Annotated in this window: 111 protein-coding genes, 2 tRNA genes, 1 other RNA gene and 1 riboswitch (2 of these 115 only partly in view); of the genes, 63 read left to right on the forward strand and 51 right to left on the reverse strand. The window is 67.4% G+C overall.

The genetic code is table 11. The features are described 5' to 3' along the window. Positions 1-487 carry the 3' portion of a DUF4136 domain-containing protein gene (locus tag H0X90_RS13320; protein WP_012492880.1) on the forward strand. 221 nt of this gene lie to the left of the window's left edge, so the window shows 487 of its 708 coding nt (coding positions 222-708); its start codon lies off the left edge, out of view; the stop codon is at positions 485-487. A gap of 54 nt (positions 488-541) precedes the next feature. Here H0X90_RS13320 and H0X90_RS13325 read toward each other — a convergent pair whose 3' ends face one another. The 8 genes from H0X90_RS13325 to H0X90_RS13360 all read right to left on the reverse strand — a co-directional run bounded on the left by H0X90_RS13325 (position 542) and on the right by H0X90_RS13360 (position 8,536). Next, complete coding sequence (locus H0X90_RS13325; protein ID WP_006482044.1) at positions 542-1,114, reverse strand: TMEM165/GDT1 family protein; 573 nt, start codon at positions 1,112-1,114, stop codon at positions 542-544. A 78-nt stretch (positions 1,115-1,192) separates the two neighbouring features. Beyond that, positions 1,193-1,333, reverse strand: a riboswitch (yybP-ykoY riboswitch). A gap of 126 nt (positions 1,334-1,459) precedes the next feature. Continuing rightward, positions 1,460-2,779, reverse strand: a complete 1,320-nt coding sequence (guaD, locus tag H0X90_RS13330; protein ID WP_062884693.1) for a guanine deaminase — start codon at positions 2,777-2,779, stop codon at positions 1,460-1,462. Further along, positions 2,776-3,123: a hypothetical protein gene (locus H0X90_RS13335; protein ID WP_069352412.1), complete on the reverse strand. Its 348-nt coding sequence runs from the start codon at positions 3,121-3,123 to the stop codon at positions 2,776-2,778. The genes guaD and H0X90_RS13335 overlap by 4 nt, the downstream gene beginning before the upstream one ends. A gap of 27 nt (positions 3,124-3,150) precedes the next feature. Next, positions 3,151-4,176, reverse strand: a complete 1,026-nt coding sequence (locus H0X90_RS13340; protein ID WP_006482041.1) for an adenosine deaminase — start codon at positions 4,174-4,176, stop codon at positions 3,151-3,153. A gap of 18 nt (positions 4,177-4,194) precedes the next feature. Beyond that, entirely contained in the window at positions 4,195-5,199 is a 1,005-nt protein-coding gene (xdhC, locus tag H0X90_RS13345) for a xanthine dehydrogenase accessory protein XdhC (RefSeq protein WP_077190905.1), read from the reverse strand. A 624-nt stretch (positions 5,200-5,823) separates the two neighbouring features. Next, a complete protein-coding gene (locus H0X90_RS13350) occupies positions 5,824-6,336 on the reverse strand; it encodes a disulfide bond formation protein B (protein WP_006489750.1) in 513 nt (170 codons plus the stop codon). 136 nt (positions 6,337-6,472) lie between these two features. Beyond that, positions 6,473-7,849, reverse strand: a complete 1,377-nt coding sequence (locus H0X90_RS13355; protein WP_077056107.1) for an amidase — start codon at positions 7,847-7,849, stop codon at positions 6,473-6,475. Positions 7,850-7,855: 6 nt separating this feature from the next. Beyond that, positions 7,856-8,536: a GntR family transcriptional regulator gene (locus H0X90_RS13360; RefSeq protein WP_058902085.1), complete on the reverse strand. Its 681-nt coding sequence runs from the start codon at positions 8,534-8,536 to the stop codon at positions 7,856-7,858. A gap of 281 nt (positions 8,537-8,817) precedes the next feature. Here H0X90_RS13360 and H0X90_RS13365 point away from each other — a divergent pair, with 281 nt between their 5' ends. Together H0X90_RS13365 and H0X90_RS13370 are read left to right on the forward strand one after the other, a co-directional pair. After that, positions 8,818-10,008: a gamma-glutamyl-gamma-aminobutyrate hydrolase gene (locus tag H0X90_RS13365; protein WP_006496556.1), complete on the forward strand. Its 1,191-nt coding sequence runs from the start codon at positions 8,818-8,820 to the stop codon at positions 10,006-10,008. A 115-nt stretch (positions 10,009-10,123) separates the two neighbouring features. Then, positions 10,124-10,822, forward strand: coding sequence for a DUF2968 domain-containing protein (locus H0X90_RS13370; RefSeq protein WP_077190904.1), 699 nt, complete (start codon positions 10,124-10,126; stop codon positions 10,820-10,822). A 78-nt stretch (positions 10,823-10,900) separates the two neighbouring features. On the opposite strand, the gene H0X90_RS13375 is transcribed toward H0X90_RS13370, so the two are convergent. Beyond that, positions 10,901-11,854, reverse strand: coding sequence for a hypothetical protein (locus tag H0X90_RS13375; RefSeq protein ID WP_171984177.1), 954 nt, complete (start codon positions 11,852-11,854; stop codon positions 10,901-10,903). Positions 11,855-12,208: 354 nt separating this feature from the next. Here H0X90_RS13375 and H0X90_RS13380 point away from each other — a divergent pair, with 354 nt between their 5' ends. Next, the gene (locus tag H0X90_RS13380) at positions 12,209-13,504 is read left to right on the forward strand and encodes an MFS transporter (RefSeq protein WP_048985860.1); all 1,296 of its coding nucleotides are present in this window, start codon (positions 12,209-12,211) and stop codon (positions 13,502-13,504) included. Between the two features lie 81 nt (positions 13,505-13,585). On the opposite strand, the gene H0X90_RS13385 is transcribed toward H0X90_RS13380, so the two are convergent. Next, positions 13,586-15,493, reverse strand: coding sequence for a tetratricopeptide repeat protein (locus H0X90_RS13385; RefSeq protein ID WP_043205431.1), 1,908 nt, complete (start codon positions 15,491-15,493; stop codon positions 13,586-13,588). 58 nt (positions 15,494-15,551) lie between these two features. Between H0X90_RS13385 and H0X90_RS13390 the strand changes: the two genes are divergently transcribed. Next, positions 15,552-17,198 carry an FAD-dependent monooxygenase gene (locus H0X90_RS13390; RefSeq protein ID WP_059721545.1) on the forward strand — a complete coding sequence of 549 codons (1,647 nt, stop codon included), beginning with the start codon at positions 15,552-15,554 and terminating at the stop codon, positions 17,196-17,198. Positions 17,199-17,204: 6 nt separating this feature from the next. Here the strand turns inward: H0X90_RS13390 and H0X90_RS13395 are convergent, their stop codons facing one another. The 4 genes from H0X90_RS13395 to H0X90_RS13410 are packed head-to-tail and all read right to left on the reverse strand — an operon-like array spanning position 17,205 to position 22,507. Next, positions 17,205-17,456 carry a formate dehydrogenase subunit delta gene (locus tag H0X90_RS13395; RefSeq protein WP_077190901.1) on the reverse strand — a complete coding sequence of 84 codons (252 nt, stop codon included), beginning with the start codon at positions 17,454-17,456 and terminating at the stop codon, positions 17,205-17,207. 7 nt (positions 17,457-17,463) lie between these two features. Then, a complete protein-coding gene (gene fdhF, locus H0X90_RS13400) occupies positions 17,464-20,415 on the reverse strand; it encodes a formate dehydrogenase subunit alpha (protein WP_077190899.1) in 2,952 nt (983 codons plus the stop codon). A 17-nt stretch (positions 20,416-20,432) separates the two neighbouring features. Continuing rightward, positions 20,433-22,010 (reverse strand): NADH-quinone oxidoreductase subunit NuoF, encoded by a 1,578-nt coding sequence (locus tag H0X90_RS13405; protein WP_077190897.1) that lies wholly within the window; start codon positions 22,008-22,010, stop codon positions 20,433-20,435. After that, a complete protein-coding gene (locus tag H0X90_RS13410) occupies positions 22,007-22,507 on the reverse strand; it encodes an NAD(P)H-dependent oxidoreductase subunit E (RefSeq protein ID WP_034200858.1) in 501 nt (166 codons plus the stop codon). Before H0X90_RS13410 ends, H0X90_RS13405 begins: the two co-directional genes overlap by 4 nt. Positions 22,508-22,638: 131 nt before the next feature. Between H0X90_RS13410 and H0X90_RS13415 the strand changes: the two genes are divergently transcribed. The 3 genes from H0X90_RS13415 (at position 22,639) to H0X90_RS13425 (ending at position 24,816) form a co-directional block, all read left to right on the forward strand. Then, positions 22,639-23,745, forward strand: a complete 1,107-nt coding sequence (locus H0X90_RS13415; protein WP_077190896.1) for a substrate-binding domain-containing protein — start codon at positions 22,639-22,641, stop codon at positions 23,743-23,745. A gap of 100 nt (positions 23,746-23,845) precedes the next feature. Further along, complete coding sequence (locus H0X90_RS13420; RefSeq protein WP_006486884.1) at positions 23,846-24,115, forward strand: hypothetical protein; 270 nt, start codon at positions 23,846-23,848, stop codon at positions 24,113-24,115. A 347-nt stretch (positions 24,116-24,462) separates the two neighbouring features. Next, complete coding sequence (locus tag H0X90_RS13425; RefSeq protein WP_006486887.1) at positions 24,463-24,816, forward strand: DUF4148 domain-containing protein; 354 nt, start codon at positions 24,463-24,465, stop codon at positions 24,814-24,816. Positions 24,817-25,064: 248 nt separating this feature from the next. On the opposite strand, the gene ssrA is transcribed toward H0X90_RS13425, so the two are convergent. The 4 genes from ssrA to ompA all read right to left on the reverse strand — a co-directional run bounded on the left by ssrA (position 25,065) and on the right by ompA (position 27,698). Continuing rightward, positions 25,065-25,434: a transfer-messenger RNA gene (gene ssrA / locus H0X90_RS13430) on the reverse strand. A 17-nt stretch (positions 25,435-25,451) separates the two neighbouring features. Continuing rightward, positions 25,452-26,165: a phosphoglycolate phosphatase gene (gene gph / locus H0X90_RS13435; protein WP_034200856.1), complete on the reverse strand. Its 714-nt coding sequence runs from the start codon at positions 26,163-26,165 to the stop codon at positions 25,452-25,454. 13 nt (positions 26,166-26,178) lie between these two features. Beyond that, the gene (gene ubiG / locus H0X90_RS13440; RefSeq protein ID WP_006486844.1) at positions 26,179-26,877 is read right to left on the reverse strand and encodes a bifunctional 2-polyprenyl-6-hydroxyphenol methylase/3-demethylubiquinol 3-O-methyltransferase UbiG; all 699 of its coding nucleotides are present in this window, start codon (positions 26,875-26,877) and stop codon (positions 26,179-26,181) included. Positions 26,878-27,029: 152 nt separating this feature from the next. Beyond that, positions 27,030-27,698, reverse strand: a complete 669-nt coding sequence (gene ompA / locus H0X90_RS13445) for an outer membrane protein OmpA (RefSeq protein ID WP_006476579.1) — start codon at positions 27,696-27,698, stop codon at positions 27,030-27,032. Between the two features lie 555 nt (positions 27,699-28,253). Here ompA and gyrA point away from each other — a divergent pair. From gyrA to cysM, 16 genes are all read left to right on the forward strand, one after another. Further along, positions 28,254-30,863 (forward strand): DNA gyrase subunit A, encoded by a 2,610-nt coding sequence (gene gyrA / locus H0X90_RS13450; RefSeq protein WP_077190894.1) that lies wholly within the window; start codon positions 28,254-28,256, stop codon positions 30,861-30,863. A gap of 83 nt (positions 30,864-30,946) precedes the next feature. Continuing rightward, complete coding sequence (locus H0X90_RS13455) at positions 30,947-31,546, forward strand: DUF2059 domain-containing protein (RefSeq protein ID WP_006486966.1); 600 nt, start codon at positions 30,947-30,949, stop codon at positions 31,544-31,546. Between the two features lie 155 nt (positions 31,547-31,701). Beyond that, positions 31,702-32,784, forward strand: a complete 1,083-nt coding sequence (serC, locus tag H0X90_RS13460; RefSeq protein ID WP_006486951.1) for a 3-phosphoserine/phosphohydroxythreonine transaminase — start codon at positions 31,702-31,704, stop codon at positions 32,782-32,784. Positions 32,785-32,817: 33 nt separating this feature from the next. Further along, positions 32,818-33,900: a prephenate dehydratase gene (gene pheA / locus H0X90_RS13465; RefSeq protein ID WP_077190892.1), complete on the forward strand. Its 1,083-nt coding sequence runs from the start codon at positions 32,818-32,820 to the stop codon at positions 33,898-33,900. A 185-nt stretch (positions 33,901-34,085) separates the two neighbouring features. Beyond that, complete coding sequence (locus tag H0X90_RS13470; protein ID WP_006496542.1) at positions 34,086-35,012, forward strand: prephenate dehydrogenase/arogenate dehydrogenase family protein; 927 nt, start codon at positions 34,086-34,088, stop codon at positions 35,010-35,012. Between the two features lie 13 nt (positions 35,013-35,025). Next, positions 35,026-36,330 (forward strand): 3-phosphoshikimate 1-carboxyvinyltransferase, encoded by a 1,305-nt coding sequence (gene aroA / locus H0X90_RS13475; RefSeq protein WP_006496541.1) that lies wholly within the window; start codon positions 35,026-35,028, stop codon positions 36,328-36,330. Positions 36,331-36,343: 13 nt separating this feature from the next. Next, positions 36,344-37,030, forward strand: coding sequence for a (d)CMP kinase (gene cmk, locus H0X90_RS13480; RefSeq protein ID WP_006486962.1), 687 nt, complete (start codon positions 36,344-36,346; stop codon positions 37,028-37,030). 124 nt (positions 37,031-37,154) lie between these two features. Further along, a complete protein-coding gene (gene rpsA, locus H0X90_RS13485) occupies positions 37,155-38,885 on the forward strand; it encodes a 30S ribosomal protein S1 (protein ID WP_006486958.1) in 1,731 nt (576 codons plus the stop codon). 22 nt (positions 38,886-38,907) lie between these two features. Next, positions 38,908-39,231 (forward strand): integration host factor subunit beta, encoded by a 324-nt coding sequence (locus H0X90_RS13490; RefSeq protein WP_006486894.1) that lies wholly within the window; start codon positions 38,908-38,910, stop codon positions 39,229-39,231. Between the two features lie 210 nt (positions 39,232-39,441). Then, positions 39,442-39,735, forward strand: coding sequence for a lipopolysaccharide assembly protein LapA domain-containing protein (locus H0X90_RS13495; RefSeq protein WP_006486935.1), 294 nt, complete (start codon positions 39,442-39,444; stop codon positions 39,733-39,735). A 53-nt stretch (positions 39,736-39,788) separates the two neighbouring features. Then, the gene (gene lapB / locus H0X90_RS13500) at positions 39,789-40,961 is read left to right on the forward strand and encodes a lipopolysaccharide assembly protein LapB (RefSeq protein ID WP_006496539.1); all 1,173 of its coding nucleotides are present in this window, start codon (positions 39,789-39,791) and stop codon (positions 40,959-40,961) included. Positions 40,962-41,051: 90 nt separating this feature from the next. Continuing rightward, entirely contained in the window at positions 41,052-42,452 is a 1,401-nt protein-coding gene (locus H0X90_RS13505; protein ID WP_034200853.1) for a UDP-glucose/GDP-mannose dehydrogenase family protein, read from the forward strand. A gap of 7 nt (positions 42,453-42,459) precedes the next feature. After that, complete coding sequence (rfaE1, locus tag H0X90_RS13510) at positions 42,460-43,410, forward strand: D-glycero-beta-D-manno-heptose-7-phosphate kinase (protein WP_006486931.1); 951 nt, start codon at positions 42,460-42,462, stop codon at positions 43,408-43,410. A 64-nt stretch (positions 43,411-43,474) separates the two neighbouring features. Next, a complete protein-coding gene (gene rfaD / locus H0X90_RS13515; protein ID WP_006496538.1) occupies positions 43,475-44,467 on the forward strand; it encodes an ADP-glyceromanno-heptose 6-epimerase in 993 nt (330 codons plus the stop codon). Positions 44,468-44,540: 73 nt separating this feature from the next. Then, positions 44,541-44,846, forward strand: coding sequence for a helix-hairpin-helix domain-containing protein (locus tag H0X90_RS13520; protein ID WP_060266629.1), 306 nt, complete (start codon positions 44,541-44,543; stop codon positions 44,844-44,846). Positions 44,847-45,055: 209 nt separating this feature from the next. Then, on the forward strand, positions 45,056-45,958 hold the full coding sequence (gene cysM / locus H0X90_RS13525) for a cysteine synthase CysM (protein WP_012492863.1): 903 nt from the start codon (positions 45,056-45,058) through the stop codon (positions 45,956-45,958). Between the two features lie 77 nt (positions 45,959-46,035). Here cysM and mltB read toward each other — a convergent pair whose 3' ends face one another. Further along, a complete protein-coding gene (gene mltB, locus H0X90_RS13530; RefSeq protein ID WP_077190891.1) occupies positions 46,036-47,379 on the reverse strand; it encodes a lytic murein transglycosylase B in 1,344 nt (447 codons plus the stop codon). Positions 47,380-47,422: 43 nt separating this feature from the next. Between mltB and H0X90_RS13535 the strand changes: the two genes are divergently transcribed. Next, entirely contained in the window at positions 47,423-48,346 is a 924-nt protein-coding gene (locus H0X90_RS13535; RefSeq protein ID WP_006486840.1) for a histone deacetylase family protein, read from the forward strand. Positions 48,347-48,374: 28 nt separating this feature from the next. Here the strand turns inward: H0X90_RS13535 and H0X90_RS13540 are convergent, their stop codons facing one another. Then, the gene (locus H0X90_RS13540; protein ID WP_077190890.1) at positions 48,375-49,283 is read right to left on the reverse strand and encodes an alpha/beta hydrolase; all 909 of its coding nucleotides are present in this window, start codon (positions 49,281-49,283) and stop codon (positions 48,375-48,377) included. Between the two features lie 216 nt (positions 49,284-49,499). On the opposite strand from H0X90_RS13540, the gene H0X90_RS13545 reads away from it, so the two are divergent. The 5 genes from H0X90_RS13545 to H0X90_RS13565 all read left to right on the forward strand — a co-directional run bounded on the left by H0X90_RS13545 (position 49,500) and on the right by H0X90_RS13565 (position 53,930). Then, on the forward strand, positions 49,500-50,534 hold the full coding sequence (locus tag H0X90_RS13545; protein ID WP_043205428.1) for a methionine ABC transporter ATP-binding protein: 1,035 nt from the start codon (positions 49,500-49,502) through the stop codon (positions 50,532-50,534). After that, positions 50,524-51,177, forward strand: a complete 654-nt coding sequence (locus H0X90_RS13550) for a methionine ABC transporter permease (RefSeq protein ID WP_006486982.1) — start codon at positions 50,524-50,526, stop codon at positions 51,175-51,177. Before H0X90_RS13545 ends, H0X90_RS13550 begins: the two co-directional genes overlap by 11 nt. Before the next feature lie 28 nt (positions 51,178-51,205). Then, a complete protein-coding gene (locus tag H0X90_RS13555; RefSeq protein WP_077190889.1) occupies positions 51,206-52,000 on the forward strand; it encodes a MetQ/NlpA family ABC transporter substrate-binding protein in 795 nt (264 codons plus the stop codon). Positions 52,001-52,228: 228 nt separating this feature from the next. Further along, on the forward strand, positions 52,229-52,978 hold the full coding sequence (locus H0X90_RS13560) for an electron transfer flavoprotein subunit beta/FixA family protein (RefSeq protein WP_006496532.1): 750 nt from the start codon (positions 52,229-52,231) through the stop codon (positions 52,976-52,978). Positions 52,979-52,994: 16 nt separating this feature from the next. Beyond that, positions 52,995-53,930, forward strand: a complete 936-nt coding sequence (locus tag H0X90_RS13565) for an electron transfer flavoprotein subunit alpha/FixB family protein (protein WP_006486854.1) — start codon at positions 52,995-52,997, stop codon at positions 53,928-53,930. A 226-nt stretch (positions 53,931-54,156) separates the two neighbouring features. Here H0X90_RS13565 and H0X90_RS13570 read toward each other — a convergent pair whose 3' ends face one another. Continuing rightward, on the reverse strand, positions 54,157-55,443 hold the full coding sequence (locus H0X90_RS13570; protein ID WP_077190888.1) for a D-amino acid dehydrogenase: 1,287 nt from the start codon (positions 55,441-55,443) through the stop codon (positions 54,157-54,159). Positions 55,444-55,589: 146 nt separating this feature from the next. Here H0X90_RS13570 and H0X90_RS13575 point away from each other — a divergent pair, with 146 nt between their 5' ends. Both H0X90_RS13575 and H0X90_RS13580 read left to right on the forward strand, forming a co-directional pair. Beyond that, positions 55,590-56,078, forward strand: coding sequence for an Lrp/AsnC ligand binding domain-containing protein (locus H0X90_RS13575; RefSeq protein WP_012492860.1), 489 nt, complete (start codon positions 55,590-55,592; stop codon positions 56,076-56,078). A gap of 90 nt (positions 56,079-56,168) precedes the next feature. Further along, complete coding sequence (locus H0X90_RS13580; RefSeq protein WP_077190886.1) at positions 56,169-57,347, forward strand: PA0069 family radical SAM protein; 1,179 nt, start codon at positions 56,169-56,171, stop codon at positions 57,345-57,347. Between the two features lie 51 nt (positions 57,348-57,398). On the opposite strand, the gene H0X90_RS13585 is transcribed toward H0X90_RS13580, so the two are convergent. Continuing rightward, positions 57,399-57,866: an NINE protein gene (locus H0X90_RS13585; protein WP_006486876.1), complete on the reverse strand. Its 468-nt coding sequence runs from the start codon at positions 57,864-57,866 to the stop codon at positions 57,399-57,401. A 111-nt stretch (positions 57,867-57,977) separates the two neighbouring features. Further along, the gene (locus H0X90_RS13590) at positions 57,978-59,117 is read right to left on the reverse strand and encodes a sorbosone dehydrogenase family protein (protein ID WP_060213617.1); all 1,140 of its coding nucleotides are present in this window, start codon (positions 59,115-59,117) and stop codon (positions 57,978-57,980) included. A 152-nt stretch (positions 59,118-59,269) separates the two neighbouring features. Between H0X90_RS13590 and rpsP the strand changes: the two genes are divergently transcribed. The 6 genes from rpsP to H0X90_RS13620 all read left to right on the forward strand — a co-directional run bounded on the left by rpsP (position 59,270) and on the right by H0X90_RS13620 (position 63,399). Continuing rightward, positions 59,270-59,524: a 30S ribosomal protein S16 gene (gene rpsP / locus H0X90_RS13595; protein WP_006476550.1), complete on the forward strand. Its 255-nt coding sequence runs from the start codon at positions 59,270-59,272 to the stop codon at positions 59,522-59,524. A gap of 42 nt (positions 59,525-59,566) precedes the next feature. After that, complete coding sequence (gene rimM, locus H0X90_RS13600) at positions 59,567-60,244, forward strand: ribosome maturation factor RimM (RefSeq protein ID WP_006496528.1); 678 nt, start codon at positions 59,567-59,569, stop codon at positions 60,242-60,244. A gap of 1 nt (position 60,245) precedes the next feature. Further along, positions 60,246-61,040, forward strand: a complete 795-nt coding sequence (gene trmD / locus H0X90_RS13605; RefSeq protein ID WP_006486979.1) for a tRNA (guanosine(37)-N1)-methyltransferase TrmD — start codon at positions 60,246-60,248, stop codon at positions 61,038-61,040. A 133-nt stretch (positions 61,041-61,173) separates the two neighbouring features. Continuing rightward, positions 61,174-61,566 (forward strand): 50S ribosomal protein L19, encoded by a 393-nt coding sequence (gene rplS / locus H0X90_RS13610; RefSeq protein ID WP_006486838.1) that lies wholly within the window; start codon positions 61,174-61,176, stop codon positions 61,564-61,566. 87 nt (positions 61,567-61,653) lie between these two features. Further along, positions 61,654-62,340 (forward strand): CoA pyrophosphatase, encoded by a 687-nt coding sequence (locus H0X90_RS13615; RefSeq protein WP_006486824.1) that lies wholly within the window; start codon positions 61,654-61,656, stop codon positions 62,338-62,340. Positions 62,341-62,460: 120 nt separating this feature from the next. Then, a complete protein-coding gene (locus H0X90_RS13620; RefSeq protein ID WP_006486900.1) occupies positions 62,461-63,399 on the forward strand; it encodes a CobD/CbiB family protein in 939 nt (312 codons plus the stop codon). A gap of 77 nt (positions 63,400-63,476) precedes the next feature. Here H0X90_RS13620 and H0X90_RS13625 read toward each other — a convergent pair whose 3' ends face one another. The 3 genes from H0X90_RS13625 to H0X90_RS13635 form a co-directional block, all read right to left on the reverse strand. Beyond that, entirely contained in the window at positions 63,477-63,794 is a 318-nt protein-coding gene (locus H0X90_RS13625; RefSeq protein ID WP_011351362.1) for a hypothetical protein, read from the reverse strand. Positions 63,795-63,858: 64 nt separating this feature from the next. Continuing rightward, complete coding sequence (rsgA, locus tag H0X90_RS13630) at positions 63,859-64,800, reverse strand: ribosome small subunit-dependent GTPase A (protein WP_006486937.1); 942 nt, start codon at positions 64,798-64,800, stop codon at positions 63,859-63,861. After that, positions 64,797-66,056 carry a M48 family metallopeptidase gene (locus tag H0X90_RS13635; protein WP_058902101.1) on the reverse strand — a complete coding sequence of 420 codons (1,260 nt, stop codon included), beginning with the start codon at positions 66,054-66,056 and terminating at the stop codon, positions 64,797-64,799. The genes rsgA and H0X90_RS13635 overlap by 4 nt, the downstream gene beginning before the upstream one ends. A 125-nt stretch (positions 66,057-66,181) precedes the next feature. On the opposite strand from H0X90_RS13635, the gene orn reads away from it, so the two are divergent. Next, positions 66,182-66,802 carry an oligoribonuclease gene (orn, locus tag H0X90_RS13640; protein WP_006486828.1) on the forward strand — a complete coding sequence of 207 codons (621 nt, stop codon included), beginning with the start codon at positions 66,182-66,184 and terminating at the stop codon, positions 66,800-66,802. 34 nt (positions 66,803-66,836) lie between these two features. Here orn and mog read toward each other — a convergent pair whose 3' ends face one another. Further along, positions 66,837-67,445 carry a molybdopterin adenylyltransferase gene (mog, locus tag H0X90_RS13645; protein ID WP_077020014.1) on the reverse strand — a complete coding sequence of 203 codons (609 nt, stop codon included), beginning with the start codon at positions 67,443-67,445 and terminating at the stop codon, positions 66,837-66,839. Then, positions 67,429-68,031, reverse strand: a complete 603-nt coding sequence (gene yjgA / locus H0X90_RS13650; protein WP_272481865.1) for a ribosome biogenesis factor YjgA — start codon at positions 68,029-68,031, stop codon at positions 67,429-67,431. Before yjgA ends, mog begins: the two co-directional genes overlap by 17 nt. Positions 68,032-68,158: 127 nt before the next feature. Between yjgA and pmbA the strand changes: the two genes are divergently transcribed. Beyond that, positions 68,159-69,529, forward strand: coding sequence for a metalloprotease PmbA (pmbA, locus tag H0X90_RS13655; RefSeq protein ID WP_006493546.1), 1,371 nt, complete (start codon positions 68,159-68,161; stop codon positions 69,527-69,529). Between the two features lie 86 nt (positions 69,530-69,615). On the opposite strand, the gene H0X90_RS13660 is transcribed toward pmbA, so the two are convergent. Together H0X90_RS13660 and H0X90_RS13665 are read right to left on the reverse strand one after the other, a co-directional pair. After that, positions 69,616-70,116: a dihydrofolate reductase gene (locus tag H0X90_RS13660; protein ID WP_077190884.1), complete on the reverse strand. Its 501-nt coding sequence runs from the start codon at positions 70,114-70,116 to the stop codon at positions 69,616-69,618. A gap of 290 nt (positions 70,117-70,406) precedes the next feature. Further along, a complete protein-coding gene (locus H0X90_RS13665) occupies positions 70,407-70,733 on the reverse strand; it encodes a hypothetical protein (protein WP_006486864.1) in 327 nt (108 codons plus the stop codon). 202 nt (positions 70,734-70,935) lie between these two features. Here H0X90_RS13665 and H0X90_RS36030 point away from each other — a divergent pair, with 202 nt between their 5' ends. From H0X90_RS36030 to H0X90_RS13675, 3 genes are all read left to right on the forward strand, one after another. Beyond that, positions 70,936-71,070: a hypothetical protein gene (locus H0X90_RS36030; protein WP_256097531.1), complete on the forward strand. Its 135-nt coding sequence runs from the start codon at positions 70,936-70,938 to the stop codon at positions 71,068-71,070. A 165-nt stretch (positions 71,071-71,235) separates the two neighbouring features. After that, on the forward strand, positions 71,236-72,633 hold the full coding sequence (locus H0X90_RS13670) for a sigma-54 dependent transcriptional regulator (protein WP_077190882.1): 1,398 nt from the start codon (positions 71,236-71,238) through the stop codon (positions 72,631-72,633). Between the two features lie 41 nt (positions 72,634-72,674). Continuing rightward, entirely contained in the window at positions 72,675-73,646 is a 972-nt protein-coding gene (locus tag H0X90_RS13675; protein ID WP_006486933.1) for a thymidylate synthase, read from the forward strand. A 99-nt stretch (positions 73,647-73,745) separates the two neighbouring features. On the opposite strand, the gene H0X90_RS13680 is transcribed toward H0X90_RS13675, so the two are convergent. Together H0X90_RS13680 and H0X90_RS13685 are read right to left on the reverse strand one after the other, a co-directional pair. Continuing rightward, positions 73,746-76,316 (reverse strand): DUF6600 domain-containing protein, encoded by a 2,571-nt coding sequence (locus tag H0X90_RS13680; protein ID WP_227739762.1) that lies wholly within the window; start codon positions 76,314-76,316, stop codon positions 73,746-73,748. A 150-nt stretch (positions 76,317-76,466) separates the two neighbouring features. Beyond that, positions 76,467-77,174: a helix-turn-helix transcriptional regulator gene (locus H0X90_RS13685; protein ID WP_048985197.1), complete on the reverse strand. Its 708-nt coding sequence runs from the start codon at positions 77,172-77,174 to the stop codon at positions 76,467-76,469. Positions 77,175-77,360: 186 nt separating this feature from the next. Here H0X90_RS13685 and H0X90_RS13690 point away from each other — a divergent pair, with 186 nt between their 5' ends. Both H0X90_RS13690 and H0X90_RS13695 read left to right on the forward strand, forming a co-directional pair. Further along, on the forward strand, positions 77,361-77,501 hold the full coding sequence (locus H0X90_RS13690) for a hypothetical protein (RefSeq protein WP_006486199.1): 141 nt from the start codon (positions 77,361-77,363) through the stop codon (positions 77,499-77,501). 129 nt (positions 77,502-77,630) lie between these two features. Continuing rightward, the gene (locus H0X90_RS13695) at positions 77,631-78,143 is read left to right on the forward strand and encodes an acyl-CoA thioesterase (RefSeq protein WP_006493265.1); all 513 of its coding nucleotides are present in this window, start codon (positions 77,631-77,633) and stop codon (positions 78,141-78,143) included. 46 nt (positions 78,144-78,189) lie between these two features. Here the strand turns inward: H0X90_RS13695 and fumC are convergent, their stop codons facing one another. The 3 genes from fumC to H0X90_RS13710 all read right to left on the reverse strand — a co-directional run bounded on the left by fumC (position 78,190) and on the right by H0X90_RS13710 (position 81,522). Further along, the gene (gene fumC, locus H0X90_RS13700) at positions 78,190-79,584 is read right to left on the reverse strand and encodes a class II fumarate hydratase (protein ID WP_077190881.1); all 1,395 of its coding nucleotides are present in this window, start codon (positions 79,582-79,584) and stop codon (positions 78,190-78,192) included. A gap of 194 nt (positions 79,585-79,778) precedes the next feature. Beyond that, complete coding sequence (gene norM / locus H0X90_RS13705; RefSeq protein WP_006496523.1) at positions 79,779-81,167, reverse strand: multidrug efflux MATE transporter NorM; 1,389 nt, start codon at positions 81,165-81,167, stop codon at positions 79,779-79,781. A gap of 136 nt (positions 81,168-81,303) precedes the next feature. After that, positions 81,304-81,522 (reverse strand): RNA-binding S4 domain-containing protein, encoded by a 219-nt coding sequence (locus H0X90_RS13710; protein ID WP_006486208.1) that lies wholly within the window; start codon positions 81,520-81,522, stop codon positions 81,304-81,306. 264 nt (positions 81,523-81,786) lie between these two features. Between H0X90_RS13710 and H0X90_RS13715 the strand changes: the two genes are divergently transcribed. Then, complete coding sequence (locus H0X90_RS13715) at positions 81,787-82,188, forward strand: hypothetical protein (protein WP_006486212.1); 402 nt, start codon at positions 81,787-81,789, stop codon at positions 82,186-82,188. A gap of 135 nt (positions 82,189-82,323) precedes the next feature. Here the strand turns inward: H0X90_RS13715 and H0X90_RS13720 are convergent, their stop codons facing one another. From H0X90_RS13720 to fdxA, 8 genes are all read right to left on the reverse strand, one after another. After that, on the reverse strand, positions 82,324-83,106 hold the full coding sequence (locus tag H0X90_RS13720) for a DUF4088 family protein (protein ID WP_077190879.1): 783 nt from the start codon (positions 83,104-83,106) through the stop codon (positions 82,324-82,326). Positions 83,107-83,266: 160 nt separating this feature from the next. After that, positions 83,267-83,605: an AzlD domain-containing protein gene (locus tag H0X90_RS13725; protein WP_006486204.1), complete on the reverse strand. Its 339-nt coding sequence runs from the start codon at positions 83,603-83,605 to the stop codon at positions 83,267-83,269. Continuing rightward, the gene (locus tag H0X90_RS13730; protein WP_006496522.1) at positions 83,602-84,369 is read right to left on the reverse strand and encodes an AzlC family ABC transporter permease; all 768 of its coding nucleotides are present in this window, start codon (positions 84,367-84,369) and stop codon (positions 83,602-83,604) included. Before H0X90_RS13730 ends, H0X90_RS13725 begins: the two co-directional genes overlap by 4 nt. Before the next feature lie 127 nt (positions 84,370-84,496). Then, complete coding sequence (locus H0X90_RS13735) at positions 84,497-85,402, reverse strand: AraC family transcriptional regulator (RefSeq protein WP_059721531.1); 906 nt, start codon at positions 85,400-85,402, stop codon at positions 84,497-84,499. Between the two features lie 20 nt (positions 85,403-85,422). Beyond that, positions 85,423-85,908 (reverse strand): CreA family protein, encoded by a 486-nt coding sequence (locus tag H0X90_RS13740; RefSeq protein WP_059721530.1) that lies wholly within the window; start codon positions 85,906-85,908, stop codon positions 85,423-85,425. Between the two features lie 127 nt (positions 85,909-86,035). After that, positions 86,036-86,111, reverse strand: a tRNA-Asn gene (locus H0X90_RS13745). A 72-nt stretch (positions 86,112-86,183) separates the two neighbouring features. Then, positions 86,184-86,259, reverse strand: a tRNA-Asn gene (locus H0X90_RS13750). 101 nt (positions 86,260-86,360) lie between these two features. Then, entirely contained in the window at positions 86,361-86,684 is a 324-nt protein-coding gene (fdxA, locus tag H0X90_RS13755) for a ferredoxin FdxA (protein WP_006496521.1), read from the reverse strand. Positions 86,685-86,974: 290 nt separating this feature from the next. Here fdxA and pncB point away from each other — a divergent pair, with 290 nt between their 5' ends. The 5 genes from pncB (at position 86,975) to rmuC (ending at position 92,941) form a co-directional block, all read left to right on the forward strand. Next, positions 86,975-88,174, forward strand: a complete 1,200-nt coding sequence (gene pncB / locus H0X90_RS13760) for a nicotinate phosphoribosyltransferase (RefSeq protein WP_006486197.1) — start codon at positions 86,975-86,977, stop codon at positions 88,172-88,174. Positions 88,175-88,261: 87 nt separating this feature from the next. After that, a complete protein-coding gene (locus H0X90_RS13765; RefSeq protein WP_077190878.1) occupies positions 88,262-88,924 on the forward strand; it encodes a lactate utilization protein C in 663 nt (220 codons plus the stop codon). A gap of 43 nt (positions 88,925-88,967) precedes the next feature. After that, entirely contained in the window at positions 88,968-90,398 is a 1,431-nt protein-coding gene (locus H0X90_RS13770; protein ID WP_077190876.1) for a sodium:proton antiporter, read from the forward strand. A 75-nt stretch (positions 90,399-90,473) separates the two neighbouring features. Beyond that, positions 90,474-91,469 (forward strand): D-glycerate dehydrogenase, encoded by a 996-nt coding sequence (locus H0X90_RS13775; RefSeq protein ID WP_306172193.1) that lies wholly within the window; start codon positions 90,474-90,476, stop codon positions 91,467-91,469. Beyond that, positions 91,466-92,941, forward strand: coding sequence for a DNA recombination protein RmuC (gene rmuC, locus H0X90_RS13780; protein WP_006486198.1), 1,476 nt, complete (start codon positions 91,466-91,468; stop codon positions 92,939-92,941). Before H0X90_RS13775 ends, rmuC begins: the two co-directional genes overlap by 4 nt. Positions 92,942-93,031: 90 nt before the next feature. Here the strand turns inward: rmuC and H0X90_RS13785 are convergent, their stop codons facing one another. The 6 genes from H0X90_RS13785 to H0X90_RS13810 form a co-directional block, all read right to left on the reverse strand. Further along, a complete protein-coding gene (locus H0X90_RS13785; protein ID WP_006496519.1) occupies positions 93,032-93,517 on the reverse strand; it encodes a GNAT family N-acetyltransferase in 486 nt (161 codons plus the stop codon). Continuing rightward, positions 93,514-93,789, reverse strand: coding sequence for a hypothetical protein (locus H0X90_RS13790; RefSeq protein ID WP_006476519.1), 276 nt, complete (start codon positions 93,787-93,789; stop codon positions 93,514-93,516). The genes H0X90_RS13785 and H0X90_RS13790 overlap by 4 nt, the downstream gene beginning before the upstream one ends. A 39-nt stretch (positions 93,790-93,828) precedes the next feature. Further along, complete coding sequence (gene glp / locus H0X90_RS13795; protein ID WP_077190875.1) at positions 93,829-95,127, reverse strand: gephyrin-like molybdotransferase Glp; 1,299 nt, start codon at positions 95,125-95,127, stop codon at positions 93,829-93,831. A 111-nt stretch (positions 95,128-95,238) separates the two neighbouring features. Next, positions 95,239-95,856, reverse strand: coding sequence for a molybdenum cofactor guanylyltransferase MobA (gene mobA / locus H0X90_RS13800; protein WP_059721528.1), 618 nt, complete (start codon positions 95,854-95,856; stop codon positions 95,239-95,241). Between the two features lie 22 nt (positions 95,857-95,878). Continuing rightward, positions 95,879-96,991: a GTP 3',8-cyclase MoaA gene (moaA, locus tag H0X90_RS13805; protein ID WP_059721527.1), complete on the reverse strand. Its 1,113-nt coding sequence runs from the start codon at positions 96,989-96,991 to the stop codon at positions 95,879-95,881. 130 nt (positions 96,992-97,121) lie between these two features. Beyond that, positions 97,122-100,277 carry an Rne/Rng family ribonuclease gene (locus tag H0X90_RS13810; protein WP_077190874.1) on the reverse strand — a complete coding sequence of 1,052 codons (3,156 nt, stop codon included), beginning with the start codon at positions 100,275-100,277 and terminating at the stop codon, positions 97,122-97,124. Positions 100,278-100,996: 719 nt separating this feature from the next. Here H0X90_RS13810 and H0X90_RS13815 point away from each other — a divergent pair. Genes H0X90_RS13815 through H0X90_RS13830 form a run of 4 tightly spaced genes read left to right on the forward strand, consistent with a single transcriptional unit; the run spans position 100,997 to position 104,069 of the window. Further along, a complete protein-coding gene (locus H0X90_RS13815; protein WP_034200839.1) occupies positions 100,997-102,001 on the forward strand; it encodes an RluA family pseudouridine synthase in 1,005 nt (334 codons plus the stop codon). A 5-nt stretch (positions 102,002-102,006) separates the two neighbouring features. Beyond that, positions 102,007-102,666, forward strand: a complete 660-nt coding sequence (locus H0X90_RS13820) for an HAD-IA family hydrolase (RefSeq protein ID WP_006493743.1) — start codon at positions 102,007-102,009, stop codon at positions 102,664-102,666. After that, the gene (locus H0X90_RS13825) at positions 102,663-103,064 is read left to right on the forward strand and encodes a Rieske 2Fe-2S domain-containing protein (RefSeq protein WP_006493745.1); all 402 of its coding nucleotides are present in this window, start codon (positions 102,663-102,665) and stop codon (positions 103,062-103,064) included. Before H0X90_RS13820 ends, H0X90_RS13825 begins: the two co-directional genes overlap by 4 nt. Positions 103,065-103,076: 12 nt before the next feature. Further along, complete coding sequence (locus H0X90_RS13830; RefSeq protein WP_048987065.1) at positions 103,077-104,069, forward strand: S49 family peptidase; 993 nt, start codon at positions 103,077-103,079, stop codon at positions 104,067-104,069. A gap of 89 nt (positions 104,070-104,158) precedes the next feature. On the opposite strand, the gene H0X90_RS13835 is transcribed toward H0X90_RS13830, so the two are convergent. Both H0X90_RS13835 and H0X90_RS13840 read right to left on the reverse strand, forming a co-directional pair. After that, entirely contained in the window at positions 104,159-104,881 is a 723-nt protein-coding gene (locus H0X90_RS13835; RefSeq protein WP_077189684.1) for an SAM-dependent methyltransferase, read from the reverse strand. After that, a complete protein-coding gene (locus H0X90_RS13840) occupies positions 104,878-105,510 on the reverse strand; it encodes a Maf-like protein (protein ID WP_006489696.1) in 633 nt (210 codons plus the stop codon). The genes H0X90_RS13835 and H0X90_RS13840 overlap by 4 nt, the downstream gene beginning before the upstream one ends. Before the next feature lie 230 nt (positions 105,511-105,740). Between H0X90_RS13840 and H0X90_RS13845 the strand changes: the two genes are divergently transcribed. The 8 genes from H0X90_RS13845 to fabF form a co-directional block, all read left to right on the forward strand. Then, positions 105,741-106,376: a DUF177 domain-containing protein gene (locus tag H0X90_RS13845; protein ID WP_034200836.1), complete on the forward strand. Its 636-nt coding sequence runs from the start codon at positions 105,741-105,743 to the stop codon at positions 106,374-106,376. Positions 106,377-106,474: 98 nt separating this feature from the next. Beyond that, complete coding sequence (gene rpmF / locus H0X90_RS13850) at positions 106,475-106,654, forward strand: 50S ribosomal protein L32 (protein ID WP_006051932.1); 180 nt, start codon at positions 106,475-106,477, stop codon at positions 106,652-106,654. Positions 106,655-106,783: 129 nt separating this feature from the next. After that, entirely contained in the window at positions 106,784-107,890 is a 1,107-nt protein-coding gene (gene plsX / locus H0X90_RS13855; protein WP_006489700.1) for a phosphate acyltransferase PlsX, read from the forward strand. Next, the gene (locus H0X90_RS13860) at positions 107,891-108,880 is read left to right on the forward strand and encodes a beta-ketoacyl-ACP synthase III (protein WP_006489693.1); all 990 of its coding nucleotides are present in this window, start codon (positions 107,891-107,893) and stop codon (positions 108,878-108,880) included. It begins immediately after the preceding gene. Between the two features lie 84 nt (positions 108,881-108,964). Beyond that, a complete protein-coding gene (gene fabD, locus H0X90_RS13865) occupies positions 108,965-109,897 on the forward strand; it encodes an ACP S-malonyltransferase (RefSeq protein ID WP_012492432.1) in 933 nt (310 codons plus the stop codon). Positions 109,898-109,933: 36 nt separating this feature from the next. Next, positions 109,934-110,683 carry a 3-oxoacyl-ACP reductase FabG gene (gene fabG / locus H0X90_RS13870; protein WP_006489702.1) on the forward strand — a complete coding sequence of 250 codons (750 nt, stop codon included), beginning with the start codon at positions 109,934-109,936 and terminating at the stop codon, positions 110,681-110,683. Positions 110,684-110,827: 144 nt separating this feature from the next. Continuing rightward, on the forward strand, positions 110,828-111,067 hold the full coding sequence (gene acpP, locus H0X90_RS13875) for an acyl carrier protein (RefSeq protein ID WP_004197638.1): 240 nt from the start codon (positions 110,828-110,830) through the stop codon (positions 111,065-111,067). 164 nt (positions 111,068-111,231) lie between these two features. Further along, positions 111,232-111,976, forward strand: partial view of a beta-ketoacyl-ACP synthase II gene (gene fabF / locus H0X90_RS13880; protein ID WP_006489692.1) — the 5' portion only. Its footprint extends 488 nt past the window's final position; only the first 745 of its 1,233 coding nucleotides appear in the window; the start codon lies at positions 111,232-111,234; its stop codon lies off the right edge, out of view.

Genomic DNA, 111,976 nt, shown 5'->3' on the forward strand with positions numbered 1-111,976 from the left:
GTACGCGTTCCGGCAGGTGCCGCAGTCGCAGGCCCGCTATCTCGTCGGGCTGACCTATGCGGTCGGCAGCGATCTCGTGACGGTGCCGCAGCCGGTCTACTACGATCCGTGGTTCGCGCCCGGGCCGTACTGGCGGCGCGGGCCGTGGAATCCCTGGGGCCCGTGGGGGCCCTGGGGGCCGATGCCGGCCGGCTATGTCGCGCAGACGTACCAGGTGTTCGACTACATGCTCGGTATCCGCATCACCGAGCGCGCGACCGGCAAGGAGGTCTACAACGTGTCCGCGCGCACGACCGGCGACAACGGCACGCTGCTGTACGCGATGCCGTTCCTCGCGCGCAGCGCGCTCGCCGATTTCCCGTTGTCGAACGGCGCGGTCCGCTCGGTTCGGCTGCCGGTCGACAAGCGCGGCGGGCCGGCGGCGCCGGCCGCCAACGAGCGCGCGGTGCCGGCGGCGCCCGCCTCGGGTGCGGCCGTCGCGAAGTAAAGCGGCATCCACTCCGGCGCGGCCGCCCGGCCGCGCCAGCCACCTTCCTTTCCGTCAGACCCCGATACCCAGCAGCGCCAGCGCGCCGAGCACGACGAACAGCACAGCTGCGATCCCGTGCACGAGCTTCGTCGGCAGACGATGCGCGAAGCGGTCGCCGAGCAGGATCGCCGGCACGTTCGCGAGCATCATCCCGAACGTCGTGCCGGCCACGACACCGATGTAGTCCTGGAAGCGCGCGGCCAGCGCGACGGTCGCGATCTGCGTCTTGTCGCCCATTTCCGCGAGGAAGAACGCGACGAGCGTCGCGCCGAACACGCCGAGCCGCGAGCGGGTCGCATTGGCTTCGTCCTCGTCGAGCTTGTCCGGTACGAGAATCCACAGCCCCATCGCGATGAACGAGAACGCGAGCGCCCAGCGCATGATCGACGGCGTGACGAGCGCGCCCAGCCATTCGCCGAGCGCGCCGGCGAAACCATGGTTGACGAGCGTCGCGACGAGCACGCCGAGAATGATCGGCACCGGCTTGCGATAGCGCGCGGCCAGCACGAGGGAAAGCAGTTGGGTCTTGTCGCCGATTTCAGCGAGGGCGACGGCGCCGGTGGAGATCAGGAAGGCTTGAGACACGAATGGGGTTCCGCGGGCCGTTGTTGTGCGTGCGAGCGACGATCCACCGCGCGCCGGGCCCTGATGCGGCGCGCAGTGAACCATCGGTCTCGCCAGGCCAACGTGGCTGCGTCCGCCATGGCCGAACGGCCAAGTCTGTTGACGGACGCCTCCGTCACGATGCACGCCGGGGGCGCGGGACATCGAGCGGAGCGGCTACTCCCCAATGAGCGGCGCATTCTAGCACGGCGCGTTGCGCGCCGGAAAGCAGCCGGGCCGCCGTGCGGCGCACTGAAGCGGCTTCGATTGCCGACATGCACGGCGGCGAAGCTGCCGCGCGTGTCGGAACGTGCCGGCCGCGGGTCGTTACGCGGCGGCCGGGCGGCGCGCGGCGCCGCGTTCGTGCACGAGTTCGCCGGCCGCGTAGGTGCGGTATACCGCGCGGTCGTCGCCGAGCAGCGCGAACGCGAACAGCAGTTCCTCGAGCGACTCCGCGCGCTTCGTACGGCGCGCGAGCAGCGGCGTCGCCTGCGGATCGAGCACGACGAAGTCGGCTTCGGTGCGCGGCTTGAGCGTGCCGACCGTGTCGGCGAGGTCGAGCGCCTGCGCGGCGCCGGCCGTCGCGAGCCAGAACATCCGCGTGGCGGTCAGGTGGTGGCCCGACAGCCGCGCGACCTTGTGCGCCTCGTTCATCGTCTGCAGCATCGAGAACGACGTGCCGCCGCCGACGTCGGTCGCGAGCGTGACGGGCACGTCGTGTTCGCCGGCCTTGTCGAAGTCGAACAGCCCGCTGCCGAGGAAGAAGTTCGACGTCGGGCAGTGCGCGACGACGGTGCGCGTCTCGGCCATCCGGCGGCGATCCTCGTCGTCGAGGTGGATGCAGTGACCGTACACCGCGCGCGGACGCAGCAGCCCGTAGCGGTCGTAGATGTCGAGATAGCTGCGATGGCCGGGGAACAGCTCGGCCACCCATTTCACCTCGTCGACGTTTTCCGCGACGTGGCTCTGCACGAACACGTCCGGATGGCGGCGCGCGAGTTCGCCGCACGCCTCGAGCTGCGCCTCGGTCGACGTCGGCGCGAAGCGCGGCGTGAGCGCGTACATCTGGCGGCCCTTGCCGTGCCAGCGGTCGATCAGCTCGGCGCTGTCGTCATAGCCCGACTGCGCGGTGTCGCGCAGGAATTCGGGGCAGTTGCGGTCCATCAGCACCTTGCCCGCGATCATCCGCAGGTCGCGCGCGTCGCTTGCGGCGAACAGCGCATCGGCCGATTGCTTGTGCACCGTGCAGTAGACGAGTGCGCTCGTCGTGCCGCACGCAAGCAGTTCGTCGACGAAGAAGTCGGCGACTTCACGCGCATGCTCGGGGTCGCCGAACTGGCGCTCGGTCGGGAACGTGTACTTGTCGAGCCACGGCAACAGGCCCGGCGCCGGCGACGCGATCATGTCCGTCTGCGGATAGTGGATGTGCGTGTCGATGAAGCCGGGCACGATCAGCTTGTCGCGCAGGTCGTGGACCACCGCATCGCGCGCGAGCGTCGCGGCGAGCGCCGCATACGGGCCGATCGCGACGACCTTGCCGTCGTCGACGATCAGGAGCCCGTCGGTCTCGTGGTTCGCGGCCTGGCTCGATTGCGCCGGGTCGCCGTTGAAGGTCAGCAGCTGGGAACGGAAAGCGGTTTGCGTCATGACGAATGGTCCTGCATCAAGGTAAGGCGAACAGAAGAAAGCGATCGGCGCAGCACGGCGGCGGGACGGTGCGTCGCGAGCGGCAGCGGCACGCGGCGTGCGGCGCGGCCGGCGGCGATGGCATGGGCGAACGTGGCGGCCGAAGCCGCCCGCAAGTGGTTGCCCGCGCACCTCGCGGCCGTTGCACCCGCATCCGGTGCGGCGGCGAACGGCACGGCCAGCCGCGACGGCCGGTGCGCACAAGCGTCGACACACGGCGCCGTCGCGCCGCATGCACGCAGCCCACCGGCCCGGGGCCAGGCCGAACCGGTGAGCGCGAAGCGGATGCCGTTGCCGTGTTTCATCTGTCTAGCGTTCCTCGATGCGGGCCGTCACGCCGCCTGCCAGTACGCGTCGAGGCGCGCGTACAGTGCGTCGCGCTGCGCCGGTTCGATGAACGACGCCTCGAAGCCGTTGCGGATCACCGCATGGACTTCGGCATCCGTGAGTTGCAGCCCTTCGGCCGTCGCGAAGTAGTTTTCATTGACGTAGCCGCCGAAATAGGCCGGATCGTCGGAGTTGATCGTCACCGCGACGCCGCGGTCGAGCAGCGCCTTCAGCGTGTGCTTCGCCATGTCGTCGAACACGCACAGCTTCAGGTTCGACAGCGGGCAGACGGTGAGCGCCGTGCGCGATCGGGCGAGGCGTTCGACGAGCGCGGCATCCTCGATGCTGCGCACGCCGTGGTCGATCCGGTCGACCTTCAGCACGTCGAGCGCTTCGTAGATGTAGGCGGGCGGGCCTTCCTCGCCCGCATGCGCGACGAGCTTCAGCCCGAGTGCGCGGGCCTTCTCGAACACGCGCGCGAACTTCGTCGGCGGATGGCCGAGCTCGGACGAATCGAGGCCCACGCCGATCAGGCGATGACGATAGCGTTCGAACAGCGGCAACGCGGATTCGAACGTCGCGAGCGCGTCCTCTTCCGACAGGTGGCGCAGGAAGCACAGGATCAGCTTGCTCGACAGCCCGCGTCGTTCGGCATCGGCGAGCGCGCGCTCGATGCCCGCGACGACCGTCTCGATCGGCACGCCGCGCTCGGTGTGCGTCTGCGGGTCGAAGAACAGTTCGGTGTGGACGACGTTGTCGGCGAGCGCGCGTTCGCAGTACGCGGCCGTCATGTCGTAGAAATCCTGCTCGGTGAGCAGCACGCTCGCGCCGGCGTAGTAGATGTCGAGGAACGATTGCAGGTCGGTGAACGCATACGCGGCGCGCAGCGCATCGATCGAGTCGTAAGCGAGCTTCACGCCGTTGCGCTGCGCGAGCGCGAAGATCAGTTCGGGCTCGAGCGAGCCTTCGATGTGGATGTGCAGCTCCGCTTTCGGCGCGCGGGCAATCTTGTCCTTGAATGTCGGGGTCATGGCGTCGTTCTTGGTCGGTCAGTAGGTAGGGGAAGCCTGCGCGGACGCATTCGCCTCGACGGCCTGCAGCAACTGCGCGGCCACCGAGATCGCAATCACTTCGGGCGCCTTGTCGATGATGCCTTCGACACCGATCGGGCAGCGCATCCGCGCGACCTGGGCCGGGTCGATGCCGATCGCGGCGAGCCGGTGATCGAACTGCACGCGCTTCGTGTGCGAGCCGGTCATCCCGAAGTACGCATAGTCGCCGCGTCGCAGGATGCGCTCGGCCAGCACGAAATCGAGTGCATGGTCGTGCGTCATCACGACGAAGTAGGACTGCGGCGGCGCGGCGTCGACCGCGTCCGCCGGGGACGCAGCCGCGTCGATCACGAGGTTGCCGATATCCGCGAGCGCGTCGGCCGGCGGGAACACCGCATCGGGCCCGTCGATCCAGCGCACCTGGCACGGCAGCGTCGCCAGCACCTTCACGAGCGCGGTGCCGATGTGCCCGGCGCCGAACAGCACGACGGGGAACGCATACGGCGCGATCGTCTCGGTCATCAGCGATACGCCGCCGGTTTCCCACAGCAGGCAGTCGGCACGCGCGGCTTCCGATTCGGGCTCGCTCAACAGCGGCGCGCCCGGCGAGGGGCCGAATGATACGCTACGCACGGTCGCGGCGCCGGCCGCGACGCGCTTCGCGAGCGACATGATCCAGCCGAGATCGCCGACGTCGAGCCGCTCGAACGCGAGCACCACGGCGCCGCCGCAGCACTGGCCGAGACTCGGGCCGAGCGCGAGCCGCTCGAGCCGGCGGGCGTGCGGCACGTGCGCGCCGTCCTTCAGCAGGTGCCGCGCGATCTCGATCGCCTTCCATTCCAGATGACCGCCGCCGATCGTATGGCGGGCCGTGTCGCGCGTGACGAGCATCTTGGTGCCGGCTTCGCGCGGCGCGGAGCCGTCGGTGTGCGCGACCGTCACGAGCACGGCCGCTTCGCCGTGCGCGAGCAGTTGCTGCAGATCGCCGAGCCAGGCTTCCATCAGCACGCTCCGTTCGGGACGACGCGGCACGACACGCGGCGCGGGCTGGCGGGCGCGGCGGCAACGAGGACGGACGGGAGCGGGGCCGGCCGGCTGCAGGGCCGATGCCGTGCGGTGGCCGCGGACTGACGGCGTGCGCGTACGGCGCCGCCGGACGCGCGGACGCCATGAGGGTGACGGATGCGGATGGTTTGCGTTGTCATGATGAATCCAGTCGACATTGCGGATCGGGCGCGCGTTACGCAGGGAGCGGTGAGACCGCCTGGCCTCGCGCACGTAGATCGCCATCCAGTCCCGAAGATAGCACCGCCACGCGGCCGGAACATGGCCGGGCGGTGATCCGGGCTATCAGGAGGCGATCATGTCGATCATAGGCCCGCCGCGCGGGATCGGGGGACGATGCATGCACATCGGGCCGAAACGCATGCGTGGCGGGGCGGGGGCGCGGCAATCGCGCGACACGCGTTCGCCCGGAAATCCAGGCGACGGCGGGGTAGGTGTTTACGCGCGGCGGCCGGGCAGGGCCGCCGGAGGCGTCGGCTGCAGCCGGGTGACGACTTGCCGGCGGCGCGCGGCCCGTTCGGCGGGGCCGCGCAGGCCATGGGCCAAAACGCGGCCGGCCGGTCAGCCCGCGAGCTTGCGGCGATGGCGCCAGAGGCTCGCGACGACCGCGACCAGGATCACGGCGAAGCCGATCAGCGCCCAGCCGGGCAGCAGGATGCCGAAGATCGGCGGGTAGACGGTCTCGCACAGCCCGGCGACCTTGAACATGCCGGGGAACCACTGCGCGGGCGGCAGGCTGTCGACGATCGGCTGCAGCGTGTCGAAGCCGCAGCTGAAGCCCGGATTCATCTGGATCGACAGGTGCCGTGCGGCCGTGCCGACACCGCCGGCCGCGGCGATCGCGATCAGCAGCTCGAGTACCCAGACGCCGCGCCAGTTGCGGATCCCGGCAGCCAGGAACGCGAAGATCCCGATCGCGCAGAAGAAGTAGCGCTGGATGATGCACAGCGGGCACGGGTCTTCGTTCTTCACGTACTGCAGGTACAGCGCGCCGGCCAGCAGGGCGATGCACACCCATCCGAGCAGCATCAGCAGGCGGCGTTCGCGGCGTAGTGCAAGCGTGTAGTCGTTCATGTCGGCGGGGTTCCTCGTCGGTCGGTCCGGAAAACAATCGCGCGATTTTAGCGCGAACGGTCTGGCACGAAACTGACAGCGCGCGTGCGGCACCCTGCCGCACCGCGCTCGGTCCGCCGACGATCGGCGGGCGCGGTCAGCGGATCGTGTTCAGCACGGCCTCGACCGACTGGCCGATCGCGAGCAGCGCGTCGTCGCGATGCGGCGCCGCCGCGAGCATCAGGCCGACCGGCGCTGCGTCGCGCGGATGGCACGGCAGCGACAGCCCGCACGCATCGAGGAAGTTGAACGCGCTCGGGTTGCGCAGGATCAGCGCGTTGGTGCGCGTGAACGCGTCGTCGTCCGTTTCGAGTTCGGCGATGCGCGGCGGCACGACCGGCACCGTCGGCGCGACGAGCGCGTCGAAGCGCGCCCAGACCGTGTGCGCGGCTTCGTCGAGCATCGCGGCGCGCGCGGCGAGCAGGTCGAGATAGTCGGCGGCGCTCGCGGGTTCGCCCTTCAGGATCCGCGTCAGCACGCGCGGGTCGTACTGGTCGCGATGCGTGGCGAGCAGCGGACGATGCCACGCGTACGCCTCGATCGGCGAGAAGCCGAAACGGTTGATCTCCGGCAGCCGGTCGAGCGCGGGGAAGCGCACTTCGGTGACGATCGCGCCGGCGGCTTCCAGATGCTTGAGCGCGGTGTCGAGCGCGGCCGCGACGTCGGCATCGACGCCGTCCGTCACGTAGTTCGTCAGCACGCCGAGCCGTACGCCTTCGAGCGGCCGGGCGGCCGGCACGTGCGGCTCGAGCCCCGCCAGCATCCGGTCGACGAGCGCGCAGCACGCGACCGTGAGGCCGATCGGGCCGAACGAGTCGAGCGTCGTCGACAGCGGCACGCCGCCTTGCGTCGGAATCCGGCTCGCGGTCGGCTTGAAGCCCGTGAGCCCGCACAGCGCGGCCGGGATGCGGATCGAGCCGCCGGTGTCGGTGCCGAGCGCGACGGCGGCCATCCCGTCGGCGACCGACGCGGCCGCCCCCGACGACGAGCCGCCCGAAATCCGCGCGTCGCCCGGCACGTCGCGGTGGTACGGCGAGCGCGGATTGCCGAAGTGCGGATTCAGCCCGAGCCCCGAGAACGCGAATTCGCTCATGTTGGTGCGGCCGACCAGCACCGCGCCCGCGCGCTTGAGCCGCGCGACGGCGACCGCATCGGTGCGCGCGGCCGGTGCGCCGTCGAGCACGCGCGAGCCCGCGCGCGTCACCTGGCCCGCGACGTCGAACAGGTCCTTGACCGATACCGGAATGCCCGCGAGCGGCGACAGCACGGTGCCCGCGGCGCGCAGCCGGTCGTGCGCGTCGGCGGCCGCGCGGGCGTTGTCGGCATCGACTTCGGTGAAGACGACCGCGCCCTGGCCCGCCGGATCGGCGATCCGGTCGAGCGCGGTGTCGACGAGCGCGCGGCTCGTGGTCCGGCCGGCGGCGAGGTCGGCGGCGAGCTGGGCGAGCGGGGGGAACGGCGTGAAAGTGGTCATGGCGGCTCAGGGGCGAAGATGTTGGACAAGCGTGGAGCGGAACGAATCGATGTGGCTTTCGACGGCTGCGCGCGCACCGGCGGCGTCGCGGGCGGACAGCCGGTCGAACAGCGCGCGGTGCTCGTGCTGGACGTCGGCGAGATGGTGCGGTTCGGACAGCGTGACGAACCAGAAGCGCAGCGAGCGCTCGTGCAGCGCGCGCAGGATGTCGGCGAGCACCGCATTGCGCGCGGCCGCGGCGATCGTCTGGTGAAACGCGCGGTCGAGCTCCATCATGCCTTCGACGTCGTGCGTGTCGACGCAGGCCTGCCCGTCGTCGAGCAGCGCGGCCAGGTGCGCGAGATCGTCGGGTGTCGCATGGCGCGCGGCGAGTTCGGCGCAGTGCGCTTCGTTGATGCGCCGCACGTCGATCACCGCGACGATGTCGTCGAGCGACAGCGGCTGCACCATCAGGCCCTTGCGCGGCATCACGGACAGCAGCCCTTCGAGCACGAGCCGATGCACGGCCTGGTGCACCGGCGTGCGGCCGATCCCGGTGCGTGCGACGAGGTCGGCTTCGTTGAGCGCGGCGCCCGGCTTCAGGCGCATCGTGATGATGTCCCGCTGGATCAGCGCGTACGCGCGCTCGGCAAGGCTGGCCGGCGATGCGGCGGGGCGGTCGCGTGCGACGTCGGTCAGCGTACTCATGCGGGCGGCGGCAGCGGGGCCGGAGGGGGCGCGATCATGACGCGGAGGCTCGGAAAGCGTGGACGATCTCTGGATATTATTGTGATATATCACGGATGTCCACTGGGGAAGATATCGGGAAAGCCGGTGCCGGCGCGTGAGCGGAGCCGCCCCGCGGCACGACTTGCCACCGACTTGCAACAATATCGACAGGATGTTGCAGGTTTGCCGCGCGATCGTGCACTGAAGCATAATGAATCTTCGTCAATCCATACGCGCGAGCGACGTACCAGACCATCGTCATGAGCGAAACCACGCCTTCCCCGGCCGGTCTGCCCGGCACCTCTTCCGCTTCTTCCGATTCCCCCCGCCCCGATCCGGCGAAAACGCCCGATGCGCCGGCCACGCAGGCCGCCGCGCACAACGTCGCCGACGACGGCGCGTCGCCCGTCACGGCCGCGTCCGAGCCGGGCGCGCCCGGTGCGGCAGGCGCCGTAGGCGATGGCGCTGCCGCAGCCGCGCCGCCGAAGCCCGGCGCGCCGCCGCCCGGATTCGGCGCGCAGCCCGATTTCGACACGCCGCGGCCGCCGCCCGCGAACGCGCAGAATGCGCCGCCGGCCTACCTGAAGCAGAGCGACACGCCGTGGTCGGTGTTCGGCCGGATCGTCGCGGCGCGCGCGCGGCGGCTGTTCGACCGCGCCGGCCAGCGCATCACGCAGCGCACGCTGCGCATCGGCGTGTCGGCGCGGATCTTCCATCCGGAGCCGGGCGCGAAGGGGCTGCGCGGCAAGACGCTGCAGTATCTCGAGGAATCGATCGCTCACTGGGTGATGTCGCGCGACGTGCTCGTGTTCATGATTCCGACCGTCGGCCATCAAGGCATGATCCATCCGAGCAACATCCGCCTGCGCGATTACGCGAAGCATCTCGACGGCCTGCTGCTGCAAGGCGGCGCCGACGTGTCGCCGCAGACCTACGCGGCGTCGGATGCGCGTCCCGAATGGCCCGGCGATCGCGTGCGCGACATGTACGAGCTCGAGCTGCTGCACGAATTCGTCGAGTCCGGCAAACCCGTGCTCGGCGTGTGTCGCGGCTGCCAGCTGATCAACGTCGCGTTCGGCGGCTCGTTGTACCAGGACATCGCCACCGACGTGCCGACCGCGAATGCGCACGTGAGCGAGCATTACGACCAGCATCGTCACGCGATCCGCTTCCCCGACTCGTCGACGCTCGCGAGTATGTTCCCGGGGCGCAGCGAAGCGATCGTCAACTCGATTCACCACCAGGCGATTCGCGATCTCGGCCGCGATCTGAACATCGAGGCCGTATCGGCCGGCGATGGAATCATCGAAGGCATTCGCCATCGGCGCTCGCCGTTCGTCGTCGGCGTGCAGTGGCATCCGGAGTTCCATCGCGCGGGCGGCTCGGAACTGCTCGACTGCACGCCGCTGCTCGATGCGTTCCTGCGCGCGGCGCGTGAAACGCGTCTGTAGCACGCCGCATTTTCCGTGTTGCACGAAGGCCGGCCGCATCCCGATAAATTCGAGATGGGGCCGTTTCGTTTTGAACGATAATCGCGAGTTCCGATTCGTTCGCCGGAGTCTGACGTTGGTTTTCCGAAACTTTTCCCCTGCACGATGCGCAACGTGGATCGTTGCGCTGGTTGCCTGCGCGCAAGCGGGCGCGGCCTGGTCCGCCGACGCGAGCGCACCTGTTGCCGGCACGCGTCCGGCGGTCACGAGCCTGAGCGGCGGCGCGTCATCGGCGGCATCGGGCGCGGTCGCGACGGACGCCGCCGCACAAGGCAACGTCGCCGAGCTGACGCAGATGCTGCACGACGGCCGGATCGTCGAGATGCGCACCACGTACAACGGCAGCTACGGCGCGAGCCTGATGTTCGATCCGCGCGAGATGACGTATTACGTCGCGCTGTTCCAGGACAAGAACCTGTGGCGCGTGATCCGTTCGCAGGAAAAGAATCGCGCGGAGACGGTGTACGCGAACTTCGTGCAGCAGACCGCGCAGCTCGCCGATATCGAGATCCGCCAGACCGAGCTGCAGGCGCAGAAGGCATTTCTCGAGCGCGTGATCGCGCTGCAGGCGAATCGTGCGCAACAGTTGCAGGCCGATCTGAGCGTCGCGCGCAGCCAGCAGGCCGAAGTCGCGCAGCGGCAGAAGTCGGCGCAGGAGCAGGCGCAGGCGCTGCAGGTCGAGAAGCGGGCTGCGCAGTTGCAGTTGCGCGATCTGCAGGAGCAGGTGCGGCAACTCGAGAGACAGACCGAGACAGGGCTGCCCGCGCACAAGTAACGGTTCGTCGAACGGACGGAGCGAGACGAGCGAAAACCCGGCGAAGCGATCTTCGCCGGGTTTTTTATTGCGCGGGCGTCAGTGCGTGAACGCGTCCGGCGTGTCGGTCACGCGGCGGTGCGACAGTTGCGACGTCCAGTCGAAACCGGCCGCGCTCGGGTGTGCCGGGCGGGCCGGCTGCGTGGCGCGCAGCGCGTTCGCCATTGCGATCAACGTGGCCGGATCGTCGAGCGAGCCGCGTGCATCGCGCGTGTTGGCGATGCGCGGCGGTGGAGCGAGTCGATCGCGTGTGCCGGTGCCGGCCGCGTCGCGCGGGATCGGCGGATGCGCAGCGAGCCGCGGCACGACCGGTGTGCGGGTCGGTGACTTCGTCGTGCGCAGGCCGGTTGCTCGACGTGGTGAAGCAGGCGTGACGTGCCGCACGTCGGCCGTTGCTTGCGGGTGAAGCGTTGCCGGTCGAAGCGCGACGCGGTGCCTGGCTGGCGGCGATTCGACCGTGTGCGCGACGGGCGTCGCCATCTTGTGCTGCGGCATGACGCGCGTCGATGTATCCGGCTGTGCCGAGGCGACACGTATCGAGCCGGTCGATGTCGTGACGTGATCGGACGTACGGCCGGTCGCTTGAATCGCATGCACGGGCCCGAAACCCGCAGGCGGGTCGTACGTGCCGATCAGCCAGCCGATGATGCCGAGCGCGCCGATGCTCCAGCAGACCGCGTACATCGCGCGCCGGTCGCGAGGGCGGCGCGCGGGATGGCGCAACCACCGGGCAGGGGCCGCAGCCGGCGCGACAGCCCGCCCGCCCGAAGCCGGCAGCGCGGCCGCCGGTAGCGGTTGCCACCGGCATGCGCGGTGCGGCGAGCCGACATCGACGCAGGACGTCGTCAGGGTCGCGAGGCCGTGCTTGCCGGGCCGTGCGCCGGGTGCGCCGAGAAACCGCCATTCGCGGCCGAACGGCGGGACGTGATCGAGCGGATTGACGCGCGGGCGGGCGAGCGCGCCTTCGATCGGAACGAGGGGCGATGGGGTCATGAAAGGGGTACACCGTGCGATACGGGCAACCGTGCCGGCGCGCCGCGGAAATGTCGTTGCAAATCGTGACATTGTGGTCAGCCGGCGAAGGCAGGTCGATCAGATCAATCTGATTCTTGTGCCCGTTTGAGGGCGACTGGTACGAGGTGGGTGCCGCGACAGCCGGGACGGGCGCGCCACAAGGCAAATGTCGGCCTGGCGTGGCATGATTCGCGAATCATGCCGGCGGCGCGTCGTTACGCGCCGTGCCGTCGGCGGGCAGCGATGCCCGTGCGCGCGGGTCAACCCGGCGCGTCGCGCATCGCCGGATTCATGCGGCGCGGTATTCGCGCCATCCGAGCTGAGCGAGAAAACATGTCCACAGCGTCCCCTGCCATTGCGCAGGAATCGAAAGTCCGCACCGTCTTCCGGGTGGTCAGCGGCAATTTCCTGGAAATGTACGACTTCATGGTCTACGGGTATTACGCGTCGGCTATCGCGAAAACGTACTTTCCGAGCGGCAACGCCTTCGCATCGCTGATGCTGTCGCTGTCGGTATTCGGCGCGGGTTTCCTGATGCGGCCGGTCGGCGCGATCGTGCTCGGCGCGTACATCGACCATCACGGCCGCCGCAAGGGGCTGATCCTGACGCTCGGGCTGATGGCGATCGGCACGCTCACGGTGGCCGCGATACCGGGCTATGCGACGATCGGCGTGCTCGCGCCGGTGCTCGTGCTGCTCGGCCGGCTGTTGCAGGGCTTTTCGGCGGGCGTCGAGCTCGGCGGCGTGTCGGTCTACCTGTCGGAAATCGCGACGAAGGGGCACAAGGGGTTCTATACGTCGTGGCAGTCGGGCAGCCAGCAGGTGGCCGTCGTGTTCGCCGCGTTCGTCGGTGTCGTGCTGAACCGCGCGCTGCCGGTCGAGGAAATGACCGCGTGGGGCTGGCGCATTCCGTTCCTGATCGGCTGCCTGATCGTGCCGTTCCTGTTCCTGATCCGCCGGTCGCTGAAGGAGACCGACGAATTCCTGGCGAAGCGTCACCGTCCGACGATGGGCGAGATCATGCGCTCGATGCTCGACAACTGGGGCGTCGTGGTGGCCGGCATGGGGATGGTGATCATGACGACGGTGTCGTTCTACATGATTACCGCCTATACGCCGACCTTCGGCAAGGAAGTGCTGCACCTGTCGTCGCTCGATGCGCTGATCGTGACCGTCTGCGTCGGGATCTCGAACCTCGTGTGGCTGCCGCTGTCCGGTGCGTTGTCCGACCGCATCGGCCGCCGCCCGGTGCTGATCGCGTTCACCGTGCTGACGCTGCTGTCGGCTTACCCGGCCGTGCTGTGGCTCGTCGGCGATCCGTCGTTCCTGCGGCTGCTCGCGGTCGAGCTGTGGCTGTCGTTCCTGTACGCGTCGTACAACGGGGCGATGGTCGTCGCGTTGACCGAAGTGATGCCGGCCGACGTGCGTACGGCCGGCTTTTCGCTCGCGTACAGCCTGGCCACGACGATCGGCGGCTTCACGCCGGCGATCTCGACGCTGCTGATCCACCAGACGGGCAACAAGGCGGCGCCGGGGCTGTGGTTGAGCGTGGCCGCGATCTGCGGCTTGATCGCGACGCTCGTGCTGTACCGCACGGCCGACGCGCGCAACCAGTACAAGTCGGCCTGACGGCGGCAGGGCTAGCGCGCGGCGTCGGCCGCGCATCACATCGAAACAGGGAGCGCGATGCGCTCCCTGTTTCGATTGCGGTCATGCTTCGCGCAGCAGGTCGGCCACCGCAGCCGCCACGTCGCGCCACGCGCCCGGTGCAGGCTGGCGCGCGATCCTGGCCCGCGGATACCACGGGCAGTCGTCGCCGGTGAACCAGCGCCAGTCGGCGGCGAACGGCAACATGACCCACAGTGGCTTGCCGAGCGCGCCCGCGAGGTGCGCGACCGCCGTGTCGATCGTGACGACGCCGTCGAGGCGCTCGATCAGCGCGGCCGTATCGGCAAAGTCGTTCAGCCGGCCGTCGAGACGATGCACGCGCGGATGCGCGTCGACGCGCGCCCGTTCGTCGTCGTCGAGCGCGGGCTGCAGCACGATCCAGTCGATGTCCGGCAGCGCGAGCAGCGGCGCGAGCGCGTCGAACGGCATCGAGCGGTTTTCCTGCGCCTGGCGGCGTCCCGACCAGGCCAGGCCGAACTTGCGCTTCGACTGCCCGCCGAGCGAGCCGCGAAAGCGCCGGCGGGCGCCGTCGGGGGCGTCGAGGTAGCGCGAGCCGGCGATGTCGTCCGGCTGAAGCCCGAGCAGGAACGGCAGGCTCATCAGCGTGCAGGCGACGTCCGCGGCAGGCGGCTTCGCGGCGCCCTGCGCGACGAGCGTCACGCGCCAGCGCGACGCGGCCGGCGCCAGCAGCGCGACGAGCTCCGGCTGGACTTCGAGGACGACGCGCGCGCAGCGTGCGCGGACCAGCGGCACGAAGCGGACGAACTGCAGTGTGTCGCCGAACCCCTGTTCCGCGCGGATCAGCAGTGTGCGCGACGCAATCGGCTCGCCCTGCCAGCGCGGCAGCGTGCCGAGCGGCGTCGCGCCGGGCGTCTCGTGGCGCGCTTCGTAGGCGGGCAGGCCGCGCGTGAAGTCGCGCAGTGTCAGCAGCGTGACCGCGCGGTGCAGCCGCGCGAGCGTGAGATCGGGCGCGACGCGCAGCGCCTGGTCGTATGCGCGCAGCGCCATCTCGTGCGCGCAGAGCGCGTGATGCGCGTTGCCGAGATTCAGCCACGCGAGCCCGAACGACGGATCGAGCCCGACGGCGCGTTCGTAGTAGGGCAGCGCGTCGCGGTGGCGCGCCTGCGCGCAGAGCGCATTCGCGAGCCCGAACAGCGCGAGCGGAAACGGCGGATGCAGCGCGAGCGCGGCTTCGAATGCCGCGGCCGCCTCGGCATGCCGGCCGACCGCATCGAACGTATTGCCGAGATTGAAATGCGCGGCGACGAACCGCGGCTGCGCGGCGATTGCGGCCTGGAAGTGTGCGATCGCATCGTCGGCGCGCCCCATCGCGTTCAGCGCCATCGCGAGGTTGTTGTGCGCGCCCGCGTGCCCGGGCCGGAGCTCGAGCGCGCGACCGAACGCGGCGAGCGCGTCGTCGTGGCGGCCGAGCGCGTTCAGCGCGTTGCCGAGATTGTTGTGGATCGACGCGTCGTCGGGCGTGAGCCGCAGCGCGCGGCGGAAGGCGTCGATCGCATCGTCGTGGCGCTGCAGCGCCGCATACGCGTTGCCGAGGTTGTAGTGCGCGAGCGGAAATTCGGGCGCGAGCGTCAGCGCGTTGCGAAAGCGGTCGATCGCTTCGTCGAGCCGGCCGAGGGCTTTCAGCGCGTTGCCGAGATTGAGCTGCAGCGCCGCATCGTCCGGACGCAGCGCGACGGCGCGGCCGACGAGATCGGCCGCCTCGGCGTGCTGGCCCTGCTGGTGCCGCAGCACGCCGAACAGGTGCAGCGCGTCGGCGTCGGCGGGGTTGGAGGCGAGCGCGTTGCGATAGCCGTGCTCGGCCTCGGCGAGGCGGCCCGCACGGTGTGCGGCGTACGCCTGGTCGAATGCGGAATCCATGACGCGAAAACTGGCGGAAAGCGCGTATTTTCCCACACCGCGCGGCGGGGCCGCGGATCGGCCGGTCGGCATATGGCCCCGTCACGCGGAGCGGCGTAGACTTGCATGATCGCGTGTCATCGAGGTCCTCATGGCTGACACACTGTCCGATATCCCGCCCGTGCTGATCGTCGGCGCGGGACCGACCGGCCTTGCCGCGGCGATGAGCCTCGCGCGGGCCCACGTGCCGGTGCGCATCATCGATCGTCTCGTCGCGCCCGCGCCGTTTTCGCGTGCGATCGGCATCCAGGCGCGCACGCTCGAACTGCTGGAGCAGCATCGCGCGGTCGAGCCGTTTCTCGCGCTCGGTCATCGCGCGCATGCGGCCGAGCTGCATGCCGACGGCCGCGTGATCGCGCGGCTCGATTTCGATCCGCTGCAAACGCGCTATCCGTATCTGATGTTCCTCGACCAGAGCATCACCGAGCGGCTGCTCGCCGAGCATCTGGCCGGGATGGGCGTGAGCGTCGAGCGCGGTACGTCGCTGACCGCCTGCGACGCGGGCGGCACGTCGCTCGACGTGACGCTTCGCCGCGCCGACGGCCGCGACGAGTCGTTCACGCCGTCGTACCTGATTGCGGCCGACGGCGCGCACAGCACGGTCAGGCATCTGCTCGGCCTGGGCTTTGCCGGGCATGCGTTCGAACAGACGTTCCTGCTTGCCGATTTCGCGGCGATACCCGACTGGCCGGACGAAGAGATCCGCCTGTTTACGACATCCGCGGGCATCGCGGGCCTGTTTCCGATGGGGGGCGGTCGTTACCGGCTCGTCGCGGACCGGCCGCCCGGCAGCGATGCGTCGCCTGACGCGCCGGCGCCGTCGCTCGACGAATGCGACGCGATCATCCGCGCGCGCGTCGGCGCATCGATCGCGCCGAGCGATCTTGCATGGTCGTCCTATTTCCACCTGCACAGCCGGATGGTCGACCGGCTGCGTCACGGCCGCGTGTTCTTCGCGGGCGACGCCGCGCACGTCCACAGCCCGGCCGGCGCGCAGGGCATGAACACCGGCATCCAGGAGGCGTTCAACCTGGGCTGGAAGCTCGCCCGCGTCCTCCGTGCAGGCGCGCCCGAGCGATTGCTCGACACGTATCACGCGGAGCGCCACCCGATCGAGCGCGACGTGTTGCGGCAGACCGGTTTCGTCACGCAGGTCGTCGGAGCCGAGCGCGGCGCGATGAAGCTGCTGCGCGATCATGTCGTGCCGCTGCTGGCGTCGTTCGGGCCGATGCGCGACGCGGTCAGGCGCACGGTCAGCGAGCTCGGCGTGCAGTACCGGAAGAGTCCGCTCACGCTCGAGCGCGTGCTCGACGGCGGCCCGCGCGCCGGCGAACGCGCGCCCGATGCACTCGTGCACGTGCTCGACGGGCCGCTCGGTCGCGCGCCTGGCACGGCGCGGTTATACGATCTTCACGATCCGGCGAGCTTCACGCTGTTGCTGCTGGAAGAGCCGGTGAATACCGACGCCGGCGAGGTACCGCCGATCTCGGCCGACGCGCAGGTGCTCGTGCAGGGGCTCGAACGGATCATGCCGGAAGCGGTGCGCGTGTGGCGTGTCGCCGATGCCGAAGGCGACGGGGCGGCGGGGCTCGCGCAGGAATACGGCCGCTCGCGGCCGTCGTTCTATCTGCTGCGGCCCGACGGCTATGTCGCCGCGCGCGGGCGTACGGCAACCGACGCGAACGCGTTGCTGCGCCACTGCGAAAGCTGGTTCGCGGGCATGTCGGTGTCCGCGTAGCCGCGCTCAGGCCGGCGCCGCCGCGGGGACGAGCGCCGCGCGATGCGTGGCGATCGCGTCGCGCACGATCGGCGCCGCGCGTTGCCCGGCTTCGCTCGACGGATCGTCGAGCGCGGCGAGGAATGCGCGACGCATCCGCGGCTCCCAGAAGCGCCGGATATGCTCGGCGATCCCGGTCAGCGCTTCGTCGCGATCGGGCATCGATTCGAAGAATGCGCCGATCTGGTTGGCCATGTCGATCAGGTGGTCGTTGTCCATGGTTGCCTCACTTGCCTGTCGTCACGGCGGCCGGCGCGGCGGCGCGGCGCTCGAGCAGATCGAGCTGCTCCGTGTTGAAGCGCGCATACGAGCGCTGCCAGTCGGACGGTTGCGCAACCGGCATCACCTGCACGGCCGTCACCTTGTATTCGGGGCAGTTCGTCGCCCAGTCGGAACTGTCCGTCGTGATCACGTTCGCCCCCGATTCAGGGAAGTGGAACGTCGTGTACACGACGCCCGGCTGCATGCGGTCGGACACCCGCGCGCGCAACACGGTCTGACCGGCACGCGACTCGATGCCGACCCAGTCGCCGGTCCGGATCCCGCGATCTTCCGCGTCGTGCGGATGGATCTCGAGGCGATCCTCTTCATGCCACTGAACGTTCTCGGTCCGGCGCGTCTGCGCGCCGACGTTGTATTGCGACAGGATGCGGCCCGTCGTCAGGATCAGCGGATAGCGCTGCGTGACCTTCTCCGGCGTCGGAATGAACTTGGTGATCACGAACCGGCCCTTGCCGCGCACGAACGTGTCGATGTGCATGGTCGGCGTGCCGTCCGGCGCCTGTTCGTTGCACGGCCATTGAATGCTGCCGAGCGCGTCGAGCTTCTCGTACGACACGCCCGAGAAGGTCGGCGTGAGCCGCGCGATCTCGTCCATGATTTCCGACGGATGCGTGTAGTGCATGTCGTAGCCGAGCGCCTGCGACAGCAGCAGCGTGACTTCCCAGTCCGCGTAGCCCGCGAGCGGCGGCATCACCTTGCGCACGCGCGAGATCCGGCGTTCCGCATTCGTGAACGTGCCATCCTTTTCGAGGAACGTCGAGCCCGGCAGCAGCACGTGCGCGTATTTCGCGGTTTCGTTCAGGAAGATGTCCTGCACGACGATGCATTCCATCGCGGACAGTGCGGCCGCGACGTGCTGCGTGTTCGGGTCCGACTGGACGATGTCCTCGCCCTGGCAGTAGAGCCCCTTGAAGCTGCCGTCGAGCGCCGCGTCGAACATGTTCGGGATGCGCAGCCCCGGCTCCGGCTGCAGCGTGGCCGACCACGCCTGCTCGAACTGCGTGCGCACGACCGTGTCACCGATGTGACGGTAGCCGGGCAATTCGTGCGGGAACGAGCCCATGTCGCACGAACCCTGCACGTTGTTCTGGCCGCGCAGCGGATTGACGCCGACGCCTTCGCGGCCGACGTTGCCGGTCGCCATCGCGAGGTTGGCGATGCCCATCACCGTCGTCGAGCCCTGCGCGTGTTCGGTGACGCCCAGGCCGTAGTAGATCGCGGCGTTGCCGCCCGTCGCATAGAGGCGCGCGGCCTCGCGCACTAACTCGGCCGGCACGCCCGTCACGTCGGCGGTCGCCTCGGGCGAATTGTCGGCCTGCGCGACGAAGTCGCGCCATTGCTCGAACGCGCGCGTTTCGCACCGCTCGGCGACGAATGCGTCGGCCACCAGCCCTTCGGTGACGATCACATGCGCCAGCGCATTGACGATCGCGACGTTGGTGCCCGGGCGCAACTGCAGGTGGTGCGTGGCCTTCACGTGCGGACCGTCGACGACGTCGATGCGGCGCGGGTCGATCACGATCAGCTTCGCGCCTTCGCGTACGCGCCGTTTCAGTCGCGAGCCGAATACCGGATGGCCGTCGGTCGGGTTCGCGCCCATCACGACGATCACGTCGGCCTGGCCGACCGATGCGAACGTCTGCGTGCCGGCCGATTCACCGAGCGTCGTCTTGAGGCCATAGCCAGTCGGCGAGTGGCACACGCGTGCGCAGGTATCGACGTTGTTGTTGCCGAACGCGGCGCGCACGAGCTTCTGCACGAGATAGGTTTCCTCGTTCGTGCAGCGCGACGACGTGATGCCGCCGATCGAATCGCGGCCGTATTTCTGCTGCAGCTTGCGGAATTGCGTCGCCGCGTAGATGAGGGCTTCTTCCCAGCTCACTTCGCGCCACGGGTCGGTGATCTTCTCGCGGATCATCGGCTTCGTGATGCGGTCCTTGTGCGTCGCATAGCCCCACGCGAAACGTCCCTTCACGCAGGCGTGGCCTTCGTTCGCGAGACCGTTCTTGTGCGGCGTCATGCGCACGACCTGCGTACCCTTCATCTCGGCCTTGAACGAGCAGCCGACGCCGCAGTACGCGCAGGTCGTGACGACCGAGTGTTCGGCCTGGCCGAGTTGCACGACGGATTTTTCCTGCAGCGTGGCCGTCGGGCAGGCAGCGACGCACGCGCCGCACGACACACATTCCGACGCCATGAACGATTCGCTTTCGCCGGCGGCGACGCGCGATTCGAAGCCGCGCGCGGCGATCGTCAGCGCGAACGTGCCCTGCGTTTCCTCGCACGCGCGCACGCAGCGGTTGCAGACGATGCACTTCGACGGATCGTACGTGAAGTACGGATTCGATTCGTCCTTCGTGTCCTTCAGGTGATTCGCGCCATCGAAGCCGTAGCGCACTTCGCGCAGCCCGACCACGCCGGCCATGTCCTGCAGCTCGCAATCGCCGTTGGCGGGGCAGGTGAGGCAGTCGAGCGGATGGTCGGAGATGTACAGCTCCATCACGTTGCGGCGCAGCGACTGCAGCCGGTCCGACTGCGTGCGCACCTTCATGCCGGCCTCGGCGGGCGTCGTGCACGACGCCGGATAGCCGCGCCGGCCTTCGATCTCGACGAGGCACAGCCGGCACGAGCCGAACGGTTCGAGCGAATCGGTCGCGCAGAGCTTCGGGACGTTGACGCCGGCTTCGATCGCCGCCCGCATCACCGACGTGCCGGCCGGCACCGTGACCGGCTGGCCGTCGATTTCGAGCGTGACGTCGGTGTCGGCATGCCGTTGCGGCGTGCCGTAGTCGGTTTCGTCGAATGGGTCGAATGCGCGCGCCTGCGCGGCGCTCTTGCACGCGCATTGGCCCGAGCCGCAGCCGCCTTGGCGGACGTTGTTCGTGTCGAGGGACATGCAGGGCTCCTTCTGGGTCAGGCCGCAGCCTTGACCGGGCCCGACGCGGCATCCTTGCCGGCTGCGAGCCCGAAATCTTCGGGGAAATGGTCGAGCGCGGACAGCACCGGGTACGGCGTCATGCCGCCCATCGCGCACAGCGAACCGGCGAGCATCGTGTCGCACAGGTCGCGCAACAGCGTGACCTGCCGCTCCGACGTGTCGCCGTCGCGAATCCGCGCGATCGTCTCAACGCCGCGCGTCGAACCGATCCGGCACGGCGTGCACTTGCCGCACGATTCGATCGCGCAGAACTTCATCGCGTACTCGGCCAGCTCGGCGAGATTCGACGTGTCGTCGTGCAGCACGATGCCGCCGTGGCCGACGACCGCGCCGATCGCCGTGTACGCCTCGTAGTCGAGCGGCACGTCCCACTGATGGTCGGGCAGGTAGGTGCCGAGCGGGCCGCCGACCTGCGCGGCGCGAGCCGGCCGGCAGCTGGCCGTGCCGCCGCCGAAGTCGAACAGCAGCTCGCGCAGCGTGACGCCGAACGCAAGCTCGACGAGGCCGCCGTGACGGATGTTGCCCGCCAGCTGGAACGGCAGCGTGCCGCGCGAGCGGCCCATCCCGTAATCGCGATAGTACGCGGCGCCGCGCGCGAAGATCACCGGCGCCGTCGCGAGCGTGATCACGTTGTTGATGACGGTCGGCTGGCCGAACAGGCCCGCGAGCGCGGGCAGCGGCGGCTTCGCGCGCACGACGCCGCGCTTGCCCTCCAGCGATTCGAGCAGCGCCGTTTCCTCGCCGCACACGTACGAGCCCGCGCCTTTCGCGACGTGCAGCTCGAACGCATGCGCGGAGCCGAGCACGTGCTCGCCGAGCCAGCCGGCTTCACGCGCGCGGACGATCGCGGCTTCGAGCGTGGCGATCGCGTGCGGGTATTCGCTGCGCACGTAGATGTAGCCGACCGTCGCGCCGGTGGCGACGCCCGCGATGATCATTCCTTCGATCAGGCAGTACGGATCGCACTCCATCAGCAGGCGGTCGGAGAACGTGCCCGAATCGCCTTCGTCCGCGTTGCAGACGATGTATTTCTGCGCGGCGCGTGCTTGCCGCACGGTACGCCACTTGATGCCGGCCGGGAACGCTGCGCCGCCGCGGCCGCGCAGCCCCGATTCGATCAGCGTTTCGCAGGCGGCATCGCCGTCGAGCGCCAGTGCGTTCTTCAGGCCGGCGAGGCCGCCGTGTTGCAGATAGTCGTCGATCGACAGCGGATCGGTCAGGCCGATGCGCGCGAACGTGAGTCGCTGCTGGCGAGCGAGGTAGGGCAGTGCGTCGACGAGGCCGACACTGCTCGGATGCGTGCCGCCGTCGAGCCAGTTGGCGTCGAACAGGGCCGGCACGTCGGCGGCCGACAGGTTCGCATAGCCGACGCGGCCCGCGGCCGTCCCGACCTCGACGAGCGGTTCGAGCCACAGCAGCCCGCGCGAACCGTTGCGAACCAGTTCGATCGCGACGCCGCGCCGTTCGGCTTCGGCCACGATCGCGGCGGCGAGCGCGTCGGCGCCGAGCGCCAGCGCGGACGAATCGCGCGGAACGTAGATGCGGGTCGTCATGCCAGCTCCTGCGTGTGGGCGACCGCGTCGGCCAGCAGCGCGTCGAACTTCTCCGGCGTGACCTTCGCGTGGAGCACGCCGTTGACCGTCATCGACGGCGATTGCGCACATAGCCCGAGGCAGTAGACCGATTCGAGCGCGACGTCGTCCGGCGCGTGGGGCGCGGCGGCATCGCCGTGCGCGGCATCGAACCGGCAGCCCGTGCGGGCTTCCGCATGAGCGGCGAGCGTTTCGCAGCCCATGCTGCGGCACGCTTCGGCACGGCACATCTGGATCGTCACGCGCGCGGGCGGCGCGGTGCGGAAATGGTGGTAGTAGGTCAGCACGCCGTGCACTTCCGCGCGCGACAGGTTCAGCGCTTTGGCGAGCGGCGCGACGCAGCCCGGCGGCACGTAGCCCGCGTCGTCCTGGATCGCGTGCAGGATCGCGACGAGCGACCGGCCGGCGCGCGCATGGCGCCCGACGAGCGCGTCGGGCGCAGGGGAATTCGGGGACATCGGTTATGCTCCTCCAAAGTCTCATATGCGCTCGAAATTCATATAGTGCGCATCGGGACTTCGTTCTGATTGATTTTGACCAACGATAAGCGGAAGATTTCGCGGTCGCAATAGGAAATCGGAGTACATAATTGATTCGGATCGAATGCGACGCGTATCTGACCGTACGCGACACGGAAGGCCGCTCGGCCAGTCTGTCCGAGGTCGCGCCGCTGCTGGAGCTCGTGGCCGATACGGGCAGCATTGCACAGGCCGCGCAAGCGAAGGGACTGTCGTACCGGCACGCGTGGGGCATGCTGCGCGCGCTGGAGTCGTGCATCGGCGGGGAATTGATCGAAACCGCACGCGGCAAGGGTTCGACGCTGTCGGCGCTCGGGCAGGTGGTCGTCGATGCGCAGCGTCTGGCGCGCAGCCGCCTCGACGGGAACCTGCGTACGCTGGCGGCCGAGGTGGCCAGCGAGCTCAACCGGCGGCTCGCGCAGCGCGATGGCGCCGTGCGCATTCATGCGTCGCACGGTTACGCGGTCGCGGCGCTCGTCTCCGCGCTCGTCGATGCGCAGGCGGCCGTCGACATCAAGTATCGCGAGAGCGTCGAGGCCGTGCAGGCGCTCGTCCGCGGCGAATGCGACCTCGCCGGCTTTCATTTGCCGCGCGGCGCGTTTCGCGCGCAGTGCGCGCAAATCTACCGGCCCTGGCTCGACGACACGCGCCACGTGCTGATTCATCTGACGCGCCGCCAGCAGGGGTTGTTCGTCCCGCGCGGCAATCCGAAGCAGGTCCGCGGGCTGGCGGATCTGGCACGCAACGACATCCGCTTCGTCAATCGCCAGCCGGGGTCGGGCACGCGCATGCTGCTGGATCTCGCGTTGCGCGCGATCGGCATCGATCCGGAGCGCATCGACGGCTATGCGTCGGCCGAACTCACGCATTCCGCGATCGCGGCGTTCGTCGCGAGCGGCATGGCCGATCTGGGTTTCGGTGTCGAGCCGGCCGCCCGTCATTTCGGGCTCGACTTCATTCCGGTCGTCGACGAGGACTATTACTTCGCCTGCGAGCGCGCCCGGCTCGATGTGCGGCCGCTCGCCGACGTGCTGGCGCTGCTGCGCGACGCACGGTTCGTCGAACGGGTCGCGCATCTCGACGGCTACGATCCGGCCGCGTGCGGCGCGCTGGAGTGCATCGCGACCGGGCTGGCCGGCAGCGACGGCGCGAGCGCGTCTGACGGCAATTCCCGGTAACGAAGACGCGATCGAACCGCGCTGCAGCAGTGGGGGATTTGCGCTACGCTTGCCGCTTGATCAACGTTCCAACAAGCACGCCGTTCAGGCGTCATCCGCCATGAAATTTTCCGTTCCCCTTGCCGCGGCAGCGTTGACCGCGGGGCTGCTGGTCGTCGCTTCGCCGTTTGCGTTCGCGCAGAATTCCCCGGGTGTGCCCGGCGGGATCCTGAGCGAACAGTTTCGCCTGAACGAACATCCGCAGATGCCTTTCGCGGCGTCGGCGCCGTCGCAGAAATACCAGGGCAGCAAGAAGTCGGCATTGCGCCGCAAGGGGGACCTGGGCGATCCGAACGGCTGCAACCTGAAGTGCCCGATGGATAGCCGGTAACGCGCAGGCTGTGTGTTTGCGCCCGGGTGGGGCGCCTGTCCTCTGGACAGCAGCCGGATCAACTGACAACTGATTGCGCCCGATCCGCTTTGTTCGAGCCCCGCGAAGCCTGCCGCTTTGCGGGGCTCGTGCTTTGGGGCAGGCATTTCCTGCAATGCGGGGACGGACCAAGCGACCGTTCGCCCGCATTGCCATATCGACGGTGATTCAGGGTTAACCCGTAAATCAGGAAGGATGTCTTCCTGAAACCTGCCTTATTCTTAAGCATCCACCTACATAAACTTCGGTTTGTCGGCGCTGATCAACGTGTTCACCGCCGAATCAGACAAACCTGGAGGTAGGTCATCATGAAGTCGCTCGTTCAAGCTGTTGTCGTTGCTGCCGCTCTCGTTGCCCCGGTCGTGTCGTTCGCCCAGTCGGGTTCGACGATTACCCGTGCGCAGGTCCGTGCCGAACTGGTTCAGCTCCAGCAGGCCGGTTACAACTCCGCCCGTGGCGAAGATCCGCATTATCCGGAAGCGATCCAGGCCGCAACGGCGCGTATCGCGGAGCAGCAGCGCAGTGCACTGGCGCAAGCGCAAGGCGCCGACGTCAGCGGCTACGGTGCGCAGGCACAGGGCGCATCGGCATCGGGTTCGCGTGCGATGGGCGTGCGCCCGGCCAGCGCGGAAGAAATGAAGTCGCTGTATCGCGGCAGCTAAGTCGTACATCGCCCGGTGCGGGCAGGCGCGACGCCTGACCGCCGGGCCGGCCGCTGCCCCGCGCAAGCGATGATGGCGCGGGCGCGGCAGAACATCCGTCACCTCCTGTCGCCGGAACGCCGGCGGCATTCCGCCCGGCCCGCCCGTGGCTGGGCGCTTTTTCGGAAGGGATCGGACGTGCGTTTCGTCGGCAACAAAAAACCCCGCAGACTTGCGTCTTGCGGGGTTCGTGCGGCGAGCGCGGAATTTGGTGGAGGCGGCGGGAATCGAACCCGCGTCCAGAAGCGCTCCACGACTAGTTCTACATGTTTAGTCCAGTCTTTTGATTTAACCGCAGCGACGCGGACGAACACGCTGCACTACGGCGATTCGCTAGATTTTCGACCCTGGCGTCGCGACGCCGACAGGGCTTAACTGACGTAAATGACCTCTGTCGGTATTGCTACCGGTCTTGCGACACTAGCCCGTCAGTGAACTAGGCAGAGGACGGCGGCCCTTAGGCTGCCAGTGCGAACGTATCGTCGTTTGCAGTTACGATTTTCCCATTGATTAACGAGGTGACGGGTCCTCGACATGCCCTAGCCGCTTCACAACCCCTGTCGAAACCAGGTCGCCCCCGCGGATAAGATCAAACATTATAGCCCAACATCGCGCAGCAGGTCCCGCAGTTCCTGCGTCGTGTCGACGAGGTGCTGGGCCTGCCAGTCGGCCGGCGCGATACCGTCGCCGCAATAGCCGTATGCGGCCGCGACCGTGGCCATGCCGGCGGCGCTGCCGGCCTGAATGTCGCGCAGGTCGTCGCCGACGTAGACGATGCGCGCGGGCGCGAGCGTCAGCTGGCCGGCTGCATGCAGCAGCGGGGCCGGATGCGGCTTCGAGTGCGGCGTTGTGTCGCCCCCGACGACGCAGGCGGCCCGCGACGCGAGGCCGAGCAGCTCGACGAGCGGTGCCGTGAGCCGCATCGCCTTGTTCGTGACGATGCCCCAGCGCACGCCGCGCGCATCGAGTTCGTCGAGCACGTCGCCGATGCCCGGGAACAGCGTGGTATGCACGCACAGATCGGTCGCATAGTTGGCGAGGAACTCGTCGCGCATCGCGTCGTAGCCCGGCGTGTGCGGGTCGATGCCGAACGCGCCGCCGAGCAGCCCGCGCGCGCCGGCCGAGGCCAGCGGCCGCAACACGTCGAGCGACGTTTCGGGCAGGCCGCGTTCGCGCTGCATCTTGTTGACGGCTGCCGCGAGATCGGGCGCCGTGTCGGCGAGCGTGCCGTCCAGGTCGAACAGGACCGCATCGCAGTGCAGCAGGCGCGGTTCGTCGGCGATCCGCGCGGTCGAAAGGGGAGTCGTCATGCCGGTCGGGGAGTCACGCGCCGCGGCGGCACGCGACGAGGTAGTTGATGTCGGTGTCGTTCGACAGCGCGAAGCGCTTGCCGATCGGGTGATACGTGATGCCCTTGATCTCGACGATGTGCAGATCCGTCGCACGCACGAAGCCGGCCAGCTCCGACGGGCGGATGAAGCGCGCGTAATCGTGCGTGCCCTTCGGCAGCATTTGCGCGATGTACTCGGCGCCGATCACGGCGAACAGGTAGGACTTCAGGTTGCGGTTCAGCGTCGAGAAGAACACCCAGCCGCCCGGCTTCACGAGCGTCGCGCACGCAGCCACGACATCGCCCGGCGACGGCACGTGCTCGAGCATTTCCATGCAGGTGACGACGTCGTAGGTACCCGGTTCGCGCGCGGCGATCGCTTCGGCGGCGATCGCCTCGTAATCGACCGAAATGCCGCTTTCGAGGCTGTGCAGGTCGGCCACGCCGAGCGCTTCGGTCGACAGGTCGATGCCTTTCACCTGGGCGCCGAGCCCGGCCATCGATTCGGACAGGATGCCGCCGCCGCAGCCGATGTCGAGTGCGCGCTTGCCGGCCAGATGCGCATGCGCGTCGATCCAGCCGAGCCGGACCGGGTTCAGGTCGTGCAGCGGTTTGAATTCGGCATTCGGATCCCACCAACGGTGGGCGAGGTCGCTGAATTTCTGGAGTTCGTGCGGATCGGCGTTGGTCATGTCGGCAAACGGGCTACGAGAGGAGGGCGGTGCTTCGGTGCGTCAGCCCCGAGTATATAAGCGGGCGGACCACGAGGCCAGCGAGCGCCTGGACGGGCGTCAATGAAAAAGCCCCGCCGGAGCGGGGCTTTGAAGCAGTCGAAAACCGCGGCTTAGTTTGCCGGAACGGTCGTCTTCTGCACTTGCTGCGTACCAACCACTTCGACTTCCACGCGGCGGTCCGGTGCGAGGCAGGCGATGAGTTGCTTGCGGTTCTTCTGGTTGCAGCCAGTCGTAACCGGGTTGCGCTTGCCCTTGCCTTCCGTGTAGATCTTGTTGGCCGGCACACCCTTGCTGACCAGGTACGACTTCACGGCTTGCGCACGGCGCAGCGACAGACGGTCGTTGTACTTGTCCGAACCGATGCGGTCCGTGTAGCCCGTTGCGACGACCACTTCCGTGTTCATGCCTTCGATCTTCGAAGCCAGTTCGTCCAGCTTTTGCTTGCCCAGCGGCTTGAGCGTCGCCTTGTCGAAGTCGAACAGTGCGTCAGCTTGATACGTGATCTTCTGGCTCGTGATGGCCGGAGCGACCGGAGCGACCGGCGGCTGCGGTGCCTGGGCGACCAGTGCGCCATCGCACTTCGCGTTGGCGGTGGCCGGCGTCCAGAACGCATCGCGCCAGCAGAGCTCGTTCGTGCCGTTCATCCACACCCATTCGCCCGTGCCGTTCACCCAGTTGTCATTGACGGCTTGACGCGACGCCGGCACCGACTGTGCCGAAGCGGATGCAGCCATAACTGCGGTAGCTGCAATGAACGCGAGCTTTGAAAGTTTATTCATATTTCTCCTCTCGAAATTGAGATTACCGCAGGTTTACTGCGAGCCTGTTGACGGTGACAAGTCATACATTGCTCGAAGTATAACATTGGTGCGGCACAAAAAACGCGGCACCGCTCTGTGTAGACTTCGAGCAGCGTCTAACTTTCAGTGCGTTGGCATTTTGCCATATCGTTCCCTTCCTACGAAAAAAAATCCTCCCCACCCCAAGATCGCTTCAACTTTGTGGTGCATGCGCAACACCGGCCTGCCGTAACTTTTAGAGATTGTCAAGAGCGGGGCGGCGAAATTGCGCGAATGCGTGCAGTTGTTTACTCGTGTGCGTGAAACGCGGTGATGCGATCGCCTGCGACGTCGAGTCGCACACGCCGAGTCGCCCACGCGTGGGTGCGATGCGATTGCGGCCGATTCGTCGCGGCCGCGATTTTTGCTATTTATATATAGAGGGGAAGGCGAATTGGCGGCTGATGGGCGCATGTTAGAATCTCGCGTTGCGTTGCGCATGCAGCGCCCACGCGAAAGGCGTTCGCCGTCTTCGCTCCGAAACGATACGGATACATGGATCAATTCGCCAAAGAGACCCTGCCCACCTCCCTAGAGGAGGAAATGCGCCGTTCGTATCTCGATTACGCGATGAGCGTAATCGTCGGACGTGCCCTCCCTGATGTCCGCGATGGCCTGAAGCCCGTGCACCGGCGCGTGTTGTTCGCGATGCACGAACTGAACAACGACTGGAACCGTGCGTACAAGAAGTCGGCGCGTATCGTCGGCGACGTGATCGGTAAATACCACCCTCACGGCGATACCGCGGTCTACGACACGATCGTGCGGATGGCGCAGGATTTCTCGCTGCGCTACATGCTGATCGACGGGCAGGGCAACTTCGGCTCGATCGACGGCGACAATGCCGCGGCGATGCGTTACACCGAAATTCGCATGGCGAAGATCGGTCACGAGCTGCTCGCCGACATCGACAAGGAAACGGTCGATTTCGAGCCGAACTACGACGGCAACGAAATGCAGCCGTCGGTCCTGCCGTCGCGCATCCCGAACCTGTTGATCAACGGCTCGTCGGGCATCGCGGTCGGCATGGCGACCAACATCCCGCCGCACAACCTGAACGAAGTCGTCGACGCGTGCCAGCACCTGCTGGGCAACCCGGAAGCGACGATCGACGAGCTGATCGAGATCATCCCGGCGCCGGACTTCCCGACGGCCGGCATCATCTACGGCGTCGCCGGCGTGCGCGACGGCTACCGCACCGGGCGCGGCCGCGTCGTGATGCGCGCGGCCACGCACTTCGAGGAGATCGACCGCGGCCAGCGGATGGCGATCATCGTCGACGAGCTGCCGTACCAGGTGAACAAGCGCTCGCTGCTCGAGCGGATCGCCGAGCTCGTCAACGAGAAGAAGCTCGAAGGCATTTCCGACATCCGCGACGAGTCCGACAAGAGCGGCATGCGTGTCGTGATCGAGCTCAAGCGCGGCGAAGTGCCTGAAGTGGTGCTGAACAACCTGTACAAGGCGACGCAGCTGCAGGACACGTTCGGCATGAACATGGTCGCGCTGGTCGACGGTCAGCCGAAGCTGCTGAACCTGAAGGAAATCCTGCAGTGCTTCCTGTCGCACCGACGCGAAGTGCTGACGCGCCGCACGATCTACGAACTGCGCAAGGCCCGCGAACGCGGCCACGTGCTCGAAGGTCTCGCGGTCGCGCTCGCGAACATCGACGAGTTCATCGCGATCATCAAGGCCGCGCCGACGCCGCCGATCGCGAAGCAGGAACTGATGGCGAAGCCGTGGGATTCGTCACTCGTGCGCGAGATGCTGACGCGCGCCGAGAGCGAGAACGCGGCGGCCGGCGGCCGTTCCGCGTACCGTCCGGAAGGCCTGAACCCGGCGTTCGGGATGCAGGCCGACGGGCTGTACCGCCTGTCCGACACGCAGGCGCAGGAAATCCTGCAGATGCGCCTGCAGCGCCTGACCGGCCTCGAGCAGGACAAGATCATCGGCGAGTACCGCGACGTGATGGCGCAGATCGCCGACCTGCTGGACATCCTCGCGCGCCCCGAGCGGATCACGACGATGATCGGCGAGGAGCTGACCGCGGTGAAGGCCGAATTCGGCGACGCGCGCCGCTCGAGGATCGAGCTGAACGCGACCGAGCTGAACACCGAGGATCTGATCACGCCGCAGGACATGGTCGTCACGATGTCGCATGCGGGCTACGTGAAGTCGCAGCCGCTGTCCGAGTACCGCGCGCAGAAGCGCGGCGGTCGCGGCAAGCAGGCGACGCAGATGAAGGAAGACGACTGGATCGAGACGCTGTTCATCGCGAACACGCACGACTACATCCTGTGCTTCTCGAACCGCGGCCGCGTGTACTGGGTCAAGGTCTATGAGGTGCCGCAAGGCTCGCGCAACTCGCGCGGCCGTCCGATCGTCAACATGTTCCCGCTGCAGGAAGGCGAGAAGATCAACGTCGTGCTGCCGGTCAAGGAATTCTCGGCCGACAAGTTCATCTTCATGGCGACGTCGCTCGGCACCGTGAAGAAGACGCCGCTCGAAGCGTTCAGCCGCCCGATGAAGAAGGGCATCATCGCGGTCGGCCTCGACGAGGGCGACTACCTGATCGGCGCGTCGATCACCGACGGTGCGCACGACGTGATGCTGTTCTCGGACTCCGGCAAGGCCGTGCGTTTCGACGAGAACGACGTGCGCCCGATGGGGCGCGAGGCGCGCGGCGTGCGCGGCATGCAGCTCGAGGACGGGCAGCAGGTCATCGCGCTGCTGGTCGCGGGCAGCGAGGAGCAGACCGTGCTCACCGCTACCGAAAACGGCTACGGCAAACGCACGCCGATCACCGAGTACACGCGCCATGGCCGCGGCACGAAGGGTATGATCGCGATCCAGACGTCCGAGCGCAACGGCAAGGTCGTGGCTGCAACGCTCGTCGACGCCGAGGATCAGATCATGCTGATCACGACGGCCGGCGTGTTGATTCGCACCCGCGTATCCGAGATTCGCGAGATGGGGCGCGCCACGCAAGGTGTTACACTCATCAGTCTCGATGAGGGTACCAAGCTCTCTGGCCTGCAGCAGATCGCCGAGGCCGAAGAGGGAGAGGGAGAGGGCGAGGCCGACGAGGCGTCGGACGGCGAAGCCTGAAGAACGGATGAGACTCTGGCCGCCGCGGGCGAAAAGCGCCGCGGCCGGCGAGCAGCCATTCATATTTCCAAAAGGGAGTGATGATGCAAAAGCAATTCAAGCAACTGGTCCTGCTGGCTGCACTGGTGCCGACGTTCGCGATGGCGCAGGCGCTGTCGAATTCCGCACCGGCTGCACCGGCGGCAGCTGCGCCGATCGACGCCGACAAGAAGGCGGCGATCAAGGATCTGCTCGACGCGATCGACGCGCCGAAGCTCGTGTCGGCAATCGGCAACAGCGCCGAAATGCAGGCCAAGCAACTCGTGCCGGCGATCCTGTCGGACGCGCTGTCGGAAAACAAGACGCTGAACGACAAGCAGAAGCAGGCTGCCGTTCCGACGCTGCAGAAGAACGCGGTGCCGAAGCTGGTCGACGGCGCAGGCAAGGTGTTCGGCACGCAACAGTTCCAGAGCGACGCGATGTCGGCTCAGTACGACGCGTACGCGAAGTACTACAGCACGTCGGAGATCAAGGATCTGACGACGTTCTACAAGAGCCCGACGGGCCGCAAGTTCATCCAGGTTCAGGATCAGGTCGGTCGCGACGTGGTCAACGGCCTGATGCAGAAGTACATGCCGCAAGCGATCCAGGCAACGCGTACGCAGGCTGACAAGGAAGTCGCAGCAGTCAAGCCGGGCAAGTAAGCTGTCCGGGCGCGCCCCCGGCCGTTCGGCCGGGTTTGGCGGGAGCCTGACGACAGTGCGATAATGGCCGTTTGCGCGCGAGCGCAAGCGGCCATTTCTTTTCTGGCGCGTTTTGCCGGCGGCAAGCCGGTCGCGTCCCTCCCGAGGTTTTCACGATGCGCGTCTTTAATTTCTCCGCCGGCCCTGCGGCGATGCCCGAGGAAGTGCTGCGGCAGGCCGCCGACGAAATGCTCGACTGGCATGGCAGCGGCATGAGCGTGATGGAGATGAGCCATCGCGGCAAGGAATTCATGTCGATCCACGAGGCCGCGCTGACCGACCTGCGCGACCTGCTCGGCGTGCCGGCGAGCCACCGGATCCTGTTCCTGCAGGGCGGCGGCATCGCGGAAAACGCGATCGTGCCGATGAACCTGCTCGGCGCGCGCAACACGGCCGACTTCGTCGTGACGGGTTCGTGGTCGCAGAAATCGTTCGGCGAGGCGAAGAAGTTCTGCACGCCGCATCTCGCCGCGAGCGGCAAGACGGAGAACGGCTTCACGCGTGCGCCCACGCGCGCCGAATGGCAGCTGTCGGACGATCCGGCCTACGTGCACCTGTGCACCAACGAGACGATCGACGGCGTCGAGACGTTCGAGATCCCCGATCTCGGCGACGTGCCGCTGGTCGCGGACGTCTCGTCGCACATCCTGTCGCGCCCGATGGACGTCGCGAAGTACGGCGTGCTGTTCGGCGGCGCGCAGAAGAACATCGGGATGGCCGGCGTGACGGTCGTGATCGTGCGCGAGGATCTGCTCGATCGTGCGCTGTCGATCTGCCCGTCGGCGTTCGAATGGAAGACCATCGCCGCGAACAACTCGCTGTACAACACGCCGCCTACCTACGCGATCTACATCGCGGGCCTCGTGTTCCAGTGGCTGAAGCGGCAGGGCGGTCTCGAAGCGATCGAGGCCCGCAATATCGAAAAATCGAAGCTGCTCTACGACACGATCGATGCGAGCAGTTTCTATCTGAACAAGGTCGAGCCGGCAGCACGTTCGCGGATGAACGTGCCGTTTTTCCTGGCCGACGAAACGCGCAACGAAGACTTCCTTGCCGGCGCAAAGGCGCGCGGGCTGCTGCAGCTGAAGGGCCACAAGTCCGTCGGCGGCATGCGGGCGTCGATCTACAACGCGGTGCCGCTCGAGGGCGTGAAGGCGCTCGTCGAGTACATGAAGGACTTCGAGCAGCGCGACGCCTGACGGCGGCGCTGTTCAATCAGCACGGCAAAACGCATGGACGACGAACTGAATTCCCGCCTGAAACCGCTGCGCGACCGCATCGACGCGATCGACGCGCAGCTGATCGCGCTCCTGAACCAGCGCGCCGAGGTGGCGCTCGAGGTGGGCGAGGTCAAGAAGCATTTCAACGCGCCGGTGTTCCGGCCGGAGCGCGAGCTGCAGGTGATCGCGCGGCTGCAGGACATGAGCGCCGGGCCGCTCGCGAGCGAGCACATCAGCGCGATCTGGCGCGAGATCATGGCGGCGAGCCGCGCGCTCGAGCAGACGATCCACGTCGCGTTCCTCGGGCCGGTCGGCACGTACAGCGAGCAGGCGATGCTCGAGTATTTCGGCCAGTCGATCGAAGGGCTGCCGTGCCCGTCGATCGACGAGGTGTTCCGCTCGGTCGAGGCCGGGGCATCCGCGTTCGGCATCGCGCCGGTCGAGAATTCGACCGAAGGCGCCGTATCGCGCACGCTCGACCTGCTGCTGCAGACCCAGCTGCTGATCAGCGGCGAGCTCGCGCTGCCGATCCATCACAACCTGCTCACGCAGAGCGGCACGCTCGACGGCGTGAAGCGCGTCTGCGCGCATGCGCAGGCACTCGCGCAATGCCAGCAGTGGCTCGCGGCGAATGCGCCGCAGCTCGAGCGGCAGGCCGTCGCGAGCAACGCGGAGGCCGCGCGTCTTGCGGCGGCCGATCCGACCGTCGCCGCGATCGCGGGCGATCGTGCAGCCGCGCATTACGGCCTGCAGATCGCGTTCTCGCTGATCCAGGACGATCCGCACAATCGTACGCGCTTCGTGATCATCGGCAAGCAGCCGGCCGGCCAGAGCGGTCACGACCAGACGTCGCTGATCGTGTCGGTGAAGAACGAGCCGGGCGCCGTGTTCAAGCTGCTCGAGCCGCTCGCGCGGCACGGCGTGTCGATGACGCGCTTCGAATCGCGTCCGGCGCGCGTCGGCACGTGGGAGTACTACTTCTACATCGACATCGAAGGGCACCGCGACGATGCGGCGGTGGCGGCCGCACTGACGGAGCTCGGCCAGAAGGCTGCGTTCCTGAAGATACTCGGTTCGTATCCGCGCGCACGCTGACGCGCGGCGGCCCAGCGCCTGCTTGAGGCAGGCGTGGCGGCCGGGCGGGCGGGCAGGCCGGTCGGCGCTGCCGAAGGCGGGTTCGGGCGGTATCCGGTGCAGGCTGCGCCGGGTGCGGGCCCGGTGCCCGGAATCTGGAATTCCGCGTGCGGGCGTCGTTTCGTGCGCGTAACTTGGCTCTTGTCGTGTCAGGCTTTGCATTCAACAAACTGGTCATCTTCGGCGTCGGCCTGATCGGCGGATCGCTGGCCCGCGCGCTGCGCGAGCGCGCGCCGGGCGGCGCGGGCGAGATCGTCGGCGTGGGCCGCTCGCGCGCATCGGTCGAGCGCGCGCTGTCGCTCGGCGTGATCGATCGCGCGGCGGCACTCGACGACGACGCGCAGTTGCGCGACGCGCTCGCCGGCGCCGATCTCGTCTTGCTGGCCGCGCCCGTTGCGCAGACGGGCCCGTTGCTCGCGCGCATCGCGCCGTGGCTCGACGGCGCGACGATCGTCACCGACGCCGGCAGCACCAAGTCCGATGTCGTCGCGGCCGCGCGGGACGCGCTCGGCGCGCGGATCGCGCAGTTCGTGCCCGGTCACCCGATCGCGGGGCGCGAATCGAGCGGGGTCGAGGCTGCGTTGCCGGACCTCTACGTCGGTCGCAACGTCGTGCTGTGCCCGCTGCCGGAGAACGCGCCCGAAGCGGTGGCCCGGATCGACGCGATGTGGCGCGCGACCGGCGCCGACGTGCGCACGATGAGCACCGAGCAGCACGATCGCGTATTCGCGTCGATCAGCCATCTGCCGCACGTGCTGTCGTTCGCGCTCGTCGAGCAGATTCTCGGCGAGGCCGACGCGGAACTGAAATTCTCGTACGCGGCCGGTGGTTTCCGCGATTTCACGCGCATCGCGGCGTCGAGCCCGGAAATGTGGCGCGACGTGTGCGTCGCGAACCGCGCGGCGCTGCTCGACGAACTCGACGGCTACACGCGCGTGCTCACGCGGTTGCGCGCGGCGATCGACGCCGGCGACGGCGCGGCGCTCGAAGCCGTCTTCACGCGCTCGCGCGCCGCACGCAAGGCATGGCAGGAACGCGGCGGCGCGCCCGCTGCCGAACCGGTCAAGAAATAACAGGACGATTCCCATGGACTACCTCGATCTCGGCCCGTACTCCAGCGCATCGGGCACCGTGCGCCTGCCCGGCTCGAAAAGCATTTCGAACCGCGTGCTGCTGCTCGCGGCGCTCGCCGAAGGCGAAACGACGATCACCAACCTGCTCGACTCCGACGACACGCGCGTGATGCTCGACGCGCTCGGCAAGCTCGGCGTGAAGCTCGCGCGCGACGGCGACACCTGTGTCGTCACCGGCACGCGCGGCGCGTTCACCGCGAAGACGGCCGACCTGTTCCTCGGCAACGCGGGCACGGCCGTGCGGCCGCTGACCGCCGCACTCGCGGTGAACGGCGGCGACTATCGCGTGCACGGCGTGCCACGCATGCACGAGCGGCCGATCGGCGATCTCGTCGACGGCCTGCGCCAGATCGGCGCGCAGATCGACTACGAGCTGAACGAAGGCTACCCGCCGCTGCGGATCAAGCCCGCGACGATTTCGGTCGATGCGCCGATCCGCGTGCGCGGCGATGTGTCGAGCCAGTTCCTCACCGCGCTCCTGATGACGCTGCCGCTCGTGAAGGCGAAGGACGGCAGGACCGTCGTCGAAGTCGACGGCGAATTGATCTCGAAGCCGTACATCGACATCACGATCCGGCTGATGGCGCGCTTCGGCGTGACCGTCGAACGCGACGGCTGGCAGCGCTTCGTGGTGCCGACCGGTGTCCGCTACCGCTCGCCGGGGCGGATCATGGTCGAGGGCGACGCGTCGTCCGCATCGTACTTCCTCGCGGCCGGCGCGCTCGGCGGCGGCCCGCTGCGGGTCGAGGGCGTGGGGCGCGCGAGCATCCAGGGCGACGTCGGCTTCGCGAATGCGCTGATGCAGATGGGCGCGAACGTGACGATGGGCGACGACTGGATCGACGTGCGCGGCATCGGCCACGATCACGGCAAGCTCGAGCCGATCGACATGGACTTCAACCTGATTCCCGACGCCGCGATGACCATCGCGGTCGCAGCGCTGTTCGCGAACGGCACGAGCACGCTGCGCAACATCGCGAGCTGGCGCGTGAAGGAGACGGACCGCATCGCCGCGATGGCGACCGAGCTGCGCAAGGTCGGCGCGATCGTCGAGGAAGGCCCCGACTATCTCGTCGTCACGCCGCCGGCCAAGCTCACGCCGAACGCGGCGATCGATACGTACGACGATCACCGGATGGCGATGTGCTTCTCGCTCGTCAGCCTGGGCGGCGTGCCCGTGCGGATCAACGATCCGAAGTGCGTCGGCAAGACGTTCCCCGACTATTTCGACCGCTTCGCCGCGCTCGCCAAAGCCTGACCCGACTGTTCCGATGAAATCGACCCGACCCTTTCACCCGACTCCCGTCATCACGATCGACGGCCCGACCGCTTCCGGCAAGGGCACCGTCGCGGCGCTCGTCGCCGCGCACCTTGGCTTCCACCTGCTCGACAGCGGCGCGCTGTACCGGCTCGCGGCGCTCGCGAGCGTGCGCTACGGCATCGCGGCGGAGGACATCGACGCGCTCGTGAAGCTGATCGACGATCTGCACATCACGTTCCGTGAGGGGTGCGCGCAACTCGACGGCGTCGACGTGTCGAACGACATTCGCGCCGAAGCGGTCGGCAACCGCGCGTCGGCCATTGCCGTGCACGGCCCCGTGCGCGCCGCGCTCGTCGCGCGCCAGCGCGCGTTCCGCAAGACGCCGGGCCTCGTGGCGGACGGGCGCGACATGGGCACCGTGATCTTCCCGGACGCCGTGCTGAAGGTGTTCCTGACGGCCAGCGCCGAGGCGCGCGCGACCAGGCGGCATAAGCAATTGATGCAAAAAGGTTTTTCTGCTAATATAGATGACTTGCTCCGGGATCTTCGTGAACGTGACGCGCGCGACAGCAATCGCGCGGCCGCGCCGCTGAAGCCTGCGGCAGATGCCAAGCTGCTCGATACGTCGGCACTTTCGGTCGATGAAGCCGTCGATCAGGTGCTGCAATGGTACCGGGCGCTCGGCCAGCCCGCCTGAGTAGGCGGGCAGCGGTAGGTGCTCCGCGTCGCAAGCGCGGAGCGTGTTTCGAACCCTTAACCCCGTGTGGTCCTCGATCTGGCCCTTTCAGCCTGCCATTCCGGCCGGCGTGGCACAGCGAGCCATGCACAATCAGATTTTTATGTCCGACCTGCAAACCTCCAACCCGAATACCGAATCCTTTGCGGCTCTGTTCGAAGAGTCGCTGACCCGCCAAGACATGCGCGCCGGCGAAGTGATTTCCGCCGAAGTCGTGCGCGTCGACCACAACTTCGTGGTCGTCAATGCAGGCCTGAAGTCCGAGGCTTACATTCCGATCGAGGAATTCCTGAACGATCAGGGCGAGGTTGAGGTGCAGTCGGGCGATTTCGTGTCCGTCGCGATCGACGCACTCGAAAACGGCTACGGCGACACGATCCTGTCGCGCGACAAGGCGAAGCGCCTTGCATCGTGGCTGTCGCTGGAAAAGGCGCTCGACAACAACGAGCTCGTCACCGGCACGATCACCGGCAAGGTGAAGGGCGGCATGACCGTGATGGTCAACGGCATCCGCGCGTTCCTGCCGGGTTCGCTGGTCGACACGCGTCCGGTCAAGGACACGACCCCGTACGAAGGCAAGACGCTCGAGTTCCGCGTGATCAAGCTCGATCGCAAGCGTAACAACGTCGTGCTGTCGCGTCGTGCAGTGATCGAAGCAACCCAAGGCGAAGAGCGCGCGAAGCTGCTCGAGACGCTGAAGGAAGGCGCGATCGTCAACGGCGTGGTCAAGAACATCACCGACTACGGCGCGTTCGTCGACCTCGGCGGCATCGACGGCCTGCTGCACATCACCGACATCGCATGGCGTCGTGTGCGTCACCCGAGCGAAGTCCTGTCGGTTGGCCAGGAAGTCACCGCGAAGATCCTCAAGTTCGACCAAGAGAAGAACCGCGTCTCGCTGGGCATCAAGCAACTGGGCGACGATCCGTGGGAAGGCATCTCGCGCCGTTACCCGTCGGGCACGCGCCTGTTCGGCAAGGTCACGAACATCACCGACTACGGCGCATTCGTCGAAGTGGAATCGGGCATCGAAGGCCTCGTCCACGTGTCGGAAATGGACTGGACCAACAAGAACGTTGCGCCGTCGAAGGTTGTCCAGCTGGGCGACGAAGTCGAAGTCATGGTCCTCGAGATCGACGAAGACCGTCGTCGTATCAGCCTCGGCATGAAGCAGTGCAAGCCGAATCCGTGGGATGACTTCAGCCGCAACTTCAAGAAGGGCGACAAGATCACGGGCGCAATCAAGTCGATCACCGACTTCGGCGTGTTCATCGGTCTGCCGGGCGGCATCGACGGCCTGGTCCACCTGTCGGACCTGTCGTGGAGCGAAGCCGGCGAAGAAGCCGTTCGCAAGTACAAGAAGGGCGACGAAGTCGAAGCAATCGTGCTCGGTATCGACGTCGAGAAGGAGCGCATTTCGCTCGGCATCAAGCAGCTCGAAGGCGACCCGTTCAGCAACTACGTTGCAATGAACGACAAGGGCTCGATCGTCGACGGCGTCGTGAAGACGGTCGATGCGAAGGGTGCGGTCGTCACGCTGACGGGCGACGTCGAAGGCTACCTGCGTGCGTCGGAAATCTCGCAGGATCGCGTCGAAGACGCACGCAACGTGCTGAAGGAAGGCGACAAGGTCAACGCGATGGTGATCAACATCGATCGCAAGTCGCGCGGCATCAACCTGTCGATCAAGGCGAAGGATTCGGCTGAACAACAGGAAGCGATCCGCGGCCTGCAGTCGGACTCCAGCGCTGCTGCGACCGGTACGACCAACCTCGGCGCGCTGCTGAAGGCGAAGCTCGACGGCCAGAACCAGTAAGCCTTACGAGGTCTGCTGAAGTATGACCAAATCCGAGTTGGTCGCGCAGCTGGCATCGCGATTTCCGCAACTTGTCCTCAAGGATGCGGATTTCGCGGTGAAAACGATGCTCGATGCGATGTCCGACGCCCTGGCGAAAGGGCATCGCATTGAAATTCGGGGTTTCGGCAGCTTTGGCCTCAATCGTCGCCCGGCGCGCGTCGGACGCAACCCGAAGTCGGGGGAGAAAGTGCAGGTGCCCGAGAAGTTCGTGCCGCACTTCAAGCCTGGCAAGGAATTGCGTGAACGCGTCGACGGCCGCGCCGGTGAACCGCTGAAGGCTGACGATCCGGACGACGAGCGTTGAGCGTCGTTCGGTTTGCCCGGAACCTGTCCGGCGAAGGCTGAAAAGAAAAGCGCCCCTTGCGGGCGCTTTTTTCATTTCCGGCAACCTGACGCGCAACGTGGCGCACAGGATCTGCGCAGCCGCGGAAACGCTTCCTTTACAATACGGGTCGATTCGGTGCGACGAAGGGGAGTCGCGCGCCGCGGCAAACCTCAACAAAGAGAGGGCTTCATGAAGTTTATCGTCTGGCTGATCCGGGTATTGGTGTTCGTCCTGCTGCTGGTGCTTGCGCTGGCCAATACACAAACCGCGACGCTGAATTTCGTTGCCGGCTACGCATGGCAAGCGCCGCTGATCCTGATCGGCCTGGCATTCTTCGCCGTGGGGCTGCTGGCCGGCCTGCTGTCCGCGCTGCCTTCGATCTTCCGGCTGCGCATCGAGAACGGGCGTTTGAAGCGCGATCTGCGTGCGGCGCGCGAAACGCCTGCCGTCATCGACCAGCCGCCGATGCCGCCCGTCATTTAACACGGACGCCGCGCGATCATCGCGCGGTTTTCGTCTCTGCTTCGATATTTCGCATGGATCTGGATTTCTGGTGGTTGCTCGCGATTCCGGTCGCGTTCGCGCTCGGGTGGGCGGCGTCACGCTATGACCTGAAGAATCTCCTGTCGGAGAGTGCCAACCTGCCGCGCTCGTATTTTCGCGGCCTGAATTTTCTGTTGAACGAACAACCCGACAAGGCGATCGATGCGTTCATCGAGGTGGCCAAGCTCGATCCCGAAACGGTCGAGTTGCACTTCGCGCTGGGCAACCTGTTTCGCCGTCGCGGCGAGACCGATCGCGCGATCCGCGTGCACCAGAACCTGCTGAGCCGCACCGATCTGCCGGTCAACGAGCGCGACCACGCGCTGTACGAGCTCGGCCAGGATTTCCTGAAAGCCGGCCTGCTCGATCGCGCCGAAGAGGCGTTCCACAAGCTCGCCGACGGCGACTACGCGCTTGGCGCACAGCGGGCGCTGCTGACGATCTACGAGATCGAGAAGGACTGGAACAAGTCGATCGATACCGCGAGGCGCATCGAATCGATGAGCGACAAGCCGCTCGGCACCGAAATTGCGCAGTTCCACTGCGAACTCGCGCAGGACGCGCTGCAGCGCAAGAACGCCGCCGCGGCGGCCGAACAGTTGCGCCTCGCGCTGACGGTGAATCCGCAGAACGTCCGGGCGACGGTCCTGTCCGGCGACGCGGCCGAGGCGGCGGGCGATCACGCGGCCGCAATCGAGCACTGGAAGCGCGTCGAAGCGCAGAATCCGGCGTATCTGCCGCTCGTCGCGGACAAGCTGATGAAGGCGTACGTCGCGCTCGGCAAGAACGTCGAGGGCGCGGAATTGCTGATGGGGTACGTCGATCGATATCCGTCGAACGACCTGCTCGACATCGCCTATCAGCATATCGCCGGATTGCGCGGCCAGGATGCGGCCCACACGCTCGCGCGCACGCAAATGGAAAAGTCGCCGAACCTGTCGGGGATGCTGCATCTGCTCGATGCGCAGATCGCGGCGGCCGACGAACCGCGTCGTAAGGAACTTGAAATGATGCGTGCGCTGATCAAGCAGCGCACGAAAAATCTGCCACGGTATACGTGCCAGAATTGCGGTTTCCGGGCACGGCTCTTCTACTGGCAGTGCCCCGGATGCAGCGGCTGGGAAACCTATGCGCCGCGCCGCGTCGAACCCGCGATGCCGGGCTGATCCCGGCACGCGGAGCCAACGCGCTGCGGTTGCCGCCAGGCTCGTCCCGGCGGCCAAGTTAGTCCATTACCGGGAAGTACCGGAACATCTATGAAAATCACCATCATCGGCACCGGCTATGTCGGTCTCGTCACGGGCGCCTGCCTCGCGGAGATCGGTCACGACGTCTTCTGTCTCGACGTCGATCCGCGCAAGATCGACATCCTGAACAACGGCGGGATGCCGATTCACGAACCGGGGCTGCTGGACATCATCGCGCGCAACCGCACGGCGGGGCGCCTGCGCTTCTCGACCGACATCGAGGCGAGCGTCGCGCATGGCGAGATCCAGTTCATCGCGGTCGGCACGCCGCCCGACGAGGACGGCTCGGCCGACCTGCAATACGTGCTCGAGGCCGCGCGCAACATCGGCCGCCACATGACGGGCTTCAAGGTGATCGTCGACAAGTCGACGGTGCCGGTCGGCACCGCGCAGCGCGTGCGCGGCGTAGTCGACGAAGCGCTTGCGGCACGCGGGCTCGCGGGCAGCGTCGCGCACCGCTTCTCGGTCGTGTCGAACCCGGAGTTCCTGAAGGAAGGCGCCGCGGTCGAGGACTTCATGCGCCCCGACCGGATCATCATCGGCGTCGACGACGACGAAACCGGCACGATCGCGCGCGAGAAGATGAAGAAGCTCTACGCGCCGTTCAACCGCAACCACGAGCGCACGATCTACATGGACGTGCGTTCGGCGGAATTCGCGAAGTATGCGGCGAACGCGATGCTCGCGACGCGCATCTCGTTCATGAACGAAATGTCGAATCTCGCCGACAAGGTCGGCGCCGACATCGAGGCCGTGCGCCGCGGGATCGGCTCCGATCCGCGCATCGGCTATCACTTCCTGTATGCCGGCGTCGGCTACGGCGGCTCGTGCTTCCCGAAGGACGTGCAGGCGCTGATCCGCACCGCGGGCGAGAACGGCCAGCCGCTGCGTATCCTGGAGGCCGTCGAGGCCGCCAACCATGCGCAGAAGGACGTGCTGATCGGCAAGATCGAGCAGCGCTTCGGCGCCGACCTGACGGGCCGCGAATTCGCGGTCTGGGGCCTCGCGTTCAAGCCGAACACCGACGACATGCGCGAAGCGCCGAGCCGTCGCCTGATCGCCGCGCTGCTCGAACGCGGCGCGACCGTGCGTGCCTATGATCCGGTCGCAGTCGACGAAGCGCGCCGCGTGTTCGCGCTGGATTTCGGCGACGATGCGGACGCACTGGCGCGGCTGCATCTCGTCGATACGCAGGACGTCGCGGTCACCGGTGCGGATGCACTCGTGATCGTGACCGAATGGAAGGAATTCCGCAGCCCCGATTTCACGCGCCTGAAGGCGGAGCTGAAGGCACCGGTGATCTTCGACGGGCGCAACCTGTACGAGCCGGATGCGATGGCCGAGCTGGGCATCGACTACTACGCGATCGGCCGGCCGTATGTCGATCCCCAGTTGTCCTCCCGTGGCTGAACCTACGATGAATACTCTTCGCGAAGTCGTTCCGGTGCCGCGCGAGCAACTCGCGCGCTCGCGTGTGCTCGTCGTCGGCGACGTGATGCTCGACCGTTACTGGTTCGGCAACGTCGACCGCATTTCGCCTGAGGCGCCGGTGCCGGTCGTGCACGTGCAGCGTCAGGAGGAGCGGCTCGGCGGTGCGGCCAACGTCGCGCGCAATGCCGTGACGCTCGGCGGCCAGGCCGGGCTGCTGTGCGTCGTCGGTTGCGACGAACCCGGCGAGCGGATCGTCGAGTTGCTCGGCAGCAGCGGCGTGACGCCGCATCTCGAGCGCGATCCGGCGCTGCCGACCACGATCAAGTTGCGCGTGCTCGCGCGCCAGCAGCAACTGCTGCGCGTCGACTTCGAGGCGATGCCGACGCACGAGGTATTGCTTGCGGGGCTCGCGCGCTTCGATGTGCTGCTGCCGCAGCACGACGTCGTGCTCATGTCGGATTACGCCAAAGGCGGCCTCACGCACGTCACGACGATGATCGAGAAGGCGCGTGCGGCGGGCAAGGCGGTGCTGGTCGACCCGAAGGGCGACGACTGGGCACGCTATCGCGGCGCATCGCTGATCACGCCGAATCGCGCGGAACTGCGCGAGGTGGTCGGGCAGTGGAAATCGGAAGACGACCTGCGCGCGCGCGTCGCGAATCTGCGTGCGGAGCTCGACATCGACGCACTGTTGCTCACCCGTTCGGAAGAGGGCATGACGCTCTTTTCCGCAGGTGGCGAACTGCATGCGCCGGCGCTCGCGCGCGAAGTGTTCGACGTGTCGGGCGCGGGCGACACCGTGATCGCGACGGTCGCGACGATGCTCGGCGCCGGGGTGCCGCTCGTCGACGCGGTCGTGCTCGCGAATCGCGCGGCAGGCATCGTGGTCGGCAAGCTCGGCACGGCCACGGTGGATTACGACGAACTGTTTCACTGAGCGCATTCGGCGGCGCGACGAGCGCGTCGCCCGAGCGGGCTCGCACTTTTCAGGCAGGACGATCATGACCCTCATCGTCACCGGCGCAGCCGGTTTTATCGGCGCGAACATCGTCAAGGCGCTCAACGAGCGCGGCGAGACGCGCATCATCGCGGTCGACAACCTGACCCGCGCAGACAAGTTTCGCAATCTCGTCGATTGCGAGATCGACGACTATCTCGACAAGACCGAATTCGTCGAGCGCTTTGCGCGCGGCGATTTCGGCAAGGTACGCGCGGTATTTCATGAAGGCGCCTGTTCGGACACGATGGAAACCGACGGCCGCTACATGATGGACAACAACTTCCGCTACAGCCGCGCGGTGCTCGATACCTGCCTCGCGCAGGGCACGCAGTTCCTGTATGCATCGTCGGCCGCGATCTACGGCGGCTCGACGCGTTTCGTCGAGGAGCGCGACGTCGAGGCGCCGCTGAACGTGTACGGCTATTCGAAGTTCCTGTTCGACCAGGTGATCCGTCGCGTGCTGCCGAGCGCGAAGAGCCAGATCGCGGGCTTCCGCTATTTCAACGTGTACGGCCCGCGCGAGACGCACAAGGGCCGCATGGCGTCGGTCGCGTTCCACAACTTCAACCAGTTCCGCGCGGAAGGCAAGGTGAAGCTGTTCGGCGAATACAACGGTTATGCGCCGGGCGAGCAGACGCGCGATTTCGTGTCGGTCGAGGACGTGACCAAGGTGAATCTGTTCTTCTTCGACCATCCGGAGAAGTCGGGCATCTTCAATCTCGGCACGGGCCGGGCGCAGCCGTTCAACGATATCGCTTCGACGGTCGTGAACACGTTGCGCGCGCTCGACAACCAGCCGCCGCTGACGCTCGCGCAGCAGGTCGAGCAAGGGTTGATCGAGTACGTGCCGTTCCCCGATGCGCTGCGCGGCAAGTACCAGTGCTTCACGCAGGCCGACCAGACGAAACTGCGCGCGGCTGGCTACGACGCACCGTTCCTGACCGTGCAGGAAGGCGTCGATCGTTACGTGCGTTGGCTATCCGGCCAGGTTTAAACCGGCGCGTTGCATCGATAGACTGGGTCTCACGGTCGGCAGCCGCCGGCCGTTTTCTTCGGAGATCCAGCACATGTTCAGGAAATGGTTTGCCGCAGCGGTCATGCTCGGCGCAGTAGCGTCGGCCTGGGCGGCCGTCGACGTCAACACCGCGAACGAGGATGCGCTCGTCGGCATCAAGGGCATCGGCCCCGCACGCGCGAAGGCGATTCTCGACGAGCGCGGCGCACGCGGTCCGTTCAGGAATGCGGACGATCTCGCCAAGCGTGTGAAAGGCATGGGCGGGCACACCGTCGAGCGGCTTCAGCAGGAAGGCTTGACGATCGGTGCGGCGGCAGCGAAGCCTGCTGTCGCACCGGCCCGCACCGCGCAGAAATAACGCGTCACGCAACCGACAAAGCGCTCCTTCAGTCGCCGTCGTTGCGACGGCTTCCCGCGGCATGCCGCGGGTTTTTTGCGTGGGGCGGCGTGCGGGGCGATCACGAACCGCGGCACGCGTATTCCATCGGCGCAATGGGGTTGCCGGCGCGCGTGCCGGTGCTGGTTTACAATCGATCGATTGATCGGCCTCGTACTCACGGTATACCCATGGCTTACAAAACTATCGAAGACACGATCGGCAATACGCCGCTCGTGCAACTGGTCCGCCTGCCGGACGACGAGATTCGCGCTCGCAACAACGTGGTGCTCGCGAAGCTCGAGGGCAACAATCCGGCCGGTTCCGTGAAGGATCGCCCGGCGCTGTCGATGATTAGCAAGGCCGAGGCGCGCGGGCGCATCAAGCCGGGCGATACGCTGATCGAGGCGACGAGCGGCAACACGGGCATCGCGCTCGCGATGGCCGCAGCAATCCGCGGCTACAAGATGGTGCTGATCATGCCGGAGGATCTGTCGGTCGAGCGCCGCCAGAGCATGGCGGCTTATGGTGCTGAAATCATCCTGACGCCGGTGAAGGGCGGGATGGAACTGGCGCGCGACCTCGCGGAGCAGATGCAGCGCGAAGGCAAGGGCGTGATCCTCGACCAGTTCGGCAACCCCGACAATCCGATCGCGCACTACGAAGCAACGGGGCCGGAGATCTGGCGCGATACCGAAGGACGCGTCACGCACTTCGTGTCCGCCATGGGCACGACGGGCACGATCATGGGCACGTCGCGCTACCTGAAGGAGCAGAATGCGGCGATCGAGATCGTCGGTGCGCAGCCGGAAGACGGCTCGCGTATTCCGGGCATTCGCAAGTGGCCGGAAGCCTACATGCCGACCATCTTCGATCGCAGCCGCGTCGATCGCGTCGAAAACGTGAGCCAGGCCGCGGCGGAAACGATGGCGCGCCGGCTCGCGGCGGTCGAAGGCATCTTCGCGGGGATTTCATCGGGCGGCGCATGCGAAGTCGCGATGCGCATCGCGCGTCAGGTCGAGAATGCGACGATCGTGTTCATCGTCTGCGATCGCGGCGACCGTTACCTGTCCACGGGCGTGTTTCCGGCTTGAGCGAGAGAGAGGCGCGCTTCGCGCCGCGATAAAAAAAGCGCCGCTCGTGCGGCGCTTTTTCTTTGGCTGGCCGGCGCTTATTGCGACTGGGCCTCGCCAGCGGCGGGCTGCAGCGCGCCGCTCGCTTCCATCTGCGCTTTCACGGCCTCGCCGAGCTGGTACACGGTGAGCGCGTAGAAGAAGCTGCGGTTGTAGCGCGTCAGCACATAGAAGTTCTTCAGGCCGAGCATGTATTCGGTCGCGCGCCCCGGCGTCGGCAGGTCGACCACGGTCACCGGCGTGCCGGCTTCGGTCGTGATGTTGACCGTCGGCTCGTTCAGCGTCATGCCCGCGCGCAGCAGTTGCGACAGCGCCCAGTGCGGTTCGGGCTGGCCGTCGGCGGCGGCCTGTGCGATGCCCAGGCTGCCCATGTCGGGCGTGATCTGCCAGACCACCGGGCGGTCGGTTTCCCAGCCGTGCTGCTTCAGGTAGTTCGCGACACTGCCGATCGCATCGACAGGACTGCTGCGCAGATCGACATGGCCCGTGCCGTCGAAGTCGACCGCATATTCGCGGATGCTGCTCGGCAGGAACTGCGGAATCCCGATCGCGCCGGTGTACGAGCCGAGCACGGTGGTCGGGTCGAGCTGGTTGTCGCGGGTCCAGACCAGGAAGTCTTCGAGGTTCTTGCGGAAGGTTGCCTGGCGGCTGTCGCGATTCGGCGTGTCCGGGTAGTCGAACGTGAGCGTCGTCAGCGCGTCGAGCACGCGGAAATTGCCCATGTAGCGGCCGTAGATGGTCTCGACGCCGATGATGCCGACGATCACCTCGGGCGGCACGCCGAACTGCTCGGATGCGCGCTGCAGCGTCGCCTGGTTCGCCTTCCAGAACTTCACGCCCGCGTTGATGCGGATCGGCTCGATGAAGCGCGAGCGATACACGCGCCAGTTCTTGACCGTCGGCGACGGGGCCGGCCTCACGAGCTTGACGGCCGTCGCCGAGTAGCTGACGCGCGAGAACAGCGCATGCAGGCTCGCCGAATCGAAGCCGTTGCGACTCACCATCTCGTCGATGAACGCGTCGACCTTCGCGTTGCTCGCGTAACGCTGTGGAACGATTTCCTCTTCGAAGGTCTGACCTTGCGGTGTCGGCTGCTGCGGCTGGGCCTGGGCGACGAGCGTGCCGGCGGACTTCGCAGGCTGCGTCTGCGCCATGGCAGGCGCGGTGCCGAGGGCCGCGGCGATGGCAGCGACGACGAGCGGAGCGCGAACACGGAACAGCGCGGAGAGAAGGGCGGCAGGCTTGCTGGAATTCATGTCGAAGCGGGCGGACAGGGCGATGGTGTTCGGCGCAGTATACCCGACGCATCCGGCGCGCCGGGACGAAGCTGGCCCCCGTTGTGGTAAGTTAGCGGCGAATTCGCGGCAGACGATGGACATCATTGAGGGAGACCTGCGGCGCATCGTGCGCCGCGGATGACAGCTTATGGCAACCGCTTTCTACACGCACCCCGACTGCATGCTGCACGAGATGGGGGAATGGCATCCGGAATGTCCGGCCCGCCTGTCGGCGATCCAGGATCAACTGATTGCGAGCCGCATCGACGACCTGATCGTGCACGAAACCGCGCCATTCGCGAGCGAGGTCGCGCTGGGCCGCGTGCATACGCAGGCGCACATCGACTACATCCGCAGCATGACGCCGGTCGACGGTTACGTCGAGATCGATCCCGATACGCTGATGAATCGCGACACGTGGCGCGCGGCACTGCGCGCGGCCGGCGCGGCGATCGCGGCGACCGACGCGGTGATCGAAGGCCGCTATGCGAATGCGTTCTGCGGCGTCCGTCCGCCCGGTCACCATGCGGAGCCGGCGCGCGCGATGGGCTTCTGCTTCTTCAACAACGTCGCGATCGCCGCGCGGCATGCGCTCGACGTACACGGCATCGAGCGTGTCGCGATCATCGATTTCGACGTGCATCACGGCAACGGCACCGAGGCGGCGTTCGCGAACGACGAGCGCGTGCTGATGTGCAGCTTCTTCCAGCATCCGCTGTATCCGTTCTCGGGCGTCGATCATCAGGCGCCGAACATGGTCAACCTGCCGATGCCCGCCCGCAGCAACGGGATGGCGATCCGCGAAGCGGTCGACATGTTCTGGCTGCCGCGTCTCGACGCGTTCAAGCCGCAGATGCTGTTCGTGTCGGCCGGCTTCGATGCGCATCGCGAGGACGACATCGGCAATCTCGGCCTCGTCGAAGCCGACTTCGAATGGCTGACCGCGCAGATCGTCGACGTGGCGCGCCGGCATGCGCAGGGCCGCATCGTCAGTTGCCTCGAAGGCGGCTACAACCTGTCCGCGCTCGGGCGCAGCGTGGTCGCGCACCTGCGCGTGCTGGCCGGGATCTGATTTCCGCTTGACCGGCGGGCCGGCGTGTTCAGTGCGCCGGCACGCGCGCATGAATCCACGCGATCAGCGCGTCGATCACGCGATCGCGTTCGAGATCGTTCATCGTTTCGTGGAAACCGCCTTCGTACAGCGTCAGCGTACGGTCGGGCGAGCCGACGCGCGCGCCGAACGCGCGACTGCCGTCGGGTTCGGTCAGCTTGTCCTCGGTGCCGTGATAGACGAGCACCGGTACCCGCAGCGCGCCGCGGCCATTCTCGATGCGCGCCATCGCGTCGAGAATCTCCGCGCCGGTGCGGGCGGGCACCGCGCCGTGATGCACGAGCGGATCGGCGCGATTGGCGGCGACGACGGCCGGATCGCGCGACAGCAGCGCCGCATCGATCCTGATCGCGGGGAACGTGGGCCACACCCGGCTGATGACGCGGCTGACCGCAAGCATCCAGCGCGGCACGTCGCGCCCCGGCGCGAGCGCCGGACTCGACAGCACGAGGCCTGTCAGCCCATGGCCACGGGTCGGTGCGCGTTCGATCGCATAGAGCGCCGCGACCGCGCCACCCATGCTGTGTCCCATCAGGAACAGCGGCGCGTCGCCACGCGCGGCTTCGGCGACCAGCGCATCCGCATCGTTCAGGTAGCCGTCGAAGCGCTCGACCCACACGCGTTTGCCGGGCGATTGGCCATGCCCGCGCAGATCGATCGCCAGCACGTCGATGCCGGCTGCATTCAGCCGGCCGGCGAGCGCGGCATAGCGGCCCGCGTGTTCGGCGAGGCCATGCACCAGCGCGATCGTCGCGCGCGGCGGCGCGGTGCCGTCGCCGGCCGGCCAGCGGTACGACGCCAATTCGAGCCCGTCCGCGGTACGCAGCCGGCCCATGCGCGGCGCGGGTGCCGATCCGGTGGCGGCGGGTGCGGCGGCCGGCGTGGTGGTGATACTCATCTGGCGTGTCCCCTGTTCGTTGGTCGGTGTTCCGGATCATAGACGCGGCCTTCCCGCGCGGGCCCAGCGGCGCCCCTCTAATTTCGTCCGGTTATGAAAAGATCGAAATCGATTATTAAGGGGAATGAGGGGTTTGCGGTAAAATCACCGGTTATTCCAGATGCATCGGCGGCCGACTGGCGGGCCAACTCGCCGGCCGGCCGCCGTTTTGTTTACATGATCGAATTACGCAATCTCTCGCAGCGTTTCCCCGGCCCGGGCGGCTGGGTCGATGCGCTGCGCAACGTCAACCTGACGATCCCGCAAGGCGAGGTGTTCGGCATCATCGGCCGAAGCGGCGCCGGCAAGAGCACGCTCGTGCGCACCATCAACCTGCTCACGCGGCCGACCGAAGGCAATGTCGTCGTCGGCGGGCGCGACCTGATGCTGCTGTCGGCCGGTGCGCTGCGCGAGGCACGCCGCGAGATCGGCATGATCTTCCAGCACTTCAACCTGCTGTCGTCGCGCACGGTGTTCGACAACGTCGCGCTGCCGCTCGAACTGGCCGGTGCGAGCCGTGCCGACATCGAAGCCGCCGTGCTGCCGCTGCTCGATCTGGTCGGGCTGTCCGCGCAGAAGGACCGCTATCCGTCGCAGATCAGCGGCGGCCAGAAGCAGCGCGTCGGCATCGCCCGCGCGCTGGCGAGCCAGCCGAAGGTACTGCTGTCGGATGAAGCGACGTCCGCGCTTGATCCCGAAACCACGCGTTCGATCCTCGACCTGCTGAAGCGCATCAACCGCGAGCTCGGCCTGACGATCGTGCTGATCACGCACCAGATGGAAGTGATCAAGCAGGTCTGCGATCGCGTCGCGGTGCTCGATGCGGGACGCGTGGTCGAGGAAGGTCGCGTGATCGACGTGTTCCTGCAGCCGCATCACGAAGTGACGCGCGCGCTGATCGGCGACGTGATCGCGCAGGAGCTACCGCCCGCGCTGAAGGCGCGCGTGGCCGAGCGGCTGAAGACGGGCAGCGGCCATCTGCTGCGGCTCGCCTTCACGGGCTCGGGGGTCGACCAGCCGATCCTGTCGGAGACGATCCGCCGGTACGAACTCGATTTCAACATCCTGCATGGCCAGATCGACGAGATCCAGGGGCAGGCATTCGGTTCGCTCGCGGTGCTCGCGGGCGGCGAGCCGGGCAAGGTCGGGCAGGCGCTCGCGTTCCTGCGCGAGCAAGGCGTGGTGGTAGAGGAGCTTTCGTATGTTGAGTGAGATGTTCGATATGTTCGTGCAGTCGTTCTGGGAGACGCTGATCATGGTCGGCATCTCCGGAGCGGTCGGCGCGCTCGTCGGCCTGCCGCTCGGCGTGCTGCTCTACCTGACCGATCGCCAGGGCGTGCTGCAGAACCTCGCGGTGAATCGCGTGCTCGGCGGCATCGTGAACGCCGTCCGCTCGACGCCGTTCATCATCCTGCTGGTCGCGGTGATTCCGTTCACGCGGCTCGTCACCGGTTCGTCGATCGGCACGGCCGCGGCGGTCGTGCCGCTGACGCTCGCGGCCGCGCCGTTCATCGCGCGTCTCGTCGAAACGGCGCTGCGTGAAGTCGACCGCGGGCTGATCGAGGCCGCGCAATCGATGGGCGCGACCACGTCGCAGATCGTATTCAAGGTGCTGTTGCCCGAATCGCTGCCGGGCGTCGTCGCGGGCCTGACGATCACGTTCGTGTCGCTGGTCGGCTATTCGGCGATGGCGGGTGCGATCGGCGGCGGCGGCCTCGGCGATCTCGGCATCCGCTACGGTTACCAGCGCTATTTGCCGGAAGTGATGTGGACGGTCGTCGCGATCCTGATCGTGTTCGTGCAGATCGTGCAATCGTTCGGCGACTGGCTGGTGCGCCGGCTGAGCCACAAATAAGACAGACCGATCCGATAGGGGAGACACGATGCAACGACGCTTCATGCTGAAATTTGCCGCGGCGCTGGGCGCGGCCGCACTGTTCGCGGGCGCGCACGCCCGGGCCGAAACCATCAAGGTGGGCGTGACGGGCGGCCCGCACGCGCAGATCATGGAAGTGGTGAAGCAGGTCGCGGCGAAGGGCGGCCTGGAGATCCGCATCGTCGAATTCTCCGACTACGTGCAGCCGAACGCCGCGCTCGCGTCGGGCGATCTCGACGCGAACAGCTACCAGCACGATCCGTATCTGCAGGCGCAGGTGAAGGATCGCGGCTACAAGCTGATCAAGGTCGCGGATACCGTCACGTTCCCGATGGGCATCTATTCGAAGCGCGTGAAGTCGCTGGCCGAGCTGAAGCCGGGCGCGCGCATCGCCGTTCCGAACGATCCGACCAACGGCGGTCGCGCGCTGCTGCTGCTGCAGAAGCAGGGGCTGCTGAAGCTGCGCGCGGATGCGGGGCTGAAGGCGACGCCGCTCGATATCGTCGACAATCCGCGCAAGCTGAAGATCGTCGAGCTCGACGCGGCGCAGATCCCGCGCTCGCTCGGCGACGTCGACGCGGCCGCGATCAACACCAACTACGCGATGGAAGCGGGGTTGAAGCCGAAACAGGACGCGATCGCGATCGAGGGCCCGAACGGCCCGTACGCGAACATCCTCGCGATTCGCGAGACGGACCGGAACAAGCCGTGGGTCGCGAAGCTGATTGCGGCGTATCACTCGGCCGACGTGAAGCAGTTCATCGAAGGCAAGTTCGGCGGCGCGGTCATCGCCGCCTGGTAACGGGCGAAGCACGGGATGCCCGGCGGGATTAGAGTCGATGATCGAAAACCCGGGCTTTGCGTCCGGGTTTTTTCTCTTTTAAAATAGAACGACCGTTCGCTATCATTGGCGCGTCGCCAAGAAGCGGTATCCTCGACAACCATCATGGTTGGGTCCGCCTGGCCGCGCAGTCATGAGGCCTCGCTATAAAATGGCCTCTGGTCGTATTCGTAACTTTGGAGCGTGTGCATGAAAATCCTGGTGCCAGTGAAAAGAGTGGTCGATTACAACGTGAAGGTCCGCGTGAAGTCGGACAACACGGGCGTCGACATCGCGAACGTGAAGATGTCGATGAACCCGTTCGACGAAATCGCCGTTGAAGAAGCCGTGCGCCTGAAGGAAGCGGGTGTCGCGACCGAAGTGATCGCGGTGTCGGTGGGCGTCACGCAAGCGCAGGAAACGCTGCGCACGGCGCTGGCGATCGGCGCGGATCGCGCGATCCTCGTCGAGTCGAACGACAGCGTCGAGCCGCTGGCCGTCGCGAAGATCCTGAAGGCGCTGGTCGACAAGGAACAGCCGCAACTCGTGATCCTCGGCAAGCAGGCGATCGACGACGATTCGAACCAGACGGGCCAGATGCTGGCCGCGCTGGCAGGCCTGCCGCAAGCGACGTTCGCGTCGAAGGTGACGGTGGCCGACGGCAAGGCGACGGTGGCGCGCGAAGTCGACGGCGGCGCGGAAACGCTGTCGCTGACGCTCCCGGCGGTCGTCACGACCGACCTGCGCCTGAACGAGCCGCGCTACGTGACGCTGCCGAACATCATGAAGGCGAAGAAGAAGCCGCTGGAAACCGTGAAGCCGGAAGACCTCGGTGTGGACGTCGCGCCGCGTCTGAAGACGCTGAAGGTGGTCGAGCCGCCGAAGCGCGCAGCCGGCGTGAAGGTGCCGGACGTGAAGACGCTGGTCGAGAAGCTGAAGACCGAAGCCAAGGTGCTGTAAGAGGGAGCGGAAAGAAATGACGATTCTGGTGATTGCAGAACACGACAACGCGTCGATCAAGGCCGCGACGCTGAACACGGTGGCGGCGGCAGCGAAGATCGGTGGCGACATCCACGTGCTGGTCGCGGGCCACAACGCGCAAGCGGCGGCAGACGCTGCAGCGAAGATCGCAGGCGTGTCGAAGGTGCTGCTGGCCGACGCGCCGCAACTGGCCGAAGGCCTGGCGGAAAACGTCGAGGCGACCGCGCTGAACATCGCGAAGGACTACTCGCACATCCTCGCGCCGGCGACGGCCTACGGCAAGAACATCGCGCCGCGTATCGCGGCGAAGCTGGACGTCGCGCAGATCTCGGACATCACGGCAGTCGATTCGGCCGACACGTTCGAGCGCCCGATCTACGCGGGTAACGCGATCGCGACGGTGCAGTCGAGCGACCCGATCAAGGTCATCACGGTGCGTGCAACGGGCTTCGATCCGGTGGCGGCGGAAGGCGGCAGCGCGGCGGTCGACAAGATCGAAGCGGCGGCCGACGCCGGCAAGTCGCAGTTCGTGAGCCGCGAAGTGACGAAGCTGGACCGTCCGGAACTGACGTCGGCGAGCATCATCGTGTCGGGCGGCCGCGGCCTGGGCAGCGGCGAGAACTACACGAAGGTGCTGGAGCCGCTGGCCGACAAGCTGTCGGCAGCGCTCGGCGCATCGCGCGCGGCAGTCGACGCCGGCTACGTGCCGAACGACTACCAGGTCGGCCAGACCGGCAAGATCGTCGCGCCGCAGCTGTACATCGCGGTCGGCATTTCGGGTGCGATCCAGCACCTGGCCGGCATGAAGGATTCGAAGGTGATCGTCGCGATCAACAAGGATCCCGAAGCACCGATCTTCAGCGTGGCCGATTACGGCCTCGTCGGCGATCTGTTCGCGCTCGTGCCGGAACTCGTGACCGAGCTCGGCTGACGCGGTGTGATGCTTCAGCGGTAAGCACACGAGAAGAGGGGCGCGACGAGCGCCCCTTTTTGTTGTGTCATCGCGGAAGAGGCGCGAGCGGCGTGCGCCTGGACGATCCGCGATCGTCTCGTGCCGAGCGGCGCTCGCACGCTCGCAGTCGCCCAAAAGAGAAAGGCGCCCTCGGGCGCCTTTCTCGCTGATGCAACGGGCCCGCATCGCCGCGGGCCGTTCCGACTTACGCGTATGCCGGGCGCGTCTGGCCGGGCACGTCCTTCAGGTAACGATGCACCGACAGGTCGTCGGCCTGGATCGCGGGCATCTTGCCCGAGATCAGGTCCGCGAGCAGTTGGCCCGAGCCGCACGACATCGTCCAGCCGAGCGTGCCGTGGCCGGTGTTCAGGAACAGGTTCGACACCGGCGTGCGGCCGACGATCGGCGTGCCGTCCGGCGTCATCGGGCGCAGGCCCGTCCAGAACGTCGCCTTCGACGTGTCGCCGCCGCCCGGGAACAGGTCGTTCACGCACATCTCCAGCGTTTCGCGGCGTGCCGCGCGCAGCTTCTTGTCGAAGCCGACGATTTCCGCCATGCCGCCGACGCGGATGCGCTGGTCGAAGCGCGTGATCGCGATCTTGTAGGTCTCGTCGAGCACGGTCGACACGGGCGCGGCGGCTTCGTTGACGATCGGCGCGGTGATCGAATAACCCTTGAGCGGATAGACCGGAATCTTCATCAGGTTCGAGATGAAGTTCGTCGAGTACGAGCCGAGCGCGACGACGTACGCGTCCGCGCGTACCGTCTCGCTGCCGCACTGCACGCCGGCGATCTTGCCGCCCGCGATCGCGAGCGCATCGATCGGCGTGTTGTAGCGGAACTTGACGCCAAGCGATTCGGCGAGCGCGGCGAGGCGCGTCGTGAACAGCTGGCAATCGCCCGTTTCGTCGCCCGGCAGGCGCAGGCCGCCCGTCAGCTTGTGCGAGACGGCGGCGAGCGCCGGTTCGGCCTTTTTCAGTTCGGCCGGCGACAGCAGTTCGAACGGCACGTTCGCTTCCTGCAGCACGGCGATGTCCTTCGCCGCGCCGTCGATCTGCTGCTGCGTGCGGAACAGTTGCAGCGTGCCGCCCGTGCGGCCTTCGTACTGGATACCGGTATCGGCACGCAGCGCCTGCAGGCAGTCGCGGCTGTATTCGGCGAGACGGACCATGCGGCCCTTGTTGACTGCATAGCGCTCGGCCGTGCAGTTGCGCAGCATCTGATACATCCACTGGAGCTGGAAGCGCGTGCCGTCGAGGCGGATCGCGAGCGGCGCGTGCTTTTCGAACATCCACTTGACCGCCTTCAGCGGCACGCCGGGCGCGGCCCACGGCGCGGCATAGCCGGGCGAGATCTGGCCTGCGTTCGCGAAGCTCGTCTCCAGCGCCGGGCCGGCTTCCCGGTCGATCACCGTGACTTCATGGCCGGCGCGCGCGAGGTAATACGCGCTTGCCACGCCCACCACACCGCTGCCCAGAATGACGACTCGCATAGCTGCTCCAGATGGAAGGGACCAGGTTGAGGCCGGGCGCACCCTGCGGCTCCGTGTAACCTCTAGCTGATCTAGTTTTTTGAGCTATGGTATTGTCGAATGTGCAGTTTTTGTTATCGTATTTTTTCGGTTTTCAGCATAAACAAATGAGAACGCAACGTCAGCCCGTACGCTCGCTCGACAAGCTCGACCGACGCATCCTGAAACTGCTCCAGGACGACGGCCGGATGGCGATGAAAGACCTTGCGGAACAGGTCGGCCTGACCGTCACGCCGTGTATCGAGCGTGTGCGGCGCATGGAGCGCGACGGCGTGATCACCGGTTATCACGCGCGGGTCGACCCGGGCCAGCTGGGCGCCGCGCTGCTGGTGTTCGTCGAGATCACGCTCGGCCACAAGGGCGGCAACATGTTCGAGCAATTCCGCCGGGAAGTGATGAAGATCGACGAGGTGCTCGAATGCCATCTCGTCTCCGGCGATTTCGACTATCTGATCAAGGCGCGGATCGGCGAGATGGCCGACTACCGCAAGCTGCTCGGCGACATCCTGCTGCAGTTGCCCGGCGCCGTGCAGTCGAAGAGCTACGTCGTGATGGAAGAAATCAAGGAAACGCTGACGATCGCCGTCGGCGAATGACGTGCCGGCGGCCCGTTGTCGGGCCCTTTATCCCGCCCTTGGCATGCTGCGCCCAATACTGTATAAATGTACAGTATTGGGCGCAGGCGAATGGGTGGGCACATGGACGATCGGTCCGACAACGAATTTCCGATAGCGCCGCCCGTGCCCCGCAAGGGGCGCGGTGCGGTCGACAACCTGCAGGGGCGGTATGAACTCGCGCAGCGCGAAGCGGTGGACGACGGCTGGACGCACGAGTCCGACGATGCCGATTTCCCCGCGCCGCTGCGCACGCAGGTATTCGAGGAGCGGGCGAAGAGCATCCTGACGCGCAACCAGTCGCCCGATATTCCGTTCAGCGTGTCGCTCAATCCGTATCGCGGTTGCGAGCACGGTTGTATCTACTGTTTCGCGCGGCCGACGCACAGCTATCTCGGGCTGTCGCCGGGGCTCGATTTCGAAAGCCGCATCTACGCGAAGGTGAACGCGGCCGAACTGCTCGAACGCGAGATTTCCCGCAAGCGCTACGTGCCGGAGCCGATCGCGCTCGGCGTCAACACCGACGCATACCAGCCGGTCGAGCGCGACCTGCGCATCACGCGCAGCGTGGTCCAGGTGATGCACGATCGCGGGCTGCCGTTCGCGGCGATCACGAAATCGTCGCTGATCGAGCGCGATCTCGACCTGCTCGCGCCGATGGCCGAACGCGGGCAGGTGATGGCGGCGGTCACGATCACGACGCTCGATGCCGAACTCGCGCGCACGCTCGAGCCGCGCGCGGCCACGCCGGCGCGGCGGTTGCGCACGATCCGCGCACTGCGCGAGGCGGGCGTGCCGGTCGGCGTGAGCATCGCACCGGTGATTCCGTTCGTGACCGAGCCGGACATGGAGCGCGTGCTGGAGGCGTGCGCGGAAGCCGGTGCGACGCATGCGAGCTACATCATTCTGAGGTTGCCGTGGGAGGTCGCGCCGCTGTTCAAGAGCTGGCTTGCCGCGCATTTTCCCGATCGTGCGGAGCGCGTGATGAACCGCGTGCGCGACATGCGCGGCGGCAAGGATTACGACTCGGATTTCTCGAAACGGATGAAGGGCGAGGGGATCTGGGCCGACCTGTTGCGGCAGCGCTTCCGTCAGGCGGTCAAGCGGCTCGGGTTGAACGAGCGCACGAACGGCATTCTCGATCTGTCGCGGTTCAGCGGGGCGCCGGCCGCTGCGGTGCCGGCGCCACGTGTTGCGGTTCGCTCAGCCGGCGCGAAGCCGCGCGACGACATGCAGTTGAGCCTGTTCTGATGGACGAGCGATACGGTTGCCGGTGTGCCGTATCGACCGTATCGGTGGTGCTTACTGCGAAATCTGCTTGGCTGCTTCGACCTGCGATTCGAAGTAAGTCTGGAACGACAGCGCGAGCGCGGTCATCAACAGGAACGCGCCGATCAGCAGCGAGAAGATCACGACGAAGATCACGGTCCAGCCCGACTTGCTGTGCTTGCCGGTGTCCGCGTTGAATTGCGCATCCCATTTTTCGTCGGGACGCAGCCCGTAGACGAGTGCGGCGAGGAACGCCGCCAGCAGCGAGATTGCGCCGGGGACCGCGAGCCACCAGCCGAGGCCGGCGCTGCGCTGGGTAGCCGCGAGCAAGAGGAAGCCTGGGATGCCGACGATCGTCGCGAGCAGGTGGGCCCAGCCGTACACGTCGCGAAAGCCGTACAGATAGAAGCGGTGCGCGCCGAGCGATCCGAGCAGGAACGCGAGGGCGGCTGTGAGCGTCTTGGAGCGGAAGCGGCGGGGCGATGCGGTGCTGCTGGACATGGATGGCGGCGTCTTGTCGTTGGCATGGGCGGGGCCGGCAGGCCGGCGCGGGCGCGCGGCCCGGCACGCATTCTACGATGCCCGGTCGGGCCCGGTCACCCCTCGCCTGCGTCAAGGTGCCGCATAGGTCACGCGATAGATCGCGCCTGCGTAATCGTCGCTGACGAGCAGCGAGCCGTCCGGCAGCGGCAGTACATCGGCCGGGCGTCCCCATACCGTGCCGTCGGGTCGCAGCCAGCCGGTAACGAACGGCGTCTGGCGTGCATGGCTGCCGTCCGCCGAGACGACCACGCGCATCACGCGGTAGCCGACCTTCGTGCTGCGGTTCCACGAGCCGTGTTCGGCAATGAAGACATTATTGCGATACGACGCCGGAAACATCGGCCCGGTATAGAAGCGCATTCCGAGCGCCGCGACGTGCGCGCCGAGTTTCAGGACGGGCGGCACGTAACGGCGACAGACGTCGGCGCTGCCGAATTCGGGGTCGGGCGTATCGCCGCCGTGGCAGTAGGGAAAGCCGAAGTCGAGGCCGGCGCGCGGCGCGCGGTTCAGCTTGTCGTCGGGTACGTCGTCGCCCATCATGTCGCGCCCGTTGTCGGTGAACCACAGCTCGCCCGAATCGGGGTGCCATGCAAAGCCGACCGTATTGCGTATGCCGCGGGCGACCACTTCGCGTCCGCTGCCGTCGGCGTTCATTCGCGCGATGATCGCGTAGCGGTTGCGATCGGCGAGGCAGGCGTTGCACGGTGCGCCGGTCGGCACGTACAGCTTGCCGTCGGGGCCGAATGCGATGAATTTCCAGCCGTGATGGTGGTCGGTCGGCAGCGCGTCGGTCACCACGACAGGCGCGGGAGGTCTGGCGAGCCGGTCGTCGATATGGTCGATGCGCACGATGCGCGACACGGCGGATATGTAGAGAGCGCCGTCGCGGTAGGCGACGCCGACGGGCATGTCGAGCCCGGACGCGACGACGTAGCGCGCGCTGATCCGGCCCTCGTGCATGACGAACGCGTGGACGCGGCCGTCTCGTGTGCCGACATACAGGATGCCGCGCGGCGACCACGCCATTTCGCGCGCGGCCGGTACGGCGTCGGTCAGCACGTCCACGTGGAAGCCGGGCGGCACGACGAGTTCGTTCACCGGCAGCGGCGCGGTAAACGCCGGCGCGGACACGGAGCAGGCAAGGCCGGCAAGCAGCGCCGCGAATGGGCGCCGTGCGCGGCGCACGAGGGCGGCGCGAAGGGGCAACATGACGGTCGGGAGCGTCCTGGACACGACGATTGTAGGCCCGGCGGACGGGCCGTCCGCGGATTTTTACGCGTAAGTGTTTGTTGTACCTCTGGTTTCCGGCTATAATCGCGTGTTTCAGTAGTTTCGAACCCGGTTTTCCCGAAGGACATCATATGGTTATCATCCGTCTGGCTCGTGGCGGCTCGAAGAAGCGCCCGTTCTACAACATCGTTGCTACCGATTCGCGCAACCGTCGTGACGGCCGCTTCATCGAGCGCGTCGGCTTCTACAACCCGGTCGCCACGAAGGGCGAATCGCTGCGTATCGCTCAGGATCGCCTGACGTACTGGCAAGGCGTTGGCGCGCAACTGTCGCCGACCGTCCAGCGTCTCGTGAAGGAAGCGCAAAAGGCGCAACCGGCTGCCTAACATGGCACGGTGTGCCGGTCGTGCCGGCTATGAGGTGCATTGATGGCGGGTCACGATTCCGGTAATGCAAGGCGCGGGCGTGCGTCATTCGGCGCATTCGTCCGCAAACCGGTCGAGCGCGACATGGTCGCGAACGCCGGTCAAGCTGCCGAACCAGGCGGCCTCGACGCGACGCAAACCTGGCCCGACGATGCCGTCGAGGTCGGGGCGGTGGTCGACGCCTACGGCCTGAAAGGCTGGGTCAAGGTGGCGGCGCATGCCGATGCCGGTCGCGGTGGCGACGCGCTGCTCAATGCGCGTCGCTGGTGGCTGGAACGCGGTGCGGAGCGGCTTTCCGTCCGCATCATGCAGTCGAAGACGCACAGCGACACTGTCGTTGCGCAACCCGCGGGCGTCAGCGACCGCGATGCTGCGCTGTCCATGCGCGGCTTTCGCGTGTTCGTGCGCCGGGAAGATTTCCCGGCACTGGCCGCGGACGAATTCTATTGGGTCGACCTGATCGGTCTCGAGGTCGTCAACGAGCAATCGGTGGCGCTCGGGAAGGTGAGCGGGATGATCGACAACGGCGTGCATTCGATCATGCGTGTCGAGTATCCGGCGACCGGCAAAGACGGTCGGCCGACCACCGACGAGCGGTTGATTCCGTTCGTCGGCGTCTACGTCAAAACGGTGGATCAGGCGGCGCGTCGCATCGTCGTCGACTGGGAAGCCGATTACTGAAATGAACCAGGTTACCGAGAGCGCGGTGCAGTTCGACGTCATCACGCTCTTTCCCGAGATGTTCCGCGCACTGACCGACTGGGGAATCACCAGCCGGGCCGTCAAGCAGGGGCGCTTCGGGCTGCGCACCTGGAACCCGCGTGATTTCACGACGGACAACTACCGCACGGTCGACGATCGTCCGTACGGCGGCGGTCCGGGCATGGTGATGCTGGCGAGGCCGCTCGAAGCCGCGATCGATGCCGCGAAAGCGGCACAGGCGGAGCAGGGCATCGCGAGCACGCGCGTCGTGATGATGTCGCCGCAAGGCGCGCCGCTCACGCATGATCGCGCGGTGCGGATGGCGCAGGAACCCGGCGTCGTCGTGCTGTGCGGTCGTTACGAAGCGATCGATCAGCGCCTGCTCGACCGTTGCGTCGACGAGGAAATCAGCCTCGGCGATTTCGTGCTGTCGGGCGGCGAGCTGCCGGCGATGGCGATGATGGATGCAGTCGTGCGGTTGCTGCCCGGTGTGCTGAACGATTCGCTGTCGGCCGTGCAGGACAGCTTCGCCGATGGTCTGCTCGATTGTCCGCACTACACGCGTCCCGAGGAATACGACGGCGTGCGCGTGCCGGACGTGTTGCTCGGCGGGCATCATGCCGAGATCGAGAAGTGGCGGCGTCAGGAAGCATTGAGGAATACGTTGCGGAAGCGGCCGGACCTGATCGTCCGGGCGCGCCGCGAAAAGTTGTTGAGCCGGGCCGACGAGGCGTGGCTTGCGAACCTCGCACGCGAAGCGAAGGACGCCTCCTGAGGCGGCTGCGCGAGCGGGAATTGGCGGTGCCGTACATGCGTGTACGGTGCCTGATGTGAATCCATCCTCTATCGGGGCCAGGCCTGGAAGCAGGCGGGTGCCAACGCCGACACGATGGCATAAGGAGTCAGTAATGAATCTGATCGCAAAACTTGAGCAGGAAGAAATCGAGCGCGCGCTCGCCGGCAAGACGATCCCCGATTTCGCCCCGGGCGACACGGTGATCGTGAACGTGAACGTGGTTGAAGGTAACCGCAAGCGCGTTCAGGCTTACGAAGGCGTCGTGATCGCGATTCGCAATCGTGGTCTGAACTCGAACTTCATCGTTCGCAAGATCTCGTCGGGCGAAGGCGTCGAGCGTACGTTCCAGACGTACTCGCCGCTGCTGGCAAGCATCGTCGTGAAGCGTCGCGGTGATGTGCGTCGTGCGAAGCTGTACTACCTGCGCGAGCGTTCGGGCAAGTCGGCTCGTATCAAGGAAAAGCTGGTGTCGAAGGATCGCGCCGCAGCAGCTTCCCAAGAGTAAGAGCTGTAAGGAAAAAGCACCCAACCGGGTGCTTTTTTCATTCTGGCGCGACAATATGCTCGATACGACACGAACCCGAGAGCCCCATTGAATCGCCGCCCCATCATCGATCCCGAAGTCTTGCCGGTCGAAGGCACCGGCGCCGGCCTGCCCGTCATCGACTCCCGGCTGATGACGCCGTCCGGCCTGCGCGAACGTTTCGCGCGCACGCTCGAATGGAGCGTCGAGCCCGGCGAGGCGAGGCTGCAGGAGGGCGTCGATCCGCGTAGCGCGGCCGTCCTCGTGCCGCTCGTCGTCCGCGAGTCAGGCCTCACCGTGCTGCTGACGCAGCGCGCCGATCACCTGAACGACCACGCCGGACAGATCAGCTTTCCCGGCGGCCGTCGCGAGCCGTTCGACCGCGATGCGACCGCCACGGCGTTGCGCGAGGCGAAGGAAGAGATCGGGCTGGCCGCCGAACGCGTCGAGATTCTCGGCGCGCTGCCCGACTACCTGACCGGCACGGGTTTCTGCGTGACGCCGGTCGTCGGCCTCGTGCATCCGCCGTTTACCGTGCAGGCCGATACGTTCGAAGTCGCCGAGATTTTCGAAGTGCCGCTCGCGTTCGTGATGAATCCCGCGAACCATCAGGTCCGCGTGTTCCGGTGGGAAGGCGGCGAGCGTCGTTTTTTTGCCATGCCCTATCCGAATGGCGAACCGGGCGGGCATTACTTCATCTGGGGCGCAACTGCCGGCATGTTTCGCAATCTGTATCGCTTCTTGGCCGCCGGCTAGGCGGGCGCGCCGACTGGCGCGCGCGACCGGCTGCCGGGCGACCGCGCCGGCAGCCATGCGCGGCTGACGCTGTGCTATCGTTATGCAAAAAATGACATAACTCCGAAGACGGCGCCACGCATGACTTTCTTTTCGGTTCTCCTCGCTCTCATCATCGAACAGGTCCGCGCGTTGTCGCCGAGCAATCCGGTATTCGCGCTGTTCCAGTTTCATGCGGAAACCGTCGCGCATGGCCTCGACGCCGGCAAGCAGAAGCACGGGATCCTCGCATGGCTCGCGGTCGTGCTGCCGTGGGTGCTGATCGTCGCGCTGATCTATTTCCTGCTGTACAAGGTGAGCTTCGTGCTCGCGTTCCTGTGGAACGTCGCCGTCGTGTATTTCACGCTCGGCTTCCGCCAGTTCAGCCACTACTTCACCGACATCCACCTCGCGCTCAACAACGACGACGTGCCGCGCGCGCGTGAAATCCTCCATGAATGGACGGGCATCGACACGGTCGACATGCCGGTGGGTGAAATCGTCCGCCATACGCTGATCCATGCGGTCGTCGCGTCGCATCGCCACGTGTTCGGCGTGTTCTTCTGGTACGTGCTGCCGATCGGCCCGGCCGGCGCCGTGCTGTACCGGATTTCCGAATATCTCGCGCGCAGCTGGGCGACGCCGGGCGACGACCGTACGGCCGCGTTCTCGACGTTCGCGCAGCGTGCGTTCTTCGTGATCGACTGGATTCCGTCCCGACTGACGGCGCTCGGTTTCGCGATCGTCGGCAATTTCGAGGATGCGATTTACGCGTGGCGCAATCACACGCGCCAGTGGCCCGACCCGAACGACGGCGTACTGCTGGCCGCCGGCAGCGGGGCGCTTGGCGCGCGTCTCGCAGGGCCGCTCGCGGAACCGTCGAGCCTCGATGCGCTGGCAGTCGGCGACAGCGGCCCGTTGACGGTTGGTGACGATTGCACGCCGCGCACGCTGCAGTCGGCGGTCGGCCTCGTATGGCGCGCGGTGATTCTGTGGATGATCCTGCTGCTGATGCTGACGCTTGCCGTCTGGGTGTCGTGACGGGGCAGCCTGACGCGCGATGAAATGAAAAGGCCGGCTCGATGCCGGCCTTTTCGCTGTGTGTCAGCGCGGTGCATTCAGTCATCGAGCGGGTCACGCACGGCGCCGCATTGCCAGCACGCGGTGAATTGCGCTTCGAGCGCTTCGCCGCACTGCCGGCAGCGCCAGGGCGCCGCGCCCGCCGACGGGCCGTGCGACGCGGCGTCGAGGAGCCGGCGGGCGAGCGCGTCGTCACGTTCGTCGTCGAGCCACAGCTCGGGTGTGCACGCATCGGCCGGCAGGCCGCCGAGCGCGCCGGTCGCGTAGCAGTTGTGCAGTTCGCAACCGATGCCGGCTACCTGGAGCACGTTGGCCCAATGCTGCGCGGTCGCGAGGTCGGGTGCCTTGAAACGCATCGCGGCTCCTGTCGATGAAAGCCGGCCCGGCTGGCGCCGGCCGGCCGTCGTGCACGTCGCGCGGTCAGCGGACGATCTGGCTCGCCTCGTGCACGAGCTGCGCGTACAGCGCGTGCCGCGACGGCGCGATACGGCCGTCGGCGACCGCTTCGAGGATCGCGCAGCCGGGCTCGTGCAGATGATGACAATTATAGAAACGGCAGTCCGCGAGCAGCGGCCGGAATTCCGGAAACGCGCGCTCGAGGCGGCCTTCGGTCAGGTGGTAGAGGCCGAATTCCTGGAAGCCCGGCGAATCGATCAGCGCACCGCCGCCTTCCAGCGGGTACAGGCGCGTGAACGTCGTCGTGTGACGACCGCTGTTGAGCGCGGCCGAAATCTCGCGGGTTGCGGCTTCGGCGTCGGGCACGAGCAGGTTCACGAGCGTCGACTTGCCCATCCCGGACTGGCCGAGCAGGATCGTCGAATGCCCGGCGAGGTGCGGCATCAGCTGCGCGCGCGCATCGTCCGGCGCGCCTTTCACCGACAGCTCGAGCACGTCGTAGCCGAGCGCGCGGTACGGGGCGAGGCGTTCGCGCGCGACCGGCAGCGCGGCCTCGACGTCGATCTTGTTCAGCACGACGAGCGGCTTCAGCTCGTTCGCTTCGGCGGCGATCAGCGCGCGGCCGAGCAGATCCTCGCTGAAATAGGGCTCGGTCGCGAGCACGATCAGCAACTGGTCGAGGTTCGCGGCGAACAGCTTCGATTTGAACTGGTCGGAGCGGTACAGCAGGTTGCGCCGTTCGCCGATTTCCACGATCACGCCCTGGTCGGCCGACGCGAGTTCGTACGCGACGCGGTCGCCGACCGCGATGTCGCTCTTCTTGCCGCGCGGGAAGCATTGCAGCATCGGGCCGCCGTCGTCGGGGGCGACGATGTAGTGGCGGCCGTGCGCCGCAATCACGCGGCCTTCGGCCCGTTGCGCGCTCGACGCGCGCGGGGCCGGCTTGCGGGAGGTCGGCCGGCTCATGCGTGCTGCAGCAGGCGGTCGATCCGCTGCGAGGCCGGCGGATGCGAGTAGTAGAAGGCCGTGTAGACGGGGTCGGGCGTCAGCGTCGACGCGTTGTCCTCGTAGAGTTTCACGAGCGCGCTGACGAGATCCTGCGCGTCGGTCTGGCTGGCCGCGAACGCGTCGGCCTCGAATTCGTGCTTGCGCGACGTGAGGCTGCTGAACGGCGTCGCGAAGAACAGGAACACGGGAATCGCGAGGAAGAACAGGACGAGCGCGGCGCCCGCGTTGCTGGTGTCGAGCGACGGCGTGACGCCGAGCCCCGTATAGAACCACGTGCGCTGCGCGAGCCAGCCGAGCAGCGCCAGCAGCACGAGGCTCAGCACGAACGACACGAGCATGCGCTTCATCACGTGGCGGCGCTTGAAGTGGCCGAGTTCGTGCGCGAGTACGGCCTCGATCTCCTGGCCGGACAGGCGCGCGAGCAGCGTGTCGAAGAACACGATCCGTTTCGATGCGCCGAAGCCCGTGAAGTACGCGTTGCCGTGCGCGGAGCGGCGGCTGCCGTCCATCACGAACAGCCCCTTGGCCGCGAAGCCGCAGCGCTTCATCAGCGACTCGATGCGCGCGCGCAGCGCGTCGTCCTTCAGCGGCTCGAACTTGTTGAAGAGCGGCGCGATGAAGGTCGGGTAGATCAGCAGCACGAGCATCTGGAACGCGACCCACACGATCCAGGTCCACAGCCACCACAGGCTGCCGGCCTGGTTCATCAGCCACAGCACGACGAACAGCAGCGGCAGGCCGAGCGCGGCGCCGAGCAGCGAATTCTTCAGCATGTCGGTGAAGAACAGCCGCTTCGTCATCCGGTTGAAGCCGAAGCGCTGCTCGATCCCGAACTGGCGGTAATACTCGAACGGCACGTCGATCACGCCCGTGATCACGAGCACCGCGGCGACCAGCGCGACCTGCTGCCCGTAGCCGCGGCCGAGCCAGCCGGTCAGCAGCGTGTCGAGCGCGCCGACGCCGCCGAGCAGCGTGAGGCCGACCAGCACGGCCGCGCTGACGACGATCTCGAGCATCGTCAGCCGGGTGCGCTCGACCGTGTAGTCGGCCGCGCGCTGGTGGGCGGTCAGCGGGATGGTGGCGCTGAACTGCGCGGGTACGCCGTTACGGTGCGCGGCGACGAAGCGGATCTGCCGCGATGCGAGCCACAGTTTGGTGACGACCATCGCGAGTACGGCGAGCGCGAACAGCAGGGTGAACGAAAAGGGTGACATCGAAGGCGCCAAAGGGTTCTATGCGAGAATTATATGTTCTTGCGGACCGGCCCCGCTGATGCGATGCCGGCCGCCCGGGCGGCGCTGCATCGGCGCGCCCGGTCCGCCATTTTCCAGGATGAATCATGACCGATACCGCCGCTTCCGCCAGCCAGCCCGCGCTCGTGCGCAACGAGTTGAACCTCGTCTGGCTCGACATGGAGATGACGGGCCTCGACCCGGATAACGACCGCATCATCGAGATCGCGGTCGTCGTGACCAACTCCACGCTCGACATTGCCGTCGAGGGCCCGGTGTTCGCGATCCACCAGAGCGACGAGACGCTCGCGAAGATGGACGACTGGAACAAGTCGACGCACGGCCGTTCGGGCCTGATCGACCGCGTGCGCGCATCGACCGTGACCGAGGCGGACGCCGCCGCGCAACTGCAGGCGTTCCTCGCGCAGTACGTGTCGCCCGGCAAGTCGCCGATGTGCGGCAACTCGATTTGCCAGGACCGCCGCTTCATGGCGCGCTGGATGCCGGAATTCGAGCGATTCTTCCACTACCGCAACCTCGACGTCAGCACGCTCAAGGAGCTGTGCCGCCGCTGGCAGCCGGCCATCTACAAGGGTTTCCAGAAGCGGGCGATGCACACTGCGCTCGCGGACATCCACGAATCGATCGACGAGCTGAAGTATTACCGCGAGCATTTCCTGATTCCGGCCGCGTCGGTGTCGGCAGGGGAATCCGCGCCGGCCGCGTGAGCGGGCCGGCACGCGCGCAGCGCCCGGCAAACGCTCAGCGCCGCGCGCTTTTCGGCCGGAACGCCGCGACCACCGCGGCGTCGGTCTCGACATACGGGCCGCCGATCAGGTCGATGCAGTAGGGCACCGCGGCGAAGATGCCGGGCACGGTCGGCTTGCCGTCGGCGTCGCGCAGCCCTTCCAGCGTTTCCCGGATCGACTTGGGCTGGCCGGGCAGGTTGATGATCAGCGCCGCATGGTCGGCCGTTTCTCGGATCACCGCGACCTGCCGCGACAGGATCGCGGTCGGCACGAAATTCAGGCTGATCTGCCGCATCTGCTCGCCGAATCCCGGCATTTCCTTCGTCGCCACGGCCAGCGTGGCTTCCGGCGTCACGTCGCGGCGCGCGGGGCCGGTGCCGCCCGTCGTCAGCACGAGGTCGCAGCCGGCGACGTCGACGAGCTCGGTCAGCGTGGCCGAGATCGTCGGCGCATCGTCCTGGATCAGGCGCGTTTCGGCGCGCCACGGCGAAACCAGCGCGCCGGCGAGCCATTCCTGCAGCGCCGGAATGCCCTTGTCTTCGTAGACGCCCGTACTCGCGCGGTCGCTGATCGACACGAGGCCGACCACGAGTTCGTCCGGGTGGTTATGCTTCGTCGTCATGGTCGTCTCCGGCGTCGTCGGCCGCTTCGTCGTCGCTGTCGGATGCGCCGCCCGCGGCCTTGATCCACTGGAACAGCTCGCGGAAATAGCGCGGCGGCTTGCCTTGCTGCGCTTCCTTGCGCGCGTTGCGGATCAGCGTGCGGCCTTCCTGGATGTCGGCGTCGGGGTGCTGGCGCAGGAATTCGGTCAGTGCGTCGTCGCTCGCGAGCAGCTGCTCGCGCGTGCGCTCGATCCAGTGCAGGCGGGCTGTCGCGGCCTTGTTCACGCCGCGTTGCGCGTCGAGCGCGGTACGCAGCGCGGCCGTTTCGTCGTCGGTCAGCGAGCGCATCACGCGGCCGACGTACTGGAGCTGGCGGCGCTTGCCCTCGTGATCGGTGATCCGGCGCGCCTCGCGCACGGCGTCCGCGAGATCTTCGGGCATCGGCATGCGCTTGAGCGCGTCCTTCGGCAGGTCGACGAGCGCCTGGCCGAGTTCCTGCAGCGCGTGCATTTCGCGCTTCAACTGGGATTTGCTGGGGCGATCGTAGCCATTGTCGTCGTCCTCGACGGCATGTTCGATCGGCTGGATTCGGGTTTTGCGTGTCATGGGCCGCATTGTATCGCGGCGCGGACACCCCAAGCTTGTCTGTGTCCGGCCCCGGACCTTGCTATGATCGCGGGATACGCAACATTTTGACCATGCGGGCGCCCGCCCGCCACCGGATACCAAGACGATGGCAGCCAATCTCGACGTACAAGCGCGCTATTTCCCGCACACGCAGGACCAGCTCAAGGAAATCGCATCGGACATCCTTCGCCATGCGAAGGCGCTCGGCGCGACGGACGCCGCGACCGAAATCTCCGAGGGCGACGGCCTGTCGGTGTCGGTGCGCCGCGGCGAAGTCGAAACGATCGAGCACAACCGCGACAAGATGGTCGGCGTGACCGTGTTCATCGGCAAGAAGCGCGGCAACGCGAGCACGTCGGACTTCTCGCCGGCCGCGATCAAGGACACCGTCGCTGCCGCGTACAACATCGCGCGCTTCACGGCCGAGGACGAAGCGGCCGGTCTCGCCGAAACCGAGCTGCTCGAAACCGACCCGCGCGACCTCGATCTGTACCACCCGTGGGCGCTGAGCGCCGACGAAGCCGTCGAGCTCGCCCGCCGCGCGGAAGACGCCGCGTTCGCGGTCAGCCCGCAGATCCGCAATTCGGAAGGCGCGAGCGTGTCGGCGCAGCATTCGCAATTCGTGCTCGCGACGTCGCGCGGCTTCCTCGCCGGCTATCCGTACTCGCGCCACTACATCGCGTGCGCGCCGATCGCGGGCAGCGGCCGCCACATGCAGCGCGACGACTGGTATTCGTCGAAGCGCAGCGCGATCGATCTCGCCGCGCCCGAAGCGGTGGGCCGTTACGCGGCCGAACGCGCGCTCGCGCGGATGGGCGCGCGCCGTCTCGACACGCGCAAGGTGCCCGTGCTGTTCGAGGCGCCGCTCGCGGCCGGCCTGCTCGGCGCCTTCGTGCAGGCAGTGAGCGGCGGCGCGCTGTATCGCAAGACGTCGTTCCTCGTCGACAGCCTCGGCAAGCCGGTGTTCGCGCCGCACGTCCAGGTCGTCGAGGATCCGCACGTGCCGCGCGCGATGGGCAGCGCACCGTTCGACGAGGAAGGCGTGCGCACGCGTGCGCGCAGCGTCGTGAAGGACGGCGTCGTCGAAGGCTATTTCCTGTCGACCTATTCGGCACGCAAGCTCGGCACGCAAACCACCGGCAACGCGGGCGGCTCGCACAACCTCGCGCTGCGCAGCTCGAACACGCAGGCGGGCGACGACTTCGACGCGATGCTGAAGAAACTCGGCACGGGCCTGCTGCTGACCGAACTGATGGGGCAGGGCGTGAACTACGTGACGGGCGACTATTCGCGCGGCGCGGCGGGCTTCTGGGTGGAGAACGGCGTGATCCAGTATCCGGTCGAGGAAATCACCGTCGCCAGCACGCTGCAGGAGATGTTCCGCCATATCGTCGCGATCGGTGCCGATTCGATCGTGCGCGGGACGAAGGAAACCGGCTCGGTGCTGATCGAGCAGATGACGATCGCGGGGCAGTAAGCCGCACGCGGCACCGGCCGCGTGGAAACGAAAAAGCCCGACCGGCGCAAACCGGTCGGGCTTTTTTCATCGTGCGGAAGCAGGCGTCAGCCGCGCTTGCGTGCGTAGACGACGAACGCATAGCCGAACGTGTTCGGCGCGGCAGCCTGATGTGCGTCGCGCGAGATTTCCTGCCAGTGCGCGGCGTCGGGCGCCGGGAACGATGCGTCGCCGTCGAAGTCCGCATCGATCTCGGTGACGACCAGCTTGTCGGCGAGCGTGAGACCTTCCGCATAGAGTTGCGCGCCGCCGATCAGGAATGCCTCGGGTGCGCCGTCGCGCGCGGCGAGCGCCAGCGCATCGGCCAGCGACGTGACTGTGTCGCAGCCTTCGAAACGGCGCATCGCGTCGCGCGTGACGACGATATTGCGGCGGCCCGGCAGCGGCCGCCCGATCGACTCGTGGGTCTTGCGGCCCATCACGATCGGCGCGCCCATCGTCGTGCGCTTGAAGAACGCGAGATCCTCGGGAAGTTTCCAGGGCAACTGGTTGTCGCGGCCGATGATGCCGTTGCGGGCACGCGCGACGATCAGGGTCAACGTCGTCATGAAGGTCGGGGAAGAGGGAAAACGGAATGGGCCGATTTTACCGGAACGGCGGCACGCTCCGGATTCCGCACGCCGGTAGGGACGTCGGCGTTTCCCGTGTCGTGCGCCGCGACGCGTGATGCTCCGCGTCGCGGCGACCGTCCGAATAAAAAGAGTGCCCGCCGGGGGACGGAGCACAAAAAACGTTTTGTGCCGCGAGATCGGCGATACCGGTTCCGATCGAGGGCAGCGCGTTCGACCGGATCGTCAGTTCAATACGGAATCCTGATCGAATCGAAGCGACGCAAGCATCAAGGATGCGTACTGCCTCGCGCGTTACCGCCCATCGCGTGCCGCATGTCCGACGGTTGCGGCGCCGGCAGCGGCATCGGCAACTGGGGCGGCGGCGGGATCTCGTCCCACAGCGTCACGGAGGCCTGGGCGGCCGGCAGCGGTTGCGGCGCCGACACGGTCACGATACTGAAGCCGTCGCCGAGCTGCATGCTCGGCACAGGCTCGGCAACCAGCATGGCGCGATCCGGCCGCATGCCTTCGTCCGCGCATGCCGGCGCGGGCGGGCCGGCGGCCGAGAGCACGAGCGTCATCGGCACGAAAGAAAGTAAAAGATGTTTTCGCATGGCGACTGTCTCCGGTCGTTCCCGTATTCAGCGAAATACATGCCACGGTACCGGGACCATTGCCGCCATTGCGATTCCTGCTCAAGCGTTGCCAATTGTGGCCAAAAACGCCTGAAAATGTTTCAGGCCTGAAACGAGGGGGCTCGGGAATACTGCTGATTCAATCGATACGCTTCAAGGATGAAAATCGGCGCGTGTGTTGATGACGAAACCCTTCCTGCGCATGGGCTATGTGCAGATGATTGATCTGCATCGACCTCCTGAGCGATTCGGCCGCATCGCCATCGGCACTGAAACGGCTTTGTCGTATTCGGTGCCTATAACCAAGCAGTCTTGATCAAAAATAACTGGACGCGAGATAAGCGCCATCATGCGAGGCTGTGTCGTTGCCGCGCATCGGCATGGCGAATCGAGCCACCTTGGGCTGACCCGATTCGATCCTTTTGCACGTGACCTTGACGTGTGCGGCAATCGTTAGACGGTTGATGAACGGGGTGAGCATATGGGAGCCGATCAGCGGCACGTGATCTACTATTCGCGCGAACCGAACGACGCGTTGCGCGGCCATTTCGACGAATGCGGCTGGCGCGTCGATCTGGCCGAGACCGTGCGCGATGTGCGGCGCGTCGTGCAGCATGGCGTCGCAACCGCCGGCCTGCTCGATTTCTCGCCGGGCTTCAAGCCGTCGGATCTGCGTGAACTCGAATCCTGCCTGAGCATCCAGCACATCGGCTGGATCGCGGCGACGCGGCGCGGCCAGTTGCAGGACGCGACGCTGCGCCACCTCATTCGCGACTATTGCTTCGACTACGTGACGATGCCGTACGAAACGGCGCGGATCGTCGAGACGGTCGGTCATGCGCACGGCATGGTCGCCCTGACCGATCCCGTTGCGCCGCCCGTCGGCGCCGGACGCAGCGAAGGCGAGATGGTCGGCACCTGCGATGCGATGCTCGGGCTCTTCAGGACGATCCGCCGCGTCGCGGCGACCGACGCACCGGTATTCATCTCCGGCGAATCGGGTACGGGCAAGGAGCTGACGGCGGTCGCGATTCACGAGCGTTCGTCGCGCGCGCAGGCGCCGTTCATTGCGATCAATTGCGGCGCGATACCGTCGACGCTGCTGCAGGCCGAACTGTTCGGCTATGAACGCGGCGCGTTCACCGGTGCGAACCAGCGCAAGATCGGCCGCGTCGAGGCCGCCAACGGCGGCACGCTGTTTCTCGACGAGATCGGCGATCTGCCGCTCGAAAGCCAGGCGAGCCTGTTGCGCTTCCTGCAGGAAGGCAAGATCGAGCGGCTCGGCGCGCACGTGTCGGTGCCGGTCGATGTGCGCGTGATCTGCGCGACGCACGTGGACATGGAAGCGGCGCTGCGCGAAGGGCGCTTCCGCGAGGACCTGTTTCATCGGTTGTGCGTGCTGAAGATCGAGGAGCCGCCGCTGCGCGCGCGCGGCAAGGACATCGAGGTGCTCGCGCGCCACATGCTCGAGCGCTTCAAGGGCGATGCGCATCGCCGTCTGCGCGGCTTTTCCCCGGATGCGGTCGCGTCGCTGTACGGCTATTCGTGGCCGGGCAACGTGCGCGAGCTGATCAACCGCGTGCGCCGCGCGATCGTGATGTCGGAAGGCCGGATGATCACGTCGGCCGATCTCGAACTGAACGACTATGCGGCGCTTGCGCCGGTGTCGCTGCTGGAGGCGCGCGAGGCGGCCGAACGGCAGGCGATCGAGCAGGCGCTGCTGCGCCATCGCGGCCGTTTCGCGGATGCCGCGCGCGAACTCGGCGTATCGCGCGTCACGCTCTACCGGCTGATGTGCGCACACGGGATGCGCGATCGCGGCGACCCGCTCGGAGGGTTTTCGGCGCCGTTGCCGGAGCTTCCGCGTCACGCTTGTTAAAATTGGCGGGTACGGCCGCCCTCGCGGCCGAAGGAACCCGCATGAAACAGTATCTCGATCTCGTTCGTACCATTCTCGATACCGGCAGCTGGCAGGAGAACCGCACGGGAATCCGCACCATCAGCATGCCGGGCGCGATGCTGCGCTTCGACCTGCAGCAAGGCTTCCCGGCCGTGACGACCAAGAAGCTCGCGTTCAAGTCCGCGATCGGCGAACTGGTCGGCTTCCTGCGCGCGTCGCGCAGCGCGGCCGATTTCCGTGCGCTCGGCTGCAAGGTGTGGGATGCGAACGCGAACGAGAACGCACAGTGGCTCGCGAACCCGTATCGCCAGGGCGTGGACGATCTCGGCGACGTCTACGGCGTGCAATGGCGCCAGTGGCCGGGCTACAAGGTGCTGGATGCCGGCGCGGACGCGCAGATCGCCGATGCGACCCGCCGCGGCTTCCGGATCGTCACGCGTTTCGACGAAGACGGCGCGCCGAAGGTGCTGCTGTACAAGGCGATCGATCAGTTGCGCCAGTGCCTGGACACGATCATGGAGAACCCGTCCGATCGCCGCATCCTGTTTCACGCATGGAATCCGGCCGTGCTCGACCAGATCGCGCTGCCCGCGTGCCATCTGCTGTACCAGTTCCTGCCGAACGCGACGAAGCGAGAGATCTCGCTGTGCCTGTACATCCGCAGCAACGACGTCGGCCTCGGCACGCCGTTCAACCTGACGGAAGGGGCCGCGCTGCTGTCGCTCGTCGGCCGGCTGACGGGCTACACGCCGCGCTGGTTCACGTATTTCATCGGCGACGCCCACATCTACGAGAACCAGCTCGACATGCTGCAGCAGCAACTCACCCGCGAGCCGTACGAAAGCCCGCGGCTGGAAATTGCCGAGCGCGTGCCCGACTACGCGAAGACGGGCGTCTATGCGCCGGAATGGCTGGAGCAGGTCGAGCCGTCCGATTTCTCGCTCGTCGGCTATCGGCACCATGAGCCGCTGACCGCGCCGATGGCGGTCTGATCGCGCGGCCGGGGCCGCGCGGGTCCATCGCTCCGCACCCTGCAAAAAGGCTCGACCGGCTGATACCGGTCGAGCCTTTTTGTTTCAGGTTTGCTGCACTTACTGGCGATGCCGCTCCTCGTGGCCGCCTTGCGGCGGCGGGTTGCTCGGGCGCGGCGCCTCGACGTGCGGCGCCGGCTGCGGCCGCGGTTCCATCCGCGGAGCGGGCATCGCCGGACGCGGCTCCATGCGGGGCGCCGGTTGCGGGCGCGGCTCCATCCGCGGCGCCTGCGGCTGCGGGCGCGGCACGTCGTGCACGGCGGGCGCCGGCGGACGGTACTCGTTCACGCGCGGCGGCGCGACTTCGCGATGGGGCGCCGGTTGAGCGAAGTCCGGGCGCGGCTGCGGCGCGGGGGCGGCCCGTTCCGGTTGCGGCTGCGGCTGCGCATGCCGGGCCGGCGTCGGGAAATCGGGGCGCGGACGCGGCTGCGGAATCTGCGCGGTATGGTCGGGCTGCGGTTGCGGCAGCGCGCGCGGCGCTTCGTTGCGGCCGCCGGGCTGGATGCCCTGCGGGGCCGGCAAGCCGTCCGGGTGCGGCACCGCGGCGCTGCGCACGGGCGGCAGCGCGTTCTGGCCGGCCGCGTGCAGCGCGGTGGGCGGAGCAGGGCGCTGACGTTCCATCGGCGTGTGCGGCTGCATCCACGTGGGCGATGACGGCGCGTCGGCTGCCCGCGCCTGACCGATGCCCGACCGAGCGTTGTTCGCTTCCGGCGGATGCGGGACGCCGTTGCCGGTCGCGAATGCCTGATGCGGGATCGGGTTGCCGGATGCCTGCGGCGTGCCGCCATTGGCGAAACGCGATGCGTTCGGGATTTCGCCGTTTGCAGGCCGTGCGACATTCGGCATGCCCGGCGTCGGCGCCTCCGGCTGTCCGGCCTGCACGCCGGCCGGCTGGCCTTCGCGCGGCGCGCGGGCCGGCTGCACGACGGGGCCGTGCGGATTCACGAGCTGCACGTTGTGCATCGCCCAGGCGCCGCCGCCCGGCTTGCCCGGCACGCGGACCGGACGAGCCGTATAGTCGGCCGGCACGTTGGTCTTCACGACCGGTGCGCCGGCGCCCGGTACGCGCCCGCCTTGCTGCGCGAGGTGGGCGGCGGCCTGGTCGCGATATGCGGCCGGCACGGCCGGATTGCGGGTCGCGACGTACGGGTGCTGCGCGATCGCCGCCGGCGGACGGTAGCTGGCATTGCGCAATCCGCCGGTGAAGCTCTGGCGCACCGGTGCGATGCCGGGCGTGCCCGGCGTGACATGCGCGTTGCGCCATTGCTGCGGATCGACGTGCTGCGAGAAGTGCGCGACCGGCTGGCCGTGCACGAACGCGGAGGCCGGTACGGCCGTGATCGCGTGCGGCGCGCGGAAATTCACGTACGTCTTGTTGATGTTGGTGATATTGGTGATGTTCGTCACGTTCACGGTCTTGTTCACGTTGACGTTGTTCACCACGATGTTGCGGTTGACGCGCTCGTAGTAGTGCGGGCTCCAGCCGCCCCAGCCCGGATGCCACGGCTCGCCCGGGCCGAGCGCGAACCATGCGCAGCCGGCCGCGGCGACGCCGCCGACCGTCAGCGCCACATTCCAGTCGGAACCGCCGCCACCGCCGCCGCCCACGAAGGCGACGAGCGCCGGCGCATAGACGGGCGGCTGGCTGACGACCATCGGGCCGGGCACCCAGGCCCAGCTGTCGTCCACGTACGCCCAGCGGCCGTAGTGATACGGCGCGAAGCCCCACGGCGCGTCGTCGACCCAGGTCCAGCCCCACGGCGCCTGCCAGATCCAGTGGCCGTCGTGATACGGCGCCCAGTCGGCCGGCGTGTCGTTCGGCACCCAGACCGCGCCGTAGTTCGGCGTTTCGCGCCACGTGCCGTTCGCATCGAGATCCTGGTAGCCGGGGATGTCGCGGGACACGTAGCGGGCCGACACCGAGCGCGCTTCGGCCGCGTCGCGGCTGGCCGCCCACTGGTCGAGCGCATCGGGGCCCGGTGCGGCCGATTGTTGCGCGACCTGCAGGTCGGTGCCGGTGAACACGACCTGCTGCCCGGGCGACAGCGGGTACTGCCCGTTGCTGCCGTAGGCCGTCGCGCTGCCGCTGCGCACCGTCACCGTCGTGCTCGCGCCGTTCGGCGCCACATCGACGCGATAGTCGCCGGGGCCCGTGATGCCGAGCGCGAGGTTCGGCGTGTCGATTTCATACGATCCGCCGGCCGGCAAATCGCGCACGTGCGTCGACACGGTGCCGAGGCCCACTTTCAACTGCGTCGTCGTGTCGTCGAGATTCAGCACCGCCAGGCTCGTCGACTCGCCGAGCCGCACCGCGGTCGAGCCGATGTGCAGTTCCGAGCGCGCGCCGGCATCGTTCCAGAGCTGGTCGCCGGTCGTCAGCGGCCGGTTCACCGCCGCATACGACCACGCATCGGTGCCGGCCGGTTCGGTCGTCACGGCGCCCGACAGGTAATTGAGCCGCGCGACGCGGCCGGGCGGATCGCCGCCCGGTTGCCGTGCCGCGGCCATATTCGGCGGCGCATCGGCCGATTGCGCGAAGGCGGGCGGCAGCGCCGCAAGCGCGACGAACGCGAGCAGCGTGTAGCGGGCGGTGCGCTTGAGCGTGAACAGGGTGGCCATGGTGAGCGTCATTGTCGTGATCGCGGCGCGTCGATTCGTGCCGTCGAGTTCACAATATCCGCTTGGCCTGTTTCAAGGCACGGTGTTTTGTAAGTCGAATGGCATGCGATGTAACAAAACCTGTCCATCGCGCGCCGTTGTCGTGCGGCTGCAATGCCGGCGTCAAGCGGACGTAAGCCACGCATCGAAAACCTGCCGGCCGGGCGCCGTGACGCGCAGCACGCGCGGCCGGGCAGCGCGCTCGATCCAGCCGTGTGCGCAGAAGCTTTCGAGCAGCGCCGCGCCGAGCGCGCCGCCGAGATGCGAGCGCCGCTCGCTCCAGTCGAGGCAACCGCACGCGAAGCGGCGCCGGCGCGCGCGCTGTTGCGCGACGTCGATGCCCCATCGCCCGAGCGCCTGCGTGCCGAGCTCGGTGGTCTCGATCGCGTCGCCGTTCGCGAGCAGCCAGCCGCGCGCGGTGAGGCCGTCGAAGATGCGCACCGCGAGCTCGCCTGCCATGTGGTCGTAGCAGGTGCGGGCGTAGCGCAGTTCGGCCGGGACCGCGCGCGACGGCGGCGGAACCGGACGGTGCGGCGCGGCCGCGCGGGCGACGTTCGCCAGCGCTTCGAGCGAGGCCGCGATGTCGGCCGACGCGATGCGGTAGTAGCGATGCCGGCCGCGCACGTCGAGCGCCAGCAGGCCGCCCTCGGTCAGGCGGGCGAGGTGCGCGCTGGCCGCGGACGGCGACAGTCCCGCGATCATCGTCAGTTCGCCGGCCGGCCGCGCGCTGCCGTCCATCAGCACCCACAGCATCGCGGCGCGGCCGGGATCGGCGATCAGTGCGCCGATGCGGCTCAGGCCCGGAAAATGGTGGTCGTCTTGATCGGTCATCGTCGTACCTCGTCGAGCGGGATGAAGGCAGTGTAGTCGGTGCGCGCATTCGATGTTTCGCTTCCGGATGAAATGTCGGATGCGGCCGCGACGCCCCTGCGGGGACGGGCTGCGGCCGGTTGCAGGGCACGCGTAGAATGGCCGGACGCGGCGGCAGCGGGCCGCCGCATGTGACGCGATGCAACGATGAAGACGATTTTCTGTGTGTTGACCGCCGCGCTCGTATGCGCGGCGTGTGCGCAGGGCGGCGCGGGCGCGACCGGCGAGCGCGGCGGCAGTATCGAGATGTACGGGACGATCGACCAGGGCATCACGGTGCGCCGCTGACCGGCGGCGCTCCCCGCGCGCGTCGGCATGACCGCCGCAGCCCCGCCACGCGGGGCTTGCCGCGACGCGTTGCCGCAGTGCAACGTATAATGGCCGATCACAGCGCCCCTGTCGCCTGGAGCCAGAACAATGTCCCAACCGTCCCCCGTGCCGGCCGCCCTCGACCGCACCGAAACCGTATTCCGCTTCCTCGCCGAGCCTTCGTCCGTGAACTTCGGCGGCAAGGTGCATGGCGGCGCGCTGATGAAGTGGATCGACGAGGTCGCGTATGCGTGCGCGGCCGTCTGGTCGAGCCGCTATTGCGTGACGGTCAGCGTCGGCAACATCCGTTTCCAGCGTCCGATCCTGGTCGGCAATCTGGTCGAGCTGAAGGCGCGCGTCGTCGCGACGGGGCGTACCAGCATGCACATCCACGTGTCGGTGCACGCCGGCGATCCGAAGGGCGGCGTGCTGCGCCAGACGACCGATTGCCTCGTCGTGTTCGTCGCGGTCGACGAGAACGGCAACCCGGTGCCGGTGCCGCCGTTCGTGCCCGAAACCGACGAGCAGCGCGTGCTCGCGAAATATGCGGCCGACGTGCGGGCCGCGCTCGACAAGATCGTCGAGATGAAGCCGGAAGAAGTCGCGAAGGGCACCGTCTGAGTGCCGTGGGCGCCGCGCTCGTCGCGCCGCGCCCGCCGTCCTGCCGTTACCGCGTCCCGATCATCTGCTCGGGGCGCACCCAGGCATCGAATTCCGCCTCGGTCAGGTAGCCGAGCGCGAGCGCGGCCGCCTTCAGTGTCGTGCCTTCCTTGTGCGCCTTCTTCGCGATCTGCGCGGACTTGTCGTAGCCGATGTGCGGATTGAGCGCCGTCACGAGCATCAGTGATTCGTTCAGCAACAGGTCGATCCGCGAGCGGTTCGGCTCGATGCCCACCGCGCAGTGATCGTTGAAGCTCTGCGCGCCGTCGGCGAGCAGGCGCACCGATTGCAGCACGTTGTGCGCGATCATCGGCCGGAACACGTTCAGCTCGAAATTGCCGCTCGCGCCGCCGACGTTGACCGCGACATCGTTGCCGAACACCTGGCAGCACAGCATCGTCACCGCTTCCGACTGCGTCGGGTTCACCTTGCCCGGCATGATCGAGCTACCCGGCTCGTTTTCCGGAATCAACAGCTCGCCGAGCCCGCAGCGCGGCCCGCTCGCGAGCCAGCGCACGTCGTTCGCGATCTTCATCAGGCTGGCTGCGACCGTCTTCAGCGCGCCGTGCGCGAAGACCAGCGCATCGGCGGCCGCCATCACCTCGAACTTGCTCGGCGCCGTCACGAACGGCAGCTTCGTGAGCCGGCCGATCTCGTCGGCCACGCGCACCGCGAATTCCGGGTGCGCGTTCAGCCCCGTGCCGACCGCGGTGCCGCCGAGCGCGAGCTCGTACAGATGCGGCAGCGCCGATTCGACGTGACGGATGCCCTGGTCGAGCTGCGCGACATAGCCGGAGAATTCCTGGCCGAGCGTGAGCGGCGTGGCGTCCTGCAGGTGCGTGCGGCCGATCTTCACGATGTCGGCGAACGCCTTCGACTTCGCGTCGAGCGTCGCGCGCAGCGTGCGCAGCGCCGGCAGCAGGTGATTGACGATCGCATACGCGGCCGCCACGTGCATCGCGGTCGGGAACACGTCGTTCGACGACTGGCCGCGGTTCACGTCGTCGTTCGGATGCACCTTGCGCGCTTCGCCGCGCTCGCCGCCCATCAGTTCGCTCGCACGGTTCGCGATCACCTCGTTGAGGTTCATGTTGGTCTGCGTGCCGGAGCCCGTCTGCCACACTGCGAGCGGGAATTCGCGCGGATGCTTGCCGGCGATGATCTCGTCGGCGGCTGCGATGATCGCGTGCGCCTTGTCGTCGGCGAGCACGCCGAGCGACTGGTTGACGGCCGCCGCGGCGCGCTTGACGATCGCGAGCGCGTGGATCAGCTCGGGCGACTGCTTCTCCGTCGAGATCCGGAAATTCTGCAGCGAGCGCTCGGTCTGCGCGCCCCAGAGCCGATCGGCCGGCACGGCGATCTCGCCGAACGTGTCGCGTTCCATCCGAACTGCTTCATTCATGATGCACTCCTCCTGGAAAGGGGAAAGGCCGCGCGTCGTCGCGCGGCGTCAGGCGTAATCAGACGTATCGTGAGGCAGTCGCGCCGCTGGCGCGGCGTCTCGAGGTGTTCAACCGACAAGCATAGCGCCGGCCGCGATTTTGCGTCGTGTCGCGCCTGGGGCCGGCGCAAGCCCGCGACGAGCGGGAACCGGCCCTAGCGCGCCGTCGCGATGAGCGAGAGGGTCTTGCGGTGAAAGCGCCAGGCCATCAGCGCGGCGACGCTCGCGAGCCCGGCCGCGAGCCCCCACCACAGGCCGCGCGCGCCCAGGCCCGCGTGGAACGCGAACCAGTAGCCGGTCGGGAAGCCGATGCCCCAGTAGCCGAAGGTCGCGGCGAGCATCGGGATGCGCGTGTCCTTCAGGCCGCGCAGCGCACCCGACGCCACGGTCTGCATCCCGTCGACGATCTGGAACACCGCGGCGATGCCGAGCAGTGACGCGGCGAGCGACACCGTGGCCGCGTTGGCCGGGTCGTCGAGGTGCAGGTACAGGCCGACGATCGTGTGCGGCGCGACGATCATCACGAGGCCCGACAGCGACATGAAGCCGACGCCGAGCGCGAGCGCGACGAAACCCGCGTGCCGCGCGGCGACGGGCGAGCCCGCGCCGACCCAGTAGCCGACGCGCACGTTGGCCGCCTGGCCGATCGCGAGCGGCACCATGAACGATACCGACGCGACGTTCAGCGCGATCTGGTGCGCGGCGAGCGACGTCGCGCCCAGCACGCCGACCGTGAGGCCGGTGGCGAGGAACAGCGTCGATTCGACCCCGTACGTGATCGCGACCGGCCAGCCGATGCCGATCAGCTCGCCCATCACGGGCAGCTTCGGGCGCGCCGCGGTCACGAAATGGCGGAAGCGCTGCCGGCCGTGCAGCAGCCAGATCAGCGCGAGCGCGGTGAGCCAGATCGTGATCGTCGTCGCGACGGCCGAACCGAGAAAACCGAGGCGCGGCAACCCGAATGCGCCGTGGATCAGCCCGTAGTTCAGCACGCCGTTGACGCCGACGCCGCCGATCGACACCCACAAGAGCCGCCGCGCGGCGCCGATCGCCGGCAGGAACGCGCGCATCAGCCCGACGCCGATCAGGCTGCCGAGCGCCGCGTAGCGCAGGATGCCCGTGTATTCGCCGACGTGATGCGCGAGCAGCGGCGGCTCGTGGAACATCAGCAGGATCGGCTCGGCGAGCGACAGCGCGACGATCGCCGGAATCGCGAGCAGCACGGACAGCGCGAAGCCCGTCCAGTAGATGTGCGGCACGCGGTCCTCGGCCTGCGCGCCGCGCGCATGCGCGACGCTCACGCTGACCGACGACAGCACCCCTTGCAGGATCGTCACGATCACGAAGAAGAAGTTCGCGCCGAGCCCGCCCGCCGCGAGCGAATCGGGGCCGAGCGAGCCGAGCAGCACCGTGTCGGTGACGCTCATCGCCATCTGGGAAAGTTGCGCGATCGCGAGCGGCGCGGCGAGGCGCGCGGTATCGGCGGCATGACTGGACAGGGACGGCGGCGCGGCGGCCGTCCGCGTGAAACCGGAATGCGACATGGAATGGGCGCTCGCGCGGGTGCGGGCCCGCGCTATATGTATTTATTTTGAGAGACGGTTAGCTTACGGCTTTATTCGTACCGTGTCGAACGCGTGCATCGATGGCCATGTCGCAGGCAGGGGGAACGCGGCGGGGCTAGGCCTCGCGCACCGCGATGCGCGTGTCGCCGAGCAGCACGACCTGGCCCGCGCGGATCTTGCAGGTTTTGCGCAGCTCGACCGCGCCGTCGACTTTCACGGCGCCGGACGCGACGATCAGCTTCGCGGTGCCGCCGCTGTCCGCGAGGCCGGTGATCTTGAGAAGGTTGTGCAGCTCGACGTATTCGCCGGTCAGCGTGAAATCCAGATTGGGCATGACGAGGAAGGTGCGCGACGCGCGGGAGGAAACGCCCCGCATCATACGGCACCGCGGGCCGGCACGCGAGCGCGGCCGGCTGCCGGCGGATGTAAAGGACTGTGAGCGATTCGTCAGCAAATGAAACGGTGGGTAACAGTCTGAGAGATTGGCGAACCGGCCGCGCGGGCCGCCGGTCTTCTGTCGTACCTGCTGCGTGTTGCGGCGGGGACGCGACGGACCGCAACGGCGGCCCGGGCGGACAACTTCTTGAGGAGAATTGCCATGTCCAAGATTCGTACGATGCTGATCGGTGCCGCGCTGACGGCGTTCGCCACTTCGGCCGCATTCGCCCAGACGGGCACGACGGCGCAAGGCGCAGCCGGTGCCGGCGTGCAGGCGCAGACGCCGGCGGCCGGTGTCGGTGCAGGCGCGCAGGGCGGGGCCGGCGCGAACGCGTCGGGCAATGCGACGGGTGCTGCGACCGATGCGGTCGGCGCGGCAGCCGATGGCGCGAAGGATACGACGTCGTCGGCCGTCCATTCGACCAAGAAGCACACGAAGCATGCGGCGAAGTCGGCCAAGAGCCATGCCGGTTCGGCCAAGGCGAAGGCCGATGAGGCGACCGAGGGCGGCGCATCAGTCGGCGCGCAGGGCGGTGCATCGGCCCAGGGCGCCACGCAGTAAGCGATGCCCGGCGCTTGTCGCGACGCTCGCCTTCGGGCGGTGCGTCGCGACCGGCGATCGTCCGGCGGCCCGGTTCGCTTGACGCGAGCCGGGCCTTTTTCATGAGGTAAAAGGTTCAGCGGGACGGGCGAGCCGTCACGGCCGGCGCGGGCCTTGCCCTTGTCCCTGCCCCTGGGCCGGCCGCACGGCGGCCGGTGTGAACACGCTGCGCAGCCACGCGGCGAGCCGCGCGAAGACGTCGTACGGTTCCTCGACGAAGATCTCCGGCTTCAGCAGCCGCAGGTATTCCATGATCTGCTGGGCTTCCTGCTTCTGGAACGAGCCGTGCGCGAGCCCGAGCCGCAGCAGCCCGCGCAGTTCGCCGAGCTTGTCGCGCGCGGTGCTGCCGACGCTCATCTCGCACGCGAGCTTGGCTTCGTAGATCCGTTGCCGCAGCGATTCCGCGAGCCGCCACGCCGGCGTCTGCATCGATTCCTCGAGCGTCTGGATGTCCTGCGCCGCGCCCTTGATCTGCGCCGCGAGCGGATCGATCAGCGACGCGTCGCCCTGCGCTTCGGCGACGATCGCCTTCGCCCAGTCGCGGCAGGCCTTCGCGAGTTCGTCGGGCGTCCACTCGGAGCGCGACGCGAAGCCGAAGCCGAATTCGCCGGCTTGCCGCATCAGGATCGCGACGACGTCCGGGAATTCCTTGTCGAGCGTGCGCTTCGCCCATGCGTACTGGCCGCCCTGCAGCATCCGCTGCACGGCGTGCTCGGTCAGCGGCACCATGTTGTCGAGCAGCTTGGCGCGCAGGAAATCCTCGAACGACGGCGTCGCGAATTGCGGGTCGAGTTTCAGCGACACGCGAACGAACGCATCGTAGTCCTTGCGCAGGGACTCGAGCGTGTCGTCCTTGAGGGAAAGGGTGATCTGGCCCATGAATCGTCTCGATGGCGGCCCGCGCAGGCCGGCGCCGGCACGGCGCACCGGGGCGGGCGCAGCGTCGACTGACCGGTGCGCGCCGAGGCCGGTGGCGGGTCTTCATCTCCTATATCGGCGCACCGGGCGGAAACTTGAGCGGGCGCGATCGAGCGAGCGCTCAGGCGGGCAGCCAGTGCGGGAGGACGACCCCTTGCCACAGGAAGAACACCACGAGTCCGGCGGCGATCGTCACGAGCGGGCGGCGGGTCGTGGCCGATACCAGCACGGCGGCGAGCGCGCCGACGAGTTGCGGATTGCGCCAGGTCAGCTCGGCCGTGCCGCCGTGCGGGGAAACGGTCATCGGCACGATGATCGCGGTCAGCACGGTGACCGGCACGAAGCCGAGCGCGGTCCGCACGAGCGGCGGGAACGTCAGCCGCTCGCCGAACAGGAACAACGTCGAGCGGATCGCATACGTGATGACGGCCATGCCGAGGATCAACAGCGCGTAGCTCACGATGCGGCCTCCGAGCGCGAGCCGGCGCGCGTGCGATCGTGCAGCAGCGTGAGCAGGACGCCGATCGCGACGCCGACGGCGACCGCGCCGAGCAGCCCGAGCTTGTACGGCCAGCCCTGCCAGAAGTACGCGAGCGTGCCGGCCGTGGCGGCCGCCGCGAAATAGCGCAGCGTGCCGAGCTGCGGGACGACGATCGCGATGAAGGTCGCCGCCATCGCGAAATCGAGGCCGAGCGACTGCAGGCCCGGGAATGCCGCGCCGAAGCCGATGCCCGCGAGCGTCCAGACCTGCCAGTTCAGGTACATCGCGAGCCCGGAGCCGAAAAAGTAGTGGGGGCCGATCGTGCCGGGCGGATAGTGCCGGTAGTGCCCGTACGCGACCGCGAACACCTCGTCGGTCATCAACGCGCCGAGCGTCGCGCGCCAGCGCAGCGGCAGGTGCGCGACATAGGGCGCGAGGGTCGCGCTGTACAGCAGGTGGCGCAGGTTCACGATCAGTGTCGTGGCGAGCACGACGACGAAACTCGCGCTACCGGCGATCAGGCCGAGCGCGATGAACTGCGCGGAGCCCGCGAACACGGCGAGCGACATCAGCGCGCCGTGCCAGGCGGCGAGCGGGCCGCCGCCGACGAGCGTGCCGAAAATCACGCCGAACGGTGCGGCGCCGATCATCATCGGAATCGTGTCGCGCGCGCCGTCGAGCCATTCGTTGAGCGGGCGGCGCGGGGGCGATGCGGGTGTCTTGTTCAAGAAGCGCTCCTCCATGAGCGGGAGGATAGCGGGCCGGTGGCGGGCCGGCTTGTATGTTCTTGCGCCCGCCGGAACGGGGCCGGCGCCCGCGTGCCGGCCGGCGCGGGCGGCCGTGCGGCCGACGACGGCGGGAAGCCGCGCGTCAGCTTGCCTGCCAGCGCCCGGGCGGCACGCCGAACATCCGTTTGAAATGCCGCGTGAAGTGGCTCTGGTCGACGAAGCCGCTGGCCGCCGCGACATCGGCGACCGGCACGCCGGCGCGCAGCGGTGCCAGCGCACGCTGCAGCCGCAACTGGTTGCGCCATGCATGCGGCGGCATTCCGGTCGTACGCGTGAACAGGCGCGCCGCGTGAAACGGCGACAGGCCGGCCGCCTGCGCGACCTCGTCGAGCGTCACCGTGGACATCAGGTCGGCGGCGAGCCGCTCGCGCATCGCGTCGACGCGCGGCTCGTCGGCCGCGAGCGGCGCGGGTCGCGGCCGTACGTCGGCGTGGCGCACGATCAGCGTCGACAGCGCGTCGAGCATCGCGGTTTCGGCGGCGAGCGGATCGTAGATGCGCGGCGCGCCGGTGGCCGGATCGCCGGCCGGCTGTCCGGCCGCATCGGCCTGCGACGACAGCGCGCGCTCGCTGCCGGCTTCCAGCATCCGGTGCGCGAGCGTGAGCCGGGCCGCGAGATCGGCGTCGCGGATCACGTCGGGGGCAAACCACGGCGCATCCTGCGGGCGGCCCGCGATCGTACTCGCGAGTTCGCGGATGAATTCGACCGGCATGTAGCTGACGCGATAGCACCAGCCCTCGTCGGCGGCACGCGAGCCCGTGTGCACTTCACCGGGATTGATCACGGGCACGGTGCCCGTTTCGGCGACGTAGCCGGTGCCGCGATAGGTGAAGCGTTCCGCGCCTTCGAGAATCACGGGGATCGTGTACGCGTCGTGCCAGTGGGGCGCGAACGCGTGATCGCGATAGGTGGCCGTGAGCAGATCCGCGTCCGGCACGAGCGGCGTGCGCCAGTAGCGTGCGGAATCGGGGAGGCGGGCGGCGGACATGATCGGGCGCGGGAGCGGGCTTACTTGACCGGAATCGTCGTGCCGGCGGGCATCGGCACCGCGGTCACGGCGTTCTTCGGGCTGCCGCTGACGATACGGTCGCTGTAGGTCAGGTAGACGATCGTGTTGCGCTTCTTGTCGATCACGCGCACGACGTGCAGCGTCTTGAAGATGAACGACATGCGTTCGCTGAACACGTCGGTCTGCTGCTTGAGCGGTTCCTTGAAGCTGATCGGGCCGACCTGCCGGCACGCGATCGACGCTTCGCTCGGATCCTCGGCGACGCCGAGCGTGCCCTTGATCCCGCCGGTGCGGGCGCGCGACACGTAGCAGGTCACGCCATTCACGACCGGATCGTCATAGGCCTCGACGACCACGCGATCGGAGCCCGTGACGCGGAAATGGGTATTGACGCTGCCGACTTCCTCCGCGTGCGCGAACGGTGCGGCGGCGACGGCGGAGAGCAGGAGGGCGACGGGGGCGAAACGGAAGAGGCGATGCTTCATCGACGGAACCGGATGCGAATGCGGGACAGAAACTCTAGCATGCGCATGACCGGACCACGAAAAGCGGGAAGAGGGAACGGCGGCCGGAAAAACAAAAGGCCCGTCGAATGACGGGCCTTTCGCTGTTTGGCTCCCCGACCTGGGCTCGAACCAGGGACCTACGGATTAACAGTCCGGCGCTCTACCGACTGAGCTATCGGGGAATAAATCGGTACATCTGCGTGTTGTGTGTTCCAACAAAAAACCCGTCCACTTTCAACGGGCCTTTGCGTTTTTGGCTCCCCGACCTGGGCTCGAACCAGGGACCTACGGATTAACAGTCCGGCGCTCTACCGACTGAGCTATCGGGGAACAAACAAGCAACAGCAGAGAAACGAGATTGTATGGAGTGTTCGCTAACCTGTCAACACCTTGGAGCCGCGCCGCATGAAATTTTTGCGGCCGCCGCGCGATCAGCGCTCGAGCAGGTGCAGCTTCTCCTGCACGTCCTTCCACTCGTCCGCGTCGGCCGGCGCCGGCTTGGTCTTCGTGATCGACGGCCAATTCTTCGCCAGCTCGGCATTCAGCTCGGTGAACTGCTGCTGGTCGGTCGGAACGTCTTCTTCGGCATAGATCGCATTGGTCGGGCATTCGGCGACGCACACGGCGCAGTCGATGCACTCGTCCGGATCGATGGCGAGAAAGTTGGGACCTTCACGGAAGCAATCCACCGGGCACACATCCACGCAATCCGTGTATTTGCACTTGATGCAGCCTTCGGTCACAACGTGAGTCATTAAAACGCTCCTGCTTGGCGGTATATATGGGGTGGCGTTTGCGCCAAAAGCGGCATTGTAACTGAAGCGCAAAACCCGCATGACGTGGTCGGCTATCCGGCTTATATCGTTTCGTGATTAGTTTATGGCGTGCGCAACGCGGATACCCGCGCACCCGGCGGCGGCGCGACGCGGCCCGGCGGCGAGGGCGGTTTCACGATGGTCCGGCCCGCATTCGGGTAACATGATCGACAGACCGGGCGGCGCGCGGTGCGCCGGGGCCCGGTCATGATATTGGCGGTGCCGTCATCATGATCATCACTTCGCTGCTGGACACGGATCTCTACAAGTTCACGATGATGCAGGTCGTCCTGCATCACTTTCCCGCTGCAAACGTCGAATACCGCTTCCGGTGCCGTACGCCCGGCGTCGATCTCGTGCCGTACATCGACGAGATTCGCGACGAGGTGCGCGGCCTGTGCTCGCTGCGCTTTTCCGACGTCGAACTCGATTACCTGCGGCGGATGCGCTTCATCAAGAGCGACTTCGTCGATTTCCTCGCGCTGTTCCACCTGAACGAGAAGTACATCTCGGTCACGCCGTCGCCGAAGGGCAACGGCGAGATCGACATCGTGATCGAGGGGCCGTGGCTGCATACGATCCTGTTCGAGATCCCGGTGCTCGCGATCGTCAACGAAGTCTATTTCCGCAACACGCAGCGCGAGCCCGACTATCGCGAAGGCCGCGAACGGCTGCGCGAGAAGATCAAGCTGCTCGGCGCGAAGCCTGAGTTCGCCGACTGCAAGATCGCCGATTACGGCACGCGCCGGCGCTTCTCGAAGGTCTGGCACGAGGAAGTCGCGCTCACGCTGCGCGACGGGCTCGGCCCGCAGTTCGCGGGCACGAGCAACGTGCTGTACGCGATGAAGCACGACATCACGCCGCTCGGCACGATGGCGCACGAGTATCTGCAGGCGTGCCAGGCGCTCGGCCCGCGGCTGCGCGATTCGCAGATCTACGGCTTCGAGATGTGGGCGAAGGAATATCGCGGCGACCTCGGGATCGCGCTGTCGGACGTCTACGGCATGGACGCGTTCCTGAACGACTTCGACATGTACTTCTGCAAGCTGTTCGACGGCGCGCGACACGATTCGGGCGATCCGTTCGAGTGGGGCGAGCGGATGCTGCGCCACTACGAAGCGAACCGGTGCGACCCGCGCACCAAGGTGCTGGTGTTCTCGGACGCGCTCGACATTCCGAAGGTCATGCAGCTGTACGAACGGTTCCGCGGCCGCTGCAAGCTCGCGTTCGGCGTCGGCACCAACCTCACCAACGATCTCGGCTACGTGCCGCTGCAGATCGTGATCAAGATGGTTCGCTGCAACGGGCAGCCGGTCGCGAAGCTGTCCGATTCGCCGGGCAAGAGCATGTGCGACGACAAGGCGTATCTCGCGTACCTGCGGCAGGTGTTCGGCATCGCGCAGCCGGTCGAGGAAGACGCGTCGAAGTAGGCGCCGGCCGTTCGGCCGAAGGTGCGTCGCGGCAGGGGCGGTCGGTATAATCCGACGTATTGCCCGCCACCGTCACGAGGACCGTTCATGGACACTTCCGCTGCCCGTCGCCAGATCCTCGCGCGCATTCGCGCGGCGCAGGGGCGCGCGGCCGAACCCGATGCAGCGGAGCGCGACGGCGTCGCCGACTATCTCGCCCGTCATCCGGAGGGGCCGCGCCCGCCGGCGCCGGCCGACCTCGTCGCCGCTTTCGTCGACGAAGCGGCGCGCCTGTCGACCACGGTCGACGAAGTCGCGACGCTGGCCGACGTGCCTGCCGCCGCCGCCCGCTATCTTGCCGCTCACGGCCTGCCGACGCAGGCCATCGCTTGGCGCACGCTCGCCGATCTCGACTGGGCCGGCGCGGGCCTGTCGGTCGACTGCCGCAAGCCACGCGACGGCGATCTGGTCGGCCTGACCGGCTGCTTTTGCGCGACCGCCGAAACGGGGTCGCTGGTATTGCTGTCCGGCCCCGACACTTACGCATCGGCCGGCCTGCTGCCGGAAACCCACATCGCGATCGTGCCGGCATCGCGCATCGTCGCCGGTCATGAAGACGCGTTCGCGCTGATTCGCGCGGAGCGCGGCGAGCTGCCGCGCGCGGTCAATTTCGTGTCCGGCCCGTCGCGCACGGGCGACATCGAACAAACGATCATCCTGGGCGCACACGGCCCGTACCGCGTGCACGCGATCGTCGTACGGGGCGCATGACGCGCCCGCTGCATTCACCCCTACTCGAACAAGGAAGTTCTGCATGAAACGACATGCCGCCTGGGCGGGCATGGCGTCGGGAATCGCGCTTGGCGCCGCTCCCGCGCTTGCATCGGCCGCCACGCTCGACGGTGCCACGCTGTCCGCGCTCTGGGGCATCCCGTTCGCCGGGATCCTGCTGTCCATCGCGCTGTTCCCGCTCGTCGCCCCCGTGTTCTGGCATCACCACTTCGGCAAGATCGCCGCCGGCTGGGCGATCGTGTTCCTCGCACCGTTCGCGGTCGCGTTCGGCATCGGCACCGCGTTCGGCACGCTCGTGCATGCGCTGCTCGAGGAATACATTCCGTTCATCGTGCTGCTCACCGCGCTCTATACGGTCGCGGGCGGCATCTGCGTGAACGGTAACCTGCATGGGTCGCCGAAACTGAATACCGCGATCCTCGCGCTCGGTACGCTGCTCGCGAGCGTGATGGGCACGACGGGCGCCGCGATGCTGCTGATCCGGCCGCTCCTGCGCGCCAACGACAACCGCAAGCATGTCGTGCACGTCGTGATCTTCTTCATCTTCCTCGTCGCGAACGCGGGCGGCTCGCTGTCGCCGCTCGGCGATCCGCCGCTGTTCCTCGGCTTCCTGAACGGCGTGAGCTTCTTCTGGACGACCACGCATCTCGCGCTGCCGATGCTGTTCATCTGCGTGGTGCTGCTGACGCTGTTCTTCGCGCTCGATACGTACTTCTACCGGAAGGGCGGCGAGGAGCGGCCGGCCGCGCTCGATCCGACGCCCGACGGTGCGGCGCTGTCGATCGACGGCAAGGTCAACTTCGTGCTGCTGGCGACCGTGATCGCGCTCGTGCTGATGAGCGGCGTGTGGAAGCCGGGCATCTCGTTCGACGTGTGGGGCACGCACGTCGCGCTGCAGAATCTCGTGCGCGACGTCGCGCTCGTGGTCGTGACGCTCGTGTCGCTCGCGCTGACGCCGCGTTCCGCGCGCGAGGGCAACGCGTTCAACTGGGCGCCGATCGAGGAAGTCGCGAAGCTGTTCGCGGGCATCTTCGTGACGATCGCGCCGGTGATCGTGATCCTGCGCGCCGGCGCGGATGGCGCGTTCGCGCAGATCGTCCATCTCGTCACGGGGCCCGACGGCAAGCCGATCGACGCGATGTACTTCTGGGCGACCGGCATCCTGTCGTCGTTCCTCGACAACGCGCCGACCTATCTCGTGTTCTTCAACCTCGCGGGCGGCGATGCGCAGACGCTGATGACGACCGGCGCGTCGACACTCGCCGCGATTTCCGCCGGCGCGGTGTTCATGGGCGCGAACAGCTACATCGGCAACGCGCCGAACTTCATGGTGAAGGCGATCGCCGAATCGCGCGGCGTGAAGATGCCGAGCTTCTTCGCGTACCTCGGCTGGGCGCTCGTCGTGCTGATACCGGTATTCCTGCTGACGTCGTGGCTTTTCTTCACGGCGTAAGCTGACGATTTTCAACCCCGAGCGGGCGGTCCCGGCGGCGCATGGTGCGCCGCCATCCGTCCGCGGCATGCGGAGATGGCGATGCAGAAGATCCTGGTCGCGCGTCCGATCTTTCCGGACGTGATCGAACGGCTCAAGCAGTATTTCGAAGTCGACTGGAACGACGGCGACGCGCTCGCGCCCGACGCGCTCGCCGCGCGTCTGGCCGACAAGGACGGCGCGCTGACGGCCGGCGACCCGGTCGGCGCGGCCACGCTCGCGGCGGCGCCGCGTCTGCGCGTCGTGGCGAACATGGCGGTCGGCTACAACAACTTCGACATGGCCGCATTCAACGCGGCGAACGTGCTCGGCACCAATACGCCCGACGTGCTGAACGAATCGACCGCCGATTTCGGCTGGGCGCTGATGATGGCCGCCGCGCGCCGGATCGCCGAATCCGAACACTGGCTGCGCGCCGGCCACTGGCAGAAGTGGGCGTACGACGGCTTTCTCGGCGCCGACATCCATGGCTCGACGCTCGGCGTGATCGGGATGGGTCGCATCGGCCAGGCGCTCGCGCGCCGCGCGCGCGGCTTCGGGATGCAGGTGATCTACCACAACCGGTCGCGGGTCGCGCCCGAGATCGAAGCCGAGCTGAATGCCGAATACGTGTCGAAGGATGCGCTGCTCGCGCGCGCCGATCATGTCGTGCTCGTGCTGCCGTACACGAAAGAGAACCATCACACGATCGGCGCGGCCGAGCTCGCGAAGATGAAGCCGACGGCGACGCTGACCAACATCGCGCGCGGCGGGATCGTCGACGATGCGGCGCTGGCCGTCGCACTGCGCGACGGGACGATCGCCGCGGCCGGCCTCGACGTGTACGAGGGCGAGCCGAGCGTGCATCCGGCGCTGCTCGAGGTGCCGAACGTCGTGCTGACGCCGCATATCGCAAGCGCCACCGAAAAGACCCGCCGCGCGATGGCGGATCTCGCCGCCGACAACCTGATCGCCGCGCTGGGCGAGGGGCCGCGGGCGGGGCGGCCGCCGAATCCGATCAACCCTGACGTGATCGGGAAGCCGCGCGCATGACGATGACGTTGTTGCTTGCGGCGGTCGTCGTGCTGGCTGTCGCGCTCGCGGTGGCGATCGTCGCGCTCGTGCGCGGCGGCCGCCACGACGATGCGGCCGTGCTCGGCGACCAGATCGAGGACGCCGCGCATGCGCAGGCGCGCGCGGTCGAGCGGCTCGAGCGCGAACTGCGCGGCGAGATCGTCGAAAATGCGCGCGGCTCGCGTACCGAGCTGGCCGGCAGCTTCGCGCAGTTGCAGCAGACGCTCGCCGCGCAACTGACGAGCGTGGCGACCGTGCAGAACAACCAGATCGAGGGGTTCGCGCAGCAGCTCGGCAAGCTCGTCGCCGGCAACGCGCAGCAGTTCGACGCGATGCGCGAGAGCGTGCAGCGCCAGGCCCAGCAGGCGCGCGAGGAGCAGACGGGCGCGCTGCGGCTGTTCGGCGACACGTTGCACCGGCAGCTCACGCAACTGACCGAGGCGAACGATCGCCGGATCGGTGAAGTGCGTGCGACGCTCGAACAGCGGCTGAAGGAAATCGAGACGAACAACGCGGCGAAGCTCGAGGAGATGCGCCGCACCGTCGACGAGAAACTGCACGCGACGCTCGAGCAGCGGCTCGGCGAATCGTTCAAGCTCGTGTCGGACCGGCTCGAGCAGGTGCATCGCGGGCTCGGCGAGATGCAGACCCTCGCGGCCGGCGTCGGCGACCTGAAGAAGGTGTTGACCAACGTGAAGACGCGCGGCACCTGGGGCGAGGTGCAGCTCGAAGCGCTGCTCGAACAGATGCTCACACCCGAGCAGTACGCGAAGAACGTCGCGACGGTGCCGAAGAGTACCGAGCGCGTCGAATTCGCGATCCGGCTGCCGGGCCGCGATGCCGGCACGCGCGACGCGCCGCCGGTGTGGCTACCGATCGACGCGAAATTTCCGCGCGAAGACTACGAGCGGTTGATCGACGCGCAGGAGCGCGCCGATGCGGTGGCGGTCGAGGAGGCGGCGCGTGCGCTCGAGGCGCGGGTGCGGATGGAAGCGCGCACGATCGCCGAGAAGTACGTCGCGCCGCCGCACACGACCGATTTCGCGCTGCTGTTCCTGCCGACCGAGGGGCTCTATGCGGAGATCCTGCGTCGGCCGGGGCTGACCGACCTGCTGCAACGCGACTATCGCGTGACGGTCGCCGGGCCGACCACGCTCACCGCGCTGCTGAACAGCCTGCAGATGGGGTTCCGCACGCTCGCGATCGAGCAGCGCTCGAGCGAGGTGTGGCAGGTGCTCGGCGCGGTCAAGACCGAGTTCGGCAAGTTCGGCGACGTGCTCGCGCGCACGAAGTCGCAGCTCGAAACGGTCACGCGTTCGATCGAGGCGGCCGAGCAGCGCACGCGCGTGATGAACCGCAAGCTCAAGCAGGTCGAGGCGTTGCCGGGCGATACGGCGGCCGGGCTGCTCGGCGCGGAAGGGGCCGAAGGCGCCGATGCGGACGATGCATGACACGCGTTGCCGGCAGCCGCCGGACAGAAAAAACGGGCGCCGCGGCGCCCGTTTTCCTTTGCAGCGATCGCTGGCGTGGCCGGCCGGCGCTCAATGCGCGGCGAGCGTGTCCAGCGCGCCACCCGTCACGCGTACGATGCGCCACTCCGGCAGCACGGTCGCGCCCATCTTCTCGTAGAAATCGATTGCCGGCTGGTTCCAGTCGAGGACCGACCACTCGAAGCGCGCGCAACGGCGCTCGACGGCGAGTGCCGCGAGATGACGCAGCATCGCGGTGCCGAGGCCCGTACCGCGCTGCGACGGCTGCACGTACAGATCCTCGAGATAGAGTCCGCGGCGGCCGAGGAACGTCGAATAGTTGTGGAAGAACAGCGCGTACGCGACGATCGCGCCGTCACGCTCGGCCACCAGCGCTTCGGCCGCGGGGTGCTCGCCGAACAGCGCGTCGGCGAGATCGGCTTCGGTCGCGACGAACAGATCCGTGAGCTTCTCGAACTCGGCCAGCTCGCGCATCAGCGCGAGGATCGCGCCGACGTCGCGCGGGGCGGCCGCGCGGATCAGCGGCGTGCCGCTCACGCTTCCTCCGGCGGATCGGACAGCACGATTTCGATGCCGCCGAAGCGCGACGCTACCCAGTTGTACGCGTGGCACGCAATCCACAGCAGCACGAAACCGAGGATCGCGTTCAGCAGCAGCGCGCTCAGGATCGTGCTCAGTTCGACCATCCCGTAGCGGATGTACGCGACGAGAATGCCGAGCAGCACGATCGGCACGCTGAACGTCAGGTAGACGAGAATCAGCGCCTTCGCGGTCTGTCCCGCGGCGATCGACGAGATTTGTTTCTTCATGTGCGGATTGCCCCCGTAGAGATATACCGATAGTGGAATTCAGATCAGGCCGTCGAGCGGCAGGATGTCGACCGGGGCGCCCGCGTCGACTGCCGCAGTATCGTGGCCCAGGACGATGAAACAGTTGGCGTCTGCGAGGCCGCTCAGCGACGCGGAGCTTTGCGATCCGGCCGGTGCGACGTGCCATTGGCCGTCGGCGGCGCGCGTCGCGATGCCGCGCAGGTATTCGGTGCGACCGGGGCGCGTCTTCAACGGCTGCGTACTGCGCGCCGTGTACATCGCCGGTGGCGGCGTCTGCGCGCCGGCCAGCGTCAGCAGCGCGGGGCGCACGATGGCGTAGAACGTCACGGCGGACGCGACCGGATTGCCGGGCAGCCCGAAGAACAGCGCGTGGCCGGCGCCGTCGGCCGCGCGTGCGAGCGTGCCGCACGCGAGCGGCCGGCCGGGCCGCAGCGCAAGGCTCGCGAACGTCACGTCGCCGAGCCGCGCCATCACGTCGCGCGTGAAGTCGGCTTCGCCGACCGACACGCCGCCCGACGTGATGACCGCATCGGCCTGCGCGGCGAGGGCGTCGCGCAATGCGGCATCGAGCGCGGCCGGGTCGTCGCGGACGATGCCGAGATCGATCGCATCCACGTGCAGGCGTTCGAGCATCGCGATCAGCATCCCGCGATTGCTGTCGTACAGCGCGCCGCGGCCGAGCGGTTCGCCGGGCTCGCGCAGCTCGTCGCCGGTCGAGAACACGGCGACGCGCACGCGCCGGCGCACCATGACGTCGGTGACGCCGAACGACGCGAGCAGACCGAGATCGGACGGCCGCAGGACGCGGCCCGCGGCGAGCGCACAGGCACCGCGCGCGAGATCCTCGCCGGCCTTGCGGCAGTTCGCGCCGCGCGCAACGTCGCGCGTGGCGAAGCGGATCGTGTCGCCCTCGACGCGCACGCGTTCCTGCGGGATCACGGTGTCGCATCCGGCCGGCATCGGCGCGCCGGTCATGATCCGCACGCATGTACCGGCTGCCACGGCGCCGTCGAACGGATGGCCGGCGAATGCGGTGCCGGCGACCGGCATCGCGACCTCGCCCTGCGGCGACGCGAGTGCCGCGCTGCCGCCGTCGAACGCATAGCCGTCCATGGCCGAATTGTCGTACGCGGGAATGTCGAACGGCGCGCTCACGTTGATCGCGAGCACGCGGTCGAGCGCATCGCGCAGCGTCACCGTGTCGCACGCGTCGACGGGCACCGCGAAGCGGCACGCGAGCGCCTGCGCGTCGGCGAGCGACAGCGGGACATCGGGGTCGGGTGCGGTTCGGGAAGCGGGCGAGGATTGCGTGATCATCAGTCGGACTGCGCCGCAAGGCGTATCGGGTTCGTGGCCGGTGGCGCGAGGAGGGTGCCTGGGCGCGGGTTTCGCGTGTGGCGGGCGCCGGGCGGGAACGGCACGGGGCCGTCAGCGGCGGGCCAGCGCGGCGAGTTCCTGCCAGGAGTTGGCATTGTAAAACGCACGCTCGTCGCGAAACTCGACTTCGACCGTCTTGTGGCGTGCGTACCACGCACGCACCTTGCGGTCGCCGGCCGCGAGGCGCGCGGCCAGATCGTCGGCCAGCGATGTGCGCAGCAGCGCGAAGGTCGGCTGCGGCGAGCGCAGCTGCTGCGCGTCGACGGTGACCGCCATCGCGATGTCGGCCTGCTGCGCGTCGAGCGCCGCATGCAGTTGCGCGACGAGGTCGGCGGGCAGATACGGTGTATCGCACGGCGAGCACGCGACCAGCGGCGCGCGCGCCGCGCGCATGCCGGCGAGCAGGCCCGCGAGCGGCCCGGGGAAGTCGGGCGTTTCGTCGGCGACGATGCGCGCGTCGAACGGCGCACCGAGCTCGGCATAGCGATCGGCATGGCGGTTCGCGCTGATCAGCGTTTCGTCGACCTGCGGCGACAGCCGGCGCAGCACGTGCAGCGCGAGCGGCGTACCGTCGAGCAGTTGCAGGCCCTTGTCGACGCCGTCCATGCGGGTCGCGCGCCCGCCTGCGAGCAGCAGGCCGGCGATCGACGGAGAAGCGGGAGCGGGCATCGTGTGAAGGCGGAAAGAGGCGTCAGCCGCCGATATACGACATTTCGACGCGCTTGCCGGCGCCGTCGGGCGTGGCGTCGGCCGAGGCGCTGCCGCGCAGCTGCGAATAGCGATCGGTGCGCGCCTGCCAGATGCGCGCGATCGCAGTCGTGATCTCGGCATCGCTTGCGCCGCCCCGCACGAGCGCACGGAGGTCGTGGCCGGCCGACGCGAACAGGCACAGGTACAGCTTGCCTTCGGTCGACAGCCGCGCACGCGTGCAATCGCCGCAGAAGGCCTGCGTGACGCTCGAGATCACGCCGATCTCGCCGCTGCCGTCCGCATAGCCCCAGCGCTGCGCGGTTTCGGCCGCCGTGTGCGGCTCGAGCGGCACCAGCGGGAAATGTTCGGCGATGCGCGCGACGACGTCCGCCGACGGCAGCACCTCGGTCATGTTCCAGCCGTTCGACGTGCCGACGTCCATGTATTCGATGAAACGCAGGATCACGCCGGTGCCGCGGAACCGCTCGGCCATCGGCAGGATCTCGCTGTCGTTGGTGCCGCGCTTCACGACCATGTTGACCTTGACCGGCGCGAGGCCCGCGGCCTGCGCGGCGAAGATGCCGTCGAGCACGTCGGCGCTCGCGAACTCCGCATCGTTCATGCGCTTGAACAGCGTGTCGTCGAGCGCATCGAGGCTGACCGTGACGCGCGTGAGCCCGGCGTCCTTCAGCGCGCGCGCCTTGCGTGCGAGCAGCGAGCCGTTGGTCGTCAGCGTCAGGTCGAGCGGGCGGCCGGCATGCGTCGTCAGGCGCGCGAGGCGCTCGATCAGGAATTCGAGGTTCTTGCGCAGCAACGGTTCGCCGCCCGTGATACGGATCTTCTCGACGCCGTGTGCGACGAAGAGTCGCGCCACGCGCTCGATTTCCTCGTGCGTGAGCAGCGCGCTGTGCGGCAGGAACGGGTAGTCCTTGTCGAAGACCGCGCGCGGCATGCAGTACACGCAACGGAAATTGCAGCGGTCCGTCACCGAAATGCGCAGGTCGCGCAGCGGCCTGGCGAACGTGTCGGCCAGCGTGCCGTCGGGGGCATGCGCGACGCCGGAGACGTCCGGCATCCCGCTGACGTCGGCGAGAGGAATGATGCGTCGGGACATGTTGGAAGAAGTGCGAATCAGGCCTCTATTTTAGCCGCAACCGGCCGGTGGGTCCGGTGGGCGGAAACCCGCAGCGCGGACATGAAAAAGCCCGCCGGAGGCGGGCTTTTCCTGGTCGGGCGATGCGCCGTTAGTGGTGCGTCGTTTCGACCTGCTGCATCGGCGCCGTATCGGCCGGCGGCAGCACCTTGCGTTCGCGCGGCACGCGGGCCGGGCGCGGGAGTCGCGATGCGGCTTCCTGCGCGGCCGCGAACTTGTCGGCGTCCGTGTTCACCCAGACGAGACCGGCCTGCTCCAGCACGACGTCCAGGCTCGCCGAAGTGGGCGCGGCTGCCGGTTGTGCGGGGGCGGGAGCCGGTGCCGGTGTCGGTGCCGGTGCCGGTGCGGCGACGGCCTCGACCGGCGCGGCTGCGACCGGTGCCTCGGCCACCGTCGGCGCGGCTTCGACCACCACCGGAGCGGTCTCGATCGCCACGGCAGCCGGTGCGGCTTGCTCGACCGGTGCGGCTTGCGGCGCCTCGGCAGCGACCGGAGCGGCGGCCGGCACTTCGAACGCATCGGTCGGCGACACCGCGACCGGCGTCGGGCCTGCTTCCGCGACGGCCGGTGCGACCGGTGCCGGTTCGGCTGCCTGGACGGCGACGGGCTCGACCGGGGCGGCCGGAGCCACTTCGGCGGGGGCCGGTGCCGGCTGCGCTTCGACAGCGGCCGGTGCGGCATGCTGCTCGGCGACGGCTTCCACGGCGACCGCGCTTGCCACGGCCGCGACGACTGCCGGCGCAGCCGTGTGAGCCGGTTCGGCAGCGACCGGGGCGGCCGGCGTCACCGCTTGCGCGGCGACTTCGCCTTCGGCGCCTTGTTCGGCCTGCTCGACTGCGCCGTCTTCCTCGCGCTCGCGACGACCGCCGCGGCGGCCGCGACGGCGACGGCGGCGTTCTTCGCCGTCACGTGCGCCGGCTTCCGCATCGGCTGCCAGTTCCGCGCCGGGCAGGGCTTCTGCCGCCACCTTGTCGGTTTCCGGTTCCGGATGGTTTTCACCGCGGGTGACGGTTTCGAGCGTGGCTGCATGCTGGGTCGGCTTGCGGCGTTCGCCGCGCTCGCGACGCTCGCCGCGTTCCTGACGCTCGCCACGGCCGGCTGCTTCGACGCCTTCCGGCTGTTCGGCACGCTCGCGCGGTTCGCGGTTTTCGCGCGGTTCGCGCGGCTCACGGCCTTCACGCGGCTCGCGACCTTCCCGCGGGCCACGGCCCTCGCGACCCTCACGGTTTTCACGACCCTCGCGGTTTTCGCGGCCCTCGCGACCTTCACGCAGCTCACGACCCTCGCGCGGCTCACGGCCTTCCTTGCCTTCGCGTTCCTGGCGTTGCGGCTGGCCACGGCCTGCGGCTGCCGGGTCGCGGCCGCCTTGCGCCTGCTGGGCGCCGCCGCGACGGTTGCGATTGCGATCGCCGCCGCGCTGCTCGGTCTTTTCCGTGCGCTCGCGCGCCGGACGGGCTGCCTGCTCCTTCGCCGGTGCCGGCGCGACCGGTGCGGGCGCCGGTGCCGGCGACACGCCGAACAGGCCCTTCAGCCAGCCGATGAAGCCGCCGCTTGCCGCGGCGACGGGCGCCGGGGCGGGGGCGGCAACGGGCTCGACCGGACGCTGCGGAGCCGGGCTCGGTGCCGGACGCTCGGGCGTGATGCCCTTGACCGCGGCTTCCTGCTTCGGCTTCACTTCGGCCGCCCGCTTGCTGTAGCCGGTTTCCGATTCGAGCTCGCGGGCCGCTTCCTCGGCCATCTTCCAGGATGCGCGCGGATCGTCGAGGCGCGCATCGTCGTGACGCAGGCGCTCGAGCTTGTAGTGCGGCGTATCGAGGTGCTTGTTCGGGATCAGCACGATGCCGACCTTGAAGCGCGACTCGATCTTGTTGATTTCCTGACGCTTTTCGTTCAGCAGGAAGGCGGTCACCTCGACCGGCACCTGGCAGTGGATCGCCGCGGTGTTTTCCTTCATCGCTTCTTCCTGAATGATCCGCAGGACCTGCAGCGCGGACGATTCGGTATCGCGGATGTGGCCGGTGCCGTTGCAGCGCGGGCACGTCACGTGGCTGCCTTCCGACAGCGCCGGGCGCAGGCGCTGGCGCGACAGTTCCATCAGGCCGAAGCGCGAGATCTTGCCCATCTGCACGCGCGCACGGTCGTGCTTGAGCGCGTCCTTCAGGCGCTGCTCGACTTCACGCTGGCTCTTCGCCGATTCCATGTCGATGAAATCGATCACGATCAGGCCGCCGAGGTCGCGCAGGCGCAGCTGGCGGGCGACTTCGTCGGCCGCTTCGAGGTTCGTGCGGGTGGCCGTTTCCTCGATGTCCGCGCCCTTGGTCGCGCGTGCGGAGTTCACGTCGATCGCGACGAGCGCTTCGGTGTGGTCGATCACGATCGCGCCGCCCGACGGCAGCGGGACCGTGCGCGAGTACGCGGTTTCGATCTGGTGCTCGATCTGGAAGCGGGAGAACAGCGGCACGTCGTCGTGATAGCGCTTCACCTTCGCGACGTTGTCCGGCATCACGATGTCCATGAAGGCACGGGCCTGATCATGGATTTCGTTCGTATCGATCAGGATTTCGCCGATATCCGGCTGGAAATAGTCCCGGATCGCGCGGATCACGAGGCTCGATTCCAGATAGATCAGCATCGGCTGGCCGGCGTTGCCGCTTTGCGAGGCAGCCTCGATCGCGCGCCACAGTTGCAGCAGGTAGTTCAGGTCCCACTGCAGTTCCTCGGCGCTGCGGCCGATGCCCGCGGTACGGGCGATCATGCTCATGCCGTCCGGAATCTGCAGCTGCGCCATCGTTTCGCGCAGTTCCTGGCGCTCGTCGCCTTCGATCCGGCGCGATACGCCGCCGCCGCGCGGGTTGTTCGGCATCAGCACGAGATAGCGGCCGGCGAGCGAGATGAAGGTGGTGAGGGCGGCGCCCTTGTTGCCACGCTCTTCCTTCTCGACCTGGACGATCAGCTCCTGGCCTTCGCGCAGCGCATCCTGAATGCGCGCGGAGCGCATGTCGATGCCTTCCTTGAAGTACTGGCGGGCGACTTCCTTGAACGGCAGGAAGCCGTGGCGGTCTTCGCCGTAGTTGACGAAGCACGCTTCGAGCGACGGCTCGATACGGGTGATGACACCTTTGTAGATATTGCCTTTGCGCTGTTCGCGCCCGGCGGTTTCGATGTCGATGTCGATGAGCTTTTGCCCATCGACGATGGCGACGCGCAGCTCCTCCTGCTGCGTCGCATTGAACAGCATGCGTTTCATGAACGACTCCAGGCGGCTCCGCTGCCGGCGCCTCGCGGTTGTCAGGCGCGAGGGCGGGAACGACGACAGGCCGCACCTTGTTGTGTTGTCACGAGCACGCTGGAGCGGGAATGCTGGCGGGGAGAATTGCCTGAAGAGGCGCTTGGGCCCGAAAGACGGGGCCGGCGGCCATAGGGCACCTGCGAATACGGCTTCAAAGCACGGCGTTCACACACCGCACGCTGCAAAAGCGCGCTAAGCCTGTCCGGGCATTGCCACGGGCGCGCGCAATGCGTCGCGCGCGCCGACGGGCGGCAGATGCTGCGGCTTGGGCCGCAGCGGGGAGTATCGAATCCAGCCCGACTTTCCCGCTTGGGGTGTACTTCCCTGGTTTGACGTCGCCAAGCCCCGCACGCTTCGCGGGGCCAAATCGGGCGCAACGCCGTAATTTTCGCAACCGGCAGCCTGCGGACGCACTGCGCGCCGTCGGCTGCCGATCAAATTCTTTTCAACCAACTTTCCGTTACCGCGGCGCCTTGCCGACCGAATCCGCCTGTGGGCGCGATCCTTGCCGACGGGCGGCGCCGTGCGTGCAACTTGCTGCTTCTCTTTGATTAGGGGCGAGCAGCGGACCCCCGGCGCAAGTAAAATAGCAGTTTGCGCTTGCGCCTTGCCCGATTCAGCCGGGGCCGGCCGGTCAGGCCACCCACAACGTCAGGCTGGGCAAAATTATATTCAGTATGAATGAGTTAGGCAAAATATCCCAGAATTCGGTCGCAAGCGGCCAGGTATCGATGATCGAGATCGACGAAAACTCGGCCGGTCAGCGCATCGACAACTTCCTGTTGCGCGTCTGTAAAGGCGTGCCGAAAAGCCATATTTACCGGATCCTCCGCAGCGGCGAAGTGCGCGTGAACAAGGGCCGGATCGACGCGCAGTACCGCCTGGAGCTCGGCGACCTCGTCCGCGTGCCGCCGGTGCGCGTGGCGGCGGCCGACCTCGCGCGCGCCGACACGCCCGTCGTGCCGCCCGCGCATTTCGACGTGCTGTACGAGGACGACGCGATGCTCGTCATCGACAAGCCGGCCGGGGTCGCGGTCCACGGCGGCAGCGGCGTCGCGTTCGGCGTGATCGAGCAGATGCGCCAGGCGCGTCCGCGCGCGAAATTTCTCGAGCTGGTGCACCGGCTCGACCGCGAGACGTCCGGGATCCTGATGCTCGCGAAGAAACGCACGGCGCTCGTCGGCCTGCACGAGCAGATCCGCGAGAACCGGATGGACAAGCGCTACTTCGCGTGCGCGCACGGCGAATGGCAGCCCGACTGGGGCCGGCGCCGCGCGGTGAAGGCGCCGCTGTTCAAGTATTCGACCCCGGAAGGGGAGCGCCGCGTACGGGTGCAGGAGGACGGGCTCGCGTCGCATACGGTGTTCAATCTCGTCGACCGCTGGCCGGACTACGTGCTCGTCGAAGCGGAACTCAAAACGGGTCGGACCCATCAGATCCGGGTGCACCTCGCGCATCTCGGCCTGCCGATCGCCGGCGACGCCAAGTATGGCGATTTCGCATTGAACAAGGCGCTGGCGCGCGCGAACGCGCAGCCGTCGCTGAAACGGATGTTCCTGCATGCGCACCGCCTCAAACTCGCTCATCCGCTGACCGGCGAGGCGCTGCAGTTCGATGCGCCGCTGCCGGCCGAGTGCCGGCGCTTCCTCGATCAACTCAGCGCATTGCGCGATACCGCCTGAACCGCATGGCCCGACAGCAATTTGACCTGATCGTCTTCGACTGGGACGGCACGCTGATGGATTCGACTGCGCACATCGCGCACAGCATCCAGGCGGCATGCCGCGATCTCGGCTTGCCCACGCCGTCCGACGAAGCTTCCCGCTACGTGATCGGCCTCGGCCTGCGGGACGCGCTGCAGATCACGGCGCCGACCCTCGATCCGTCCGACTACGCACGGCTGGCCGAGCGCTACCGCTACCACTACCTGCTCGACGACCAGCGCATCGAGCTGTTCGCCGGTGTGCGCGAGCTGCTCGCCGAACTGCGCGATACGGGCTATCTGCTCGCCGTCGCGACCGGCAAGGGTCGGGTCGGGCTGAATCGCGTGCTCGACCAGTCGAAACTGACGAGCTGGTTCGACGCGACGCGCTGCGCGGACGAAACGTTCTCGAAACCGCATCCGGCGATGCTGCACGAGTTGTCGCGGGAATTGGGGCAGGACCTGTCGCGCACCGTGATGATCGGCGATACGACGCACGACCTGCAGATGGCGGCCAGCGCCGGCGCGGCCGGCGTCGGCGTCGCGTATGGCGCGCACACGGCCGATGCGCTGGCGGCGCTCACGCCGCGCTTCGTCGCGCCGGACGTCGGTGCGCTGGCCGCATGGCTGCGGGAGCACGCATGAGCGCGGCGCCGGACGCCGTGCGCGTGTGCGCGTCGGACGCGTTGACCGACGGGGGCGCCGGGGTGCGCGTCGACGCGACGCTGCGCGGCGAGCAGGCCGTCGTGTTCTTCGTGCGCTACGACGGCCGCGCCTACGGCTACCTGAACCGCTGCGCGCATGTGCCGATGGAGCTCGACTGGGCCGAAGGGCAATTCTTCGAGTCGTCGGGCCTCTATCTGATGTGCGCGACGCACGGCGCGATCTACGCGCCGGATACCGGCAAGTGCGTCGGTGGCCCGTGCCGCGGCGGCCGCTTGCGGCCGGTCGAGGTCGACGAGCGCGACACGCCCGACGGCCGTGCGGTATTCTGGGTGCCCGATGCGGACCTGCATCCCGCCACGCCCGCCACGACCGACTGACGACACCACTGCATGGCCGACCAACCGAATTCCCCGGATTCCTCCTCCCGTCCCGACAGCCGTGAACCGGCCTGGGAGCGCGCAGCGCTCGAGCGGATCGCGCTCGCGGCCGTCAAGGAGCAGCGCGCCGCACGGCGCTGGAAGATCTTCTTCCGCTTCGCGTTTCTCGGCGTGTTCGTGCTGCTCGCGTTCGCGCTGATCGATTTCTCGAGCGATTCGAAGTTCTCGTCGAGCGGGCGGCATACGGCGCTCGTGACGATCGACGGCGAGATCGCGGCAGGCGTCAACGCGAACGCCGACGACATCAACACCGCGCTCGACGCTGCGTTCGACGACGACGGCACGGTCGGCGTCGTGCTGCGGATCAACAGCCCGGGCGGCAGCCCGGTGCAGGCCGGCATGGTCTACGACGAGATCCGGCGGCTGCGCAAGAAGTATCCGGACAAGCCGCTGTACGTCGTAGTGACCGACATGTGCGCATCGGGCGGCTATTACATCGCGTCCGCGGCCGACAAGATCTTCGTCGACAAGGCGAGCATCGTCGGCTCGATCGGCGTGCTGATGGACGGGTTCGGCTTCACCGGGCTGATGGGCAAGCTCGGGGTCGAGCGGCGCCTGCATACGTCGGGCGAAAACAAGGGCTTCTACGATCCGTTCTCGCCGGAAACGCCGAAGATGGACGCGCACGCGCAGGAGCTGCTCGACCAGGTGCATGCGCAGTTCATCAAGGCCGTGAAGGATGGCCGCGGCAAGCGGCTGCACGAGACGCCGGACATGTTCTCCGGCCTGTTCTGGACCGGCGAGAAGAGCGTCGAGCTCGGGCTCGCCGACGGCTACGGCACCACCGACACGGTCGCGCGCGACGTGCTGAAGGCGCCGGATCTGGTCGACTATACGGTGAAGGAAAGCCTGACGAACCGTGTCGCGCGCAAGTTCGGCGCGGCCGTCGGCGGCGCTGCGATGAAGGCGCTGACGGCTGGCGGCGCGTCAGTCAGCCTGCGCTGACGGCTGACGGCTGACGGCTGACGGCGGCGATCGGCGGGCCGCGATGGCCCGCCTTTCATTCATCAGTGGATCGCCGGTCGCGGCATCAATCAGTTCGCGAGCAGCAGGAAGATCGCGGGGCGCTTGTGCAGATTCGGCGCCAGCGCCTTTTTCCAGTCCGCCGCCGTGCGGCTCGCGATCGTCTCGGTCGCGAGGGTCAGATCGGCCGCGACGCAGATCTGCGTCGACGGCGCGCAGGTGGCCACCAGCGTGTCGAGCATCGCGTGATTCCGGTACGGCGTTTCGATGAAGATCTGCGTCTGGCGCGCCTTGCGCGACAGTTGCTCGAGTTCGCGCAGGCGTTTCGCGCGCGCGGCCGCATCGACCGGCAGATAGCCGTTGAACGCGAAGCTCTGGCCGTTCAGGCCCGACGCCATCAGCGCGAGCAGGATCGAACTCGGTCCGACGAGCGGCACGACCTTCACGCCGCGCTCGTGCGCGCGGCGCACCAGCAACGCGCCGGGATCGGCGACGGCCGGGCAGCCGGCCTCCGACACGAGGCCGGCATCCGCGCCGGCCAGCACCGGTGCGAGCAGCCGGTCGATCGCGCCGGCCGGCGTATTGACGTTCAGCTCGCTGATCTCGATTTCCTGGATCGGCCGCGTCGTACCGATCTTCTTCAGAAACGCGCGGGTCGTTTTCGCGTTCTCGCCGATGTAATAGCCGAGCGTGCCGGCGCGCGCCTGCACGGCGGCGGGCAGCACGGCGGCGAGCATCGATTCGTCGCCTTCGCCGAGCGTGTTCGGAACGAGATAAAGCGTGCCGGCGGTCATGCGCGGTCTCCACGAGTGGTTGCAAACAACGGGTAGCCGGCGGCGCGCAGCATCCGCGTGAGGGCGATCAGCGGCAGGCCGACGAGTGCGGTGGGGTCGTCCGAGTCGATCGCGTCGAGCAGGGCGATGCCGAGCCCTTCGGATTTCGCGCTGCCGGCCACGTCGTACGGCGTTTCCGCGTGCAGGTAGGCGTCGAGTTCGGCCTCGGGCAGCGAGCGAAAGCGCACGTGCGTGACGATGTCCTCGACCTGCGCTTCGTCCGTACGGCTGTCGTACAGGCAGAGCGCGCTGTGGAATTCGACTTCGCGGCCCTGCATCGACACGAGTTGCGCGAGCGCGCGCTCGTGCGTACCGGGCTTGCCGATCTGGTGGCCGTCGAAGGTCGCGACCTGATCCGACCCGATCACGAGCACGCCGTCCGGCGCGTCGATCGTCGCGGCCACCGCGCGTGCTTTCGCGGCGGCGAGGCGCAGCGCGGTCGCGGCCGGCGTTTCGCCGGCGAGCGGGGTTTCGTCGAGGTCGGGCGACACGACGTCGAACGGCACGCCGAGGCGCTCGAGGAGCGCTCGGCGGTAACGGGAACTGGAAGCAAGAATCAGCCGCGGCGGGCGGCAAACGGTATCCGGCATGGTCGGTTGGATCGGTGAGTCGTCAGGTGTGGCGCGGCGTTGCGCGGACGCAAGCTTAAGTGATTGACCGCAAAAGGTAAAACAGGTATGCTTTCCCGCTTTTCGTCGGCAGGCTTTCGTGTGGTGGCGCCTGCCGGGTCTTCGGAAGTAAAGTACGTCATCCTTCGATGAGCCGTACGCGAGCGGTGCCAAGCCGGATCCCGCAAGTCAGCCTGTAGGCAGGAGCGCACATGAACACTTCTTCTGGCAAACCTGCGGCGGCGCTCGATCCGCACGCGGTCGACCTGTTCGAGTTTGCCCGCAGCGGGCGGCAGGCAGCCGGCGCGGTGCACCTCTCGCAACTGCCGCGCATGTTAAACGAAGTGCCGACGGACGCGCCAGATCGCGACACGGTCTTCACGTGGCAGGCGGAAGGGTTCACGCAAAAGGAGTTGCAGGACGACGGCACCGACGGGCAGCAGCCGTATCTGCGCCTCGCGGTGCACGGCCATGCGTGGCTCACGTGCCAGCGCTGCATGACGCCGTACGACCAGACGTTCGACGTCGACATGACGTACCGGATCGTCGCGACCGAAGAAGAAGCTGAAGAATTTCCGCTCGACGACGATGAAGCCGATGTGATCGTGGGCTCACGCCAGTTCGATCTCGTCGACTTGATCGAAGAGGAATTGCTGCTTTCGTTGCCGCTCGTGCCCAAGCACGAGGTTTGCCCGGCAGTTCACGAAAGCCTCGTGTCGGGCGCGAGCGGTCCCGCGGAAGAGACGGACGAGGCGTCCGACGAAGCCGGGGACGAAGGCAAACGGCCGAATCCGTTCGCAGCGCTGGAAGCGTTGAAGAAGGACGGTGACGGCACCAAGAAACACTAAGCAGTTGTGGCGCGGGAAGGCGTAAGGGCTTTGGGCCAGGGTAGTTAAGCGCCGGATCGGGCTGTGTTAGAATCCGGAAAATTATTTAGGAGTTAGTCATGGCAGTCCAGCAAAACAAGAAGTCGCCGTCGAAGCGCGGCATGCATCGTTCGCACGATTTCCTGACGGCAGCGCCGCTGGCAGTCGAGCCGAGCACGGGTGAAGTGCACCTGCGTCACCACGTCAGCCCGAACGGCTACTATCGCGGCAAGAAAGTCGTCAAGACGAAGAACGACTAAGCGTCAAGTCACGCGTTGCGCGCTACGCTCGCCGTTCGCGTGACAACTGGTTCGCTTGACACTTTCCTGGCTCAACAAAAAGGCGGCATTCAACTGCCGCTTTTTTGTGCCTGAAATTCGTCGCATTCCATGACCGTAAAGCTCACAATCGATTGCATGGGAGGCGACCACGGCCCGTCCGTGACCGTTCCCGCGGCAGTCAAGTTCGTCCGCGCGCATCCCGATGCGCACCTGATGCTCGTCGGCATCGAAAGCGCGATTCGCGCTCAGCTGAAGAAGCTGAAAGCCCTCGACGATCCCGCGTTGACCATCGTGCCCGCCACCGAAGTCGTGGCGATGGACGATCCTGTCGAAGTGGCGCTGCGCAAGAAGAAGGATTCTTCGATGCGCGTCGCGCTCAACCACGTCAAGGACGGCGCGGCGCAGGCCTGCATCTCCGCCGGCAATACCGGCGCGCTGATGGCCGTTTCCCGTTACGTACTCAAGACGCTGCCCGGCATCGAGCGGCCCGCGATCGCGTTCGCGCTGCCGAACCCGACCGGCTACACGATGATGCTGGACCTCGGCGCGAACGTCGACTGCGAACCGCAGCACCTGCTGCAGTTCGCGGAGATGGGGCACGCGCTCGTGGCCGCGCTCGAAGGCAAGGAGCGCCCGACGATCGGCCTGCTGAACATCGGCGAAGAGGTCATCAAGGGCAACGAGACGATCAAGCGCGCAGGCGAGCTGCTGCGCGCCAGCACGCTCAATTTCCGCGGCAACGTGGAAGGCAACGACATCTACAAGGGCACCGTCGACGTGATCGTGTGCGACGGCTTCGTCGGCAACGTCGCGCTGAAGACGTCCGAGGGGCTCGCGCAGATGCTGTCGGACATCATCCGCGAGGAGTTCGGCCGCTCGCTGATGTCGAAGCTGATGGCGCTGCTCGCGCTGCCTGTGCTGATGCGTTTCAAGAAGCGCGTCGACCACCGCCAGTACAACGGCGCGGCGCTGCTGGGGCTGAAGAGCCTCGTGATCAAGAGTCACGGTTCGGCCGACGCCTACGCGTTTGAGTGGGCGATCAAACGCGGGTATGATGCCGTCAAAAACGGGGTGCTGGAGCGCCTCGCGCGCGCGATGGCGGATAATTCAGTGTCGCTCGGCGACGGCGAACACGACGCGGGCGGCGCGGGCCATGCAAGCCCGGCCGCAGGCCATCACGCCGAACCTTCCGCTGCGCAATCCTCTAAAGCATAAATGGCCCAATCGACTCTCTATTCCCGCGTGCTCGGCACGGGCAGCTACCTGCCGCCCGACCGCGTCACGAACCAGCAGTTGACCGATCGTCTTGCGAAGGAAGGCATCGAGACGAGCGATGAATGGATCGTGGCGCGCACGGGCATCCATGCGCGCCATTTCGCCGCACCGGACGTCACGACGAGCGATCTCGCGCTCGAGGCGTCGCGTCGTGCGATCGAAGCGGCCGGTGTCGATCCGCAGTCGATCGACCTGATCATCGTCGCGACTTCGACCCCCGATTTCGTGTTCCCGAGCACCGCGTGCCTGCTGCAGAACAAGCTCGGCATCAAGAACGGCGGCGCGGCATTCGACGTACAGGCCGTGTGTTCGGGCTTCGCGTACGCGATGGCGACGGCCGACAGCTTCATCCGCAGCGGCCAGCATCGTACGGCGCTCGTGGTCGGCGCGGAGACGTTCTCGCGCATTCTCGACTTCAAGGACCGCACGACCTGCGTGCTGTTCGGCGACGGTGCCGGCGCGGTGATCCTGTCCGCGTCGGAAGAGCCAGGTGTGCTCGGCAGCGCGCTGCATGCGGACGGCAGCTACTCGAACATCCTGTGCACGCCGGGCAACGTCAACCGCGGCGTGATCGACGGCAGCGCGTTCCTGCACATGGACGGACAAGCCGTGTTCAAGCTCGCGGTCAACGTGCTCGAAAAGGTCGCGATCGAAGCGCTCGCGAAGGCGAATCTCGCGCCCGAGCAAATCGACTGGCTGATTCCGCACCAGGCCAACATCCGCATCATGACCAGCACCTGCCGCAAGCTCGGCCTGCCGCAGGAGCGCATGGTCGTGACGGTCGACCAGCACGGCAATACGTCGGCCGCGTCGATCCCGCTGGCGCTCGACGCCGCGGTGCGCGACGGTCGCATCCAGCGTGGCCAGCACGTGCTGATCGAAGGCGTCGGCGGCGGCTTCACCTGGGGCGCGTCGGTCTTCCGCTTCTGATCCGCGGCGCGCGACAAGCCGCGCGCGGATCCCATCGGCGCGCCGTTCGTGCGCGCCGTCCGAATCGATTCAATTGGGGACGATATGAAATTTGCATTCGTTTTTCCGGGGCAGGGCTCGCAGGCGATCGGCATGCTCAACGCATTCGCCGATCTGGCCGTCGTGCGCGAGACGCTCCAGGAAGCATCCGATGCACTCAATCAGGATCTCGGCAAGCTGATCGCCGAAGGCCCGGCCGAAGAGCTGAACCTGACCACCAACACGCAGCCCGTGATGCTGACCGCGGCGTATGCGTGCTACCGCGCGTGGCAGCAGGCAGGCGGCCCGGCGCCGTCGATCGTCGCCGGCCACAGCCTCGGTGAATACACGGCGCTCGTCGCGGCCGGCGCACTTGCGTTCAAGGATGCGGTGCCGCTCGTGCGCTTTCGTGCACAGGCGATGCAGACGGCCGTGCCGGTCGGCCAGGGCGGCATGGCCGCGATCCTGGGCCTCGACGACGACACGGTGCGCGCGGTATGCGCGGAAGCCGCGGAGGCGGGCGTCGTCGAAGCGGTGAACTTCAATGCTCCGGCGCAGGTCGTGATCGCGGGCAGCAAGGCCGCGGTCGAAAAGGCATGCGAGATCGCGAAGGCGAAGGGCGCGAAGCGCGCGCTGCCGCTGCCGGTGTCGGCGCCGTTCCATTCGTCGCTGCTCAAGCCGGCGTCGGACCAGCTGCGCGACTACCTCGCGAACGTCGACGTGAAGGCGCCGCAGATTCCGGTCGTCAACAACATCGACGTTGCCGTGGTCAGCGATCCGGCCGCGATCAAGGATGCGCTGGTGCGCCAGGCCGCGGGCCCGGTGCGCTGGGTCGAGTGCGTGCGGCATATCGCCGGCACGGGCGTCACGCACGTGATCGAATGCGGTCCGGGCAAGGTGCTGGCCGGCCTGACGAAGCGCATCGATGGCAACCTGACGGGTGCGTCGGTGTTCGATCCGGCTTCGCTCGACGAAGCGCTCAAGCTCGCGACCGCCTGACGCGGCGCCTTTTCCCAAGCAACGGACATTCGATTCATGGACAAGACTCTCGATAAACAGGTTGCGATCGTGACCGGCGCGTCGCGCGGCATCGGCCGTTCGATCGCGCTCGAACTCGCGCGCCTGGGCGCGACGGTGATCGGCACGGCGACGAGCGAATCGGGCGCCACCGCGATCACCGCGGCGTTCGCGGAAGCGGGCGTCACGGGCCGCGGCGCGGTGCTGAACGTCAACGACGCGGCAGCCGCCGAGGCACTGATCGATGCGACCGTGAAGGAATTCGGCGCGCTGAACGTGCTCGTCAACAACGCAGGCATCACGCAGGATCAGCTCGCGATGCGGATGAAGGACGAGGACTGGGACGCGGTGATCGACACCAATCTGAAGTCGGTGTTCCGCCTGTCGCGCGCGGTGCTGCGCCCGATGATGAAGGCGCGCGGCGGCCGTATCATCAACATCACGTCGGTGGTCGGCTCGGCCGGCAATCCGGGTCAGGTCAACTACGCGGCCGCGAAGGCCGGCGTCGCGGGCATGACGCGTGCGCTCGCGCGCGAAATCGGCAGTCGCGGCATCACGGTGAACTGCGTGGCGCCGGGCTTCATCGACACCGACATGACGAAGACGCTGCCGGAAGAACAGCAGGCCGCGCTCAAGACCCAGATTCCGCTCGGCCGCCTCGGCAGCCCGGAGGACATCGCCCATGCCGTCGCGTTCCTCGCATCGCCGCAGGCCGGTTACATCACCGGCACGACGCTGCACGTGAACGGCGGCATGTACATGTCGTAACGGTTTTCGTTTACCATCCGCGCCGTATCCCGTTTTTCAGGCGGATCGGCGCTTGATCGACCATCAAGCCAACGCGCGTTTTGGCGTCAGCAAACCTGATAAAATGCGCGCACTTGTAAATCTGAACTTTCCCTCGGAGGGGTAATGGACAACATCGAACAACGTGTCAAGAAGATCGTCGCTGAACAACTGGGCGTCGCGGAAGCCGAGATCAAGAACGAAGCTTCGTTCGTGAACGACCTGGGCGCGGACTCGCTCGACACGGTCGAACTGGTGATGGCTCTCGAAGACGAGTTCGGCATGGAAATCCCGGACGAAGAAGCAGAGAAGATCACGACCGTTCAGCAAGCGATCGACTACGCTCGCGCAAACGTCAAGGCGTAAGCGCCTTTCGCGCTTGTCCGCCACGTCGCCGCGATCTTCGCGATTGACGCGCCATCCTGCCGGCTTCGCGCCGGACGGACTAACAGCCACAGGGCTCGCAGGGCTGGTTCCTGTGGCCACTGTGGCTTTTGTTTTTGTCATCCAATAATGGAAAAGAGGTTACCGTGAGCCGCCGTCGTGTTGTCGTTACAGGCCTGGGGCTGATTTCGCCTGTTGGCAATAATGTTGCCGACGGCTGGGCCAATCTCGTCGCCGGCAAGTCCGGTATCGCCACCGTCACGAAGTTCGATGCGTCGAACCTCGCCTGCCATTTCGCGGGCGAAGTGAAGGGCTTCAGCGCCGAGGAGTACATCCCGGCGAAGGAAGCCCGGAACATGGATACGTTCATCCATTACGGCATCGCCGCCGGCGTCCAGGCCATCAAGGACAGCGGGCTGGAAGTGACCGAAGCCAACGCGGAGCGCATCGGCGTGCTGGTCGGTTCCGGCATCGGCGGCCTGCCGATGATCGAAGACACGCACCAGACCTACGTCGATCGTGGCGCGCGCCGGATTTCGCCGTTCTTCGTGCCGGGCTCGATCATCAACATGATCTCGGGTCACCTGAGCATCATGTTCGGCCTGAAGGGCCCGAACCTCGCGGCCGTCACGGCCTGCACGACCGGCCTGCACAGCATCGGCCTCGCCGCGCGCCTGATCCAGGCCGGCGACGCCGACGTGATGGTCGCGGGCGGCGCCGAATCGACGGTGTCGCCGCTCGGCATCGGCGGGTTCGCCGCCGCGCGCGCGCTGTCGACCCGCAACGACGATCCGGCCACCGCGTCGCGTCCGTGGGACAAGGACCGCGACGGCTTCGTGCTGGGCGAGGGCTCGGGCGTGATGGTGCTCGAGGAGTACGAGGCGGCGAAGG

It is taken from the genome of Burkholderia sp. 9775_39 (assembly GCF_015712225.1).
Taxonomy (GTDB): Bacteria; Pseudomonadota; Gammaproteobacteria; order Burkholderiales; family Burkholderiaceae; genus Burkholderia; species Burkholderia cenocepacia.

Coding starts and splice junctions, on each gene's coding strand:
- fabG (WP_006489702.1), top strand. CDS start 109,934: ATGGACAAGACTCTCGATAAACAGGTTGCGATCGTGACCGGCGCGTCG.
- H0X90_RS13690 (WP_006486199.1), top strand. CDS start 77,361: ATGAAGACGATTTTCTGTGTGTTGACCGCCGCGCTCGTATGCGCGGCG.
- H0X90_RS13375 (WP_171984177.1), bottom strand. CDS start 11,854: ATGACCCCATCGCCCCTCGTTCCGATCGAAGGCGCGCTCGCCCGCCCG.
- H0X90_RS13360 (WP_058902085.1), bottom strand. CDS start 8,536: ATGAGTACGCTGACCGACGTCGCACGCGACCGCCCCGCCGCATCGCCG.
- rpsA (WP_006486958.1), top strand. CDS start 37,155: ATGCACAATCAGATTTTTATGTCCGACCTGCAAACCTCCAACCCGAAT.
- glp (WP_077190875.1), bottom strand. CDS start 95,127: ATGATCACGCAATCCTCGCCCGCTTCCCGAACCGCACCCGACCCCGAT.
- H0X90_RS36030 (WP_256097531.1), top strand. CDS start 70,936: ATGACGAAACCCTTCCTGCGCATGGGCTATGTGCAGATGATTGATCTG.
- rplS (WP_006486838.1), top strand. CDS start 61,174: ATGAATCTGATCGCAAAACTTGAGCAGGAAGAAATCGAGCGCGCGCTC.
- rmuC (WP_006486198.1), top strand. CDS start 91,466: ATGACGATGACGTTGTTGCTTGCGGCGGTCGTCGTGCTGGCTGTCGCG.
- H0X90_RS13835 (WP_077189684.1), bottom strand. CDS start 104,881: ATGACCGCCGGCACGCTTTATCTCGTTCCGAACACGCTCGGCGAAGGC.
- H0X90_RS13735 (WP_059721531.1), bottom strand. CDS start 85,402: ATGTCCGCCGCCCGCCTCCCCGATTCCGCACGCTACTGGCGCACGCCG.
- gph (WP_034200856.1), bottom strand. CDS start 26,165: ATGACGACTCCCCTTTCGACCGCGCGGATCGCCGACGAACCGCGCCTG.
- H0X90_RS13635 (WP_058902101.1), bottom strand. CDS start 66,056: ATGTCACCCTTTTCGTTCACCCTGCTGTTCGCGCTCGCCGTACTCGCG.
- H0X90_RS13625 (WP_011351362.1), bottom strand. CDS start 63,794: ATGCGTTTCAAGGCACCCGACCTCGCGACCGCGCAGCATTGGGCCAAC.
- cmk (WP_006486962.1), top strand. CDS start 36,344: ATGAAATCGACCCGACCCTTTCACCCGACTCCCGTCATCACGATCGAC.
- H0X90_RS13790 (WP_006476519.1), bottom strand. CDS start 93,789: ATGAAGAAACAAATCTCGTCGATCGCCGCGGGACAGACCGCGAAGGCG.
- H0X90_RS13395 (WP_077190901.1), bottom strand. CDS start 17,456: ATGGACAACGACCACCTGATCGACATGGCCAACCAGATCGGCGCATTC.
- H0X90_RS13335 (WP_069352412.1), bottom strand. CDS start 3,123: ATGAAACACGGCAACGGCATCCGCTTCGCGCTCACCGGTTCGGCCTGG.
- acpP (WP_004197638.1), top strand. CDS start 110,828: ATGGACAACATCGAACAACGTGTCAAGAAGATCGTCGCTGAACAACTG.
- H0X90_RS13675 (WP_006486933.1), top strand. CDS start 72,675: ATGAAACAGTATCTCGATCTCGTTCGTACCATTCTCGATACCGGCAGC.
- H0X90_RS13520 (WP_060266629.1), top strand. CDS start 44,541: ATGTTCAGGAAATGGTTTGCCGCAGCGGTCATGCTCGGCGCAGTAGCG.
- H0X90_RS13830 (WP_048987065.1), top strand. CDS start 103,077: ATGGCCGACCAACCGAATTCCCCGGATTCCTCCTCCCGTCCCGACAGC.
- H0X90_RS13660 (WP_077190884.1), bottom strand. CDS start 70,116: ATGACGACGTTGACCCTGATCGTCGCGCGTGCCCGCAACGGCATCATC.
- H0X90_RS13560 (WP_006496532.1), top strand. CDS start 52,229: ATGAAAATCCTGGTGCCAGTGAAAAGAGTGGTCGATTACAACGTGAAG.
- rpmF (WP_006051932.1), top strand. CDS start 106,475: ATGGCAGTCCAGCAAAACAAGAAGTCGCCGTCGAAGCGCGGCATGCAT.
- H0X90_RS13580 (WP_077190886.1), top strand. CDS start 56,169: ATGGGTGGGCACATGGACGATCGGTCCGACAACGAATTTCCGATAGCG.
- ubiG (WP_006486844.1), bottom strand. CDS start 26,877: ATGACCAACGCCGATCCGCACGAACTCCAGAAATTCAGCGACCTCGCC.
- H0X90_RS13665 (WP_006486864.1), bottom strand. CDS start 70,733: ATGCGAAAACATCTTTTACTTTCTTTCGTGCCGATGACGCTCGTGCTC.
- H0X90_RS13710 (WP_006486208.1), bottom strand. CDS start 81,522: ATGCCCAATCTGGATTTCACGCTGACCGGCGAATACGTCGAGCTGCAC.
- ompA (WP_006476579.1), bottom strand. CDS start 27,698: ATGAATAAACTTTCAAAGCTCGCGTTCATTGCAGCTACCGCAGTTATG.
- H0X90_RS13860 (WP_006489693.1), top strand. CDS start 107,891: ATGGCCCAATCGACTCTCTATTCCCGCGTGCTCGGCACGGGCAGCTAC.
- H0X90_RS13540 (WP_077190890.1), bottom strand. CDS start 49,283: ATGAGTATCACCACCACGCCGGCCGCCGCACCCGCCGCCACCGGATCG.
- H0X90_RS13390 (WP_059721545.1), top strand. CDS start 15,552: ATGGCTGACACACTGTCCGATATCCCGCCCGTGCTGATCGTCGGCGCG.
- H0X90_RS13770 (WP_077190876.1), top strand. CDS start 88,968: ATGAAACGACATGCCGCCTGGGCGGGCATGGCGTCGGGAATCGCGCTT.
- H0X90_RS13715 (WP_006486212.1), top strand. CDS start 81,787: ATGTCCAAGATTCGTACGATGCTGATCGGTGCCGCGCTGACGGCGTTC.
- mltB (WP_077190891.1), bottom strand. CDS start 47,379: ATGATGTCCATCGTCTGCCGCGAATTCGCCGCTAACTTACCACAACGG.
- yjgA (WP_272481865.1), bottom strand. CDS start 68,031: ATGACACGCAAAACCCGAATCCAGCCGATCGAACATGCCGTCGAGGAC.
- orn (WP_006486828.1), top strand. CDS start 66,182: ATGACCGATACCGCCGCTTCCGCCAGCCAGCCCGCGCTCGTGCGCAAC.
- trmD (WP_006486979.1), top strand. CDS start 60,246: ATGAACCAGGTTACCGAGAGCGCGGTGCAGTTCGACGTCATCACGCTC.
- pmbA (WP_006493546.1), top strand. CDS start 68,159: ATGGCAGCCAATCTCGACGTACAAGCGCGCTATTTCCCGCACACGCAG.
- mog (WP_077020014.1), bottom strand. CDS start 67,445: ATGACGACGAAGCATAACCACCCGGACGAACTCGTGGTCGGCCTCGTG.
- H0X90_RS13495 (WP_006486935.1), top strand. CDS start 39,442: ATGAAGTTTATCGTCTGGCTGATCCGGGTATTGGTGTTCGTCCTGCTG.
- rimM (WP_006496528.1), top strand. CDS start 59,567: ATGGCGGGTCACGATTCCGGTAATGCAAGGCGCGGGCGTGCGTCATTC.
- H0X90_RS13340 (WP_006482041.1), bottom strand. CDS start 4,176: ATGACCCCGACATTCAAGGACAAGATTGCCCGCGCGCCGAAAGCGGAG.
- H0X90_RS13765 (WP_077190878.1), top strand. CDS start 88,262: ATGGACACTTCCGCTGCCCGTCGCCAGATCCTCGCGCGCATTCGCGCG.
- H0X90_RS13670 (WP_077190882.1), top strand. CDS start 71,236: ATGGGAGCCGATCAGCGGCACGTGATCTACTATTCGCGCGAACCGAAC.
- rfaE1 (WP_006486931.1), top strand. CDS start 42,460: ATGAATACTCTTCGCGAAGTCGTTCCGGTGCCGCGCGAGCAACTCGCG.
- gyrA (WP_077190894.1), top strand. CDS start 28,254: ATGGATCAATTCGCCAAAGAGACCCTGCCCACCTCCCTAGAGGAGGAA.
- H0X90_RS13620 (WP_006486900.1), top strand. CDS start 62,461: ATGACTTTCTTTTCGGTTCTCCTCGCTCTCATCATCGAACAGGTCCGC.
- fumC (WP_077190881.1), bottom strand. CDS start 79,584: ATGAATGAAGCAGTTCGGATGGAACGCGACACGTTCGGCGAGATCGCC.
- H0X90_RS13385 (WP_043205431.1), bottom strand. CDS start 15,493: ATGCCGACCGGCCGATCCGCGGCCCCGCCGCGCGGTGTGGGAAAATAC.
- pheA (WP_077190892.1), top strand. CDS start 32,818: ATGGACGACGAACTGAATTCCCGCCTGAAACCGCTGCGCGACCGCATC.
- H0X90_RS13590 (WP_060213617.1), bottom strand. CDS start 59,117: ATGTTGCCCCTTCGCGCCGCCCTCGTGCGCCGCGCACGGCGCCCATTC.
- H0X90_RS13455 (WP_006486966.1), top strand. CDS start 30,947: ATGCAAAAGCAATTCAAGCAACTGGTCCTGCTGGCTGCACTGGTGCCG.
- H0X90_RS13720 (WP_077190879.1), bottom strand. CDS start 83,106: ATGGGCCAGATCACCCTTTCCCTCAAGGACGACACGCTCGAGTCCCTG.
- H0X90_RS13405 (WP_077190897.1), bottom strand. CDS start 22,010: ATGACGACCCGCATCTACGTTCCGCGCGATTCGTCCGCGCTGGCGCTC.
- moaA (WP_059721527.1), bottom strand. CDS start 96,991: ATGTCCCGACGCATCATTCCTCTCGCCGACGTCAGCGGGATGCCGGAC.
- H0X90_RS13380 (WP_048985860.1), top strand. CDS start 12,209: ATGTCCACAGCGTCCCCTGCCATTGCGCAGGAATCGAAAGTCCGCACC.
- rpsP (WP_006476550.1), top strand. CDS start 59,270: ATGGTTATCATCCGTCTGGCTCGTGGCGGCTCGAAGAAGCGCCCGTTC.
- H0X90_RS13410 (WP_034200858.1), bottom strand. CDS start 22,507: ATGTCCCCGAATTCCCCTGCGCCCGACGCGCTCGTCGGGCGCCATGCG.
- H0X90_RS13420 (WP_006486884.1), top strand. CDS start 23,846: ATGAAATTTTCCGTTCCCCTTGCCGCGGCAGCGTTGACCGCGGGGCTG.
- H0X90_RS13550 (WP_006486982.1), top strand. CDS start 50,524: ATGTTGAGTGAGATGTTCGATATGTTCGTGCAGTCGTTCTGGGAGACG.
- H0X90_RS13565 (WP_006486854.1), top strand. CDS start 52,995: ATGACGATTCTGGTGATTGCAGAACACGACAACGCGTCGATCAAGGCC.
- H0X90_RS13845 (WP_034200836.1), top strand. CDS start 105,741: ATGAACACTTCTTCTGGCAAACCTGCGGCGGCGCTCGATCCGCACGCG.
- xdhC (WP_077190905.1), bottom strand. CDS start 5,199: ATGGAAGCCTGGCTCGGCGATCTGCAGCAACTGCTCGCGCACGGCGAA.
- norM (WP_006496523.1), bottom strand. CDS start 81,167: ATGTCGCATTCCGGTTTCACGCGGACGGCCGCCGCGCCGCCGTCCCTG.
- H0X90_RS13570 (WP_077190888.1), bottom strand. CDS start 55,443: ATGCGAGTCGTCATTCTGGGCAGCGGTGTGGTGGGCGTGGCAAGCGCG.
- H0X90_RS13815 (WP_034200839.1), top strand. CDS start 100,997: ATGAATGAGTTAGGCAAAATATCCCAGAATTCGGTCGCAAGCGGCCAG.
- fabD (WP_012492432.1), top strand. CDS start 108,965: ATGAAATTTGCATTCGTTTTTCCGGGGCAGGGCTCGCAGGCGATCGGC.
- H0X90_RS13490 (WP_006486894.1), top strand. CDS start 38,908: ATGACCAAATCCGAGTTGGTCGCGCAGCTGGCATCGCGATTTCCGCAA.
- H0X90_RS13685 (WP_048985197.1), bottom strand. CDS start 77,174: ATGACCGATCAAGACGACCACCATTTTCCGGGCCTGAGCCGCATCGGC.
- H0X90_RS13555 (WP_077190889.1), top strand. CDS start 51,206: ATGCAACGACGCTTCATGCTGAAATTTGCCGCGGCGCTGGGCGCGGCC.
- H0X90_RS13740 (WP_059721530.1), bottom strand. CDS start 85,908: ATGAAGCATCGCCTCTTCCGTTTCGCCCCCGTCGCCCTCCTGCTCTCC.
- H0X90_RS13505 (WP_034200853.1), top strand. CDS start 41,052: ATGAAAATCACCATCATCGGCACCGGCTATGTCGGTCTCGTCACGGGC.
- cysM (WP_012492863.1), top strand. CDS start 45,056: ATGGCTTACAAAACTATCGAAGACACGATCGGCAATACGCCGCTCGTG.
- rfaD (WP_006496538.1), top strand. CDS start 43,475: ATGACCCTCATCGTCACCGGCGCAGCCGGTTTTATCGGCGCGAACATC.
- H0X90_RS13840 (WP_006489696.1), bottom strand. CDS start 105,510: ATGCCGGATACCGTTTGCCGCCCGCCGCGGCTGATTCTTGCTTCCAGT.
- guaD (WP_062884693.1), bottom strand. CDS start 2,779: ATGACGCAAACCGCTTTCCGTTCCCAGCTGCTGACCTTCAACGGCGAC.
- H0X90_RS13585 (WP_006486876.1), bottom strand. CDS start 57,866: ATGTCCAGCAGCACCGCATCGCCCCGCCGCTTCCGCTCCAAGACGCTC.
- H0X90_RS13355 (WP_077056107.1), bottom strand. CDS start 7,849: ATGACCACTTTCACGCCGTTCCCCCCGCTCGCCCAGCTCGCCGCCGAC.
- pncB (WP_006486197.1), top strand. CDS start 86,975: ATGATCATCACTTCGCTGCTGGACACGGATCTCTACAAGTTCACGATG.
- mobA (WP_059721528.1), bottom strand. CDS start 95,856: ATGCCCGCTCCCGCTTCTCCGTCGATCGCCGGCCTGCTGCTCGCAGGC.
- H0X90_RS13730 (WP_006496522.1), bottom strand. CDS start 84,369: ATGGAGGAGCGCTTCTTGAACAAGACACCCGCATCGCCCCCGCGCCGC.
- H0X90_RS13825 (WP_006493745.1), top strand. CDS start 102,663: ATGAGCGCGGCGCCGGACGCCGTGCGCGTGTGCGCGTCGGACGCGTTG.
- plsX (WP_006489700.1), top strand. CDS start 106,784: ATGACCGTAAAGCTCACAATCGATTGCATGGGAGGCGACCACGGCCCG.
- H0X90_RS13350 (WP_006489750.1), bottom strand. CDS start 6,336: ATGAACGACTACACGCTTGCACTACGCCGCGAACGCCGCCTGCTGATG.
- H0X90_RS13820 (WP_006493743.1), top strand. CDS start 102,007: ATGGCCCGACAGCAATTTGACCTGATCGTCTTCGACTGGGACGGCACG.
- H0X90_RS13365 (WP_006496556.1), top strand. CDS start 8,818: ATGAGCGAAACCACGCCTTCCCCGGCCGGTCTGCCCGGCACCTCTTCC.
- aroA (WP_006496541.1), top strand. CDS start 35,026: ATGGACTACCTCGATCTCGGCCCGTACTCCAGCGCATCGGGCACCGTG.
- fdxA (WP_006496521.1), bottom strand. CDS start 86,684: ATGACTCACGTTGTGACCGAAGGCTGCATCAAGTGCAAATACACGGAT.
- H0X90_RS13545 (WP_043205428.1), top strand. CDS start 49,500: ATGATCGAATTACGCAATCTCTCGCAGCGTTTCCCCGGCCCGGGCGGC.
- rsgA (WP_006486937.1), bottom strand. CDS start 64,800: ATGAGCCGGCCGACCTCCCGCAAGCCGGCCCCGCGCGCGTCGAGCGCG.
- H0X90_RS13575 (WP_012492860.1), top strand. CDS start 55,590: ATGAGAACGCAACGTCAGCCCGTACGCTCGCTCGACAAGCTCGACCGA.
- H0X90_RS13695 (WP_006493265.1), top strand. CDS start 77,631: ATGTCCCAACCGTCCCCCGTGCCGGCCGCCCTCGACCGCACCGAAACC.
- serC (WP_006486951.1), top strand. CDS start 31,702: ATGCGCGTCTTTAATTTCTCCGCCGGCCCTGCGGCGATGCCCGAGGAA.
- lapB (WP_006496539.1), top strand. CDS start 39,789: ATGGATCTGGATTTCTGGTGGTTGCTCGCGATTCCGGTCGCGTTCGCG.
- H0X90_RS13680 (WP_227739762.1), bottom strand. CDS start 76,316: ATGACGCTCACCATGGCCACCCTGTTCACGCTCAAGCGCACCGCCCGC.
- H0X90_RS13535 (WP_006486840.1), top strand. CDS start 47,423: ATGGCAACCGCTTTCTACACGCACCCCGACTGCATGCTGCACGAGATG.
- H0X90_RS13425 (WP_006486887.1), top strand. CDS start 24,463: ATGAAGTCGCTCGTTCAAGCTGTTGTCGTTGCTGCCGCTCTCGTTGCC.
- H0X90_RS13810 (WP_077190874.1), bottom strand. CDS start 100,277: ATGAAACGCATGCTGTTCAATGCGACGCAGCAGGAGGAGCTGCGCGTC.
- H0X90_RS13775 (WP_306172193.1), top strand. CDS start 90,474: ATGGCGATGCAGAAGATCCTGGTCGCGCGTCCGATCTTTCCGGACGTG.
- fdhF (WP_077190899.1), bottom strand. CDS start 20,415: ATGTCCCTCGACACGAACAACGTCCGCCAAGGCGGCTGCGGCTCGGGC.